Raw genomic sequence first — 80851 nt, forward strand, 5'->3', positions numbered from 1 at the left:
ATAATTGTTTGCACAGGGAATAGGGGCAAATGCATCTGCGCTTCTTTCCCTGATAATGGAATGACGTCTGATTTCTTTGGATATGGTACTTGGATCCTTGCTTAATTCTATTGCAATACTTCTAAATGAATCACCGTTATTTAAATGCTGTTCGATTATAATACGTGCAGATAAGTCAAGATGTTTTTGGTTGCCTTTTGGTCTTCCTGTATTCATTTTATCCTCCTTCTGCACAGGCAGGGGATCATCTGCAGTAGTATTTTATAAAAAGAAGAAGGAAAAATCCATGCAGAAGTAATTTCTACAGGTATAGAATTTACTCTTGCAAGGTAGAATTTAAAAATTCATTTAACTTACATAAATTCTTTCTTCTCTTTACGCAGAAATACCTCTTCCGCATCGACCGAATTCTGTTCTTCCAGAAATGCCGCAACTTCTTCCTGACAGACAAACTCATGCTTGGAGCTTGATTTCTTTATATAATCCAAAGCCTTATTCATAGATGCCCTCTTGATCAGAGAAAACATCATCTTTTCATTATCAATATTCAGGCCATCCTTTATAGTATACATTTTGTAAAGTACATCCTGACTGACATCATCAGCAGCACTCCAGTCATGGAGAACCCCATACGCATACCCTCTGGATATTTTTCGGTATTTAAGATAAAACTCTTCAAATGTCTGATTATTCATTTTTCCTCTTTAGTGGCTATTTGTCATTCTTTAATTTTCTTTAAGATTTCATCTCTCACCTCATCGCTGAGTTCTCCGGGTTTCCAGGTTAAACCAACACCATCTCCCTCATATCTCGGAATCAGATGCATGTGAAAATGAAACACAGTCTGTCCTGCGATCTCTCCATTGTTCTGCACAACATTAAATCCATCACAGTTCAGTGCATCTCTCAGCTTTCCTGCCATTTTTTTAGCCAGGATCATTGCTTTTCCAGCAGTCTCATCCGGAAGTTCATAAATATTCGCTGCATGCTTTTTCGGCAGGATCAATGAGTGTCCTTTGCTTGCCGGTCCCAGATCCAGAATCACGCGAAATTCCTCATCCTCATAAAGTGTTGCTGATGGAATCTCTCCATTTGCGATTTTACAAAATATGCAATCTCCCATTATTTTGTCCTCCTTGTTTGCAAAATTATTTTATCTATATTCTTATTTTGTCGTATTTTCTCGAATTTTTCAATACTGTTCTTGTTGATATTTGAAATTTCTGATGTTAATATTTTTTCGAGGTGATAATATGTGCAACGATACTACAGTCAGTAAATTAAAAAACGATTTTCATTATACACTTTCAAAATTTTCACATGAACTCCGGAATCCTCTGACTCTTATTAACAGCGGACTCCAGATGATCGCATCTGCACATCCTGAGGTCAAAGAATATGAGCACTGGGATGATGTTATGGATAATCTTGATTATGTAAAAGAACTTCTTGATGAACTTTCTGCATTTAATAATGCAGGCCATGTCAAAAGAGAAAACATTGACACCTGCAGCTACCTCCGAACGATCCTTTCCTCCATAAAACCTACCCTGGATTATCTGGAGATCACGCTTGAAGCAGATATTCCGGATTCACTGCCATCGATAGCTCTTGACCGGATCCGTGTCCGGCAGATGCTTCTGAATCTTCTGAAAAACGCATGGGAAGCCGTTCCCGTTCCCGGAGGAAAGATTTCTTTTTCTGCCATTCCGGAAAATTCCGGCATCCGCATTGATATCCGGGATAACGGATGTGGAATCTCAAAGGAACAGCAGGCTACGATATTTCAGCCATTTTTCACAACCAAGGAATCCGGGACCGGACTTGGGCTTGCTGTTTCAAAACAGATTGCTCAGGCTCACAGTGGAGACATTACGCTTGAGAGCGCTCCCGGTCAGGGAACTGTTTTCCATATTTTTCTGGGATGATAAAAAATTACAGCGATCAGGAAACCACTCAACAAACCGCCTATATGCGCTACGTTATCCACGCCTTCACTTGCAAATCCGAAATACAGTGAAAATGCGGCCATGATCAGCATCTGTCTGACAGTCAGATCCGCCACTCTTCCTCTGTGCCTTATGATCACATAGATCATACCGCCCATGACTGCAAAAACAGCTCCGGAAGCTCCTGCAGATAAAGAAGCGTTTCCTGCATACATATCAAAAAACAAAGAGAGCATATTTCCGCCCAGACCACCAAATATATAGATCAGAAAAAATTTTATCTTTCCTGTTACCGGTTCCAGCCTCTGGCCAAGCACAAACAGAACCAACATATTATTGATCAGATGCGGCGCACCAAAATGCAGAAACATACTGCTAAACATCCGATACCACTGTCCCTGTTCCAGGATCAGCGGTGCATAAGCAGCACCGCATTCCAGCATATGCTGCCCGTTCTCCGAGCCGCCGGTAAATTCCACCACAAGAAAGATCAGCGTATTTATGAGGATCAGTAAAACTGTCACAGGTTCTTTTTTTATTTCTTCCAATTCCGGCCTCTTTCCACAGCGGTTCCGGAAATATTTCCCATAACTCGCTGTTATAATCTGAAAATTCGAATTTATTTCATTATTTTAACAGATTTTCATCAGGCGGACAACCTACTGTCCCATGTTAATACGATACAAAACTGGATTTTTCGCTCTGTTATTTCAAAAAAATATAACGGGCCTGTGCAAAATCGACTTCATCCTCATCCTCCAGCAAATAATCTTCTCCTGTTTTCAGAAGCTGTCCATTTACAGAAGTCCCATTTCTGGAGTTCAGATCTGCCAGATAATATGCCCCCTCCCTTTTTCGGATCTTAGCATGGATCCTGCTGACAGTTGGTATATTGATCACTGCATCCGCCGCAGTTTCCAGTTTTCCGATCACTGTGATATCTCTTTCCAGATAAATGGTAGCCAATTCCCCCGGTTCCCGGCTTACTAATGTAGCAGGACCTTTGGATGCACCTGCCGAAAGAACTACTGTTTCACCAAATCCATCTAAAAAATCTTCCGCTTTTGTCGGGATATTTTTTTTGATCTTTTCCAGTTCTTTTCTGCTGTCATCGGCATTGCTCCCTGACAGCGTACCAGATTCTTTCTGATCTTCAGAATATACAGCTGCCTCTTTTTCCGCCGCACCATATTTCTGCTCAGGCACCGGCGTATCCAGTTTTTTCTTTTTTCCACAGACTTTTTTGATCAGAATATAGCTCAGCATCCCCAGTATCATTGCTGCAAGAATTCCCAGAAGAAAAATTTCTTTGCTTATTCTTGGAATATATCCGCCGGCCATTCCTGCCGTAATTCCCAGAAGAAGTACCAATGCTGCACCAAATCCAGCCACTGGCTTCCATATTTTGTTTGTTTTTCGCTTCTGTGAGTCCGCTGAAGATTTTTTCTGTTTTTCATTTCCGGACACACTGGCTCTTTCCCAGCCTTCCACCTGCCACAGATCCTCTGCTTTTTCCTCCTCTGTCATCCTGTTTTCTTCCTGGACCACTGTTTTCTTTTTTTCATATGGAGAAAAATCTTCCTCGTCGCTGTTACATATTTTATATAACTCTTCCTTGATGTATTCCAGATGAAAGCTGTCCTCCAGTGCACGTCTGTATACATTATATCCCAACATGACCGCTTTTCCGTCTTCATGATCCAGCTTTGGAAGGATATACTCCGCAAGACTCTGAAACTGTTTCTGTATTTCCCCATGAAATCCCGGAAGATAACAAAATCGGACACTTTTTCTTTCCGCATCCAGATAGATATATTCCGGTTCCAGGATCAGCTGACAGGGATTCAAAAGATACTCGGACATTTCTTCCATGATCTGTATAAAGCCTCCCAGTATCACCTGAAGCGACTCCAGATCCATCTTTTTTTCCTCAAAAAGCGCAGTCATGGAATGCCTGGAAGTTATATCATAATACACCATGAATTTTCCGTCGATTCCCTGTATCCGACACTGAAGAAGATCAGGCACAGCATTGGCCACGATCATCCTTACCTGGTAAGAATCTGTATCGATTCTCTCATCTCCTGTCAGGATCAGATAATTATGATTCATATCTCTTTTATATTCCGTTCTCATTTTATGGCATCACCTCTCCCAGCATATCCACAGTTCCTTTTACCTTGCGGATCCATCCCACAGGCCGCAGAGGCTTTGCCTTACCACTGACTTCCAGCTTCCATTTCTGCCCCAGGAACCCGGCAGGTACTTCCAGTCTGTAAGTTACTTTCACAGTTTTTCCTGCATTTGTCTGCATGCTCAGATTCTCTCCTCCAGGCAGCCCGATATCTCCCAGCATTCTACCCTGTATATCCGCCTTTTCATATATGTTCCCTTTCTTTTTATATCCTTCCATACTGCCACTGACTGCTGCCTCATAAGCTGCCGCAGTGAGATATGCTCTGTCATGTACAAAAAAATCCAGATACAGCACTCCGATCAGTATCATAAGCACCAGAGGCATGAGCAATGCAGCTTCTATTGTAAAGCTCCCCTTTTTTATTTTTCTCACAAAAATATCCCTCCCAAATATCCGATCAACAGAAACGGTACAAAAGGAATTTCCTCACTTCGACTCTTTTTTAGCATAAGATACTCAATGCCTGAGTAGATTCCGCACAACAATAATGCACCACAGAGGATCCCTGCCAGTTCTCCGACTTCCAGCACAGAGCCCATTGTCAGTATCAGCAATCCGTCTCCAAATCCGACCATTCCTCCACTGATCAAAGCAATCAAAATTATAAATACTCCGATTCCCATGGAAATAATCCCTGCCGGCCAGAGAAGCCCCTGCCTGATCCGCCACAGGATCCCGCCTGCCAGAAATATAAAAAGCACCGGTAAACAGATTTCTTTTTTTCGGATATCTGTCCAGGTATTAATTACAAGAAGTACAGTCATGCAAATTTTTACACTGCTCATGATCTCTCCCTTCAGCCACATCGCCCGCAGGCACTCATTTCACCGGAAACCTCTGTTTCTTTCACCATCCGTACAGATCGTTTCAATGCGCTGCAGCTTTCCCTGTTATGAAAACGGTTACTCTTTTTTGTGATATATACCACTCCGGCCGGTTCCTGCCCACGACTGCACAGCTCACAGGCCTGATACTTTTCTCCATATGCATTTTTTAAAGCTTTAACCGAAGAGCCTGATATCTGCTGAACAGACAGATTCAGATAACTGCACCCCAGTTTTCTGTGATACACAGTTCCTGATTCTGTCACATACACCATAGGCTGGCTCTCCACTGTATCCTTTCCATTTTCGTATACCACACCATTCCACGTATGGACCTTTATCGTATTGTGAAACCATATTTTAGGAAGCGGGATCAGACCGCCTATGGGCTGATAGGAATATACGTCCGGCAATGTGATCGTTTCTGTACCTGAACCGCCGGCACCATACGCATACATACCTGCTTCCTTTGCTTTCTGGCACAAGCCGGTCAGATGCTCCGTCTGTACCTTGTAAATATCCATAAAAGAAAGCAGCGTGAGCACTCCGAAAAAAAACAGCGGCAAAACCATCGCAGTCTCCAGGGTGAGACTTGCTTTTTTCAGAAAGGTGCACAGGGATACTTTTCCAGAAAGCGTTTTCCGGCTTATCGGGGAAAGCAGGAAAAAAGCTCTTCGAGAGCGCCTTTCTCTTTTTTGATCCAGTCTGTTTATCTGATTTTTATCTTCTTTTTCTTTCTGAAAAAGCATCCCTGTACACCTCTCTTTCTATTCATACGCATACTGACGTGTAACTGTAAATATTTTCCGTCTGTTTGCTTTTACATCTGCAGACGCTTCCATGGCAGTGATACAGTGATCCATCTGAAAACCTGGTCTTTTTCCCTTTTCACGTACAGAGCACTCGATCATGTCCATTCCTCTCAGAACTTTATCCTGTTTTCCTTTCGCCATAAGCAGAACCTGAAGATAATCCTCATAAGACATTCCATTCCCTGCATCCTTTCTTGAAGAATCCAGTTTGTCCAGGATATTGGGCAGATTACTCAAAGACAGCTGCCAGTCTGAGGAGTTTTTTATAAGAGGTACATGTCCTCCTGCAAAAAGTTCCCGGACATCTAAAATACTCTCCGCAAATGCCCAGCAAAAGATCAGTGCTGCTTCGATCACTGCTGCCGCCGGTGGGATTAGAAAACCTGATGCAATCGCCAGCGCCAGTGTTTCGACCTGTATCCGTTTTCCACCATCTGAAAGCAGATACGCCATGTTAACCCCCTGACGGATCACCAGAAGTTTTCCTGCCACGGACTTCAGATTTTCCCGATCACTGTTCTTCCCTCCAAGAATATATTCCACCTGATAATTCAACCCCGCCGCTGCCGGTCTTCGATAATTTCCCAGTTTCTTTAGCAGATACTGTCCAAACAATATTCCGGACGTATACGAATTATCGGATCGTATATCCGTATCCAACATTAGTCCTGTCTGGAGCTTTCTTCCGGATGTAAGGCTTTTTCTGTCTGTAAACGCATCCGATATTCCCCGTTCGGATGGTACTACCAGATCAAGAAGTCCCATTTTACGGACTCTTCTGATGATCGGAATAGGATTTTCCACGCTTTCATCAACACCGCCGGTAAAATCATCCCCATTTCCTGCATCCGAAAAATCTCCCTGGTTTTTTTGTTGTTCCTGTTCTTTTTTTGCTTCTTCGCTCTTCTGCGCGGCGTCCGTAATAGCAGAATCATAGGAATCCAACGTTCCTTTATTTTCTGCCTGTTCTCCTTTTTTCTCTGCATCCTCTGTCTTCTTTTCCTGATCCTTCAGTTTTCCGAGAAGAGTCTGTACCCCCTGGCTTCCCAGAGTTTCACGCATATACTGAACAGCCTGCTGGTAAAAAATCTCGCCTTTTCCGTCGCTCAGAAGCTGATAACCATTGAATCCGCCCTGGAGAAGCTCCAGTTTCTGACTGTTCTGTTTCAATACAGGTTTCATATAAGTCTGAAAATCATCATATACAGAAGCCATATCCAGTTCTTCTTTTCCACCTGCATACAGTGCAAACAGCTCATAATCTTCCAAAAGCGTTCGGTCATACTGTCCAAATAAGGAATATAAGCCAATATCCATACTGTTAAGTATCTGTGTCCTGGCAGCTGCCATGCGTACAGACTCAATGCTGGCACACACAAGAGAAAGAACCAGGCTCAAGATCAGAGCCAGAAAGATCGTAATGCTGCCTTTTTTCACATTTCCTGCCAAGGGGTACCTCTCCTTTCCAAAACAAAAATATCAGCAGATATCACCGTTTTTTCTTATTTTCAGATCGTATTGCTTTGTTTTGTGATTTTTGTAAGGATTTTTTTAACAAGTGCTGTAAGCTGTTCCTTAAAGATGATGACCAGACTGATCAGAACCACCAGAATCAGGATGATCTCCACAACACCCACCGCATCCTCTTCCATCGCAAATTCTTTTACATACTTCCACATATTTTCATTTGTCACCTCACATTTCCTTTCTCTGTTCTCCAGTCCTACCCTCCGTAAAAGGAAAGGCATGCCGGCAGCATAATCACCGCCATCACCACCAGGAGCATCAAGACCATCGGAAGAAGCAGTTTTGTTGCTGCTGTATCTCCCAGCACTCTTGCTTTTCTTTTTCGCTCCTCCCAGGCTTCCACGGATTCCTTTTCCAGCAGATCGGCCAGATACCTGCTTCCTTTCTGGAGGTTCTGGATCAGTAGTGTTGACAGAGTTTTATACTTTACCTGTCCGCACCGTTCTCCAAATCTCCGGTAAGCCTCTGCTTCGGAAATCCCACTGTCCATCTCATAACAGGCTACTCGGATTTCTTCGTAAGCCTCACGTTTTTTACCATCTTCTCTCTTTCCGTAATCCAGTGCTATTTTCTGGAACGCTTTTCTGGCAGTTAAGCCTGCCTGCACCAGAAGGGTAAATTTCATGATCAGTCCTGGATAATCCATCAGCATCTGTTCTCTTCTTTTTATCTGAGCATTCTGTTCTTCCCGTTTTTTTGCAATGACAGCTGCTGCCGCTGCTGCCAGACCAAGAGCTGAAAGCAGGTTTCCTGTTTTGTCTTTTGGCTGCTCCCATTCAAGATGTTTTCCATTCCATTCATCTGGAAGATAATAGTACTGCGGATCGTTTTTTTTCTGATTATATTGTACGATCATGTCCTGCAGCTCTTTCTCGCGCTGCTGTTCTTCGCTAAGTTCTGTTTCCGGTTCTTCTTCGGATCCTTCTGTTTCTTTTTCCGGCACCTGCACATACAGGGAACCGGCTTCTTCTCCGTCTACAGATACTTTGAATTTCTCTTCATAAGCACCTGTCTCCTCTTTTTCCATACGGTATCCGGATGAATAAACCTTATCTCCGCCACTTTGAAATGTCAGAAGCATACCGATGATATTTCCGGTAAGCGCTATCCGTATAAACAGTTTCTTTTCTTCCGGATTTCCGGCTTCCGGAGGCAGCCGCCCCATTTTTCCTGCCAGAAACACCCCAAGGATCACCATAAATATCAAAATATGTATCCACATTATCCTCACCTACACTTCTATGTCTACAATCTTCACACCCAGCCAGTAAGACAAGCCATAGATCACCATGCAAACTGTCATGGCACAGATTCCGAAAGGATTCCCATAAAGTACATCCAAAAATCCCGGCGAAGTCAGTTTCAGATAGCAGATGATACCGGCCGGCATGATACTCATAACCATCTGTTCCGATTTCTTTGCGGCCAGCGTTGCCTCGATCTCTTTTTTTACCTCGATCTTATCACTAAGCATTCTGGCTACTTTCTGGATCACCTGCGTCATATCCCCGCCTGTTCTTTTTGCTGTATAAAATACTGCTGCGAAATTTTCAATATCTTCCACTCCGCTGCGTTTTCCCAGATCCAGGAACAGCTCTTCCACCGGAACACTCAGACGCAGCTGGCTTTCGATATACCGAAATTCATCCAGTATATCACATCCCTTTTCATAAAGTCTCCCCAGATCCTTTACACTGGCACGCACCGCATTCTCCGCGGAATAGCCGGCCTGTACCGCCACATTCATGGCCGTCAGAGCATCCCGAAACTGGTAATTCAGCTCCCTCTGCTGCCGTGCAGTGCATTTTTTCCTCTGCATTTTCAGAAAAAGCACTGGTATTGGAAGCATAAACAGCAACACAGGAAGGCTCTGATAAAACAGATAGTCGGCTACAGCGCATACGGCAGCTCCCTCCAGAAGATACTTTGCGGTCTCCTTCCCCGTAAAATGATACATCCTGTAATCTTTCCTCGTAGATCTCCATTTCTGATTCTTTCCTTTCCGCTCTTTCATAGTCTGATTCCTGCCCGTTTCATTTTTTCACAATGCAAAAGTTCTCCGGTTTTTACAAGTCCCTTTCCTTCTTCCCAGCGATACAGCGGCCTGGTCTGGATCTCTCCGTTTTCAAATCCACATACTTCTGTGATTTCCAACAGCTTTCTGCTTTTATCCCGCATACGCCCGAGATGTACCAGAATATCTACCCCGGAAGCGATCTGCCTTCGGATTGCTTCCAGGGGAAGATCGATTCCCATCAATGTCATCGTTTCAATTCTGGAAAGCATATCCTGACTGCTGTTTGCATGAAGTGTTGAAAGGCTTCCATCATGTCCCGTATTCAGGCTCTGCAGCATATCCACTGCCTCTCCTCCACGGACTTCCCCTACAATTATCCTGTCCGGCCTCATTCGAAGGGCTGACCGGATCAGATCTCGGATCGTTACTGACACCGCGCCCGCCATATTGGCCATTTTTGCCTCCAGACATACCAGGTTATCAATTCCCCGGATCTTAAGCTCCGCATTATCTTCAATGGTGATCAGGCGCTCATCTTTTGGAATATATTCTGTAACAGCTCCAAGGAATGTTGTTTTTCCACTGCCTGTACCTCCACCAATCACAATAGAATATCTTGCCTGAACAAGTTTTTTTAAAAACTGTGCACATTCTTCGGTGATGCTTCCAAAAGCGATCAGTTTTTCCATTGTGATAGGATCATCCGGAAAACGACGGATCGTCAGGATCGGACCATTCAGAGCAACCGGATAAACCACTGCATTCACACGTGCTCCGTTTTCCAGCCTTGCATCTACAATGGGCATGGACTCGTTGACAACCCGATTACAGCGCCCTACGATCTGCTGGATCACATCCTCCAGCTTCTCTTCTGACGTGAAGACCTTATTCCATCTGGTCAGTTTTCCTCCACGTTCCACAAAAATATGATCCGGACCATTTACCATGATCTCTGTAACACTTTCATCATCGATCAGTTCCTGCAGAACATCCAGCTTGCGCACAGAACAGAACAGCTCCTGTCTGAGCTCTACTTTCTCCTTCAGTGAAAGAAACAGTTCCCTTGCCTGAGTTAATATCAGTTCATCGATCACCCCCAGGATCTCATCATCGGACAGCTCTCTGGAAACATCCAGCTGTTCCATGAGCAGATCATACATTTCCCGGAATTTTTCTCTGTTCATGACCGCTCCTTTCTCAAAAGTTCACGGATATAATCTCCCAGTTCACTCCAGACCAGCTGTTCTACGTAAGCGTCAGAAGAGATCCTATCCATATGAAAGGGCAGATGCACCTTTTCTGTTTTTTCCAGGATCTTTTCTTTATTCCAGATACGCAGAAGATTTTCGAATTGTGTCACCTTACAGACAGAAAGTGTGTCATTCAAAACCGGCATATAGATTTTTCTGCACATTTCCAGAAGCCGGAAATCCTCATCTCCATTTTCTCCCATATCCAGGATCAGCACTTCATAGGAACTGTGAAGTACGATCTCCTGCAACAGCCGCTCCCAGTCTTCCCAGTCCACGGTCCGGATATCTGAAGGTGTTCTTACAGGCGGTATAAAATCCAGATTGTTTACTGTCTGGATCATTCCGTTCATTCTATGGATCAGGTTTTCATTTCCCTGGCGAACATAATAAAACAGATCACTCAGATTAGCCGGAAATTTTTTCCCAAGAAGTTCCTCAAAACCAGAATAGGATTCCAGATTCAGATAAAGAACGGCACGTTCTTTCGCCAGTATCTGTCCCAGCGCAAGTGCAAAGGATGTCTTCAGACATCTGCCAAGAGGAGAAAAAACACCGATGATCTCCATTGTCTTTTTCAACACAGGAAAAGTTACCGGATCAAGAGACTTCTCTTCTCCATAGCAGGCCATCACCTCCCTTATCACATCTGAGGAAGATTGATATTTATACACACTTGAATACTGATCCAGTTCCGGAGGATGCACACCCTCTGAAAGAATGATGATCTTTCCGATACCAAGGTCACGGACTTCTTTTCTCATTGCTTTATCGGAAATCAGCAGCAACTCAATATGATTTTCTTTTCCGTAGGCAATGAGACTTTCCGCCGTGGTAAATGCCTGGATCTCAAACGGAAGATTCTTTTTCTGGTTCAGATAATCCATAAAATTGAAAGCATAATCCACCTCCAGATCACAGACTGCAAATATGTTTTTCTTCAATACACACCTCCTGCATAAAGCACCGCACTCAAAAATATGGGTACCGTAAAATGAAAGTTCTCCGGAAAGCTCATCCCCTTTCTGTAATAAGGACGTATCTCACCGGTACAGTAAAACTCATTCATATACTGATATAAATAAAGGAATCGTCGGCGGATACCGCCTGTAGAAATAAGAATTGCCAGAGAAATGCCTGCACCTGCAAGCAGAGAATAAACAATACATTCCATAACTGTCCGCGGCCCCATGATCCCGCCAAGTGCGCACAGAAGCTTGATATCTCCGGCGCCGATCATATGGAATATAAAAAGGATTCCCAAAAGAAGCACCGGCACGGCCACTCCTGCCAGAAAGATCACTCCACCTTTCGGCCCGTTTTCTGTGATCTGGATCAGGAAACCGATCATAAAAGAAAAAAGGATCCATCCATTGTCTACAGATGCATCTTTAAGATCCATCCAGACCGCCATCGCAGATATCACCACGGATAATTCTCCATAAAGAAACATACACGCCCCCTTTCCTTCTTAAAATATATGTTTATTCAGTTATGATAAAAATGGGATTTCCCGCCTGACCTGGCGGTGATCGATACCAGAAGATCTCTGGTGAAATTAATTATAGAATTTCAGGAGCATTTTGTCCAGCATTTTCGTTCGACAAATTCTGACACGAATTTTGCTGTCATCTGCTCCTGAAATTCTTTTTATCTTTTTATTTTTTATCGTTTTATCTTCTATGATCCTATCGGATCTTTACTCCGTCCTTGATCACTGCTTTCAGTTCCAGATCCTGATCCAGCAGTACCACATGAGCTTTTTTACCTGCTTCCAGAGATCCGTACTGTTCTTCCACACCAAGGCTTCTGGCCGGATTTATGGTCGCGCAGGCCACGGCTGTTTCCAGCGGAAGCTCCATCTTTTTAACAACTGTACGCATACAATCCATCAGATTTGTGGCAGATCCTGCGATCGCACCGTCAGATACCAGCGTGGCAAGTCTTCCCACAACCTTAACATCCAGTCCGCCCAGTGTATACTGGCCGTCCGGCATACCGGTAGCTCTCATACTGTCGCTGATCAGGATCATCCTGTCAGCTCCCATCATCTGAAAGGTAGCTCGAACAACAGACGGATGGATATGGATCCCGTCACAGATGATCTCTGCCATAACATCCTTATTATCAAAAACAGCACCTACGACACCTGGTGCACGATGCGTAAACGCAGGCATTGCGTTATACAGATGGACTGCATGGTTTGCTCCTGCTCTGCATGCTTCCATTGCTGTATCGTAATCTGCATTAGTATGTGCCAGAGAAACATTGACCCTTTCATGAACTTCCCGGATAAATTCTGCTGCATGCTCACTTTCTTCAGGTGCAATCCCTATAAATTTTACCAGACCTTCCGAGGCCTTTAAAAAACGGTCACAGATTTCCACATTACATGGCAGGATATTCCTCGCATCCTGTGCCCCTTTTTTCGCCGGGCTGATAAAAGGCCCTTCCATATTGATCCCCAGAAAATCCGCCTTACGGCAGTCCTTTGTTTCTTTTTTATATTCTGCTGCTGTATGGAGGATCTGCTCCAGTTCCTCTACCGGTAAAGTCATAGTAGCCGGTGCAATCGCTGTAACTCCTACCGATGCCTCATATTCCGCGATCCTTCCGATCGCAGCCTTGTCTCCGTCGCAGAAATCATCTCCTTTGCATCCATGAAAATGCAGATCGATCAGTCCTGGAATGGCGTAGCAGCCTTTTCCGTCCAGAACATCCCCGTTAAGCTGCGGCGCATCCTTTTCTTCATAAACCTGTCGGATCTTATCCCCATCCAGGATAATCCCGCCTTTTACAAATGCTTTGTCCGGTGTAAAAACATACACATTATCAATGATCATAGTAAAACCTCCCAAAATCCCCATTTGTGATCATAAACAAAAAAGCAACCAGAAACATGTTCTGATTGCTTTCAGTTAATAGCCAGTACGGGAATCGAACCCGTGTTTCCGCCGTGAGAGGGCGGCGTCTTAGCCCCTTGACCAACTGGCCATATTCTTTTGTTTCTGTCGTTTGATTTCGTTTTTTGTTGTTTCCCTCAACCGACTTCGTTAGTATATAACACTTTCTTTCAAAATGCAAGTACTTTTTTTAATTTTTTAAAAAAATTTTCATGTTTTTCACGTTTATTCGTTTTTTACCCATTTTCCGGTATTTCGTACGCTTGACCACTGCTGATGTAAGTGCTACTATCAAAGCACCAATACGAAAATAATCGACTGCGGATAATGATCCGCCCGGTATAACAGAAAGAAGGAATTGGATGACTCGCATTTTGTGTCTCGGAGACAGTATCACAGATTGCGGACGGCTTTTCTCCACAGATCCTCTTGGAAAAGGATATGTGAAGCAGCTCTCCTGTCTGCTTCATAACACAGATCACCGATTTTCCATTGAAAACAGAGGTATTGATGGTTTCACACTGGAACGGCTTCTTCAGAACACAGATTTCTGGCTGGAAAGCTCTGATCCGGATATTGTTACCGTCCTGATCGGGATCAATGATGTGGGGATCATGATGAACACCCGCCGTTCATCTGCACAACAGCAGGATCTGATGAACAAATTTGTCACCCGTTATGAGCTCCTTGCAAAAAAGCTATCCTGCACAAACTCCCGGAAACGAAAGCTCTATTTCCTGGAACCCTTTGTTTTTCCATGGCCACGCTGCTACGCTTCCTGGGCTCCCCTTCTTTCACAGATGTCCGTGCATATTAAAAAGATCAGTCAGGATCATGGCGCCGTTTTTCTCCCGCTGCAGAACGATCTGGATCAGGAAGCTGCACGGTCCGGGCCTGCATCAATAACTTCTGACGGTATCCATCTCACACCACAGGGGCATCAGATCCTGGCAGATAAACTTTATAAATTGATCATATCAGAAAGGTAATACTATGGAAACAACGATCAAAAAAATCGAAGATATGTCACTGAACGCATGGCCTTCCCATAAAATGGAACTTTATGACGGATGGATCTTACGTTTTTCTTATTTCTATACGCACAGGACCAACAGTGTGGAACAGTTCGGAACCTCCACACTTCCATGGCGCGAAAAAATCCCCTACTGCGAACAGGTCTATAAGCGTCTGGGAACTCCTGCGATCTTTAAGATCAGCCCCCTTGTATCCCCGGATTTTGACTATATGCTGGAAAACAGGGGCTATTCCGTTCAGCACATAACAAATGTTATGACTGTAGACCTGGACAATGCCGTTCTGGATGCGCCTGTCACCGATGTGCTTTTTTCCAATGAAATTCCGGATTTCTGGATCCACAGCCTTTTTGACTTGAAAAGAACTACAAATCCGATCCATCGAAGCGTCGTTCCTTCCATGTACCGTGCCATTCTTAAGGAAACTGTCTGCGCTTCCATAACAAAAAACGGCGAGATCATTGCCACAGGTCTTGGAATCCTGGATCGCGACTACATCGGTATCTATGCCATTCATGTGCGTGAAGATTATCGCCGCAGAGGATATGCCCGTCAGATCTGTACCGGTCTTCTCAATGAGGGCAAAAAAAGAGGCGCCAGCCACGCTTATCTTCAGGTGGTAAAAAACAATACTTCCGCAGAAAAGCTTTACAGCTCTCTTGGATTTCAGTATTCCTATACCTACTGGTTCCGTGTTCAGCCTGTAGGAACACGTTTTCAGTAAATGCATGGATTTTCCGTAAATCCCTGTAGAAATCAAAAAATCTTTTTGCTATAATACCCTTAATATGTATAAAATCTTTCCTGCCTTCATATACTGATCCTTATCAATCAATAAGGAGACTGATCCGATGAACGATCCGCAGGAAAAAAACACCCAAAATCCCTATCATATTTATTACGATAATTATCTGGATACCAATGCCTGTACTGAATGCACGGGTCTGATCAACCATGGAATCGACAGCCGTGAGCAATGGGATTCTTTCCGCCAGATATTTGACTTTATACCGGCGTCGGAAACCCATGATCTTACAGATAAACAGGACTGACCGTTATCCCGGGTCGGAGGACACAAATGAAAAAACTGTCTGCTGCATGTATGATTCTCGGCCTTTCCCTTTTTGCGGGAGGCTGCAGCAATGATCAGATCGATGATCATATTATTTCTCTTCAGGATAAAATTTCAGACGTTACTGCTTCAGATTCCACAGAACAGGAAGATCAGGAGCCTTCCACGGAAGAACGTGTTTATATGGATGAGCTTACCGGCACACTGCTGGATTTTGACGGTACACACCTGACGATTTCCAGCAATGGAGAAACCTATGTATTTGATGTTTCCCAGACAAGGCTTGAATGCAAATACGGCGTTGTATCCAGTGATCAGGTCAGTGTGATCTACCAGGGACAGCTTTCCGGAACAGATATCAGCGCCATTTCCCCCATCAAAATAACCGACAAATATCATAATGAAACTCCTCTGGAGGACCGCACTTTAAAGGGCAAAGTGAAATCACTCACCTCCAATGCCCTTGTGATAGTTACAGAAAAGGGAAATACCGTAACCTTCCCTGTCACCGGTGTCAGACAATACTACAAAAAAGGCATCAAGGCCGGCAAGTGGGTCTATGTCCATTTTCGCGGTAAATTCATCAACGAAACACTCGTGGGTGACAAGCAGTATGACGGCAGTTTCACAAAAGTGATCAGTGTCTCCGATACGGATCCACTGAAAGTACCTGCAGCAACTCCTACGCCTTCCCCTGAACCGAAAAAAAAAGAGCAGCATCTCCGTGCAAAGATCGTAAATGTCAGCACCGGCACAATGACTGTCATTCCGCAGACCACAGGATCGGAACTGACTGTTTCACTTTCCTCGGTTCCTGTATATTTCAAAGGAGGAATGGCTCCGGGATCTTATGTAAACATTATCTATACCGGTAAATTTAATGGTGAATCCACCAGCGGCATGAAGATCCGTGGAATCACCGGGGAGGATCCGGACATACTTTCAGTACGCAACATTACTTCTACTGTAACCGGCACGATCCTGGGCACAACCGCCAATACCGTGCTGCTCCAGACATACGACGGCGTAAAGATCCTCTGCAGCCGTGAAAACGTTCCGGACCTTTCCTCAAGCGGAATGGAAGAAGGTGCCGATCTCCGGGTTACTTTCAACCCTGCGAAATCACGCACCTCCAATATTTATACCTGTATTAAATTCGAAGACCCGTGACAGAAGATGGTACGGATCCTTTTTTCTCCATCTTCCATCCAGCTTCGTACTGCCTGCGTATCACCCAGTATATCAAAAAAAGCTCTGCTTTCATCCTGTACACCCTGGCCGTGAAGAACCTGATATGCACCGGCATCGCTTCCTACTGCCACATGAACCTTCTTTTCAAAAGCTTTCTTCAGATTCTGCTCGCCTGTCTTTATAATAGATGCAAGGATCGTATCTTCAAATCTGCCGCATCCTTTAAGATTCCGCACAGTTACAAGTGTCGGAACCCACACGCTTTCGCTGTCTGCCAGCATGGAAATCGTCTCATCATCCATATAGTTCCCATGCTCAATACTGTCAACACCAGCCTCCACTGCTGCCTGTACGCCATAGCATCCATTCGTATGGCTCATCACGGCAAATCCCTCTTCATGAGCAATATGTACCATTTCTTTCACATCCGTTGCTGAAAGCGGCGTTCCCGTAATTTTCCCGTGATCTGCAAAATCCAGAAGCCCTGTAGTCATGATCTTGATAAAATCCGCCCCTTCAGCGGCAGCTTCCAGAACTCTTCTGTGATATTCCTTCATGTCTGAAAAGCTTTTTCCAACGATCTTCCCGTAATGACCCTCTTTATAAATGGCAAAAACCGGTGTGCGATAGTCAATTTCATATTCCGGGGCCAATCTGGCAGCCCGTTTTGACACACCGTAATGATCTCCTCCGTCTCTCACAAAACGGATTCCTCTTTTCCGGTATTCCTCAAAATGAGCACGGATCAGTGTATCCCGGGGCCCGTTTTTCTGTGTCTCAACGGCTTTCCGGTAATCATAGCCATTGAGAAATATATGTGCATGACATTCCCCAAACATTTTCATCACTGTTCAAAAAAGTTTCGGATCTCTTTCTCAGATGCCTGCACCGATCCCTGTACAAAGAACGGCTTTCCGCCTCCGCGTCCGTTTAATTTCGCATTCATCTCTTTTGTAAACTGACGGAGATCGCCATCTTTTTCGCCCATTGCATACTTGTAGCTTCCGTCTGCATTTCCGGAAAATACCGCACAGCAGCCCTGGCAGGTCTGTGTCACGGCGTCTGCAAGCTTCCGCACACTGTCTGCATCCATTCCATCCATAAAGATGAGAACGCTTCCGCTTCCTGCATAACGCTCTGCCTCTTTCCGGCACATGTCGTCTACCAGCTGACCAACCTGTCCTTTCAGTCGGAAATTCTCTTCCTGAAGGCGTTCCACTGCCTGCGCAGTCTTATCCATTTTTGCGGAAAGCTTTACAGAAATCTGGTGGTTCTGGTCATTGACCATGTTCAGATAATCCAGCACACGTTTTCCGCAGATCATCTCAATACGGACACCTTCACGAAATTTTTCCACGGAAAGTAGCTTCACCATTCCGATCTCTCCGGTATGTGTCACATGAGTTCCGCAGCATGCACAGATATCCACCCCTGGAAATTCTACGATCCGCACCTGACCGGTGAGCTCTTTTTTGCTTCGGTAGTCGATCTTTTCCAGTTCCTCCGCTGTAGGATATATGATCTTTATCTGCGTATCTTCCCATATCTTTTGGTTTGTTTTCCGCTCGATCTCAGCAAGCTGCGCCTCATCCAACGGGCCATTCAGATCTATGGTAATGGTATCGCTTCCCATATGAAAGCCTACATTATCGTATCCGTAAGCCTCGTGGATCAGTCCGCTCACCATATGCTCACCGGAATGCTGCTGCATCAGATCAAATCTTCTTGCCCAATCGATGCGTCCCTGTACTTCTGTTCCGGCTTCCATCGGCTGATCTGTATAATGAAGAAGTTCTCCCTCTTTTTCATGCACTTCCTTTACTTTCACATCGTTGAGATATCCGGTATCGCTTGGCTGTCCGCCGCCCTCCGGGTAAAAAGCGCTCTCATCCAGAATGATATGAAAACCTTTTTTTGCTTCTCTGCACTCCAGGACTTTGGCTGTAAATTCTTTTTTATATACATCTTCATAATATAAACGTTTCGTCTCTGTCATTTGTCTCATCCTTTCTGCATCTCTGCTTTGACGACTTATAGTATAGACCAAATTTTCTCTCCCCGCTATATAAAAGCGGCATTTATCCAATGATTTACATATTTTTCTATAAAAGCTGAAGGCTTTCCTTCAGGTTCCGCGTTATAATAAATGAAGCGGGAAGAGAAGGGAGCTGATTGCATTACACGGGAAGAATATCTGGAATATCTGATACATACATACCAAAACTTAATATTTTCCATTTGTCTGAAATCGGTGGGCAATCCCTTTGACGCCGAGGATCTGACACAGGATGTTTTTCTTTCCGCCTACAAAAATCTCTCCCGTTTTGATGGCACCTACGAAAAAGCCTGGCTCAGCAAGATCGCAGTCAGAAAATGTCTGGATCATCTGAAAGCAGCCGGCAGACGTACCATTCCCACAGAGGACATCTATTTTAAACAGCTCCATGATAAAGAGTTTTCCCCGGAGGAGGCATTTCTGGACAAAGATTTCAAGGATCGGATCCGGCATTTATGTTCAGCGCTGAAAAGCCCCTACAGGGAGGTTGCCCTTGAGCATTTCTGCGAAGAAAAAACCGCCGCAGAAATTGCAAAAGCGCAGAATAAAAATATCAAAACAGTCCAGACGCAGATCTACCGGTCCAGATCTATGCTGAAAGCACTGCTGGAAAGGAGTGATTAGATGCACATACCACAGGATGAATTACAGAAATTCCAGGACGGAACCATGAATACGGATGAAATGATCCATTTTCTGGAGCATATGGAGCAATGTGACTTCTGTCTGGATGAACTTCTTCAGAATGAGGATGCCGCTTCTGAGTATGCTCCATCCTATCTGCAGGATGAAATTCTGAAAAAAGCAGCTTCTCCGGAAGTTCAGGTTTCCAGAAAAATACATGAAACTGCTTATTGGATGAAGCTTCTCTGTGCAGGCTTACGGACTGCCGTAGGCATGGGTGTTGCGCTGATCATGCTTTTTTCTGTATCTCAGACAGATTTTACGGCTCTTCATCCTTCACCGGAAACAAAAGTTAAGATTTCTTCATCCCTTGACATTGGTTCCGGCCTAAACCAGCTTTCCATGCAGGTAGGTTCCCAGCTCAGTGAACATTCTCAGAAGATCAGTAATAATCTGAACGATCTTACGAATAAAATTATAAACGGAGGCAAGTAAATTTATGAAAAAACAAAAACATGGTTTCTGGGTATTTATCTTTTCCCTGATCCCCGGTGCCGGGGAAATGTACATGGGATTTAAAAAACAGGGACTTAGCATTATGCTGCTGTTCTGGGGATCGATCGCACTGGCATCCATAACCGGTCTTGGATGGCTGGCCATGTTTCTCCCGGTGATATGGTTCTATAGTTTTTTTAATGTCCATAATCTGAAATCTCTGTCAGAAGAAGAATTCTACTCTGTAGAGGATAATTACATTCTTCACATGGATCAGTTTTCCGGTGATATGGGAAAATTCTTACAAAAACATCAGAGTGCAGCTGCATGGGTTCTGATCCTGTTTGGTATCTGCATCCTGTGGAGTCGTTTCACAAGTCTTCTGTACTTCATTGTACCGAATAATATGGCCGACTATGTATACAATATCTGCAACAGCCTTCCGCAGATCGTCATTGCTGCAGGTATCATTGCTGCAGGTATTTATCTTCTTACTCAGCAGAAAAAGAAGCTGAAACAGGAAAACGAAACAAAAGATGAACATTACTGGGAACCCTATCGTCCATATCAGCAGCTGACAGAAAAGCCTGTTCATACTTCTGATAACTCAGACAAAGATACAGCTTCTGAAGCTTCTTCCATTACTGATCCGGAAAATACCGAATCTGATCCTGCTTCATCCACAAAATAACAGAGAAAAAAAAGATCCACTGCCAGTTTCCTGACAATGGATCTTTTTATATGATTTAAATTTACTGCTTATGTGTTACTTTAAGACGTGTCATCGCTCTCGCAAGTGCCATCTGGTTCATATGATACTCCTGGATGCTCTGTTTCTGACGAAGCTGCTCTTCTGCACGTTCCTTTGCTTCCTGAGCACGGCGGATATCAATCTCGTCCGGACTCTCTACGCTGAGGCAGAACAGCTTGGCACGGTTATTGATCATCTCAACAAATCCGCTGCTCACAGCAAACACATACTCATTACCGTCAGCATCCTCAAAACGCATCTCACCGGGAATGATGGCAGCTACAACATTCGCATGATGGGCAAGAAATCCCTGCTCACCATCCACTGCCGGGATAATAAGCTTCTGAGCACGTCCTGCATAAGCCAGTTTATTGCTGGCATATATTTCCAGGCCAAATGTCTCACTCATAGCTGCTCCTTACTGCCGGTTCTCCTCGGCTTTTGCTTTTGCAATTACATCATCAATGGTTCCAACATTAAAGAATGCGTTCTCCGGATAATCATCCATCTCGCCGTCAATGATCGCCTTAAATCCGCGGATCGTCTCTTTCAGAGGTACATATTTACCTTTGATACCGGTGAAGTTCTCAGCTACATGGAACGGCTGGGAAAGGAACTTCTGGATCTTTCTTGCACGGAATACTGTCTGCTTATCTTCCTCTGAGAGCTCCTCCATACCAAGAATAGCAATGATATCCTGAAGTTCTTTATATTTCTGAAGGATCTCCTGTACTCTACGTGCAACCTCGTAATGTTCCTCACCAACAATATCTGCCTCCAGGATACGGGAAGTAGACTCAAGCGGATCTACGGCCGGATAAATACCCTGCTCAACGATCTTACGGGAAAGAACGGTTGTTGCATCCAGATGGGCAAATGTTGTTGCCGGAGCCGGGTCAGTTAAGTCATCGGCCGGTACATATACTGCCTGTACAGATGTAACAGAACCTTCCTTGGTAGATGCGATCCTCTCCTGAAGCTCACCCATCTCAGTTGCCAGTGTAGGCTGATATCCTACTGCGGACGGCATACGTCCAAGCAGAGCGGAAACCTCAGATCCTGCCTGTACAAAACGGAAGATATTATCAATGAAAAGAAGTACATCTCTGTGCTCCTGATCACGGAAATACTCTGCCATGGTAAGTCCTGTCTCAGCAACACGCATACGTGCTCCAGGCGGCTCGTTCATCTGTCCGAACACTAAGGCTGTCTTTTCAAGAACACCGGATTCCTTCATCTCTGTCCAAAGGTCATTACCCTCACGGGAACGCTCACCGACACCGGTGAAAATAGAATATCCACCATGCTCGGTAGCGATATTCTGGATCAGCTCCTGGATAAGGACTGTCTTACCAACACCGGCACCACCGAACAGACCGATCTTACCACCTTTTGCATATGGAGCAAGAAGATCGATAACCTTGATACCTGTTTCCAGGATCTCAACTGCCGGTTTCTGCTCCTCAAATGAAGGCGGATCACGATGGATGACCCAATGCTCTTCACCGTCCAGAGAATCACCGCCATCTACGGTATCTCCAAGAACGTTGAACAGACGACCAAGTGTTTTATCTCCAACCGGAACCTTGATACCGCTTCCGGTAGCTGTTACTTCTCTGTCTCGCTGCAGGCCCTCGCTGGCTCCCAGCATGATGCAGCGTACGATATTATTTCCAAGGTGCTGGGACACCTCCATAACGCATCTCTTACCGTTGTTCTCGACTTCAAGGGCATCCTTGATATCCGGAAGCTGTCCGTCTTCAAAAACAACGTCTACAACAGGTCCCATAACCTGTACGATCTTACCTTTATTCATAGTCATCACTTCCTTTTTTGTGCTTTAGCACCGCTGATAACCTCAGTGATCTCCTGGGTGATCGCAGCCTGACGTGCACGATTATACTGAATGGAAAGATCCTTCAGCATCGCCTTCGCACTATCTGTAGAGGACTGCATTGCTGTCATTCTCGCACTGTTCTCACTGGCATATGCCTCTACAAGACATCCATAGATCACACCTGTAAGGTAGTTGGGGATCATAGTATCCAGAAGCACATCTGCAGACGGAGATAACACGATCTCCTCCTGATAAATATCTGCCGGGATCTGACCCACCTTAAAATCAGCCTTTTTCAGCGGTAAAAGCTGCATATTCACATTTTCCATTGCCATCGCATTCAGCATCTGTGTATAGACAATGTGAATTTCATCCAGCTCTCTTTCAAGAAATGCCCGTACGATCTCTTCCGTGATAAGGCGTGCTCTGTGCATAGTCGGCTTCTGCACGGTATAATGAAAACCGCCGTCCATATCCACATCTCTCTTGCCGAAATACTGACGCCCTACCATACCAAGGACATACAGCTTGTGATGTCCCGGTACCTCTTCCATGAAATCTTCTGTCATTTTCTGTACATTATGATTGTATGCACCAGCCATACCTTTATCACCTGTAATGACAATGGTACCTACCTTTCTTTCATCCTTCGGAACAAGATGACGCTCACTGAAGAAAGGATGCTGGATGTCCGGCATATGACGGAGGATCCTGGCAATGGCAGCCTGCATATTATAGAAATATGGTTCCGTGTCCTGCAGGATCTTCTTGGCCTTCTGCATCTTGGAAGAAGAAATCATGTACATCGCATTGGTGATCTTCATGGTGTCCTGAATGCTTTTCATACGAGTCTGTATTTCTTTTGCATTTGCCATATCAACACCTACCTGCTCTTATCTCTGAATTCTTCTGCCGCCTTTACGATTTTCTCTACAAGCTCATCAGAGAGCTGCTTTGTAGTCTCGATCTCTTTGCCGATCTCAGGATATACATTATCAAAGTACTCCAGAAGATCCTTCTGATATTTCTTGATCTCTTTCTTTTCTACATCTACCATCAGCTTGTGAGTCGCAACGCAGAGAGTAATTACCTGCTGATGAAGACTTAACGGGCTGCAGAGCGGCTGTTTCAGAAGCTCCATCAGACAGCTTCCGTATTTCAGCTGTGCTGTTGTAGCCTCATCCAGATCTGAACTGAACTGGGTGAACACTTCCATCTCTCTGTACTGTGCCAGGTCGATACGTACACTACCGGAAGCTTTCTTCATAGCCTTGGTCTGTGCAGCACCACCAACACGGGATACGGAAAGACCAACATTGACTGCCGGACGCATACCTGAGAAGAACAGATCACTTTCCAGGAAGATCTGACCATCTGTGATGGAAATTACGTTTGTAGGAATGTATGCAGATACATCACCGGCCTGTGTCTCGATGATCGGAAGTGCCGTAATGGATCCGCCGCCTGCCTCTTCACTCAGACGGCTGGAACGCTCCAGAAGTCTGGAATGAAGATAGAATACGTCACCAGGATATGCCTCACGTCCCGGAGAACGCTCAAGCAGAAGTGACAATGCACGATATGCCACTGCATGCTTGGAAAGATCATCATATACGATCAGTACGTCTTTACCCTGATACATGAAATACTCTGCAAGAGCAGTACCAGCATAAGGAGCAATATACTGAAGCGGTGCACAGTCGCTGGCTGTTGCGGAGAATACGGTTGTATACTCCATTGCACCGTATTTTTCAAGATTGGAAACTACCTTTGCAACGGTAGAAGCTTTCTGTCCGATGGCAACATAGATACAGATCACATCCTTACCTTTCTGGTTGATGATCGTATCGGTTGCGATGGATGTTTTACCTGTCTGTCTGTCGCCGATGATCAGCTCTCGCTGTCCACGGCCGATCGGGAACATGGAATCAATGGAAAGGATTCCTGTTTCCAGAGGTACAGTTACAGACTTACGGTCGATGATTCCAGGAGCCGGGTTCTCGATCGGGCGATATTCCTCTGCCTGGATCTCTCCCTTTCCATCAATAGGCTCACCAAGTGCGTTCACGATTCTTCCGATAAATTTATCCCCTACCGGAATACCTGCCTGCTTGCCAGTTCTGGCAACCTTGGTGCCTTCCTTGATTCCTGTATCCTTTCCGAAAAGAATACATCCCATGCTGTTGGCACGGACATCCTGTACCATACCTTTCAGACCATTCTCGAAGGTCACGACCTCACCGTACATGGCATGATCGATGCCATAAACAGTTGCGATACCATCTCCCACGGAGATGACAGTGCCTACTTCCTGGTCCTTGCTGATTTCGTCATAGTTCTTTATTTCTTCCTTGAGAATCGAAATGATTTCATCTGGATTTATTGCACCCAATTCAATTTCACCTCCGGGTTAATTTCTGTTTCAGTTTCTTATAACGTCCGATGAGGCTCCAGTCGTACTCACGATCTCCTGCCCTGAGAACAAATCCACCTACAAGGCTTTTATCCTCTGTAAGGGTAAGTTCCACTTCTCTGGCAGAAAACTGGCTACGGAGAAACTCCTTCATCTTATTTTCCTGCTCTTCGGCAGGACGTGTTACATAAAGAAGCTCTGCCTTGAGAATTCCTTTCTGTTCCCGGCTGTAAGCATCATAAGCTTCAAGGATCTCTCCGATTCTGTCAATCTTCTGATACTTACACGTTACTTTAAGAAAACTCTTCATTTCCTGCGGAAAAACCCGCTCTATTACCTGTTCTTTTTCTTTGAGGGAAACAAGTGGATTTTCAAGCATCTTACCTATCTCAGGTGTATTCTTAAAAATCCTTCCTGTTTCGCAGATTGCCTCCCCCGGGACAGAAAGACCGTATAATGCTTTTGCATAATTAATGGACGTCTCTGTCATGAGGATCACCTGCTCCTTCTAAAAACTGGTCATATAGGGACATATCCTGTGCTTCGTCGTTCTTTTTTCCCATGATTCTGGATGCTGCATCCATTGCCAGCTCAGCCACTTTGCCTTCCATCGCTTTCATAGCAGCTTCCTGCTCAGTGCTGATATCTCTTCTTGCTTTCTCAAGAATCTGACCAGCCTGATCATTAGCTCTCTTCACGATGCTGTCTGCCTGTACTTTTGCCTCGTCCTTAGCCTGCTCTACAATACTGAAGGATTCCTCCTTCGCAGATTTCAGTGCATCCTCATACTGTCCTTTCAGCTGGTTTGCTTCAGTAGTTGTCTTCTCTGCTGAAGCAAACTGCTCATCGATCATAGCTTTTCTCTTCTCCATAACACCAATGATCGGGCCGAAAAGGAACTTCTTCATTAAAAGATAAAGAACGATCAGGTTTATAATAGTAAAGACAAGGTTGATATCAATTTTAATCACCTGGTCCACCTGCCTCTCTTAATCCTGAATTAGTATCTCGTCTTTACCTATTAGCCAAGCATGATGATGATCAGAAGACCGATTACGAAACCGTAAATAGCTGTTGCCTCTGCAAGAGCACATCCAAGAAGAAGTGCTTTACTGATCTTGCTCTCTGCCTCTGGCTGTCTTGCGATAGCTTCTACTGCTTTAGATGTTGCAAGACCGATACCAATACCTGCTCCAATACCTGTAAGAACTGCGATAGCTGCACCAATTGCGATTAACATAGTTTTTTCCTCCTGTAAAATACAATTTTTTTCATTTTTAGATCAAGCGGATCTTCCGCTTCACTACTCAATTGCTTCCTTAATGAACAAGGATGTTAAGAATACAAATACATACGCCTGTATGAATCCGTCGAAGAAATCAAAATACAGGCTGAATGGTATGGGAAGAATGGCCGGACAAACAAACTCCAGCAGCTTCATAACTACGAAGCTTCCCAGAACATTACCGAACAACCGCATGCAGAGAGATGTAGGTCTGATCGCTATTTCCAGAATGTTGATCGGAAGCATGATCGGAACCGGCTCCGCAAAGCTTTTCAGGAAACCCTTCAGTCCCCTTTTATGAAAGCCTGCATACTCGATCAGAATAATGCTCATCAGCGCCAGCGCAATGGTAACATTCATGTCCTTCGTTGGTGGTGTAAAACCAAATACGCCTGCGATATTGGCTATTCCGATGTAAATTACGGTTGACATCAAATAAGGCACATACTGTTTGCCTTCTTCTCCAAGGATACCCATGAAGAAATCCTGAAGAAAACTTACCCCGGTCTCCAGAAGCAGCTGCTTCTTACCCGGATTTTCCACACTGAGATTCCGAACTAAGATCAGAGACAGAATCACAAGAACCGCCATGATGACCCATGTGACTACCACGCATTCTGCAATTGGTATTCCACCAAACGCCGGAATGGTAAAGGCTGTCTTACTGTTTAGTTCTTCTGCCAGTGTACTTGATAAATCTCCCGTTTTTCTCCCTCCTTTTCTCTTGGCGCTGATCGTATCTTTTTATAATTGGTATGACCACGCCTTGTAGTTGACTTTATTTTACTCCGCATTTCCAGAATGTCAATATTATTTTTGCCTGTTTTGCACAAAAAAAGAATCTGTTTTTTATACAAAATATACAATTCATTTCAATTAACCTTGATCCGACTTCCTGCGTACAGATACTTCTCCATAAGAAAGCAGGGTTTCTGAACCATCCTGTTCTCTCACAAGAAGCCTTCCATCTGGTGCTATGGATTCTGCATAAGCTTCCCTTGTACACTGTCCGTCTGTGATCACGATCATGTTTCCAGGAATGATATTATTTTCTGTATATTCTCTGGAAAGTCCCGGAGTCTCCACTTCCATGAGAAGCTGATTGACGATCTCCGCCACAAGAATACTGCAGTTTATATGCTCTGCGTCATTCCTGTTTTCAAATAATGCTCCAGCCGTTTCCTGTATATCTTCAGGAAACCCATCTTCCGGCATATACAGATTCAAACCAATTCCTACAACTGCAAACTCAATGTTCCCGCTTTCAAAATCTGTAACAGCCTCTGTCAGTATCCCACACACTTTCTTATTATGAAGATACAGATCATTGACCCATTTGATCCCAAGGTCGATCCCGCAGATTTTCTTCACTGCACGGCACACTGCAGTTGCCGCCGCTGTAGTGATCAGGAGTCCTTCCTTCAGAGTTCGGTCAGGTCTTAGAACGATACTCATATAAAGTCCTGCATTTTCAGGAGAATAAAAACTTCGGCCTCTTCGGCCTCTTCCGCTTTTCTGTCTGCGCGCCAGTATCAGTGCACCATGACCTGCTTCTCCTGAAAATGCAGCCTCCTTGGCTGCCCGGTTTGTAGAATCCAGTTCTCTGTATATTTTTACAGGGACATCCGGATGATCGAGGTAAAGCCGTATTCCTTCTTCCGATAAACGGCTGCCTCCTCGAAGCACATAGCCTTTGTTTGGTCCAGCTTCTATGGTATATCCCTCTTCACGAAGGGATTTCACAGCTTTCCAGATGGCTGCCCGTGTGCAGTTTAGTTCTGCTGCTGCCGCCTCTCCGGATATCAGTTCATTCTCGTGCTGCTCCAGAAGCTTCAGCATTCTTGCTTTTACAGTCATATCTTCACCGTCCGTAATCTGCCTGAAATGGCAAAATTTATTCCCTCCTAAGAGTCGAAAGCATTATAGCACTTAAGCATCGCGATGTCTATTATCTTTTTTACATATGCTATCTATATTATTTTTATATTTCAGATGCAGCTATTATATGATTTTTCTCATTTTTGTCTGTTTTCATTTATTTTTTTATATATTATTTCTGTTGAAAACCTGCAGACTCAGGAGTGAATTTTCCTGAATCTTTATTATATACAGATTTTCTTTATCATATATTTATCATTTGTAATTAGAAAGACTTTTCTCAAGAAATTCCCGGTACTTATCGCGAACCTCATCCGGTGATGCGATCACCGCATCCGGGCCAAGACTGGCTATCCAGCCAAAGAACTGGTCACTGATATTTACACGAACCAGTGTTTTGAAATGTTCAGGATCCTTCCTGTGTATCATAATATCTCTGCCAAACCGATCCAGCACCACCCCGACCAAGCGGTTATGTGCTTCCAGACATATGGTTACTTCTCTGCCGCCAAACATCCCGAAGGTCCTGGATGTCAGCTCCCCTATATCATAATTCTCAAAAAATTCTCTGCCGCGTCGCACCTCCTTCTCTATACGGATCTGCTGGAGCTTATCTACCTGATACTGCTTAACCCTTCCACACTTCTCGTCGTAAGTGATCAGATAATACTCCTCATTCTGCCATACAAGTCCCCAGGGACTGACCGAATATCGTTCTCCCTCATTCTCCGGACGCAGCTTCTTCTCCACAGTCCATTCACAATATTGAAAAGAAATCTGCCTGTCCTCAGTTAATGCACGCTGGATCATATCAATACTGTAATACACATTCTCGTTTATAGTCCGGATACGGTTCTCTGCAAATCCCTGTCGCCGCAGCTGTCTGGACTCATAAACACTGGCAAGGCTCTCCAGCTTCCTGATCAGCTGTCGGGATTTCCCATTGGTGATACATCTGGAGGACTGTACTGCATCCACCAGAAGTCTCAGCTCCGGAAGCTCAAATTCCCGACTGGCAAGATAAAAACCGGCCGGGTGCTCCCGCCGGTTCAGGATATCCATTCCAAAATTCCGCAGGGTTTCAATATCATCATAGACAGTCTTACGCTCTGCACTGATCCCCAGACTATTCAGATAGGCGATCAGCTCCTTCACAGACATCGGATGCTCTTCGTCCGTCTGCTCCAGAAAAATGCGCATCAGATATAAAATTTTAATCTTCTGGTTAAAGACCCTTGGCATCCTTTCTCCTCCGTTCTGCTACTTGTCTGTCAGTGATGCTACCACTGCAAAATATAATACCATGAATGACAATACAACAGCAACGATATCTGCTCCGCGGAAATCAAAATTAAACAGCATCGCCCCGCCAAGCATGATCTCCATTGTAAGAAGTGCGCCCAGTACCATTGCCATTCCTGAGGAAAGCTTCTGTCTGCCGCAATGTCCGTTCTCAGCTTCCACATATCTTCCTTCTGCCAATACTGCCTTCCTGCTGCTCTCTGTATTCCACATAAGATCCATCCTCCCTGTCCTATGTTCGTCTCACGATTTATCGAACATATTTTCCAAACATATTTTCTGTATGTTTGCATTATAGCTCATTTTTAGTCCAATAAAACGGTACAAATATGGTTTTTCCGAACATTTGTTTATTTTATACAAAAATATGTTCGTCTTTAAGATCCACAAAAAAAGCCTGCCGTAAACGACAGACTTGTAAAATGTGACACTTTGAAAGGGCATTTGAAATCCTATGATATCTGCTTTTACATCATTCCCGCAAACACAGACGCTCCTACAACCGTAAGCAATCCGGCTACGGCAATGGCAAGGCTGCTCATGGCTCCTTCTACCGGGCCAAGCTCCATGGCTTTGGCTGTTCCGATAGCATGGGCAGATGTTCCAAGTCCAAGACCTCTTGCGATCGGCTCCTCGATCTTTGCGATCTTGTAGACAACCTCTGCGAGCATATTTCCCAGAACTCCTGTGATGATGATCACGGCAACGGTGATGGTCACGATACCGCCAAGCTCCTCGGAAACACCCATTCCGATGGCAGTTGTAATAGACTTCGGAAGCATAGTGACATATTCCTGATGATCAAAGCCAAACAATTTCGCCATAAGCAGAATGCTGCAAAGCCCGGCCAGCGTTCCGGAAAAGATCCCGGCAGCCACTGCCTTGAGATTTTTTTTCAGCAGATGGATCTGCTCATAAAGGGGCACTGCCAGACAGACTGTTGCCGGGGTCAGCAGATAGCTGATATATTTTCCACCTTCATTGTAATCATCATAATCAATATGGAAGATCAAAAGAACACCGATAACACAGATGATCGAGATCAAAAGCGGATTAAAGATCGCCATTTTAAACTTCTTTTTCAGGATCAGACCGATCTCATAGGCGATCAGACTTATCATTGCTCCGAAAAATGCGGAGTTTTTTATGAATTCCATCATTTTTCAGTTCCTCTCTTTCCCATACGGATCACTCCCTGTGTTACTTTTCCTGTTACGACCATTACGATCACCGTGCTGATAAACGTCATGATGAGAACCGGTACACAGATCGGTTTCAGAGTACTCCAGGCTGTGATCAGTCCCGCACCAGCCGGCACAAACATCACCGGCATGATCTCAACCAGAAAATCTGCCGCACCTTTGACCTGATCCAGCTTCAGAATACCTGTGAGCAAAGTCACCAGCATAATGATCAATCCATAGACACTGGCCGGTACCGGAAGTGGAAGAAAGGTTTTCAGTAGTTCTCCAATGACGGAAATCAACAGGATGATGCTAAACTGCTGCACATGCTTCATGTTGCATCCCTCCTGATTCATGTAAAGCACATATTCACATTTTGCTTTACTGTATACTCATGAACGCAGCTGCATTCACAGTCTGCGCTCAAACGAATTTTTCAAAAGTGGTAAGACCACTTTTGTTTTAAACGTTTTTTAATTATACGCTACAAATCCAAAATTACAAGGATTGTATCCAATAAAATACAAAAAATCCTTTTATGCATCAGCGTATTCCAGTAATCTACAGAAACGGATCTGCATAAAAGGATCTATAAACAGGGTTATGATCATTTCCTGGAATTTTCCGCCAAAGTGATTTTTTCTACCTGATATTTGCCATCCTCCACAGTCATCACCGCCATGGTAACCTCTCCGCCAAAACGGCTTCTTCCACAGCTTCCCGGATTCAGCCACAGTCTGCCATCGATCATCTTCTCAAAATATTTGTGAGTATGCCCGAAGATGACCACCTGTGTGTCCCCCAGCTCCCACGCAACGTCTTTTTTGTTATGAACCATAAAAAATTTCACGCCGCCAATGGTAAAGCTTAGACTGGTGCGGAGATTTTCCGCCCAGTCTTTATCATTATTTCCACGGACCACATAGAGATTCCCCATGGAACGCAGTACATCCAGGATCTCATCTTTATTGACATCTCCGGCATGAAGAATGTATTTGCAGTCTTTTAAGATTTCCAGTACCTCCGGCCGCAAAAGACCGTGAGTGTCTGATATAATGCCGATTTTTTCTTTCATGATCTCTATCCTGCTCCAATCCTTTATCATTATCGCCTTTTACCTTTTGCAGCTCACGCTATGACCGGCAATACTCTTCACAATACATAAATATTTAACAGCTGCTTCTTTTCACACCATTTCAGAAATTTTCTTAATTGGATCAAGCCGATATTCGCAATCCCGCAGAGGACTTACCTGATTCGCTTAAAACAATTCTATTTTTCCATATTCTCCGTCAGATCCCGGTTTCCGCACCACTTCTCCTGCACGGAGCCGCCGGATGCCTTCCGCCAGAACTTCTCCGCCGGCTTTTCGGATATCTTCCGGCGGAACCTCTCTCAATATGGTAAATTCCGCACCCAGTTTCTCAAGCAGCGCCTCGTACTGTCCCTGAACTTTTTTGCTTGCCGTGGAAAATCCCACACATGCGGAGATCACCTCCAGCAGCGGCATCAGGCTTTCATATGGGCGGCCGCTTTCCGGCATGGCCGCTGAACTCTCATCACGGTCAGATAACTGCAGGATCCGGTGATCCACACCCATGGTCAGCTTCTTTCCGCAGACCGGGCAGATACCGTTATACATTTCTGCTTCTTTCGGGCTCAAGCACACGCCGCACTTCCGGTGCCCGTCAAAATGATACTTTCCTTCTTCCGGAAAAAATTCAATCGTCCCTTCAAGCCCCTTTCCGTTCTGCACTGCATCCCACAATCCCTGATAGGAAAGCTCTATATCCAGAAGATCCGCTTCCCTTCCCAGCTTCGACGGTGAATGTGCATCCGAATGGGACACCAGCTGATAGCCATCCAGCGCCGAGATCTGCCAGTTCATCGCCGGATCTGAAGAAAGTCCTGTCTCCAGGGCATGGATGTAAGGTGTCAGTTCTTCAAAGCATTCTTCTATGGTGTCAAATCCGGACTTCGCTCCAAACAGGGAAAAATGTGGGGTCCAGATATGAGCCGGGATATAGATACCCTCCTCACTGACCTCCAGCATTATTTCCAGAAGATCATGGCAGGGCAGCCCCAAAATAGGACGTCCGTCTGAATGGATATTTCCGATCTTTTCCAGCCTTGCGGCAAAAGCATCTGCCTCATTGAATCCCGGAAGCAGGATCAGGCTGTGCACCTTCCTGGTTTTTCCGCCTTTTTTATAGATGGAACTGATCTCACCGGACAGTACGAACCTGGGTGCTTTTCCCGGATAATGCGCTGCCTCCGGCAAAACATATTCATCTTTCAGCCGGAACAGTCCCTGTTCTGCAGGGATCAGCTTCGCCTTCAACTCCTGCCGCCAGATGGGATGTGTCATATCTCCGGTTCCAAGGAGTGTAATCCCTTTTTTCCGCGCCCAGAGATCCAGCATCTCCGGCGTGCCATCTTTGCTGGTTGCCATGGAATATCTGGAATGTATGTGCAGGTCTGCGATCTGTTTCAAAACTTTTCCTCCTGTATCATCTTTTCCTCTGTCCACATGTACATCCTGTCTTTTTAACAAAAACGCAGACAAAGAAATTACCGTCTTCTTTGTCTGCCTGAATGACCGGATCGTATATAACTCACCAGAAATCCATCTGTAACATGATCAGATATCTTTATAATACGATGGTGATATCACATCATACTCCCTGCAGGAGCATCCGTTCTCATAGCTGTCACAGCAATCACAGTTGGAACAATACATATGCGTGTCATTAATATAAAATAAACCGCCGTACTGCATGGAAGTGCGCTGATTCTTGGATTTCTTCTTGCTGTTGTCGTAGTAGGCTCCGTTGGGGATCATCATATTCTCCGGGGAGAAGCTGCTGAAATCAAAGAAATGGGATTCCGTACCATGATGTGGTACCTTGATACACCAGTAATGCTCATGAAGCGGAATCCTCCCATCATAGTTTTCTGCGATCATCCTCATGTACTGTGGCTGTACATCTCCGGTAAACAGAAGATTCAGCTCTCCGTCGCCGGTATTCTGAAATGCCAGACTGATCTTGTGGCGGAACTGACGCAGAAAATGCCCCTGTTTTTCCGCACTTTCCAGAAGTGCCTGAAATTCTCCGGTTGCCTGTAATTCACGGAATTTCTTTTCCAGCTTTTCCGGTTTAAGGCGACGTGCTCTCTCTTTTTCAGCTTCTTCCGGAGCCTCTGCTGTATCCTCAGCTGCTGTGCCTGTATCTTCCATTATAAGCTCCAGCTTCTCCTGCGTATATCCTTCGTTTTCCCCACCAGGCTCTGTCTGTCCTGTCAAAGAGCGCTCGGATCCCTCTGTATCCTCTTCCACCAAAGATGCCTCAGACAGTGGAGCAGATTTCTGCTCTGCTTCCGGCATCTCCTCTGTCATGGACAGAAACAGCTGACGTACCTCCTCCGCAATGTTCACAAGCTCGGTCATTGCGTTTTCATGATTCTCGATCAGGGAATTAAATACGTCCTCCGTTTCCCGGCTGACTTCCCTGAGATCCGGCCAGAGCACTGTATATTTTCCCTCAAACTCTGAGCCTCTGGATAAAAGGTCGATCTTTACCCTTCTGGCGCAAAGAGCTTCTGCAAGGGCAAAAAGGCTGACACGTCTTCCGGGAAGGCTGGCCTTTTTTGTCACATCCGCAAGGAGCAGAAGCGCCAGTGTGTATTTCATTTCCGGACCGGAAAATACATCCGGAAGATAGATCTTTTCAAATTCGTAGGCATCTCTTCGGTAACGCATCATATAAAGCAATCCGGAAACATGGTCCGGATGAAAATGTGTCAGAAGCAGATTTTTTTTGCGGATGGTAGTAAGATCTGAGATGATCACATCAAAGACCTCCCTCCGTGGCCGCCCTTCGATCTTGCTGTTGGCTGCCCCGAAATCCACAAGCAGGCTGCTTTTTCTGTCACGGATACAGAAACAGTCCCCGAACCCCACATTGTACATTCGTATTCTCATTTATTTTTCCTCTGGTTTCTTATTCAGCTGACCTTTGTTTCTGCAGCTGACTCTTCTTTTTTCTTCTGTTACTGTCTTCATTTCTCAGAACCAGATCTGCATATCATACCAGGTTGCTCCGCCATGACAAGAATCTGCCACACCCAGTTTCTTCAGTCCGTGGCTCTCATAGAATGGGATCATATGCTCCTTGCAGGTAAGGATCAGAGCTTTTTTTCCGCGCTCTTTCGCAAGCTCCTTAAAATATTCCACAAGCTCTCCTGCGATCCCCTGATGACGGTATTCCGGGATCACATTCAGTCCGAATACCGTCTGGATCTCCCCGTCCTTTCTGTGAAGCGTGATATCATGATAAAATTCATCCGGGAGTACTGGTTTATCTGTGGTTCCTCCGTTGATAAAGCCTACGATCTGCTCATCCTTTACTGCTACAACGAAATTCTCCGGGAATGCTCCCATACGCTTCACAACTTCCTCATGACTTGCTGCCTCCGCAGGTGGAAAACAGATTGCCTCGATCTCTGCCAGACGGTCCGCCTCACCAGGATCTGCCAGTCTGATCTGTAAATTTTCTGCCATTTTTTGTGTTCTCCTCTATATTTATTCCGTTTTCATCCGGTTTCGATTCTTTTTTAATTATATCGGGTGAGGGAAAATGCGTCAACGTGTAACCTGCAAAAAAGCCCTCAGTATTCGCACTACTGAGGGCTTCGTTCTTTTGTTTTTATCTGTCATTATCACAGCACTGACCGGATCAGCTGCTCCGTATACTCTGTCTTCGGATGCTCAATGATCTCTTCCGGTGTCCCTTCCTCTTCCACATGTCCGTCATGCATCACGATCACCCGGTCGCAGAACAGCTGGACAAGGGCCAGGTCATGGCAGATAAAAAGAAAGGACAGCTGGTTTTCTTTTTTTAACTTCTGAAGCAGCTCCATGATCTGTTTCTGCACAGTCACATCCAGGGCGCTGGTTGCTTCATCACAGATCAGCACTCTGGGTTCCACAGCCAGGGCTCTGGCAATAGCCGCTCTCTGGCACTCCCCTCCGCTGACCTGATGGGGATACCGGTCTGCATATTCCGGAGTCAGTCCGCAGGTAAGCAGAAGCTTTTCCACACGGTTCCTGGTTTCCTTCTTACTTATCCCCATATTCCGGAGACTTTCCCCGATTCCGTCCCCAAGAGTGCATCTGGGGTCAAAGGATTCTGCCGGGGTCTGAAAAATCATCTGCATTTCCCGGTAGATTTCCCGGAGATTTTTTCCCCTTGCATGTGTGATATCCCTTTCCATGAGAAAAATTTCTCCGGCGGTGGGTTCTGTCAGATGTGTGATCATCTTCGCCACAGTGCTTTTTCCTGAGCCGGATTCCCCTACGATTCCTAATACTTCCCCCGTTTTCAGAGAAAAGCTTACGTCTTCTACAGCCGTGAAGGATTTTTTACCGGTGGTGAAGCTTTTTTTCAAATGATGCACTTCCAGAATGTTTTTATTTTCTGTCATCATCTGCCTCCATTTCCGGTACCTGTACGTTTCAGACGAGGTACCGAACTCATAAGCTCTTTTGTATAGGGATCCTCCGGATCTGTCAGAACCTGAGCTGTTTTTCCGTATTCCCTCACCTTTCCGTTTTTCAGTACCAGAACCTTATCTGCCATTTTTTCCACCACACCGATGTTGTGTGTGACAACGATCATGGCTGTTCCGTATTCCTTACGCATCAGCAGCATTTCCTCAACTACCTGTTTCTGTATGGTTACATCCAAGGCACTGGTAGGCTCATCTGCCAGAAGAAGCGACGGATTCTGCAGCATGGAAATACAGATTCCCACACGCTGATTCATACCGCCGGACAATTCAAATGGGTAGCTTTGCAAAACACGTTCCCCATCCTTGAGGCCAATCTTAGCCATCATCCGGACGGCGCGCTCCGCACACTCTTTACGACTGATCCTTTCATGCTCCCGCATACTCTCATAGATCTGATCGCCTACGGTGCGGATGGGACAAAGGGCTGCTCCTGAATCCTGAAAGACCATGGCGATCTCAGGACCCAGAAGTCTGCGTAATTCTTTTTCCGGCATATCCACCACATTTTTTCCTTTGTAACAGATATCCCCTTCTGTCACCGTGCCTTCATTTCCCAGAAGTCCCATGATTGCCTTGATGATGGTACTTTTTCCGCTTCCGGATTCGCCTACCACCCCCAGGATCTCCCCTTTATTCAGTTCCAGATCCACATCATGTACAACCGGTTCTCCGTTGTAACAGATCGTCACATGCTCAAGCTTCAACAATGATTCCATCTTATTTCACTTCCAGATCTGCCGTGATCTCGTAATAATCACATGGGTGAGCAGTCAGCCCTGATACATTTGACTTTGACACAAGTCCCATATTCAGATGAGAAACAAAGAAATACGCATCATCATCCAGAATGGTCTGCTGTGCTTCCACAGCAAGCTTGCCTCTCTCATCTGTATCAAAGGTCTCATGCAGCTTCGCTACGATATCATCAAGATCCGAATTGCTGTATTTGCCATAATTTTTGGCAGCATCAGATACAACTGTACTTGTGAAGAAATATTCCGGATCACCGGTAGGTGCAGTTGTAAGCGAGCTTACATATACATCAAATTCTCCATTCTTTGCATACGTCGCATGGTCTGCTGTATTGTTGACATCGACCTCAATTCCAATGTCCTTTAAAGTGGACTGTGCATATTCTGCAAGCTTAGGCTGTTCCAGACGGGTCGGATAGGTCAGCCATGTGATGGACAGCTTCTTTCCGTCCTTATCTGCATAGCCATCTCCATCCGTATCTGTCCATCCGGATTCTTCCAGAAGCTTTTTCGCCTCTTCCGGATCATAGGACGGTGCCTTTACTGCATCGTTTCCATAGGAAAAGCTGCTTGGGAAGGCTCCCACTGCCGGAACACCTCGTCCTTCCATGATCACACTGCAGAAGCCGTCCTTATCGATTCCCATCTCAATGGCTTTTCTCACATTCTGATCCTGCATCAGTTCAGACTTCATATTAAACTGTCCGAAGAAACATCGGCTTGTTGCTACAGAGCTGATCTGATAGTCCGGATTTCCGTCAAAAAGCGCATAGTTATCATACTGAAGTCCATAGGTTCCCTGTATATCGCCTGTCTGTAATGCTGCTGTCAGGGCACTTCCGTCTGAGAAGGATTTTACGATAACGTTGTCTACCTTTACATCTCCGCCCCAGTAATCCTCATTTTTTACCAGCTTAATCTCTGTTGGAGATACCTCTGTTGCAACATAAGGGCCTGTTCCTGCCACATTTGCAGAGCCGCCCTCTCCCTGTACGCCATAATCCATATCAATGATAGCACCATATGGATCACCGAGATAATTGATCAGTGCCGGACATGGTTCGGAAGTATGGATCGTTACTGTCATTCCATCTGCTTCGATCTTATCGATCTTCATATCGTAAGGTGCACGGTCATGGTTTGCGATCAGATCCTCCAGGCATTCCTTTACCGCTTCTCCGTCCATGGTTCTTCCGCTGGAAAATTTCACACCATCACGAAGGGTGATCTTTACTGTATTATCGTCTGTAAATTCATAGTCTGTAGCAAGCCATGGCTCTACCTCCATGTTGTCATTGTACTTAAACAGTGTTTCTCCTACGCCATAACGAAGACAGCTCCATCCGGAATAATTGTCGTGAGGGTTTAATCCTGCATCTCCCATTTCTTCACTATATCCGGTAGTTCCGTAAACAAAGGTAGTTCCTTCACTCTTTTCTTTGCTTTTTGCCGCTGCCGGAACTCCTGTCATGCTCATGACCATTGCCGCTGCAAGCACTGCTGCCAGAATCTTTTTCTTCATAATCTCCGCTCTCACTTTCTCTGTTATGTTTATTTATAAGTGCCTGTTATCCTCTTCTCCTGTTTCGTTCCTTCGGATCCATATAATCCCGGATCGTATCTCCCAGAAGATTAAAGATCATTACTGTAATAAAAATCGCCATTCCCGGCGCAAGTACCATCCATGGTGAAATCTGCAGCATACTTCTTCCATCGTTGATCATACTTCCCCATTCTGCCATTGGAGGCTTTACCCCAAGCCCGAGAAAGGAAAGTCCTGCCAGCTCCATCATCATGGTTCCGATATCAAGAACTGACGTAACAAGGATGGGGCCTGCGATATTGGGAAGGATATGTTTGAGCAGAAGCTTTCCTGTACTGCTTCCGGAAAGCTTCGCCGCCATAAGATATGCAGAGTCCTTCTGAGTCAGAGTAAGCCCTCTGGCAAGTCTCGCAAACTTCGGCCAGCTGATCACTGCCAGGGCAATGATCGCATTCTGGATACCGCCTCCCAGAACACCTGCTACTGCCAGAGCAAATACCAGTCCCGGAAAAGCCAGGAACAGATCGGAGATACGCATCAGAACAGTATCGGCTTTGCCGCCCTTCCAGCCACAGAAAATACCAATAGCCGTTCCCGCCACCGTGATCACCGCAACCAGGAGCAGCGTTGCATAAATACTGGTCGTACTTCCTATAATCACACGGGAAAGCATATCTCTTCCATAACGGTCTGTCCCGAGCAGATGCTCCGGTCCCGGCGGTTTCTGGGCAAGTGCCAGATCCTGGGCATAAGGATCATAAGGGCAGAGATATTTTGCAAATGCCGCTACAAACAGAAGCAATGCTGTAAGCACAAGAAAAAAGACAAGCTTTGCTTTTGTATGATTTTTCCGGATTTTCTGCTTCCGGACTGTGATATTATTTTTTCCACTCATGCTCTGTCACCTCCAAGTCGTACTCTCGGATCCAGATAGTGGTAAATAATATCTGTCACCAGATTTACCAGAACATAAATAACCGCCATCCAGGCCACATAAGCCTGGATGATCGGATAGTCACGCATGGTGATCGCATCTACCGCCAGTTTTCCGACACCATCCCACATAAAGATATTTTCCACAATGGCAGTTCCTCCCAGAAGATTGCCGATGGACAGAGCCAGCAGTGTGATGATCGTCAGCATGGAAGCCTTCATTACACTCTTCCAGATGATCACACGACTGCGGATCCCTCTTGCCCGGGCTCCGGTCACATAATCCTTATTCAGTTCTTCCAGAACCGTGGCACGCACCTGTCTGGTATATTTTGCAGCCATGGAGATCGCCAGTGTCAGTGTCGGCAGAATAATACTCTGTCCGAGATCTGTATTTGTGACTACCGGTAAAACGCCCAGCCTGATGGACAGAAAATACATCAGGACCATGGCAGCAAAAAAATTCGGCATGGAATTGCCGATAAAGCTTAAAAATCTTATCAGATAGTCTACCCATTTGTTGTGCTTTACTGCTGACAGGATTCCCAACGGGATCGCAAGAACAATCGTAAGAAGGATCGATGACAGAGTCAGCATTATCGTTGCCGGAAGCTTTGAAATAAAGGTTTCATAGACATCTCTGTGAGACACATAGCTCTCTCCCATATCTCCGGTTGCCATTCCCGCAAACCAGGCAGCATATTGTACAAGGAATGGTTTATCAAGGCCATATTCTGCCTTTGCCTTATCAATGACCTCCTGGGATACTGCAGAGCCTGCATTTTCATACATATAAGTTACTGCATCTCCGCCGGCAAGCCGCATCATGGCAAAAGAAAGAAATGTGATCCCGATCAGGACCGGGATCAGCTGCAGCAACCGTTTTATTATATATTTTCCCATATTTTCCTCTCCGCACTTTGTTTCTCAGTATTTCGAATAACAAAAGTTTAACAACACGGCTGTTCTGCCACAACCCCGGCGGGGGGATTTTTCATATTCCATTTTGTCATGCATATGTATTCCATTATGCTCTTATATTCTCACACAGTGACATGCGGATAATTCTTTCCAGCCCTCTCCCAGAGACTGTGGCTCTTCATACTCGATCAGCCTTCGTTTTCTCTCTTCCAGCGGATCCGGGATATGGATCGCAGAAAGCAGGGACTGTGTATAAGGATGCTGCGGATTTTCAAAAAGCTCTTTTGTAGGTGCCATTTCTACCAGCTTTCCGTTTTTCATCACACCGGTTGTATCACTTAAAAAACGTACCATGGACAGATCATGGGCAATAAAAAGAAACGAAAATCTTTTTTCCTGCTGAAGCTTTTTAAAAAGCATGACGATCTGTGCCTGGATAGAAATGTCCAACGATGCGATTGGTTCATCTGCAATGATAAGACGTGGTTCCATGAGAAGGCTTCTTCCTATGGCAACTCTCTGTCTCTGTCCGCCGGAAAGCTCTCCCGGCTTTTTCGAAAGAATGCTTTCATCCAGTCCTGTCTCCTTCAGGATTTCCCGAAGCCTGTTCTCCAACATTTCTCTGTCACGGATCCTGCGGCTGATCTTTACAGGCTCCAGCATGATCTGCCGTATGCTCATTCGGGGATTCAGTGCAGCGCCCGAATCCTGAAAAATCATCTGGATCTCAGTCTGCATTTTCTTCCGCATTCCGAAAGGATCCTTTTTATCCGGCACTCTTTCTCCCTGATAAAAGATCTCCCCGCCTGTAGGCCGGTAGATTCCTGCAAGCGTTCTGGCTGTCGTGGATTTTCCGCAGCCGGTCTCTCCCACCAGTGCCATAATCTCACCTTCCCGGATACTGAAGGAAACATCATCCACTGCATGGATCGTATAATCAGAACGGATACGGAAATACTGCTTCAGATTTCTGGCTTCGATCAGTACAGGCGCCTGTTTCTGTTCTGTTTTCTGTAAAAATGGCGCTTCCTTTTTATCCGGTTTCTGTTTATGGCAGCTGTTTTTCTGTAATCTGTCCTTCAAAATGGAGGGTTTTTCTATTTTCGGAGCTCTTTCATCCAGAAGCCATGTGGCTGCATAATGCGTATCACTGACCTCAAACATCGGAGGAGTCTGTTCATAATCGATTGCCAGTGCCTGGGGATTCCGAACGGCAAACGCATCTCCCGGCGGAGGATCCAAAAGAGAGGGCGGCATTCCGGGGATTGGATTCAACTCCCCTTTTTCACCTGCAAATACAGGCAGAGAAGACAGAAGTCCCCAGGTATAAGGATGCCGGGGATCATAATAAACATCTTCCGCTGTCCCGATCTCAATGATCTTTCCTGCATACATAACTGCAACTCTGTCTGCGATCCTTGCAACAGCTCCCAGATCATGAGATATGAACACAATACTGATCCCTGTTTTTTCTCTCAGCTCAAGAAGCAGATCCAGAATCTTTGCTTCCACGGTTGCATCCAATGCTGTAGTCGCCTCATCGGCAAATAATATTTCCGGATCACAGGCCAGTGCAATAGCCAGCACACAACGCTGACGCATTCCTCCGGAAAAAAAATGAGGCTGCAGTCCATAGCGCTGTTCTGCATCCGGAATCCCTACCAGCTTCAGCATTTCCACAGCTCTTTTTTTCGCCTCATCCCCGGATACTTTCTGATTTTTGATAATAGCCTCTGTGATCTGTTTGCCAACAGGGATCGTCGGATTCAGCGTCAGCATAGGATCCTGGAACACCATGCTTACCTTACTTCCGCACAGCTTTTCCATTTTTTTTCTTTTATAGGCTGTGATATTCTCTCCGCAGAGACTGATCTCTCCGCTTTTTACATGTGCATTCGGTGGCAGAAGCTTCATCACGCTACGGCACATAACGGTTTTTCCACATCCGGACTCACCTACGATACAAAGTATCTCTCCTTTTTTTACCGTGAGATCAACATTCCGGACGGCCTGTATCTCGCCGTCCGGTGTGTCAAAGCTTACCGAATAGTTTTTTAATTCCAAAACGGTTTCCTGCATGATCTTTTCCTTATTTTGTAATGGTCCAGTTTTCAATATTCCACATAACACCTACGGAATGATGTCCCAGAACACGTGTGGTATCCAGTCCGTCAAGTCCGGAAACGCCTACATAATCTCCCTGAAGATAAGCAACCAGAAGGATTCCAGGTGCCTTGGCATATGCCTTTTCGAATTCACTATATGCTTCTTTTCTGGCTTCCTCAGTCTCACCGTGACGGCCTTCCTCAAGATATTTATCCACATCTGCATTGGAATAATGCATGTTGTTTCCACTTGCGTCGGTTACAAAGTTTACATATGCCATATCCGGGTCAAACTGTGTTGAATAGCCGGCAAGAAATCCATTGTATCCTGCATCCCAGTCAAATTTGGTAACAAGCTTTACTTCCATTTCCACACCAGCCTGCTTCAGCATATCAGACATGACATTGGCAATATCCACACGCTCTTCTTCGTAATCACGTACCTGGATGGTAAAGTGGAATTTCTGTCCGTTTCTCTCATAGATCCCATCATCACCTTTTTTCCATCCCAGCTCTTCCATCTTCTTTGCAAGGGTATCCAGATCATAGGAGTAGATATTGGCTTCCTTATCTGTTCCGAGAGGGTTTCTCTGGATCGGGCTGTATGCCGGCTCTCCCTGTCCTGCAAGAACACCTGCAATAATGGAATCCTTATCCAGCGCATAATTCAGAACGCCGATAGAATCTCCGTTTTCCTTCCAGAAATCTGTGCTCATATCCATGGCTGCTCCACGGTAATCTGCTGTGGTGAACTCCCAGTAATTATATCCGTCCTTATCCTTGAACTGAGAAGCGTAGTTGGAATTCAGCCATGCAAGATCCGCCTCACCGGACTGGAGCATGGTTGCCTTGGTAGTCTCATCCGATACTGTACGATATACAACGGTTTCAATATTCGGAACCTTTCCGTAATAATCTTCATTTCGTTTCAGTGTGATCATTCCGCCGGTAGCATCCCAGTCTTCAAATTTATAACGGCCTGTTCCCACCGGATTCTGGTTAAAGGATGTGGTATTCACGTCCTCTCCTTCCAGAAGATGCTCAGGAAGGATTCCTATGGTAAAGTAATCCAGCATGGCAGCATCATACTGATCCAGTGTAAAGATCACAGTCTGATCATCCGGTGCCTCAATATTTGTAATGTCCTGATAGTTGCTGGTGATACTGGCTCCCAGGGTTTCATCCTCTGTAAGCTCCTTATAGGTGTATACAACATCCTCTGCATTGAAATCTTCTCCATCATGCCACTTAACACCATCTCGAAGCTTAAAAGTATAGGTATTGGTATCCTTGTCAAAGGTATAGCTCTCTGCAAGATCCTCTACCGGCTTTCCATTGGCATCATATTTCATCAGTCCTGAAAAAATAAGATCCGGAAGTTCATCATGGTTATTCAGAAGGGGATTGATCGTACTTTCTGACTCACCCGCATATACCAGGGTTTTGTTTTCTTCTGCCGCAGCTATGGTTACCACACTGCCTGCAGTTGCTCCTGTACATGCTGCGGTCACTGCTGCCAGTGTTATCGCCGCATATTTTCTTCCATAGTTGATTCCTGTTCTCTTTTTCATTCTGTTTTCCTCATCTTTCCTTATTTTCAAACCGGTTATCTGCATCTCGGAATGTTTTATCACGGTTTGCATCCAAATTTTTTTTCTGACTGCATCAGAGATTGCTGTAATGGTTATTTACCTCACTTCTCACAAAGCTTCCCATACTAGTAATGCACATTAAAGTAATGACCAGAAAAACTCCTGGGATCACGATCACCCACCAGGTATTCATGATCAGTGCTTTATTTGCCAGTGAGAGCATACTTCCCCAGGAGACTACATTTGCCGGAAGTCCAAGACCAAGAAAGCTTAAAGTAGATTCCATGGTAATACAGCTGCTTATCGAAGAGATCACCACAAACATGATCGCCGAAACAAAATTCGGGATCAGATGGTGATACATCACATATCCAAAACTTCCTCCGCAGAGTCTTGCATACATCACATAATCACTGTTCCTTATCTGCCGTACTTCACTTCTTACAATACGTGCCAGTGCAAACCACCCGGTAATACCGATGATCACAGATATGCTGATCACATCATTGGCCTGAATAACCGCAGACAGGATCAGGATCAGCAGAAGGGTCGGAATACTTCCGCACATTTCCGTAAACCGCATCAGAACCGAATCCACCTTTGGACCTGCTGTTCCACTGATGCATCCGTAGGTAACACCGATCACAGTAATGATCGCAGCACCCAGAAGTCCGATCACCAGAGAAACCCTTCCGCCATACCAGATCAGTGAATAAATATCTCTTCCAAGCGAATCCGTTCCAAAGATAAATTCCTTTCCCGGCGGTGTATTCAGATTCTGGAGATAAAAACCTGAGGGATCATGATTTGCAACAACATTTGCAAATACACAGCCAAAAACGATCAGAAAAAGCAGGAACATGGAAAATACCGGTTTCCCCTTCAGCTTTTCCTGAAATGTTTTTTTTCGTTTTTCAGATCCTTGCTGCTTCCACCCGGCACCAACTACCTGAAAAAGCTCAGCTTCTGAAAGCTTCCGGTCAGCTACCATACCCTCACCTCCGAATCCTTCATTCTTGGATCGATCTCTTCATTGACAGTCTGTGCAACAAAGCTGCTTAAAAATACGATGAATCCCGTGATCAGCACATCGATCATCAGCAGGTTATAATCATGATATTTAGCAGATTCCACTGCAAGATTTCCAATTCCCGCATAATTGAAAACAGCTTCCACAGTTACAGTCCCACCCGTTACATGGGGTACCGAAACTGCCATAATACTCACGATCGTCGGCATTACATTTCGAAGACAATGCTTCCACAGGATCTTTCTTTTGGAAAGTCCCTTGGATCTGGCAAGAAGTACATAATCCTTCCGCACCTCATCCAGGAATTTGTTACGTATCATATATGCGTAATACCAGAGATGGCTGAAGATCATTACTACCAGCGGAAGGATCATATGCTTCATACGATTGCCGATACTATCTGCCATTCCCACATCATAGGCACCGCTGCTTGGAAACCATCCAAGATTTACACTGAAGATCAGGATCAGTACCACACCAAGCCAGAAAGCCGGCACATAATAGGCTGCTGTTCCGATCTTGCAGATCAGCCGGTCGATCCACTGATTCTCATGAAGCGTACAGAATATGGCGATCAGAACTGCCAGTATAAAGATCACAATATAAGCAATTCCTCCCAGCACCAGAGTATTTCCGATCAGCGGTCTGATCACATTCATAACCGGCTGCCTGTATTTCAGCGACAATCCGAAATCACCATGGACTACATTGGTAAACCACCTTACATACTGTACCCCGATCCCCTGATCCAGTCCTAGTCTCGTTCTGGCCGCAGCCACCTCATCGCTGGTCATCATTTCCAGGGAATCTCCGTAAAAGGACTGCAGGGGATCTCCCGGTGCCAGTCTCGCCAGCCAGAACACCACCACAGACAGCAGAAACATAACCACAGCAAGCAGAAGGATCCGCTTCAGGATCCGGATGACCAGTTTATTTTCTTTGTTCATAATTTTCCTTTCCCACTGCCCTTTACAGTTCAGACAGACATTCGCATTCCGCTCTGCTGCATGCTCATGAACACAAATCGTGGAGCGATTTGTGTTCATATTTCAAAAGCAGTTATGGCATCCAAAACCATAACTGCTTTTGAAAGGGTCGTGTTATTATTCGACAAAACATTTGTATGCACAAATAGGAGTGCGCGGAGGTTATGTGCATCACAGTGTTTTTATATTCAGCACGCGGAGTGTGCTGCTGATATTATTTTATCATTTAACAGCTTTCGGACAACCCCGGTACGGGGATATTGGACAGTCGGTTTTAGCATGGATGTGTATTCCATATAAAAAACGGGACTTTTCTGTATCAGGAACCTGTGTCCCGTGCAGAAAAATCCCGTCTGGTCTTTTGCTTTATTCTTTTATCACTTCCCGGAAATCTGAAGTCTTTCCTTCACGAATCCCAGAAAATCCTTTCCCTGTTCACTGAGCTCTTCACCTCTCCGGCAAATGCACCCGTAAACAAGTTTCTGGCCTTCTCCCGGAAATGTATATTTCACGGAGGAATATCCCGGATCACGGCCGGAAAGATCCGCACCACTGATATTACACAACTCTCCGGACCCAAGAAGACGTTCCACGATATAATCACTGTTTGTTACGACTACGGTCTCTGCCTCCACTGCGGAATGACCGTTTTCCTCTACAAGGTTCCGGTAATTATCCGGGGAAAATTCATCGGGAAATCTCTGGATCAGCCTGAGCTGGGACATATTAAAATCTCCCTCATCTGCTGTATCTGCTTTCCTTTTCCCGGTATAAATATTTACCTCGGTTTCCGTCAGCAGCTCAAATTCCAGGTAATTCCGGGAAAGAAAATACTGGAACGCTGCCAGCTGATTCTGCATCACATAGGCGAATCCCATATCATCCTGTCTGGCTTTCACACGTTTTATGATCTCATGGGTATCTGCTGCGTAAACCTGATAATGAAGATCATCGCACTTATGTGCTTCATAATACGTTACGAAGGTATCCGCAAACCAGGAGCTGGGATGAAAGCATACACACAGGTTGCTTTTTGCAAGTGGCTGTGCCTGCATTTCCAGTTCATCTATATTTTCCAGGATCCTCTGCACATGGATATATGCACGCTCTCCTTCCGGTGTCAGCTCTATGCCCTTTGCATGACGGACAAACAGCTGGGTACGCATATCATCTTCCATGGAACGGATTACCTTGCTTACATTTGACTGCGTGGTAAAAAGCAGCTCTGCAGCCTGGCTGAAGGAGCCTGTTTTGGCACAGGCCGCAAAATACTGGATCTGTTTTATATTGAGCATGATCCTACCTCGGTTTCTTCGCAAAGATCAAAAACATCGGGGTCGGATTATAAAACTCGTCTTTTTCTGTATAAATACGTTTGCTGATACCAAGATCAAAGGAAAATTCTTCCACACCTATACGGCTCAGCGTTTCCAGATCCCATGCCGGACGCAGAAAAGAACTGATGGGCAGCTGCCGCTTGATATCCTCGCATTCCTGCATCAGCTCATCCTGGATCTGATGATGGGCATGATTCTCCGGAAGATCCGCAGTGTCCGCAAAGTCTGCTGCTCCGTAGTTTGCATCCAGATTGATCATCACTCCGCCTGGTTTCAGCACGCGGAACCATTCCTGATAAGCGTGTTCTGCATCCGGCAGTGTCCAGGTAAGGTTTCGGGATACGATCACGTCAAATTCCTCATCCGGGAAATCCGGGTTTTCCGCATCCATGACTGCAAACTGACAGTCTGCTTTTTCTTCCTCAGCCAGCTCTTTTGCATGGGTGATCATATCCGGTGTCAGGTCGATTCCGGTTACCTGATGGCCTTCTTTTGCAAGAAGAATGGTGAAAAATCCGGTTCCGCATCCCACATCCAGGATCCTGAGATTCTTTTTCTCCGGCAGGTGCTTCTTAAGCTCGGTCATCCATCTGCCTGCAAGGGCGCTGTGAAGTTCCGCTCTTCTCTGTTCCAGAAAGCTGTCGCTGCGCCTGGTCCAGTACTGGGCGATCCTTGTTTTCCGCTCGTCTTTTTCTCTTACGATATTTCCGTAGGTGATCACAGGGCCGCCTTCCACAACCTGAAGGCTTGATACCTGATAAAGGATCACACCATCCATATCTGCACGACAGATTTCCTGAACATTTCCCTCATAATCACGGATCTCTCCAAGATACTCATCCTGATGAACGATATCGCCTGGTTTCTTCACCGGATACCAGAGACCGTTGACACTGGCGCACTGATAACGCACATCATCCATTTTCAGCGGATAGTACGTACTGTGGGAACGGATTCCGTTATAGGCTCCGATGCTGCAGAGGATATTTCTTACATCTCTTCGCATGGAATCCACTTCCTCCCGTTCCCAGGTTCCCATACAGCCGCGTTCCAAAAGGACCGCCGGAATATGGAAGGTACTTGCCGCATAATTGTAGGCGCCGCCTGTACTCACATTTGACTGTACCATATATGGGACATCAACCTGCTCTGCCATTTTTCGGGAAGCTTCCACGATCTCCGGCTTTGCCACGCCTGCAAAATATACATACGGAGTCAGCTCCTCATAATCATCACCGCCGTGAAGATCGATATAATAATCTGCCTTCCGGATCAGGGATTCTGTGATGGCCGCTGCCAGTCGTTCCATTTTTGTGCCATCTTTTCTGCCAGGGAAAACACGGTTCAGATTTTTTCCGTCTTCCCAGCTGATGCTGCCTGCACGCTTCTCAAAATCTTCCCGGTTCAGCACCTTTACCAGAACCAGCTGGCCCTTTACCTTTTCCGGCTTCAGCCGCTTCGACAGCTCGATCAGAGTCTGGATCCCCACATACTCTCCTGCATGAAGACCTGCTGTGACGAGAACGGTTTTTCCAGGATCTTTTCCACGGATGATGGTTGCAGGAAGGACAAATTCTCCATCTCCGAGCTCGAGAAAGCCTTCTGTTTTTTCTCCTGCCGCAACCGGAAGATTCAGGAAATGATCCGGCTTTACACCAGTTACCATAAACATTGGTGTGGACTGATAATTTAATCTCTCCTCCTCACTCCAGACCGTTTTCCATATTTCTGTGTCTGTGCGGATCCCAAGAAGTCCTGCTTCTCTGAGAGTTTTTACATCCCACTGGGGACGACTGATCTTTGACAGCGGTACCTGGAGGGCGATCCGCTCCATGCGCTCAATATCCGTACAGAGATAGTGATCATCCAGGCTGTTGTTTTCCACATTTTTCCGGTCGTTTTCGTATGCCTTACGCTGCTCTTCCTCATAAAGATAACCGTACCAGTTGGCATCAAAATTCAGAAGTCTTCCTCCTACCTTCAGTACACGGACCCACTCTCTGTAAGCAACATCAGGATGCTCCAGATTCCAGGTAAGATTTCGGGAAATGACCACGTCAAAGGTATTATCCTCAAAATCCAGCTTCTGTGCATCCATCCTCAAAAAGCGGATATTCCGGCAAAGGTCTCCTGCATTTTCCTTTGCCTTTTCCAGCATTCCTTCCGTATAATCCACTGCATCTACATGATATCCGGCTTCTGCCAGGATCACAGGAAAAAATCCGGGGCCTGTTCCGATATCCAGGATACGGATCTCTTCCTTGGGTTTGTCCGGAAACTGACTGGTCAGCACCTTAAGCCATGCGTTTTTCTGCGTTCCTGCAAGCTCTTTATGATTCACTTCGGAGTACCCTTCTGTACGGGTGCTCCAGTAAGATTCGATTTCATCGAGAAGTTTTTCCACGTTGATTCCTCCGCACTTTTCTATTTACGTGAGGGAGATCAGGTCCCTCACAGGTCACGTTTAATGTACCAAATTGTCAGGGTATTAACAAGCCCCTGGGGGGGATTCCCAAAATTACTCTGCTGATAAAATTCCCAAATGCCACTCACTGCTTCTGTACTCCTGTCCACCTTGTAATTCTCCGAATGCTGTGGTATCATCCTGGCTGTAGTAATTCAGTAATATAACCGAAATTGAAAGGATGGTTCATATACAAATGACAACACAGGAACTGGCCTATGAAGTTATCAGCCGTTTAAAAAAGGAATATCCGGATGCAGACTGTACACTGGATTATGATGATGCCTGGAAGCTTCTTGTAAGTGTCCGTCTGGCAGCTCAGTGCACCGATGCCCGGGTCAATGTAGTTGTTCAGGATCTCTATGCAAAATACCCGGATGTGGCAGCCCTGGCAGCAGCAGAGCCGGAAGCGATCGAAGCCATTGTACGTCCCTGCGGCCTTGGAAAAAGCAAAGCCCGGGACATCAGCGCCTGTATGCGCATTCTCCACGAACAGTATCACGACAAGGTGCCGGAAGACTTTAACGCACTTCTGAAGCTTCCCGGTGTGGGCCGAAAAAGCGCAAACCTGATCATGGGGGACGTATTCGGCAAGCCCGCCATTGTAACAGATACTCACTGTATCCGCCTTTCCAACCGCATCGGCCTTGTCCATGACATGAAGGATCCGAAAAAGGTGGAAATGGCTCTCTGGAAGATCATCCCTCCGGAAGAAGGCAATGATCTCTGCCACCGTCTTGTCAATCATGGAAGAGAAGTCTGTACAGCGCGGACAAAGCCTTACTGTGACCGCTGCTGTCTCAATGATATCTGCGAAAAAAATGGGATCTGAATGTATGCAGTTCAATAAACCTTCAGACCTCGGAAAGGAAAAACATAATGAATTTCAAAAAACTGGAAAATAATCTCCTGGATATGATCCAGGAACAACAGGTAAAGATCGGATACATGAGCGGAGTTACCCGTTTTTATTATCCGCTGCAGTCTCTGAACCGCCTTCTTGGCACAGAGCTTACGGAAGAAGAAATGCAGCATGCAATGGAAAAATTCTCAGATCATGCCTGTGACCGTCTTGGAAAAGTAACGGCTTCTTCCAAAAACGGGCGTTTCTGCATCACCCTGCCGCCTCAGGCCTCGGACTACGTTCACGAAAACCGGAAGCCGAGTGAATTTCTGGTACACTTTATAGGCACGGTTGCACGTCATGGCTGTACTCTGGATGAAGTGATGGACGTTTTTCATGCTTATTCCGAACATGTACACGTGGAAAAAACAACCGGAACCGGATTTGATTATCTTGTATATTTCGAAGACGGGATCCCGGATGACTACCGGTATTGTCTGTCTCTGGAGGGTGAGCATATGATCTATCATAAGTTCACACCGGAGGACTATGAAGATTTCGGATTCTGATCTCCGAACACCGGGCAAGTTTCCCCCACTGCTTATTGCTTTTCGCAACCCTGCAGAAGACTCCCTTGATTTGATCAAAAAACCGCCGGTCTGCAGACAGATCTTCAAAAAATCCTCTGCAGATCGACGGTTGTTTTTATTTTCTATGCACGGAATTTCTTCTGCATCTCCCGCACCATATCTTTCCTCTTAAACAGGAACAGCCATATCAGCATCAGGAAACTGACGCATATGCAGATCAGCGACGGATACAGCACCGTTACCACACCGGCAGCCAACAGGATCACAGGGATCACTCCTCCGAAAGCTCCTGCTTCCAGAAGATAGATCATATATTCCGCCACCTCCAGCTTCTGTACCGCAGTGATCACCCACATGGAGCAGATCACAGCAAGCGAAGCCAGAGGAAGCAGATAATCCACAGACCAGCCACGCCAGCCGGTAAACACATCCCAAAGCACTCCTGCAACAGCTGCGATCACCAGCTGCCACATCTCATTCTTCAGAAGATTCCGCCGCTTCACATAAGCCACTGAAACCATCAGCCAGGTGCAGAACGCCCCTGCAGTCACAAACCAGGCCCAGCCTATATGACCATCCAGCAGATAATCGATCAGATTACATACCACAGCCAGCACAATACACAGAAATGTAAAGCTCTCAAAAAGCTTCATCTGCTGTTTCTGCTCCTCTTTTTGTCCCGGAAGATCATTCTCCCGAATTGTACAGGATACCTGCTCATTTTTCAGTCTCTCCACAAAATTCCGCTCAATATTTCCATTGGGGATCTTGGACGTAAAGCTTAAAACCATCTCATCTCCAAAAGAACAGGAACACAGCTGCAGACTGTCCGTGCTTGCAAAAAGTCCGAATCTCTGAATATATTTCCGATATTCCTCCGGCATCCGGATAATCCCCACATTGGAATAGATCGCCGTGATAGACCTCCCTCCGAGAGTCGTCCCGGCAAGAAGGAACGGGGTTTTGATCTCCAGTGGTACCAGACGCAGGATCGGATTTTTCTCCAGGCTTACCAGATCATTCAGCTTTGCTTCGATCACGTCCTTACTCAGTTCCTTTGCAAACTGCTCCTTTACGGATCTCAGAATATCCTCAAAGGCTGTATCAGGCTGAAAATAACAGCTGATCTCGATCCATCCGAAAAAATTTGCCATAGACCGGGACGGAAAATAATTTCTCAAATTTACCGGGATCATCAGACCAATGGGCTTTTTTGCCTGATTCTGAGGCACTTCTTCATGGATCGCCCAGATAAGTGCTGCCGTAAGGAAAACCGTGATCGATACACCGGCCGCTTTTGCACGGGCGTGGATCTCTTTTACCGGAACACAGACTTCCGTGATATTCATATCCTCCTGCCTGAGCTTCTCGCCTTTTAACTGGAAAGCAGGCTTCTTGGACTCTCTCTTTCTTGGCGCATCGGAGGAATAATACTGAGAAAAGCTGTCCTCCTCCATATCCCTGCCCGTAATGTTTTCATCCGGAAAAAGCTCCGGAAGCTCTGCGGATGGGTGCGTCTCCTGAAGATAATTTTTCACCAGCTCCATCAGAAAATGCATGGCTCCCGTTCCATCCGTCAGCGCATGAAATACCTCGAAATTGATCCTGTTCTTATAATAGCTCACCCGAAAAAGAAGCGTTTTTTTGTCCGGAATATAAAGTCCGCTGCAGGGTGCACCTGCTTCTTTCTTTACCACTGCCGGAATATCACGTCTCTCCAGATAAAACCAGAACAGTCCCTTTCTTAAAACTGCACGGAAAAGAGGATATTTTTCCAGTGTCCTCTCCAGGGCTTCCTGCAGGTTTTCTTCTTTTATCTCTTCTTTCAGTTCACAGTAAAAACGAAATACCCTGGTGTCATTCTTTCCTGTCACCGCCGGGAACGCCAGCGCCGCATTGTCAAGTTTTCTCCACTGTGCATATTCGTTCTTCATGATGCTTTCCTTCTTCCTGTTCCTCTGTTTCCAGAAAACGATTTACATATGCAAAGCTCTCCTGCACATGCAGAAATTTGATCCCCAGTGCAAAATACCCATGAAACGCACCTGCGATCCTGTGCACTTCCACACGATTTCCCGCTTCCTTCAGTTTTTCGCCAAATGCCTCACCTTCATCCCGAAGAGGATCGAACTCAGCGGTAAGTATCAGTGTATCCGGCATATTTCGAAAATTCTTCTCCAGGATCGGTGCAAAATAGGGGTTCCTCCTGTCTTCCGGACAACTCTCATAGAGTTTCAGATAATCTTCCATCTTCTCCGCTGTGAGAAGATAACCGGTTCCGTTTGTTTTTACGGATTCAAAGGGAGAGTCTTCCGTATAACAGTTGTTCAGTGCCGGATAAATGAGGATCTGTTTTTTTGGAAAAAAATCTCCGCGGTCTCTGGCCATCATACATACAGCCGCTGCCAGATTTCCGCCTGCACTATCTCCCATAATGGTGATACGATCCGGATCCGTATTCAGAAGAAAACGATTGGTGTAAAAAGTCTTCGCAGCTGCATAACAATCCATCAGTCCCACCGGGAAACGGTATTCCGGTGCCAGCCTGTATTCAACAGACGCCACGATCTGACCGGTAGACTGTGCCATTCTGGCACAAACCCGCTGATAATTCTCTACACTTTCCGTAACCCAGCCACCGCCATGGAAAAACAGAATCACCGGTGGTTTTTTTCCGGAGGCGGCACCGTTTTCCATGTCCTCTTCTGTTGGAAAAAACAGACGGATCGGCACTTTATAGTCTCCGTTATAAACTTCCGCATCCAGCGTCCTGTAAAAGATCCTCATAGGATCCATCTTCTTAAGATCTGCCAGCTTTCTGGAAGCCTCCACTTCGATCCCGCCATAGGAAAGAGCATGGAGCACTGTCCGCACGGCACGTGGCATAGCAGTTTCTCTCCCGGTCGGAATGCCCGGAACTATGACTGGGCGGCTTCTTCTGTTTTCTTTTCTTGTATAGATATATTTTGTTTCTGTTTCATATCTTCCAGGAATGCAGACTTGTTTCACGCAGGTACGCCTGTAGGCAATCCTCTTCAGAATCTCATGATCTGTACGGATGATCACTTCCGTTCCCTTATAGCCCCGGATATAATATCTGTTTTCTTTCTTTTTTATACGTGGTTGTCTCAATCGCAGTAAATATTTTCTGATTACTTTTTCCTCCGTGGATTTTTCCTTTATTTTCACCTATGATAGCATCCGCAGTCTATGAGTACAAGTCATAGTAAAAAATATACTGCTGCATGATCCCACGCATTCCTCTGTATCTGCGGTTAGGAAATCCTCTTTTGTAATGCACGTCCATGACCTGACGGATGTGGGTATCTATGGGAAAAGCATCCATATGATGCAGTGCAAACAGGCAGATACATTCAGCTACCTTTTCTCCCACACCACAGAGTTTCATCAGCTCCTTCTTTGCCTGAGGGTAACGCATATCATAGATTTTTTCCAGGGAGATCTGACCGGATGCAATGGTCCTGGCCGTTACTGCGATATATTTTGCCCGGTATCCCAGGCCGCATCCTCTTAACTCCTCTTCCGTTGCCTGACTCAGCGCCTCTACAGTCGGAAAAGCGTAGTATTCCACACCTGCAGATGAATTTTTTCGCTCTCCGTACTTCCGGCAGATGGTTTCGATACATTTGCGGATACGCTTGATATTGTTCTGCTGAGATATCAGAAACGTAACGATCATTTCCCAGAGATCCTGTCTTAATATCCGTATCCCGTCTCCTGCCTTTATTGCGGCACCCAGATATTTATCCCGTGGATTAGCAGCATTCATGTAAGCTTCATAATCCGTATCCAGGTCAAAATACAGCACCCAGTAACAGATAAATTCCTCCTGAGAGCAGCAGAAATCCACCACTCCGTCTTTCTGATACATTTCCAGATACTGGTCTCCCGCCACCATGGAAAAATGTCCGTCTCCAAGCTTTCTCATCCGGAAGCACTGTCCGGAATCGCATATTTTATCAAGGCTGAAATGTTCCAGCTCTACTGTGATCATGTCTGTTCCTCTCGTAAATATTTTTCCTTATATAATGTTCTGTATTCTCTTGGTGTCATCCGGTAACGTTCCCGGAATACCCGGTTAAAAGTCCTCTGACTTTCAAATCCCGAGATCTGCACATACGCCTGTTCCACTGCAAGATTATCATCCTTCTCCTTGCGGTTTGCCCTGAGACACCGTACCGCATTTACAATATCCGGATGCACCTGCTCCTTTTTTATAACCGGGTCTTCCGGACAGCTGTTCTGAATGATATCCGCAAACTGACCAGTCAATACCGGCTTTGCCCAGAGATAGACTGCTTTGTTTTCTCCCGGAGAGAACACCTGATAGTGATGGATCACATCCGGAAAGATCACTGCAAAATCTCCCTTTTCCATATGATAAAGCTCCTGTCCCATACCAAGCTCCAGAGTTCCCTCTGTGATATAGATAAACTCTATGGAATTATGAAGATGAGGTGAAGCATGGGCTGAGGTCCGCAGATGAATATGGAGATTCTTCTTTTTTTCTTCGTATACTGGAAACATGGATTTTTCTCTCCGCAATATTTGACTACTTTTTCTGTGTTTTTGGCACGTAATGTTTCCGAGAGTTTATTATAATGCATTTGTAAGTTAAAGAAAAGAGGAGGAAAATAAAATGAAAAAAATCATAGAATTTATCAAATATGCGATCAAATGCTACATAGAGATCAATGCAAGAAATCCATACTTCCACTAAGAAGATCCACAATAATATCTGAGGTCACGGATATTTTGTGTGGATCATGCGCATGAAAAAACTGAATAAAAGTCAATAAATGACTTGTGCGAAAATAATATCACCTGGCATCATGAAGTATCTCCAAAGCCCGTTTATATCTTCCATGCAGCCGTGATATCTGTTCAGTAGACATATTTTCGCAGTCAGAAAGACGTGTTACATCAGAATTGTGGAGCAGATCAGCCTGCTTCACTTTTTTTGCGATCGGATTCTTCCTAAGCTTCCGGATATAATCGAAATAATTCATATTCTTATCTCTTGTAAGACAACGTAAGGCCTCCACAACCTCTTCCGGAAATTCTCCGGTAAGATCCTCAAATGTGATCTCTGTATCTTCTATCACATCGTGCAGAAGTGCCGTACATACACTGAGTTCATCATCCATCTGCTCCGCTACGTGAAATGGATGAAAGATATAAGGTGTCCCGCTTCGATCTGTCTGTCCATGATGTGCCTCGTACGCCACCTTCATAGCTTTTTTCGTCAAAGCTGTATAAATCATAGCTGTGCCTCCCGTCAGGTCTTTCGACCCCCCGTTCATACTCTGTATTACACAGTATAGCATCTATATTTCCTATATACAAGGACAAAAAGGGTTATATATCTATCATTTTTACTTATATACGACAATTTTCTGATTATAGCATTCCCAAAACTCTGCTGTTCTTATTTAGATCTTTCATTGGATCATGAACTCGCTTGCCCTCATTCTGAAATTGGTATATACTTACCTTGGTCAGGTAAAACTATCCATATTCATGGTATTACACGGATCACTTCATTTTAAAAAAGAAAGGAATCTTACCTATGAAATTTATATATCCCGCAGTTTTCCGTCCCACAGAGGACAAAAAATACAATGCTTTTTTTCCGGATCTTGCCTGCTGTGAAGCCAACGGTGACACGCTAGATGATGCCATCGAAAATGCCAATGCAGCTGCATACGACTGGATCTACACAGAGCTTATGGAATTTGAGGGAAAGCTTCCTCCGGTTTCCGATGAGAGCGATCTGGAGCTTCAGGAGGGAGACGTTGTCCGCAATATCTCTGTAAATATCCGCTTCCAGGATGGCTGGGACGAATAAACTCTCGTATCACAAAAACAAAGGCGACATTTAACATCATTTTCAATAAATGTCCGTGTCGAAAATGCCTGTTATGCAAAAAGCATCCGGATCGGTAATTGTCCTTTATTACCGATCCGGATGCTTTTATTATACATTTCTTCATTGTTCGTGATACTGTCTGAAAAATTTACGCAGTCCGTCCAGTGCTTTTACCAGCACTTCTGTCTCATTCTCATTCAGCTCTGCGATCACCGCTTCTGTCATCTGCCTGTGAAACTCCGCATGATGATGATATGCCATACGTCCCTTATTTGTAAGCTGGATAAATACTACACGCCGGTCCTTCTCACTTCGCTCTCTCTTCACATAGCCTTTTTTTACAAGACTATTCATAGATGTTGTGAGGGAGCCTACGGTGATCTTAAGCTTGGCTGCAATGGAGGACATGTTCCCCCCTCCAAGACCTACAGCCTCGATAATGTGCATATCATTGTTGGAAATATCTTTATATTTATCTGTGATGATGGCTTCCTCCTCCAGTCGGAGGATCTCATTGAACAGATTCACCAGCACGTCATTTATAACTTCCCGATTGTCCACTCTACCCGCTCCTGTTTCTCCGGAGCAAAAAGGCTTCTCCGGTTCTCTGTTTATGAAGCCATCGTAACATAAATATGGCATTTTTTCCACTGGATTTTTACTTTGCGGGCTACAAAATCACTGCACTTATTGCTTCTACATTTTCCGGAAACGTTCATAGCGATGTTCCAGAAGCTTCTCCGGCTCTTCTTCGCCATATTTCTCAAGAAAATCCGCAATTCCGTTTTCCAGATAACCCGCAATATCATTTATGTTCTCACGGCTTACAGGCTCTGCTTCCGGAATCACATGCTCGATCATCCCCATCTGGTAAAGGTCTGCAGCTGTGAGCTTCATCACTGCTGCTGCTTCCTTTGCCTTTTTGCTGTCTTTCCAGAGAATGGAGGCAAAGCCCTCCGGGGACAGGATGGAATAAACGGAATGCTCCAGCATCCATACCTCATCTGCCACCGCCAAGGCAAGGGCACCTCCGCTTCCGCCTTCACCGATCACAACGGAAAGCACCGGCACTGTGAGACCTGCCAGTGTATAGAGATTTTTTGCAATGGCTTCACCCTGTCCACGTTCCTCAGCTTCCAGCCCGCAGAATGCGCCTGGTGTATCTACAAGGCAGATCACCGGACGGTGAAATTTCTCTGCCTGCTGCATCAGGCGCAGGGATTTCCAGTACCCCTCCGGAGATACCATTCCGAAATTCCGGGTAATGTTTTCCTTTGTACCCTCTCCTTTTTCCTGTACAAGGATAGTTACCGGCTGTCCGTGGAAAAATGCCACACCACCGATCACTGCCGGATCATCCCCGCAGTGACGGTCTCCGTGAAATTCCATGAAATCGTCAAAAAGCGCTTCGATGTAATCCTTTCCTGTAGGACGTGTTTTGGCTCTGGCAAGCTGAACATGTTCCCAGGGAGTGAAATCTCCGGATGGAACGAAGTCCGGCCAGATCCTATTATCTTCCTCAACAGTTTTCATCAATTCCTGATTGTCAGACTTGAACCCATTTTTAATGTCCGTATTATCGGACTGTACATTATTCAGGATTTTATCCTGATGTAATCTCAGAATATCCGCCAATACGATCCTCTGCTCCTCACGCTTTACGATCTTGTCCACAAAGCCGTGTTCCAGAAGAAATTCCGCTCTCTGGAAGCCTTTGGGAAGCTTTTGCCCGATGGTCTGTTCGATCACTCTGGGACCTGCAAAACCGATCAGCGCTTTCGGCTCTGCCAGGATAATATCTCCCAGCATAGCAAAGCTTGCCGTCACGCCGCCTGTTGTCGGGTCTGTGAGGACCGGCACATAAAGAAGTCCAGCATCGCTGTGCTTCCGGATGGCCATACTGGTTTTTGCCATCTGCATCAGGGAAACCAGGCCCTCCTGCATTCTGGCACCGCCAGAACAGATATAGAGGATTACCGGCAGCTTCTCCTCTGTGGCACGTTCAAAAGCCCGCGTGATCTTTTCCCCCACGACTTCTCCCATACTGGACATCATGAAACGACAGTCACAGACACCAAGTGCCACAGGTGTCCCTTTTATAGTACACTTTCCGGTAACTACAGCCTCATCAAGCCCTGTCTTTTCACGAAGCCCCTGAAGCTTTTCTTCGTAGCCTCTGTACTGAAGGGGATTCTGTTCTTCCATGTGAGCATCCCACTCCACAAAACTCTTTCTATCTGCGATCAGTTTGATCCGACGGTAAGCGGGTACATGGAAATAATTTCCGCAGTGGGGACAGATGTATTGATTCTGCTTTACCTCGTCTACAAAAACCGCCGCTTTGCAGGCATTGCATTTACGCATCAGGTTATCCGGCACCTCCGGAGTGTTTTCCTGTTCTTCACCCCGGATATCCCTGACTGTTTTTTTGAACATGTGCTTAATTCTCATTGATCTTCACTCCCGCAATGATATGGCTGGCAAGAAAGCCAGTGTCAAAATTTCCGGACTGATAATCCTCATCTTTCAGGATTTCGTACTGATAGTCAATATTTGTATCGATTCCGTCAATGATCACCTCACCAAGAGCACTCTGCATCTTTGCAATGGCTTCTTTCCGGTTACCTGCATGAACGATCAGCTTCGCAAGCATGGAATCATAATATGGCGGGATCTTACAGCCGTTATACACACAGGTATCCACACGGATCCCGTTTCCTCCCGGAAAATGCGCTCCCTGGATAGTTCCCGGCGAAGGACGGAAATTTTTTTGAGGATTTTCAGCATTGATCCTGCACTCAATGGCGTGTCCCTGGATCCGGACATCCTCCTGTGATATCTCAAGAGGCATTCCGGAAGCGATCTTCAGCTGCTCCTTTACAAGATCGATTCCTGTTACCCACTCTGTCACCGGATGCTCCACCTGGATCCTTGTATTCATTTCCATAAACCAGAATTTTCCATCCGGTTCCAGAAGAAATTCAATCGTTCCCGCATTTACGTAACCGGCTGCTTTCGCCGCCGTCACCGCCGCATGACCCATTTTTTCTCTTAATTCCGGAGAAACTGCAGCACTTGGAGATTCCTCGATCATCTTCTGATGATTTCTCTGGATGGAGCAGTCACGCTCTCCCAGATGGATCACATTTCCGAAGCTGTCTGCAAGGATCTGAAACTCAATATGTCTCGGATTTACCACGAAATGTTCAATATACATGGTACCGTCGCCAAAAGCGATCTCAGACTCTTTTCTGGCGGTTGCATAGGCTTCCGGAAATTCCTCCGGTGTGTTTGCCACACGCATGCCTTTTCCGCCGCCGCCAAGAGCTGCCTTGATGATCACCGGATAACCAATCCTCTCAGCTTCCTTAAGACCGGTTTCAATATCCTCCACATCCCCTTCGCTGCCCGGAACTACCGGAACACCAGCTGCGATCATGGTGCTTCTTGCAATTTTTTTGTTGCCCAGCATACGGATGACCTTTGATGGAGGACCCACAAATGTGATCCCGCATTTTTCACAGAGCTCCGCAAATCTGGCATTTTCAGAAAGAAAGCCAAATCCCGGATGAATGGCATCCGCACCGGAAACCATGGTTGCACTGATGATCTGTTCCATATTCAGATAGCTCTGTGCAGATGGTCCCGGTCCGATACAGATTGCTTCGTCCGCCAGCTGTGTGTGAAGGCTTTCCTCATCTGCCTCAGAATAAACCGCCACTGTGGCAATTCCCATTTCTCTGCAGGCACGGATAATACGCACCGCGATCTCGCCTCTGTTGGCGATCAGTAACTTTCGAATCATACAATCACCTTACCCGATCATAAATGTAAGCTCAGCCTCTACGGCAACCTCGCCATCCACAGATGCCACTGCAGAACCAATGCCTACAGGACCCTTTCTGCGGATGATCTTTGTTTCAAGACGGAGCTTGTCTCCCGGAGCTACCTTTCTGCGGAATTTACACTTGTTGATACCTCCGAAATAAGCGGTTTTTCCCTTCATGTCCTCCAGGGAAAGAATGGCTACCGCACCCACCTGTGCCAGCGCTTCTACCATCAGAACACCCGGCATTACCGGCTCCTGGGGAAAATGTCCCCGAAAAAAATCCTCGCGGAAGGTCACACATTTATATCCGACAGCAAATTCACCCGGCTCATAATCTTCAATATAGTCCACAAGCAGAAACGGATGTCTGTGTGGAATGATCTCCTCGATCTGTTTTACATCAAGATGCTTCATTCTCTATCCTCCTGTAAAATCCCGGAGAAAACCACCGATCACATGATCTGCATTCTTTTTCCCCGGAATACTCTCTCTTATTCTCTGATTCTGATCTGAAGGTACTTATCGGATACGGAAAAGCTTCTGACCGTATTCTACCGGCTGTCCGTTCTCCACATAGATCTCTGCGATCTCGCCGTCAAAATCACTTTCGATCTCATTCATCAGCTTCATAGCTTCCACGATTGCAAGAACCTGGCCTTTTTTTACCTTGTCTCCCACCTGAACGTAAGGCGGAAGATCCTGGGACGGTGCAGCATAGAAGGTTCCTACCAGCGGAGATGTTACCAGGCTGCCTGTCTGATCTTCCCCGCTCTGTGGTACGGTTTCCGACTGCTCAGTACCTTTCACTCCCTGTGCTTCTGCCACAGTTTTTCCTGTCATTGTCACTGCCATTTCATCTGTTGAAGCCGGTACCACAGGATCTTTGCCTGCCACCGGTGCTGTATTCACTGCCCTGCGGACTTTTCCACCGGTCATTCCTACTGCCGGAATGTTTTCCACAGTTTCTCCTATAACCCCCTGGATGATCTGTGGCTTTCCATGCTCCATACTTAAGGTCAGATCTGCTGTCTCATATGTAAAGGCAGTAAGCTCTGATGCAGATACGTGATCGATCAGTTCAAGGATCTGTTTAAATTCCATAGCTTCAGTCCTCCTCATACTTCTTTACAAGCAATGTTCCGTTGTGTCCTCCAAATCCAAGGGAATTGCTCATTGCATAACGAACTTCCTGTTTTGCCGGAGCACCGATCATATAGTTCAGATCAAGCTCCTCCTCTGTTTCTGTTGTTCCCACTGTCTGATGGATAAATCCGTCCAGAATGGATTTTACGCATACGATAAACTCAACAGCTCCTGCTGCGCCAAGAAGATGGCCCACCATGGATTTTGTGGAATTGATCTTTACATCCTTGGCAGCGTCCTTAAACGCAAGCTTGATAGCTCTTGTTTCAAACAGGTCATTGTGATGTGTTCCGGTTCCGTGTGCATTGATATAATCTACCTGCGCCGGTGCAACACCTGCTTCCTTCATGGCATTTTCCATAGCACGTGCGGCGCCGCTTCCGTCCTCGGCCGGAGATGTGATATGGAAAGCATCTGCAGTTGCACCGTATCCCACAACCTCTGCCAGGATATTGGCATTTCTCTTTTTGGCATGCTCAAGCTCTTCCAGAACAACCACACCTGCACCCTCGCCCATAACAAAACCCCCTCTGTCTTTATCAAACGGAATGGATGCACGCAGCGGATCCTCACTTGTGCTCAGTGCAGTAAGGCTTGCAAAGCCTGCGATACCGATAGGGCAGACAGCTCCCTCTGTACCACCGGCAAGCATTACATCTGCATCACCATACTGAATGGCACGGAAAGCATCTCCGATACAATGTGTTCCTGTCGCACATGCCGTTACCACGTTGGTGCATTTTCCTTTTGCGCCGGTAGCGATAGAAACATTTCCAGCTGCCATATTTGTGATCATCTTCGGAACAAGAAGCGGATCCACTCTTGAAGGACCTTTTTCCATAAGCTTCTTCTCATTGGTCTCGGTAGCCTGAAGACTTCCCACACCGGAGCCGATGATAACGCCTACCATGTACGGATCTTCCTCTTCCATCTTAAGCCCGGAATTTTCCACTGCTTCCAGTGCAGCTGCTACCGCATACTGGGAAAAAGGCTCCATTCTTCTTGCAGTTCTCGGATCCATGCGATCCTTTGCCACAAAATCTTTAAGCTCTGCTGCCAGTGTTGCCTTGTATCCGGTCGTATCAAAACGGGTGATCGGTCCGATCCCCACCTTTCCTTCTTTTACTCCGTTCCAGAAGCTTTCCACATCATTTCCAATCGGTGTTACTGCTCCAAGTCCTGTTACTACTACTCGTCTTTTCATCAATCTATCCTCCTGACTCCGGGGAGCCTTCTTTACATTGCCATTCCGCCGTCTACGCGAAGTACCTGTCCTGTGATGTAACGTGCACCGTCTGATGCCAGAAATGCAGCTGCCTTTGCCACGTCTTCTGTTGTTCCCATGCTTCCCATGGGGATAGATGCCGCAATATTTTCTTTTACTTTGTCAGAAAGCACGTCCGTCATGTCTGTTTTGATAAATCCCGGTGCAATAGCGTTGACCGTGATCCCTCTGGATGCCAGCTCCTTTGCAGCGGATTTTGTAAGACCGATGATCCCGGCTTTGGATGCCGCATAATTGGCCTGTCCTGCATTTCCACGAAGGCCTACCACCGATGAAAGGCTGATGATCCGGCCGCTTCTCTGCTTCAGCATCATTCGGGACACATGACGGATGCAGTTGAAGGTTCCTTTCAGATTGATGTCAACAACTCTGGAAAAATCTTCCTCACTCATTTTCATGAGAAGTCCGTCCTTCGTAACTCCGGCATTATTTACCAGGATATCAACACGTCCGTATTTTTCTGCAACAGCTTTGAAAAAAGCTTCACATGCATCAAAATCTGCCACATTGCACTGCAGGATATCTGCCTGGCCGCCGGCTGCCTCGATCTCTGCTTTTGTTTCCCGGGCTTTTTCTTCTGAGCCGTTATAATTGATCACTACAAGGTTTCCTGCTTTTGCAAGCTCCAGGGCGATGGCTTTCCCGATCCCACGTGCACCGCCTGTTACAACTGCGATTTTTTTCTCTGACATATGAATTCCTTTCTGATGTTATGCGGTCATCCGTGATCCGCATTTGTTACCTGGCATTTCTGTCTGCTGCACTATGCCTGCTTTATTTTTGATTCTTTATCTTTTTTTCCAATATTTATACCAGTTCCTGGCAGACCTTCTCTGCATCTTCTACGGTCTGGATGTTATATACTTTTACATTTCTGTCGATCTTTCTCATAAATCCGGCAAGGGTTCTTCCCGGTCCGATCTCAATAAATGTATCTACTCCCTGACGGATCATATTTTCCACACTCTGCTGCCAGCGCACGGAAGAAGAAATCTGTTTTTCCAGAAGTGCTTTTGTTTCCGCCGGATCTTCCACATACTCTGCGGTCACGTTTGTCACATACGGGATTTTAAGTTCATGAAGTGTGACACCCTCCAGAACCTTTCCCAGTTCTTTTCCTGCAGTGGCAAGCATTGCGGAGTGGAACGGTCCGCTGACATTTAACGGGATCACTCTTCTTCCTCCGGCTGCCTTCAGCTTTTCAGAGGCTTCCGCAACTGCCTCCGCAAGGCCTGTGATCACGATCTGGCCGGGACAGTTGTAGTTTGCAATGCTTACATCTGCAATGTCTGCAAGCACTTCCTCGATCTTCTCTGTCTCCATTCCCATAACTGCTGCCATGCTTCCCTTACCTGCCGGAACTGCCTGCTCCATAAGGATTCCCCTTTTTCTCACGGTAGTAACAGCATCCTTCAGCTCCATGCCGCCGGCAGCTTCAATAGCGCAGTACTCGCCAAGGCTTAATCCTGCAGTTACATCTGGATGAAGTCCCATCTCCTCTACCACCTTCTCCATGGCAAGACAGGTAGTGACCAGTGCAGCCTGTGTATATTCAGTCAGGTCAAGCCTGTCATTTTCTTCAAAGCAAAGTGCTTTCATATCCAGATCCAGCCACTCACCGGCAGAGTCGAAAACATCCTTTGCTGTATCGTATTTCTCATAAAAATCTTTTCCCATTCCGGCCTTCTGTGCACCCTGGCCCGGAAAGATGAATGCTGTTTTTCCCATTTATTATTCCTCCACAAGAAAACTGTTTTTCTTTACAGTCTCTTTTGTCTCTCTGATCAGTCTTGCCATCAGCTCCTTACAGGTCGGTACATCCTTTACCATACCTGCGATCTGTCCGGACATAACGCTTCCGGTTTTTACATCGCCGTCAACAACAGCCTTCCTGAGGCCACCAAGTGTCAGCATTTCCAGTTCTTCAAAGGATGCACCTGCAGCTTCTTTCTCCAGATATTCCTTTGTCATAGGGTTTCTTAAGGTACGGACCGGATGACCTGTGGTACGGCCGGTTACTCTTGTGTCGATATCCCTGGCTTTCAGAAGGAATTGTTTGTAATTCTCATGTACGTGACATTCCTCTGTTGCCACAAATCGGGTTCCCATCTGTACGGCTTCTGCACCCAGCATAAAGGCTGCCGCGATCCCACGACCGTCTGCAATTCCACCTGCTGCAATTACCGGGATCTTTACTGCATCCACGACCTGCGGTACCAGCGCCATAGTGGTTGTCTCACCGATATGTCCGCCGGACTCGGTTCCCTCTGCTACCACTGCATCTGCGCCACAGCGCTCCATTCTTCTTGCAAGAGCTACAGATGCAACAACCGGGATCACCTTTACTCCGGCAGCTTTCCATGCTTCCATGTATTTTTCCGGGCTTCCGGCACCGGTTGTTACTACCTTGATCCCTTCTTCTACTACGATCTTCGCAACCTCATCGGCACTTGGACTCATCAGCATGATGTTTACACCAAAAGTCTTATCTGTCAGTTTTTTCGCCTCACGGATCTGCTCACGCACCCACTCTGCCGGTGCGTTTGCCGCTGCGATCAGTCCCAAGCCGCCTGCCTCGGATACTGCTGCCGCAATGTGGTGATCTGCCACCCAGGCCATACCGCCCTGGATGATGGGATATTCAATACCAAGTAATTCTGTAACTTTTGTTTTCATCTTTTACCTCCGGAAAATTAAATCAAGCGGATAAAAGCATCCGCGGTTTATTTGGATCAAGCGGATAAAAACATCCGCATTCACTACGTAGCCTTATTTTAACAATTCATTAACAGGGGCTTTAATACTCGATCAGGCTTGCTCCGTACGTCAGTCCGCCGCCGAAGCCTGCAAGGACCATTCTGTCACCCCGCTGCAGTTTTCCACTTTTTTTCATCTCATCCAGGAGGATAAGAAGACTTGCGGAAGAAGTATTGCCGTATCTGTCCATATTCATAGGGAACTTGGAAATGTCTTCGCCCAGCCGCCTTGCTGCAGAACGGATGATGCGCTCATTTGCCTGGTGGAGAAGATAATAACTGATATCTTCACAGGAAACCTGCTCTCGGGAAAGAAGCTCCTTCACAGCCTCCGGTACCTTGCTCACGGCAAAGCTGAACACTTCCTTTCCGTTCATCTGTATGTAGGTTTCCTTTGCCTTCGGATCATTTTCATAACGGATCTGATTTCTGCTCTGTAAGGTAAGTGCACCGCCTTTTTTTCCAATGGAATGGGTTACCTGTGCATAGCTTCCACCCTCTTCTGCTCTCAGCACGACTGCTCCCGCACCATCCCCGAAAAGAATGCAGGTGCCACGATCTGTCCAGTCCGTTAAACCGGACAGTTTTTCCGCTCCGATCACAAGGGCATTCCTATATATTCCCTGGGCCAGGTATGCCTGCGCAGTGTTCAGTGCCAGAAGAGATCCTGTGCAGGCGCCGTTCAGATCAAAGCAGGTAGCCTTTTCCGCTCCGAGCCGCTCCTGCACCCCACATGCCACACAGGGCATGATCTCTGTTGGAGAAATGGTTGCCACAAGGATCAGATCGATTTCTTCTGCCTTCATTTCTGCGTCTTCCAGAGCTTTTAATGCTGCCCCCGCTGCCATCGTCACAGTATCTTCGTCCTCTTTTGCAATATGTCTCTGTACCACACCGGTTCTTTCCCGAATCCACTGATCACTGGTTTCCACCATCTTTGCCAGATCGTTGTTATCCCACACTCTGTCCGGTGCCCACGAACCGGTTCCACATATTTTACCTGTCATATTTTTCTCCATGATATCTGTCTTAAATCAGTCTGTATAAATCTGTACTGCTGTTCTCTGAATTATCTTTTATCTTAAAATATTTTGATTATCAAATTATATCATCATAAAAGTATTTGTCAAGAAGGAATTTTTGAGCATCCTTTTATAAAAAAAATAACAGCTGCCCCAGGCGTGGAGTATTGGTCTCTCCTCTGTCCTGTGACAGCTGTCTTATTTTTTTCAGACAGGTATTGTATTTATGGTTATTGCATTTATAGTTTTACTTCATCGCCCACTGTACCAGGCACACCACACCAATCTGCACCAGCAGTATCACCGGTACACCAATTGCAAATCTGGCTTTTCGGGTTTTGTGGTGAAAAAATCTCATGCCAAGGATCGCCCCGACGCTGCCACCAATGACAGCACTTAAGATCAAGGTCTTCTCCGGGATCCGCCATTTATTACGACGGGCTTTCTGCTTGTCAACTCCGAAAAGCACAAAGGCCAGGATATTGACTGCAAGCAGATAATAATATATGTAATCATTCATGATAGCTCCCTCCGGGCTCTGTGTCCTGTATTTCGGACAGTAACCGATTTATGTATTCATTGCAGTTTGATGATCAGCACCGGTATGGGCGGATCATTAGGCCGGTTTGCATATTCCGACAGGATCACCAGATATTTATGAGGATCCAACTGACGGATAAACGCAAGCATCTCATCCCGTTCCTGATATCCTGTATCCCCGCCACTGTAAATGCAAAGTGTCATAAGTCCGCCTTTTTTCAGAAGCTTAAGTCCGCTTTCCACCGCACTTATGCTGCTGTCTGCTCTGGTCGCCACCGAATGGTCTCCGCCGGGAAGATATCCCAGATTAAAGGTGATGCAGGACACGGTTTCTTCTTCTGCATAAACATCCATATTCTCATGAGACTCCAGAAGAAGCTGATAATTTTCCGGACAGTTATCTCTTTTCAGTCGCTCCTTCGTATGTTCCAGTGCCTGCTTCTGAATGTCAAAAGCCAGAACCCGTCCCCTTTTTCCTGCAAGCTGGCTTAACAGAGCCGTGTCATTGCCATTTCCCATTGTTGCATCGATACAGATGTCTCCCGGCATGACCTGCTGCCGTATAAAATGCTGCATGTATGCAGTGATCTGAAGATTTTTCATTTAAAAATCCTTTCAAAATTCTCTTACAGTTCATGATAATACGGACAGATATCCTCATAATGTCCATCCTTCATACGGAACCCCTTCGGGATCACGCCAAGCTGGGTAAATCCAAGTCTCTCATAAAGATGTCTTGCAGGAACATTGCAGGCCACAACCGCATTAAACTGCAGGACACCAAAACCATGCTCTTTTCCCCGGGTCAGACAGTCGGATACCAGCTTTTCTCCAATGTGAAGTCCTCTGGAATCTCTGCTTACCGCATAGCTGGCGTTACAAATATGACCGCATCTTCCGATATTATTCGGATGAAGAATGTAAAGTCCGTAAACTTTTCCGCTTTCCGCATCTACTGCTGCAGCTGTATAGGTCTGTTCTGAAAAAAAAGCTTTTCCTGTCTCTTCGTTAAGGCATTCTTCCTGTGGAAAAGCCACACCGTCTTCTACAACCTCATTCCATATCCGGATCAGATCCGGAAGATCTTTTTCTTCGTATTTTCTTACGGTAACATTCATGATGATCTTCTCCTCTATTTAAGTAGCTCCACATTCCGTCCGTTTCTTCGGATCACACCCTCATCCGAAAGATTTTTGATCTCCCGCATCATGGCACTACGGTCCACACTTAAGTACTGGGCCAGTGCGGTATAGGACATGGGCAGCTTGAATTTCCCGGCATTTTTTTCCGCAGCCAGAGAATGCAGATAGGCTATCAGCTTCTTCCTGGTGGAGGATCGTGAAAGCATGTATATCCGATCCGTCTGCTGCCTGGAACGGAGGGCTGTCATCTGCAGAAGATTACTGACCATCTGGCTGTGATGATGACAGGCATTTTCACAGCGCTTGATCACATGCTCATAATCAATAAACAGCACCTTCGTCACGGTAGTGGCACATACATAATAATGCTGGGAATCTGACGGAAGCAGAAACGGCTCGCCAAATACACTGTCCTTATTCAGTTCATCGATGACATACTCATTTCCATCCTCGTCACAGCAGTAGAGAACTGCTCTTCCCTCCTGGATCAGACCGATCTTTTTCATGGAGCTGGAATATTCCATGATGGTTTCTCCATTCTGAAAAGCTTTCTCCCGGACTTTAAAGCAGACACGCATTCTTTCCTGTTCTTCGGGCAAAATATCCGTAAATAAAGTGATATGCTCCATAAATTTTCCTCCCACCGGCAAAATACTCTTCCGCATATCTGTACTTTCCTCTTTGCATACAAGACTATGTACGAGGACTCTCAAAGCAAAATATCCGCATTTTATTTTGCTGCATGTTTCTGATTTTATACCAGCACGAAAAAAATGTAAAGTCTGGAAATTTTTCCTGTTTTGTTGTATTTGCAACAGTTTTTGCCATCAATTTCTGTTATATTTTTATCAAAGTTAAGAAACAAACAAATCACGGAAGCATATAAATAAATCCACCATAGAAAGAAAAGAGGAATCGCTCATGAAAATCACAGATACCATCAAATATGTAGGCGTTAATGATCATCAGGTTGACCTTTTTGAGGGCCAGTACAAAGTGCCGAACGGCATGTCCTACAACTCCTATGTGATCCTGGACGAAAAAATTGCGGTTATGGATACGGTAGATGCAAATTTTACTCACGAATGGCTTGATAATATCCAGAAAGTTCTGGGCGACCGGAAACCGGATTATCTGATCGTACAGCATATGGAACCGGATCACGCAGCCAACATCGCAAACTTCCTGAAGGCTTATCCGGACACCATCGTTGTTTCCAACAAAAAAGCCTTCGCCATGATGCAGAACTTCTTTGACCTGGATCTGGAAGGTCATCAGATCATCGTAGATAACGGCGGAACCCTTTCCCTTGGAAAACACGATCTGACTTTTGTATTTGCACCGATGGTTCACTGGCCGGAGGTTATGGTCACTTATGACAGCACAGAAAAGGTTCTTTTTTCTGCAGACGGCTTCGGAAAATTCGGCGCCCTGGATGCAGAGGAACCATGGGACGATGAGGCAAGAAGATACTATATCGGCATCGTTGGAAAATATGGTGTGCAGGTGCAGAACCTTCTGAAAGTAGCCGCAGCTCTGGATATCCAGACCATCTGCCCGCTCCACGGACCGGTTCTTACTGAAGATCTTGGACATTATATTAGCCTCTATGATACCTGGTCTTCCTACACACCGGAGGATGACGGAATCGTGATCGCCTACACTTCTGTATACGGTCATACAAAAATGGCCGTTCAGCAGTTGGCCGATAAATTCCGCAGCAAAGGATGTCCAAACGTTGTTGTCTATGATCTTGCAAGAGACGATATGTCCCAGGCACTGAGCGATGCTTTCCGTTACTCCAAGCTGGTTCTCGCAACCACCACATATAATGCAGGCATCTATCCGTTTATGAACGACTTTATTACCCGTCTGACAGAGCACAACTTCCAGAACCGCACGGTAGGACTGATTGAAAACGGAACCTGGGCACCGCTGGCAGCGAAGGTTATGAAAGAAATGCTTTCCAAATGCAAAAAGATCAGCTGGCTGAATACCACAGTTAAGATCATGTCTGCAGTAAATGAAGAAAACCGCAGGCAGATGGAAGCTATGGCTGATGAGCTCTGCCAGGAATACATTGCAAAAAGCGATGATCTTGCCAACAAGAATGATATGACTGCTCTGTTCCGCATCGGTTACGGCCTCTATGTGGTAACCTCCAACGATGGCAAAAAGGACAACGGTCTGATCGTCAATACCGTTACACAGCTTACCGACAACCCATATCGCGTGGCTGTCAACATCAACAAGGCAAACTACTCTCACCACGTGATCCAGCAGACCGGTATCATGAACGTAAACTGCCTGTCCACAGATGCTCCGTTCTCTGTTTTTGAGCAGTTCGGCTTCCAGTCCGGCAGAAGCACCGATAAATTTGCCGGACAGAAAATAAACCACTCCGACAACGGCCTGGTATTCCTGGACAAATATATCAATGCTTTCATGTCCCTGAAGGTAGAAAACTATGTGGATCTCGGCACTCACGGAATGTTCATCTGCAGCGTCACAGAGGCCCGTGTCATGAGCGATCAGGATACCATGACTTACACCTACTACCAGAAACATGTAAAGCCAAAGCCACAGACCGAGGGCAAAAAAGGCTGGGTATGCAAAGTCTGCGGATACATCTATGAAGGCGATGAACTTCCGGAAGATATCATCTGCCCGCTGTGCAAGCATGGCGCTGTGGATTTTGAGCCGATCGAAGGATAAGACTGAAATCCCCATAACATAAATTGATTTAATCCGGTTACAGCTCCCTTATTTTTACAAATTATAAACCACAAAAAAGACAGGCTTCTGAGGTGGCCTGTCTTTTTTGTATTATCATCCAATGTCTTCTCAGCGTCTTTCACCAAATTTATTCTTACAGCAGATCAGACACTCACGCTCTGTATTTCTGCAGGAATCCTGAAATTTACGGATTATATGCCTTTTATTTATTTCATCAGTCTGATAACCTGCTCTGCAGTATCTGCCAGATTCTGCTTTGCATTCTCATTTTTCATGGCCTCATCCAGAGTTACCACTCCGCGGAGGATCGGGAAAAAGGCATCGATCCCTGCATCGTTGCAGGCTCTTGCGTCACGCTGTACGGCACCTGCAAAGGCGATCACTTTTTTGCCATATTTCTTTGCAAGCTTTGCAACACCTACCGGCGCTTTTCCCATGGCTGTCTGTCCATCCATACGTCCCTCACCTGTGATCACAAGATCCGCGTCTTTGATGTAGTCCTCAAGTTTTGTCTCATCCAGCACGATGTTGATCCCGGATTCCAGGACTGCATCGGTAAAGGTCAGGAATGCAAATCCCATTCCGCCGGCAGCACCTGTTCCCGGATACTTTGGATCTGCTTTCGGAAAACGCTCCTTTGCAAGCTCTGCGTAAGCACCCAGCCACTGATCCATGTCCTGGATCATCTCCGGTGTAGCACCCTTCTGCGGTCCGTAGATGGCACTGCATCCAAGCTCTCCGCAAAGAGGATTTGTGACATCACAGGCAACACGGAATTTACATTCTGCAAGCTCCGGGATCACATAGGCAGCTGTGATCTCTGTGATGTCTTTCAGGCCCCTTGCTCCCGGAAGGACCTGCTTTCCGTCTTTATCCAGAAATGCATAGCCAAGTGCCTGAAGCATTCCCACACCACCGTCATTGGTGGCGCTTCCGCCGATACCCACAATAAATCTGCGGCAGCCTTTTTCGATGGCGTCCTTGATCACCTCACCGACACCGTAGGTTGTGGTATAAAGAGGATTTCTTTTTTCGTCCGGCACCTGCGTGATCCCTGCTGCACCAGCCATTTCGATCACTGCGGTCTTTGTGCTTTCGATGATGCCATACTCACAGATCACCGGCTCGCCAAGAGGCCCCGTAACCTTTACGTGCTCTGTTTTTCCGTTCATTCCTGCGACAAGGGCTTCCACGGTTCCCTCTCCACCGTCTGCCAGTGGTCTTACCTGAACTTCTGCGTCCGCATCCACACGATGGATACCTTCAGCAGCTGCAAAGCCTGCCTCCATGGATGTCATACTGCCCTTAAAAGAATCGATCGCTGTTACTACCTTCATTTTATTTTCCTCCTGTATGATTTTTATGTAAAGCTGATATCCGTACTCTCCGTTCTATCATTCCGTGTACCGGAAACGTGAAATGTTCATTTACGTGTCAGGCGGATATTTTCTGCGCAGCTCTGCAGCCAAATAACTGTTCTGCTGTTTGGTTATCAGCTGTCCCCGGATGAAAAGAACCTTCTGTGAACTTATTTTTCCCTGGAAATGTCTCTGGCTGATGCCGCAGAGAAGCTTTTTCTCCACAAAAATACTCTTCAATATAAATTAAACCACATTTATAAAAAATGTGGTCTCAATCCCCGAAAATTCCGGGACGCTGTTCTGTTGTATCTGGCACTGGAGCTGGAATGAACCGGCTATTTCACTATTCTCTCACATGAAAGCCAAACTCCTCCTCCAGTGGGATTTCCCTTGCTTCAATCCCCTCGATCTCCACAAAGCTCTGCTGAGAAAGGCGTTCTACCATCTCCCGGATTTCTTCTCTGGTTCCCTGTACTTCCATTTCCACACGATCATCCCAGAGATTCCGTACCCAGCCGGTCAGTCCCATGGACTGTGCAATATAATAGGAGCGGTAACGAAAGCCTACTCCCTGTACTCTTCCTGAAAAATAAAAATGTTTCCGAATCTTTTCCATCTGGCACCTCATATTTTCTGTCTTAACTATTCTGTCTCTGTATCTCCACCCGAAATTCTCCCGCATCCGCCGCAGGAATATCATAACCAGATTATATAATATTTCTTTATAAATTGTAAAGTTATATCCTTCTATCTATTGGAAACTATAATCATCTGCGTTATAATGGTTTTTATCAGAATAAAAAGAAATTTACTTTCTTTTGCAGAAAATATTTTCAACAAAATTTAACATCAGGAGGTAATGATCATGAATGAAAGCATCAAAAACCTGTTAGAACGCAGAAGCATCCGCGCCTACAAAAAAGAGCTTGTTCCGAAAGAAATTCTGGATACGATCCTGGAGGCGGGAGAATATTCCCCCAGCGGCATGGGACAGCAGAGCACTCTTATGGTAGTGACACAGGATCCGGAGCTGGTTGCAAGGCTTTCCAAAATGAACGCAGCTGTTATGGGCAGCACCTCAGATCCGTTCTACGGCGCCCCAACTGTGATCATTGTCTTTTCCGACAGCAAAATGGGCACTTGTGTGGAAAACGGAAGTCTTGTGATGGGAAATCTCATGAATGCCGCACATGCTCTCGGCGTGGACTCCTGCTGGATTCACCGTGCAAGAGAAGTTTTTGACTCCGAGGAAGGAAAAGAGCTGAAGAAGCAGTGGGGTGTTCCGGAGGAATATATCGGCGTGGGCCACTGTGTTCTTGGATACCGTGACTGTGAGTATCCAACAGCCAAACCGCGTAAAGATGGTTTTGTGATCCGTGTGTGATCGGCTTGCAGAATAAAATTTCCACTGCCAAAAACTTTTAATGTAAATAAAGATCTGACAGATTCCTGCATGATACGCATCGCTACGTATCTGAGAATACACAGGGAAACAACCCTCCGGTATCATAAATACCAGAAGCTTTTCCCGTCTTCTCCGGCAGTGATCTGTCAGATTTTATTTTCTCTTATTTCAGTGCTTTATCCTTATATCTAGAAATCTCCTCCAGATATTTTTTCCCAAGGGCACTGATGTTAACACCCTTTCTGGCAACATAACCGATCGTCATGATCTCATCGGAATCCAGCTTCACAGCACAGTAATCGGAACCATTAAGATCCTCACAGATAATACCGGAGCATAAGGTATATCCATTCAGTCCTACCATCAGGTTCAGCATAGTAGCCCTGTCATCGGCTTTGATCAGCCGTTTGTATTCATAGGTGCTCAAAACCTCCTCCGCAAAATAAAAAGAGTTATTTCCTCCCTGTTCAAAGGACAGACACGGATATTCCTTCAGTTCTTCCAGCGTGATCTTCTCACGCTTCGCCAGAGGATGCCCCTTCCACATATAAACGTAGATCCGACAGTTGAGAAGTTCGTGAAACTCCAGACCATACTCGTGAAACATTTTTGCAAGTACATTATGGTTAAAATCATTTACGTAGAGGATCCCGATCTCACTCTTGAAATTACGGACATCCTCGATGACCTGATGCGTCTTGGTCTCGTGGACCGCAAATTCGTACTCATCCATGCCGAATTGCTTTACCAGCTCCACAAAGGCATTAACTGCAAAGGTATAATGCTGCATGGAAACACTGAATTTTTTGCGTGACTGTTCCTTGGAAATATATTTGGCTTCCATCAGTTCGTACTGTTCCACCACCTGCCTTGCATACCCCAGAAATTCTTCGCCTGCAGGCGTTACGGCGATTCCTCGGTTCGTTCTTCGGAAGATCTCAACACCGGTTTCTGCTTCCAGCTCCCGGATTGCCGTGGAAAGACTGGGCTGAGAAATATAAAGGCTTTTTGCTGCCTCGTTCATAGATCCGGCTTTTGCAATTGCTATGGTATATCTGAGCTGTGCCAGAGTCATCTTTCTGCCTCCCCGTTTCTTGTTCCGGCTTTCTGTTCCTCTTCAGGCAGATCCGGCAACAAGCATCCTTTATCTTTTTATTTAAGGTAGTTCTTATCTACATATCCTTCTTTTCCAAGCTTCGGAACATATACATACCAGTAAGTACTGTCTTTCTTCTCAATGACTTCTACCGTATCTCCGTTATTCAGCTGGGCGATCTCATTGTCCTTGTCATACGCCTTTGTACTGCGCAGAGCCAGATAGCCGCTTTCCACTTTAACAGTCATGGATGGAGTTGTCGTACCTGAGCCTCCGGTAAGATAGTTCCTGTCAACATAACCGGTCTTATCCAGCTGCGGAACATATACATACCAGTACTGATCGTTGCTGGTGTCCTTCACCTGAACCGTGTCACCGGTATTCAGCTGTCCGATCTCATTGCTTTCATTATAGGCTGCCTTATTGCGAAGGGCAAGATAACCAGTTTCTACTTTAACTGTCCACAGACCACTGTTGTAAATATACCGGTTATCCACATATCCGGATTTATCAAGCCCCGGAGCATATACGTACCAGTAAGTAGAATCACTGCTGTCCTTTACAAGAACGACATCTCCGGTATTCAGACGTCCGATCTCGTTACTGTCATTGTAAGCTGCGGTACTTCGAAGAGCCAGATAGCCTTTTTTTACCTTTACTGTCCAGGAATCGTTGGAAGCTGTGGCGTTCTCTACTATCTGGATATAGTTTTTGTCCAGATATCCGGATTTATCCAGTCTTGGCACGTATGCATACCAGTAGGTAGCGTCCTTCCGATTTGTAACTTCCACAAGATCTCCTGTATTCAGCTGTCCGATCTCATTGCCTTTGTCAAAAGCCTTCTCACTCCGGAGAGCCAGGTATCCATCTGTGACTTTGACTTTAAAAGTGGTTCCTGCTGCTGCCTTTGCCTCCCGGATCGTCGCCGGAAAAGCTGCTGCCAGTATAAGTGTCAGAAGTACCAGCCTTTTTACTGCCTTTATATGGGACAGAAGAGTTCTTTTTCTCATATTATACGCCTCCTTTTCTTTTTTGGATCTTTCTCTGATCTGCGGCTCTCTCTGTTTTTTATTTACTGAGCAGACCGCACCGGAATTTATGGTAGTATTATATCATATTTTTAGCTGATAGCTGTAAGAATCATATCTCTTATTGCAGTCCAAAATGTTCTTTTCCACAATGCAGGTATTGACACTTTTAATTATCAGTGTTATATTACATATAGAACAGGATAAAAGTAATGCCCCCGGGATTTTTCCCGGGGAATTTTATACGCATACGTTCAATATATGACAGTCCGGGAGATCTGTCCTCTGAGAGGACAGATCGATCATCCGGGACGCTGCAGACTATAATATAAGGGAAGGTGAATACCATGGCAGTAAAAAGAGATTATTACGATGTTCTGGGCATTGACCGGAACGCAGATGAAAAAACAATAAAAAAAGCCTATCGTAAACTGGCCAAAAAATATCATCCGGATACAAACGCCGGTAATGCAGATGCCGCAGATAAATTTAAAGAAGTAAACGAAGCCTACGATGTCTTAAGTGATCCAAAGAAGAAAAAAATGTATGATCAGTTTGGTCATGCCGCATTTGAAGCAGGAGCTGATCCTGGAGCCGGCGCAGGTGCCGGTGGATTCGGCGGATTCCAGGGTGGCGGCAATGGCAGCTATCAGGAATTTCATTTTAACGGTGAAAATATGGACGATATTTTTGGTGATATCTTCGGAAATATGTTCCACGGCAGTCACGGCGAAAGCCGCGGTTTCGGCAGCAATGGCACATATGAGCATTTCACCGGTAACGGTGGCGGCTTTCACAGTGGATTTGGCGGAAGTGGCTTTCACAGTGGCAACGGCTTCGGCGGATTCCATCAACAGGATTTTCCGCAAAAAGGCTCTGATGTGAAGGCCAGCATCAACGTTACCTTTGATGAGGCAGCTTTTGGTGCAGATAAAAGGATCTCTCTGTCCGGTCCGGACGGAAGCTCCGGTGCACCGCAGACACTTCAGATTCATATTCCGGCAGGTATTGATACCGGCAAGAGTATCCGTCTGAAAGGAAAAGGCATGCCCGGAACCGGCGGCGGTGAGCCTGGTGACCTTCTTCTGAAGGTTACCGTAGGAACACGTCCTGGCTATGAACGAAAGGGATCGGATGTTTATACCACCATTTCTATTCCTTACACAACCGCTGTTTTCGGCGGTGAAGCCACCGTTCCCACCCTTTACGGAAATGTTATCTGTAAGATCAGGGAAGGTATGCAGTCCGGTTCCAAGATCCGCCTGAGAGGAAAAGGCATTGTTTCCATGAAGAACCCTTCCGTCCGCGGTGATCAGTATGTAACCATTCAGATCCAAGTTCCTCAGAATCTGAATTATTCCGCAAAAGAGAAACTCCATGAATATGCAAAGGCCTGTGGACTGGAACGGAATAATGCCACCGGATCACATGTAGCATAAAAGTTAAAATAAAAGAGTATCACAAAGCTCATCACTATCAATGAGTTCCTGTGATACTCTTTTTTGATTTTAAAGTAAGATCTGATATAGCTTATGACAGCGTCATATCTCCATCTTTCACCCATCCGAGCTTACGTACAAACATATTGATCAACGGGCAGAGAACTGCCGGGAGAATAAAAGAGATCAGAAAAAGTCCTGCCCAGTCCATAGCTGTAACAGCTGTCTTGGTTCCTTCTGCAATATCATTCATCCATCCTGTATACACACCGATCTGACCTACAAAACCGCAGGTACCCATTCCTGAGGATACAGCAGTTCCGTTCATCTGAAGCCTGAACAAGCAGGTTGCAATAGGTCCTGTGATAGCAGATGTTACGATCGGAGCAATCCAGATCCTTGGATTTCTGACAATATTACCCATCTGGAGCATGGAAGTTCCAATTCCCTGAGAGACAAGACCACCCCATTTGTTTTCCCTGAAGGACATGACCGCAAAACCTACCATCTGCGCACAGCAGCCCGCTACTGCAGCGCCGCCTGCCAGTCCGGTAAGTCCCAGAGCCGCGCAGATCGCAGCAGAAGAGATTGGCAGCGTCAGTGCGATTCCAACAAATACAGAAACCAGGATTCCCATAAAGAATGGCTGCAGATCTGTTGCCCACATGATCACGCTTCCTACCTTCATGGCAGCTTTTCCAAGAGCCGGTGCCCACCATGCGGAAAGACCTACGCCCACACCGATGGTTACAAGAGGCGTTACAAGGATATCGATCTTTGTTTCCTTTGAAACTGCCTTACCGATCTCAGCCGCAACAATGGCAACAAACAGTACAGCCAGAGGACCGCCTGCTCCGCCAAGTGCGTTGGAGGCAAATCCAACGGTGATCAGCGAAAACAATACCAGCGGCGGGCAATGCAAGGCGTAACCGATGGCTACTGCCATGGCAGGGCCGCTCATGGCAGATGCCAGAGAACCTACTGTATACTGGGTATCATTGACTGTGGCAACTGCCATAGTCAGAAACGGAATGTGAAACTGTGTGCCAATGGTGTTGATGATCGTACCGATCAGCAGGGAACAGAAAAGTCCCTGTGCCATAGCTCCCAGTGCATCGATACCATATCTCTTCAGAGAGATCTCGATATCCTTCCGTTTTAGAAATGCTTTGAATTTTTCCATTTTTAAACTCTCTCCTTACCCTGATCCGCTTCCTGCCGGATCAGTTCCTTTATTTGCAAAAAGCCTCGCTTACTTTCTCAAGTTCCTCGCGGATGGAAATATGCTGCGGACATACTTCCTCACACTGTCCGCATTTTATACATTTATCTGCACGCTTTCTGCCATGACTGACTACCAGCCAGTCTTCCTGATGCGCTGCGGCGGCTTTATTTCCGTACAATGTCAGATAATTCATTGCTGTAAAAGAACCGGAAATTCCAATTTCCATCGGACAGACCTTTGCACAGTAGTTACAGGTTGTACATGGGATCAGAGGAATTTTGCTCATAGCCTCTCTTGCCTTATCAAGAGTCTCCTTCTCACTGTCAGTAAGACCATTGAAATCCTTCATAAAGGAAAGGTTATCCTCCATCTGTGCAACATTGCTCATTCCGGAAAGTACGGTGATCACGCCTTCCAGATTTGCCGCAAAACGGATCGCCCAGGATGCTGTGGATGCTTCCGGCTCTGCTTCCTTCAGAAGCTTTTCCACTGCTTCCGGCGGAGTTGCAAGCATGCCGCCTTTTACAGGTTCCATGATAATGACCGGTTTTCCATGTTTTCTGGCTACCTCGTAGCAGGCTCTTGACTGGATCACCGGATTTTCCCAGTCTGCGTAATTGATCTGCAGCTGTACAAATTCCATTTCCGGATGTGCAGTGAGAAGTGCATCCAGCTCCTCCGGTGTGGAGTGGAACGAAAATCCTGCATGTCTGATCAGACCGGCTTCCTTCTGTTCATGGATCCAGTCCCATAAACCGTACTTATCAAAATATTTTGTTCTGTGCTCTCCAAGATTGTGGAGAAGATAAAAGTCGAAATATCCTGCCTTTGTTCTCTCCAGAGATGTTTTAAACTGTGCAAGAGCTTCATCTCTTGTCTTGCAGTTGATCCAGGCTGCCATCTTGGTGGCTAACTGATATTTTTCTCTCGGATAACGCTCTACCAGCGCTTCGCGGATAGCATCTTCGCTTCCTGCATAAGCCCATGCTGTATCAAAATATGTAAATCCGGCTTCCATAAATTTGTCCACCATGACTTTGGTCTGCTCCACATCGATCACACCTTCTGATTTCTGCGGAAGTCTCATAAGGCCAAAACCAAGTTTTTTGATTTCTTCACCTAAATATGCCATATCTTTCTCCCTTCTTATTACATACCGGAAAATTCCTCATATCATCTGATATATCACCGGATAAGCAATATTTCTGACACAGATATCTCCCGGACCGTTATATTTTTGCCGCAGAGAAACTGCGTTTCTCCTATTATAACGATATTTTTCCTGGTGGTAAACCTTTTTCTTTTACAAGTGTCAAGACAATGCCAGGAATCGAGTAGGAGGGAGTGATTAGCTCCCGTCCTCTCACACCACCGTGCGTACCGTTCGGTACACGGCGGTTTCAATAGTTGATGTGCACAGACTGATAGGCTGTGGCTAAATCATAAAAGCCACCGTTTATCAGTCTTTCTTTTGTCATGGCTTTCTTAACTGTTGTCAAATTCGCACAATACCAGTGTCCTCTTCGGCAGTTTGCCGCCATGTTCGCATAGTATTCGTGTACTCCCATCTTTATCAGATTTCTTTTCTTTGTTCTTGGAAGTTTCCACTGTTTCCATATACACATGCGTATTCTATGATAGAGCCATCCGTTGATATCTTCAATATTGTTCTTCATGCTTGCTAT

General features: G+C 45.8%; 86 protein-coding genes, 1 tRNA gene and 1 pseudogene. 15 read left to right on the top strand and 73 right to left on the bottom strand.

Going from position 1 to position 80851, the window contains the following annotated elements; all coding sequences use genetic code 11:
• The 3 genes from BLP57_RS10805 to BLP57_RS10815 all read right to left on the bottom strand — a co-directional run.
• Positions 1-216: helix-turn-helix domain-containing protein (locus BLP57_RS10805; RefSeq protein WP_139148842.1), on the bottom strand; the 216-nt coding region annotated here is incomplete at its 3' end.
• A 137-nt stretch (positions 217-353) separates the two neighbouring features.
• Complete coding sequence (locus BLP57_RS10810) at positions 354-695, bottom strand: RNA polymerase sigma factor (protein ID WP_092071662.1); 342 nt, start codon at positions 693-695, stop codon at positions 354-356.
• 23 nt (positions 696-718) lie between these two features.
• A complete protein-coding gene (locus BLP57_RS10815) occupies positions 719-1123 on the bottom strand; it encodes an HIT family protein (RefSeq protein ID WP_015525628.1) in 405 nt (134 codons plus the stop codon).
• Between the two features lie 130 nt (positions 1124-1253).
• Between BLP57_RS10815 and BLP57_RS10820 the strand changes: the two genes are divergently transcribed.
• A complete protein-coding gene (locus BLP57_RS10820; protein ID WP_092071665.1) occupies positions 1254-1928 on the top strand; it encodes a two-component system sensor histidine kinase NtrB in 675 nt (224 codons plus the stop codon).
• Here BLP57_RS10820 and BLP57_RS10825 read toward each other — a convergent pair.
• The 14 genes from BLP57_RS10825 to BLP57_RS10890 form a co-directional block, all read right to left on the bottom strand.
• The gene (locus BLP57_RS10825) at positions 1895-2497 is read right to left on the bottom strand and encodes a rhomboid family intramembrane serine protease (RefSeq protein ID WP_092071668.1); all 603 of its coding nucleotides are present in this window, start codon (positions 2495-2497) and stop codon (positions 1895-1897) included. The two genes, BLP57_RS10820 and BLP57_RS10825, sit on opposite strands and share 34 nt — an antisense overlap.
• Positions 2498-2654: 157 nt before the next feature.
• Positions 2655-4061, bottom strand: coding sequence for a DUF6382 domain-containing protein (locus BLP57_RS10830; RefSeq protein WP_207646708.1), 1407 nt, complete (start codon positions 4059-4061; stop codon positions 2655-2657).
• 25 nt (positions 4062-4086) lie between these two features.
• On the bottom strand, positions 4087-4518 hold the full coding sequence (locus tag BLP57_RS10835; protein ID WP_242872613.1) for a TadE family protein: 432 nt from the start codon (positions 4516-4518) through the stop codon (positions 4087-4089).
• Complete coding sequence (locus BLP57_RS10840) at positions 4515-4931, bottom strand: prepilin peptidase (protein ID WP_139148843.1); 417 nt, start codon at positions 4929-4931, stop codon at positions 4515-4517. The genes BLP57_RS10835 and BLP57_RS10840 overlap by 4 nt, the downstream gene beginning before the upstream one ends.
• 11 nt (positions 4932-4942) lie before the next feature.
• A complete protein-coding gene (locus tag BLP57_RS10845) occupies positions 4943-5542 on the bottom strand; it encodes a hypothetical protein (RefSeq protein WP_242872614.1) in 600 nt (199 codons plus the stop codon).
• Positions 5543-5737: 195 nt separating this feature from the next.
• A complete protein-coding gene (locus BLP57_RS10850) occupies positions 5738-7231 on the bottom strand; it encodes a DUF5702 domain-containing protein (protein ID WP_242872615.1) in 1494 nt (497 codons plus the stop codon).
• Positions 7232-7290: 59 nt separating this feature from the next.
• Positions 7291-7461: a Flp1 family type IVb pilin gene (locus BLP57_RS10855; protein ID WP_044962312.1), complete on the bottom strand. Its 171-nt coding sequence runs from the start codon at positions 7459-7461 to the stop codon at positions 7291-7293.
• A gap of 44 nt (positions 7462-7505) precedes the next feature.
• Complete coding sequence (locus BLP57_RS10860; protein ID WP_021652833.1) at positions 7506-8531, bottom strand: type II secretion system F family protein; 1026 nt, start codon at positions 8529-8531, stop codon at positions 7506-7508.
• A gap of 9 nt (positions 8532-8540) precedes the next feature.
• Entirely contained in the window at positions 8541-9323 is a 783-nt protein-coding gene (locus BLP57_RS10865) for a type II secretion system F family protein (RefSeq protein WP_175442979.1), read from the bottom strand.
• A complete protein-coding gene (locus tag BLP57_RS10870) occupies positions 9320-10510 on the bottom strand; it encodes a CpaF family protein (protein WP_092071684.1) in 1191 nt (396 codons plus the stop codon). Before BLP57_RS10870 ends, BLP57_RS10865 begins: the two co-directional genes overlap by 4 nt.
• Entirely contained in the window at positions 10507-11520 is a 1014-nt protein-coding gene (locus BLP57_RS10875) for a hypothetical protein (RefSeq protein ID WP_021652830.1), read from the bottom strand. Before BLP57_RS10875 ends, BLP57_RS10870 begins: the two co-directional genes overlap by 4 nt.
• The gene (locus BLP57_RS10880; RefSeq protein ID WP_021652829.1) at positions 11517-12029 is read right to left on the bottom strand and encodes a prepilin peptidase; all 513 of its coding nucleotides are present in this window, start codon (positions 12027-12029) and stop codon (positions 11517-11519) included. Before BLP57_RS10880 ends, BLP57_RS10875 begins: the two co-directional genes overlap by 4 nt.
• A 235-nt stretch (positions 12030-12264) precedes the next feature.
• Positions 12265-13419, bottom strand: coding sequence for an N-acetylglucosamine-6-phosphate deacetylase (gene nagA / locus BLP57_RS10885; protein ID WP_044962282.1), 1155 nt, complete (start codon positions 13417-13419; stop codon positions 12265-12267).
• Positions 13420-13498: 79 nt separating this feature from the next.
• Positions 13499-13570, bottom strand: a tRNA-Glu gene (locus tag BLP57_RS10890).
• A gap of 271 nt (positions 13571-13841) precedes the next feature.
• On the opposite strand from BLP57_RS10890, the gene BLP57_RS10895 reads away from it, so the two are divergent.
• The 4 genes from BLP57_RS10895 (at position 13842) to BLP57_RS10910 (ending at position 16755) form a co-directional block, all read left to right on the top strand.
• A complete protein-coding gene (locus BLP57_RS10895; RefSeq protein WP_092071688.1) occupies positions 13842-14468 on the top strand; it encodes an SGNH/GDSL hydrolase family protein in 627 nt (208 codons plus the stop codon).
• A 4-nt stretch (positions 14469-14472) separates the two neighbouring features.
• The gene (locus tag BLP57_RS10900; protein ID WP_022427138.1) at positions 14473-15237 is read left to right on the top strand and encodes a GNAT family N-acetyltransferase; all 765 of its coding nucleotides are present in this window, start codon (positions 14473-14475) and stop codon (positions 15235-15237) included.
• Positions 15238-15364: 127 nt separating this feature from the next.
• Complete coding sequence (locus BLP57_RS10905) at positions 15365-15565, top strand: hypothetical protein (RefSeq protein ID WP_021652824.1); 201 nt, start codon at positions 15365-15367, stop codon at positions 15563-15565.
• A 26-nt stretch (positions 15566-15591) separates the two neighbouring features.
• Positions 15592-16755 carry a hypothetical protein gene (locus BLP57_RS10910; protein ID WP_022427139.1) on the top strand — a complete coding sequence of 388 codons (1164 nt, stop codon included), beginning with the start codon at positions 15592-15594 and terminating at the stop codon, positions 16753-16755.
• Here the strand turns inward: BLP57_RS10910 and BLP57_RS10915 are convergent.
• Positions 16725-17621 (bottom strand): amidohydrolase family protein, encoded by an 897-nt coding sequence (locus tag BLP57_RS10915; RefSeq protein ID WP_022427140.1) that lies wholly within the window; start codon positions 17619-17621, stop codon positions 16725-16727. The genes BLP57_RS10910 and BLP57_RS10915 overlap by 31 nt on opposite strands.
• Positions 17621-18781, bottom strand: a complete 1161-nt coding sequence (locus BLP57_RS10920; protein ID WP_114001503.1) for an alanyl-tRNA editing protein — start codon at positions 18779-18781, stop codon at positions 17621-17623. Before BLP57_RS10920 ends, BLP57_RS10915 begins: the two co-directional genes overlap by 1 nt.
• A 141-nt stretch (positions 18782-18922) precedes the next feature.
• Here BLP57_RS10920 and BLP57_RS10925 point away from each other — a divergent pair, with 141 nt between their 5' ends.
• The 3 genes from BLP57_RS10925 to BLP57_RS10935 are packed head-to-tail and all read left to right on the top strand — an operon-like array spanning position 18923 to position 20642.
• On the top strand, positions 18923-19456 hold the full coding sequence (locus tag BLP57_RS10925; protein ID WP_092071694.1) for an RNA polymerase sigma factor: 534 nt from the start codon (positions 18923-18925) through the stop codon (positions 19454-19456).
• Positions 19457-19951: a hypothetical protein gene (locus BLP57_RS10930; RefSeq protein ID WP_021652819.1), complete on the top strand. Its 495-nt coding sequence runs from the start codon at positions 19457-19459 to the stop codon at positions 19949-19951.
• Between the two features lie 4 nt (positions 19952-19955).
• Positions 19956-20642 carry a hypothetical protein gene (locus BLP57_RS10935; RefSeq protein ID WP_092071697.1) on the top strand — a complete coding sequence of 229 codons (687 nt, stop codon included), beginning with the start codon at positions 19956-19958 and terminating at the stop codon, positions 20640-20642.
• Positions 20643-20703: 61 nt separating this feature from the next.
• On the opposite strand, the gene atpC is transcribed toward BLP57_RS10935, so the two are convergent.
• From atpC to BLP57_RS11075, 28 genes and pseudogenes are all read right to left on the bottom strand, one after another.
• Positions 20704-21111: an ATP synthase F1 subunit epsilon gene (atpC, locus tag BLP57_RS10940; RefSeq protein WP_015525582.1), complete on the bottom strand. Its 408-nt coding sequence runs from the start codon at positions 21109-21111 to the stop codon at positions 20704-20706.
• Between the two features lie 9 nt (positions 21112-21120).
• Positions 21121-22518, bottom strand: coding sequence for a F0F1 ATP synthase subunit beta (gene atpD / locus BLP57_RS10945; protein WP_015525581.1), 1398 nt, complete (start codon positions 22516-22518; stop codon positions 21121-21123).
• Positions 22519-22523: 5 nt separating this feature from the next.
• On the bottom strand, positions 22524-23414 hold the full coding sequence (gene atpG / locus BLP57_RS10950; RefSeq protein WP_022427144.1) for an ATP synthase F1 subunit gamma: 891 nt from the start codon (positions 23412-23414) through the stop codon (positions 22524-22526).
• Between the two features lie 8 nt (positions 23415-23422).
• Positions 23423-24931: a F0F1 ATP synthase subunit alpha gene (gene atpA / locus BLP57_RS10955; RefSeq protein ID WP_021652816.1), complete on the bottom strand. Its 1509-nt coding sequence runs from the start codon at positions 24929-24931 to the stop codon at positions 23423-23425.
• A 7-nt stretch (positions 24932-24938) separates the two neighbouring features.
• A complete protein-coding gene (gene atpH, locus BLP57_RS10960) occupies positions 24939-25442 on the bottom strand; it encodes an ATP synthase F1 subunit delta (protein ID WP_015525579.1) in 504 nt (167 codons plus the stop codon).
• Positions 25423-25923 (bottom strand): F0F1 ATP synthase subunit B, encoded by a 501-nt coding sequence (atpF, locus tag BLP57_RS10965; protein WP_022427145.1) that lies wholly within the window; start codon positions 25921-25923, stop codon positions 25423-25425. The genes atpH and atpF overlap by 20 nt, the downstream gene beginning before the upstream one ends.
• 50 nt (positions 25924-25973) lie before the next feature.
• Positions 25974-26192: an ATP synthase F0 subunit C gene (gene atpE, locus BLP57_RS10970; RefSeq protein ID WP_021652814.1), complete on the bottom strand. Its 219-nt coding sequence runs from the start codon at positions 26190-26192 to the stop codon at positions 25974-25976.
• A 63-nt stretch (positions 26193-26255) separates the two neighbouring features.
• Positions 26256-26921, bottom strand: a complete 666-nt coding sequence (locus tag BLP57_RS10975; RefSeq protein WP_084449196.1) for a F0F1 ATP synthase subunit A — start codon at positions 26919-26921, stop codon at positions 26256-26258.
• Positions 26922-27113: 192 nt separating this feature from the next.
• Positions 27114-28094, bottom strand: a complete 981-nt coding sequence (locus BLP57_RS10980) for a biotin--[acetyl-CoA-carboxylase] ligase (protein WP_022427146.1) — start codon at positions 28092-28094, stop codon at positions 27114-27116.
• Positions 28095-28370: 276 nt separating this feature from the next.
• A complete protein-coding gene (locus tag BLP57_RS10985; RefSeq protein ID WP_015525576.1) occupies positions 28371-29357 on the bottom strand; it encodes a helix-turn-helix transcriptional regulator in 987 nt (328 codons plus the stop codon).
• An 18-nt stretch (positions 29358-29375) separates the two neighbouring features.
• Complete coding sequence (locus BLP57_RS10990; RefSeq protein ID WP_059086214.1) at positions 29376-29630, bottom strand: hypothetical protein; 255 nt, start codon at positions 29628-29630, stop codon at positions 29376-29378.
• A gap of 254 nt (positions 29631-29884) precedes the next feature.
• Positions 29885-30577, bottom strand: coding sequence for an LrgB family protein (locus BLP57_RS10995; protein WP_022427148.1), 693 nt, complete (start codon positions 30575-30577; stop codon positions 29885-29887).
• Positions 30574-30936: a CidA/LrgA family protein gene (locus tag BLP57_RS11000; protein ID WP_092071701.1), complete on the bottom strand. Its 363-nt coding sequence runs from the start codon at positions 30934-30936 to the stop codon at positions 30574-30576. Before BLP57_RS11000 ends, BLP57_RS10995 begins: the two co-directional genes overlap by 4 nt.
• Before the next feature lie 272 nt (positions 30937-31208).
• Positions 31209-31676, bottom strand: a complete 468-nt coding sequence (locus tag BLP57_RS11005) for a metallophosphoesterase family protein (RefSeq protein WP_092071704.1) — start codon at positions 31674-31676, stop codon at positions 31209-31211.
• A 189-nt stretch (positions 31677-31865) separates the two neighbouring features.
• Positions 31866-33053 (bottom strand): annotated as a pseudogene (locus tag BLP57_RS11010) (endonuclease Q family protein); the annotation flags it as partial.
• Positions 33054-33242: 189 nt separating this feature from the next.
• Positions 33243-34583: an MBL fold metallo-hydrolase gene (locus BLP57_RS11015; protein ID WP_242872616.1), complete on the bottom strand. Its 1341-nt coding sequence runs from the start codon at positions 34581-34583 to the stop codon at positions 33243-33245.
• Between the two features lie 84 nt (positions 34584-34667).
• Positions 34668-35162: a GNAT family N-acetyltransferase gene (locus tag BLP57_RS11020; protein ID WP_015525566.1), complete on the bottom strand. Its 495-nt coding sequence runs from the start codon at positions 35160-35162 to the stop codon at positions 34668-34670.
• A gap of 158 nt (positions 35163-35320) precedes the next feature.
• The gene (locus BLP57_RS11025) at positions 35321-36085 is read right to left on the bottom strand and encodes an ABC transporter ATP-binding protein (RefSeq protein ID WP_044962277.1); all 765 of its coding nucleotides are present in this window, start codon (positions 36083-36085) and stop codon (positions 35321-35323) included.
• Positions 36085-36888, bottom strand: a complete 804-nt coding sequence (locus BLP57_RS11030) for an ABC transporter ATP-binding protein (protein ID WP_092071707.1) — start codon at positions 36886-36888, stop codon at positions 36085-36087. The genes BLP57_RS11025 and BLP57_RS11030 overlap by 1 nt, the downstream gene beginning before the upstream one ends.
• A 1-nt stretch (position 36889) precedes the next feature.
• Entirely contained in the window at positions 36890-38446 is a 1557-nt protein-coding gene (locus BLP57_RS11035; RefSeq protein WP_092071710.1) for an ABC transporter substrate-binding protein, read from the bottom strand.
• Between the two features lie 46 nt (positions 38447-38492).
• Positions 38493-39362 (bottom strand): nickel transporter permease, encoded by an 870-nt coding sequence (gene nikC, locus BLP57_RS11040; RefSeq protein ID WP_092071713.1) that lies wholly within the window; start codon positions 39360-39362, stop codon positions 38493-38495.
• Complete coding sequence (nikB, locus tag BLP57_RS11045; protein ID WP_092071716.1) at positions 39359-40303, bottom strand: nickel ABC transporter permease; 945 nt, start codon at positions 40301-40303, stop codon at positions 39359-39361. The genes nikC and nikB overlap by 4 nt, the downstream gene beginning before the upstream one ends.
• A 132-nt stretch (positions 40304-40435) precedes the next feature.
• Positions 40436-42400, bottom strand: a complete 1965-nt coding sequence (locus tag BLP57_RS18500; RefSeq protein WP_092071719.1) for a dipeptide ABC transporter ATP-binding protein — start codon at positions 42398-42400, stop codon at positions 40436-40438.
• A gap of 10 nt (positions 42401-42410) precedes the next feature.
• A complete protein-coding gene (locus tag BLP57_RS11055; RefSeq protein WP_092071772.1) occupies positions 42411-43997 on the bottom strand; it encodes an ABC transporter substrate-binding protein in 1587 nt (528 codons plus the stop codon).
• Positions 43998-44091: 94 nt separating this feature from the next.
• A complete protein-coding gene (locus tag BLP57_RS11060) occupies positions 44092-45009 on the bottom strand; it encodes an ABC transporter permease (RefSeq protein ID WP_092071722.1) in 918 nt (305 codons plus the stop codon).
• Positions 45003-45995, bottom strand: coding sequence for an ABC transporter permease (locus BLP57_RS11065; protein ID WP_092071774.1), 993 nt, complete (start codon positions 45993-45995; stop codon positions 45003-45005). The genes BLP57_RS11060 and BLP57_RS11065 overlap by 7 nt, the downstream gene beginning before the upstream one ends.
• Before the next feature lie 416 nt (positions 45996-46411).
• Positions 46412-47329 (bottom strand): LysR family transcriptional regulator, encoded by a 918-nt coding sequence (locus BLP57_RS11070; RefSeq protein WP_092071725.1) that lies wholly within the window; start codon positions 47327-47329, stop codon positions 46412-46414.
• Positions 47330-47333: 4 nt separating this feature from the next.
• Positions 47334-49775 (bottom strand): methyltransferase domain-containing protein, encoded by a 2442-nt coding sequence (locus BLP57_RS11075; protein WP_092071728.1) that lies wholly within the window; start codon positions 49773-49775, stop codon positions 47334-47336.
• A gap of 256 nt (positions 49776-50031) precedes the next feature.
• Between BLP57_RS11075 and BLP57_RS11080 the strand changes: the two genes are divergently transcribed.
• Positions 50032-50667 carry an endonuclease III domain-containing protein gene (locus BLP57_RS11080; protein WP_022427162.1) on the top strand — a complete coding sequence of 212 codons (636 nt, stop codon included), beginning with the start codon at positions 50032-50034 and terminating at the stop codon, positions 50665-50667.
• A gap of 47 nt (positions 50668-50714) precedes the next feature.
• Positions 50715-51248, top strand: a complete 534-nt coding sequence (locus BLP57_RS11085) for a DUF3877 family protein (RefSeq protein WP_092071731.1) — start codon at positions 50715-50717, stop codon at positions 51246-51248.
• A 143-nt stretch (positions 51249-51391) separates the two neighbouring features.
• Here the strand turns inward: BLP57_RS11085 and BLP57_RS11090 are convergent, their stop codons facing one another.
• From BLP57_RS11090 to BLP57_RS11110, 5 genes are all read right to left on the bottom strand, one after another.
• Positions 51392-53203, bottom strand: a complete 1812-nt coding sequence (locus BLP57_RS11090) for a DUF6320 domain-containing protein (protein ID WP_015525553.1) — start codon at positions 53201-53203, stop codon at positions 51392-51394.
• Entirely contained in the window at positions 53169-54401 is a 1233-nt protein-coding gene (locus BLP57_RS11095; RefSeq protein ID WP_330389437.1) for an alpha/beta hydrolase, read from the bottom strand. Before BLP57_RS11095 ends, BLP57_RS11090 begins: the two co-directional genes overlap by 35 nt.
• 76 nt (positions 54402-54477) lie before the next feature.
• Positions 54478-55284, bottom strand: a complete 807-nt coding sequence (locus BLP57_RS11100) for a DNA-3-methyladenine glycosylase family protein (protein WP_021652785.1) — start codon at positions 55282-55284, stop codon at positions 54478-54480.
• Complete coding sequence (locus BLP57_RS11105; RefSeq protein WP_092071734.1) at positions 55281-55817, bottom strand: cupin domain-containing protein; 537 nt, start codon at positions 55815-55817, stop codon at positions 55281-55283. The genes BLP57_RS11100 and BLP57_RS11105 overlap by 4 nt, the downstream gene beginning before the upstream one ends.
• A gap of 293 nt (positions 55818-56110) precedes the next feature.
• Positions 56111-56554 carry an HD domain-containing protein gene (locus tag BLP57_RS11110; RefSeq protein ID WP_022427167.1) on the bottom strand — a complete coding sequence of 148 codons (444 nt, stop codon included), beginning with the start codon at positions 56552-56554 and terminating at the stop codon, positions 56111-56113.
• 305 nt (positions 56555-56859) lie between these two features.
• On the opposite strand from BLP57_RS11110, the gene BLP57_RS11115 reads away from it, so the two are divergent.
• Complete coding sequence (locus tag BLP57_RS11115) at positions 56860-57138, top strand: type II toxin-antitoxin system HicB family antitoxin (RefSeq protein ID WP_015525547.1); 279 nt, start codon at positions 56860-56862, stop codon at positions 57136-57138.
• Between the two features lie 141 nt (positions 57139-57279).
• Here the strand turns inward: BLP57_RS11115 and BLP57_RS11120 are convergent, their stop codons facing one another.
• From BLP57_RS11120 to BLP57_RS11185, 14 genes are all read right to left on the bottom strand, one after another.
• Positions 57280-57720, bottom strand: a complete 441-nt coding sequence (locus BLP57_RS11120; RefSeq protein ID WP_022427168.1) for a MarR family winged helix-turn-helix transcriptional regulator — start codon at positions 57718-57720, stop codon at positions 57280-57282.
• Positions 57721-57855: 135 nt separating this feature from the next.
• Positions 57856-59610, bottom strand: a complete 1755-nt coding sequence (locus tag BLP57_RS11125) for an acetyl-CoA carboxylase carboxyltransferase subunit alpha (protein ID WP_092071740.1) — start codon at positions 59608-59610, stop codon at positions 57856-57858.
• Complete coding sequence (locus BLP57_RS11130) at positions 59600-60964, bottom strand: acetyl-CoA carboxylase biotin carboxylase subunit (protein WP_092071743.1); 1365 nt, start codon at positions 60962-60964, stop codon at positions 59600-59602. The genes BLP57_RS11125 and BLP57_RS11130 overlap by 11 nt, the downstream gene beginning before the upstream one ends.
• 9 nt (positions 60965-60973) lie before the next feature.
• Positions 60974-61402, bottom strand: a complete 429-nt coding sequence (gene fabZ / locus BLP57_RS11135) for a 3-hydroxyacyl-ACP dehydratase FabZ (protein WP_015525544.1) — start codon at positions 61400-61402, stop codon at positions 60974-60976.
• A 105-nt stretch (positions 61403-61507) separates the two neighbouring features.
• Positions 61508-62089 carry an acetyl-CoA carboxylase biotin carboxyl carrier protein gene (gene accB / locus BLP57_RS11140; protein ID WP_092071746.1) on the bottom strand — a complete coding sequence of 194 codons (582 nt, stop codon included), beginning with the start codon at positions 62087-62089 and terminating at the stop codon, positions 61508-61510.
• A gap of 4 nt (positions 62090-62093) precedes the next feature.
• Positions 62094-63335: a beta-ketoacyl-ACP synthase II gene (gene fabF, locus BLP57_RS11145; RefSeq protein ID WP_015525541.1), complete on the bottom strand. Its 1242-nt coding sequence runs from the start codon at positions 63333-63335 to the stop codon at positions 62094-62096.
• Positions 63336-63367: 32 nt separating this feature from the next.
• The gene (fabG, locus tag BLP57_RS11150; protein ID WP_015525540.1) at positions 63368-64108 is read right to left on the bottom strand and encodes a 3-oxoacyl-[acyl-carrier-protein] reductase; all 741 of its coding nucleotides are present in this window, start codon (positions 64106-64108) and stop codon (positions 63368-63370) included.
• A gap of 115 nt (positions 64109-64223) precedes the next feature.
• Positions 64224-65144, bottom strand: coding sequence for an ACP S-malonyltransferase (gene fabD / locus BLP57_RS11155; protein ID WP_092071748.1), 921 nt, complete (start codon positions 65142-65144; stop codon positions 64224-64226).
• Between the two features lie 3 nt (positions 65145-65147).
• The gene (gene fabK, locus BLP57_RS11160; RefSeq protein ID WP_022427173.1) at positions 65148-66092 is read right to left on the bottom strand and encodes an enoyl-[acyl-carrier-protein] reductase FabK; all 945 of its coding nucleotides are present in this window, start codon (positions 66090-66092) and stop codon (positions 65148-65150) included.
• Between the two features lie 121 nt (positions 66093-66213).
• Positions 66214-67179 (bottom strand): beta-ketoacyl-ACP synthase III, encoded by a 966-nt coding sequence (locus BLP57_RS11165; RefSeq protein WP_015525537.1) that lies wholly within the window; start codon positions 67177-67179, stop codon positions 66214-66216.
• Between the two features lie 262 nt (positions 67180-67441).
• Entirely contained in the window at positions 67442-67714 is a 273-nt protein-coding gene (locus BLP57_RS11170; RefSeq protein ID WP_022427174.1) for a DUF1294 domain-containing protein, read from the bottom strand.
• 56 nt (positions 67715-67770) lie between these two features.
• The gene (locus BLP57_RS11175) at positions 67771-68337 is read right to left on the bottom strand and encodes a class I SAM-dependent methyltransferase (RefSeq protein WP_022427175.1); all 567 of its coding nucleotides are present in this window, start codon (positions 68335-68337) and stop codon (positions 67771-67773) included.
• Positions 68338-68360: 23 nt separating this feature from the next.
• Positions 68361-68852: a GNAT family N-acetyltransferase gene (locus tag BLP57_RS11180; protein ID WP_021652772.1), complete on the bottom strand. Its 492-nt coding sequence runs from the start codon at positions 68850-68852 to the stop codon at positions 68361-68363.
• Between the two features lie 14 nt (positions 68853-68866).
• Complete coding sequence (locus tag BLP57_RS11185; RefSeq protein WP_092071778.1) at positions 68867-69505, bottom strand: Crp/Fnr family transcriptional regulator; 639 nt, start codon at positions 69503-69505, stop codon at positions 68867-68869.
• Positions 69506-69797: 292 nt separating this feature from the next.
• Between BLP57_RS11185 and BLP57_RS11190 the strand changes: the two genes are divergently transcribed.
• On the top strand, positions 69798-71591 hold the full coding sequence (locus BLP57_RS11190) for a flavin reductase (protein ID WP_092071749.1): 1794 nt from the start codon (positions 69798-69800) through the stop codon (positions 71589-71591).
• Positions 71592-71818: 227 nt separating this feature from the next.
• Here the strand turns inward: BLP57_RS11190 and BLP57_RS11195 are convergent, their stop codons facing one another.
• Positions 71819-72949, bottom strand: a complete 1131-nt coding sequence (locus BLP57_RS11195; RefSeq protein ID WP_092071750.1) for a glycerate kinase family protein — start codon at positions 72947-72949, stop codon at positions 71819-71821.
• Between the two features lie 201 nt (positions 72950-73150).
• Here BLP57_RS11195 and BLP57_RS18740 point away from each other — a divergent pair, with 201 nt between their 5' ends.
• A complete protein-coding gene (locus tag BLP57_RS18740; RefSeq protein ID WP_255363779.1) occupies positions 73151-73303 on the top strand; it encodes a helix-turn-helix domain-containing protein in 153 nt (50 codons plus the stop codon).
• Between the two features lie 13 nt (positions 73304-73316).
• On the opposite strand, the gene BLP57_RS11205 is transcribed toward BLP57_RS18740, so the two are convergent.
• Positions 73317-73601, bottom strand: coding sequence for an acylphosphatase (locus tag BLP57_RS11205; RefSeq protein WP_110102716.1), 285 nt, complete (start codon positions 73599-73601; stop codon positions 73317-73319).
• Between the two features lie 237 nt (positions 73602-73838).
• On the opposite strand from BLP57_RS11205, the gene BLP57_RS11210 reads away from it, so the two are divergent.
• A complete protein-coding gene (locus BLP57_RS11210; protein WP_092071752.1) occupies positions 73839-74357 on the top strand; it encodes a nitroreductase family protein in 519 nt (172 codons plus the stop codon).
• Between the two features lie 184 nt (positions 74358-74541).
• Here BLP57_RS11210 and BLP57_RS11215 read toward each other — a convergent pair whose 3' ends face one another.
• Positions 74542-75453 carry a LysR family transcriptional regulator gene (locus tag BLP57_RS11215; protein ID WP_092071754.1) on the bottom strand — a complete coding sequence of 304 codons (912 nt, stop codon included), beginning with the start codon at positions 75451-75453 and terminating at the stop codon, positions 74542-74544.
• A gap of 77 nt (positions 75454-75530) precedes the next feature.
• On the bottom strand, positions 75531-76484 hold the full coding sequence (locus BLP57_RS11220; protein WP_059086225.1) for an SH3 domain-containing protein: 954 nt from the start codon (positions 76482-76484) through the stop codon (positions 75531-75533).
• A 365-nt stretch (positions 76485-76849) separates the two neighbouring features.
• Between BLP57_RS11220 and BLP57_RS11225 the strand changes: the two genes are divergently transcribed.
• Entirely contained in the window at positions 76850-77941 is a 1092-nt protein-coding gene (locus BLP57_RS11225; protein WP_092071756.1) for a DnaJ C-terminal domain-containing protein, read from the top strand.
• A 91-nt stretch (positions 77942-78032) separates the two neighbouring features.
• Here BLP57_RS11225 and BLP57_RS11230 read toward each other — a convergent pair whose 3' ends face one another.
• From BLP57_RS11230 to BLP57_RS11240, 3 genes are all read right to left on the bottom strand, one after another.
• The gene (locus BLP57_RS11230) at positions 78033-79124 is read right to left on the bottom strand and encodes a PTS transporter subunit IIC (RefSeq protein WP_015525523.1); all 1092 of its coding nucleotides are present in this window, start codon (positions 79122-79124) and stop codon (positions 78033-78035) included.
• A gap of 49 nt (positions 79125-79173) precedes the next feature.
• Positions 79174-80298, bottom strand: a complete 1125-nt coding sequence (locus tag BLP57_RS11235; protein WP_092071758.1) for an aldo/keto reductase — start codon at positions 80296-80298, stop codon at positions 79174-79176.
• Positions 80299-80566: 268 nt separating this feature from the next.
• Positions 80567-80851: group II intron maturase-specific domain-containing protein (locus tag BLP57_RS11240; protein WP_330389440.1), on the bottom strand; the 285-nt coding region annotated here is incomplete at its 5' end.

It is taken from the genome of Blautia sp. SF-50, assembly GCF_900101315.1.
Taxonomy (GTDB): domain Bacteria; phylum Bacillota; class Clostridia; order Lachnospirales; family Lachnospiraceae; genus Blautia_A; species Blautia_A fusiformis.

What these genes read in the sequence shown, in the direction of transcription:
- BLP57_RS10810 (WP_092071662.1), bottom strand. Translation starts at nt 695, where the DNA reads ATGAATAATCAGACATTTGAAGAGTTTTATCTTAAATACCGAAAAATA.
- BLP57_RS10815 (WP_015525628.1), bottom strand. Translation starts at nt 1,123, where the DNA reads ATGGGAGATTGCATATTTTGTAAAATCGCAAATGGAGAGATTCCATCA.
- BLP57_RS10820 (WP_092071665.1), top strand. Translation starts at nt 1,254, where the DNA reads ATGTGCAACGATACTACAGTCAGTAAATTAAAAAACGATTTTCATTAT.
- BLP57_RS10830 (WP_207646708.1), bottom strand. Translation starts at nt 4,061, where the DNA reads ATGAATCATAATTATCTGATCCTGACAGGAGATGAGAGAATCGATACA.
- BLP57_RS10840 (WP_139148843.1), bottom strand. Translation starts at nt 4,931, where the DNA reads ATGAGCAGTGTAAAAATTTGCATGACTGTACTTCTTGTAATTAATACC.
- BLP57_RS10845 (WP_242872614.1), bottom strand. Translation starts at nt 5,542, where the DNA reads ATGGTTTTGCCGCTGTTTTTTTTCGGAGTGCTCACGCTGCTTTCTTTT.
- BLP57_RS10855 (WP_044962312.1), bottom strand. Translation starts at nt 7,461, where the DNA reads ATGTGGAAGTATGTAAAAGAATTTGCGATGGAAGAGGATGCGGTGGGT.
- BLP57_RS10860 (WP_021652833.1), bottom strand. Translation starts at nt 8,531, where the DNA reads ATGTGGATACATATTTTGATATTTATGGTGATCCTTGGGGTGTTTCTG.
- BLP57_RS10865 (WP_175442979.1), bottom strand. Translation starts at nt 9,323, where the DNA reads ATGAAAGAGCGGAAAGGAAAGAATCAGAAATGGAGATCTACGAGGAAA.
- BLP57_RS10870 (WP_092071684.1), bottom strand. Translation starts at nt 10,510, where the DNA reads ATGAACAGAGAAAAATTCCGGGAAATGTATGATCTGCTCATGGAACAG.
- BLP57_RS10880 (WP_021652829.1), bottom strand. Translation starts at nt 12,029, where the DNA reads ATGTTTCTTTATGGAGAATTATCCGTGGTGATATCTGCGATGGCGGTC.
- nagA (WP_044962282.1), bottom strand. Translation starts at nt 13,419, where the DNA reads ATGATCATTGATAATGTGTATGTTTTTACACCGGACAAAGCATTTGTA.
- BLP57_RS10895 (WP_092071688.1), top strand. Translation starts at nt 13,842, where the DNA reads ATGACTCGCATTTTGTGTCTCGGAGACAGTATCACAGATTGCGGACGG.
- BLP57_RS10900 (WP_022427138.1), top strand. Translation starts at nt 14,473, where the DNA reads ATGGAAACAACGATCAAAAAAATCGAAGATATGTCACTGAACGCATGG.
- BLP57_RS10905 (WP_021652824.1), top strand. Translation starts at nt 15,365, where the DNA reads ATGAACGATCCGCAGGAAAAAAACACCCAAAATCCCTATCATATTTAT.
- BLP57_RS10910 (WP_022427139.1), top strand. Translation starts at nt 15,592, where the DNA reads ATGAAAAAACTGTCTGCTGCATGTATGATTCTCGGCCTTTCCCTTTTT.
- BLP57_RS10915 (WP_022427140.1), bottom strand. Translation starts at nt 17,621, where the DNA reads ATGAAAATGTTTGGGGAATGTCATGCACATATATTTCTCAATGGCTAT.
- BLP57_RS10920 (WP_114001503.1), bottom strand. Translation starts at nt 18,781, where the DNA reads ATGAGACAAATGACAGAGACGAAACGTTTATATTATGAAGATGTATAT.
- BLP57_RS10925 (WP_092071694.1), top strand. Translation starts at nt 18,923, where the DNA reads ATGAAGCGGGAAGAGAAGGGAGCTGATTGCATTACACGGGAAGAATAT.
- BLP57_RS10930 (WP_021652819.1), top strand. Translation starts at nt 19,457, where the DNA reads ATGCACATACCACAGGATGAATTACAGAAATTCCAGGACGGAACCATG.
- BLP57_RS10935 (WP_092071697.1), top strand. Translation starts at nt 19,956, where the DNA reads ATGAAAAAACAAAAACATGGTTTCTGGGTATTTATCTTTTCCCTGATC.
- atpC (WP_015525582.1), bottom strand. Translation starts at nt 21,111, where the DNA reads ATGAGTGAGACATTTGGCCTGGAAATATATGCCAGCAATAAACTGGCT.
- atpD (WP_015525581.1), bottom strand. Translation starts at nt 22,518, where the DNA reads ATGAATAAAGGTAAGATCGTACAGGTTATGGGACCTGTTGTAGACGTT.
- atpG (WP_022427144.1), bottom strand. Translation starts at nt 23,414, where the DNA reads ATGGCAAATGCAAAAGAAATACAGACTCGTATGAAAAGCATTCAGGAC.
- atpH (WP_015525579.1), bottom strand. Translation starts at nt 25,442, where the DNA reads ATGACAGAGACGTCCATTAATTATGCAAAAGCATTATACGGTCTTTCT.
- atpE (WP_021652814.1), bottom strand. Translation starts at nt 26,192, where the DNA reads ATGTTAATCGCAATTGGTGCAGCTATCGCAGTTCTTACAGGTATTGGA.
- BLP57_RS10980 (WP_022427146.1), bottom strand. Translation starts at nt 28,094, where the DNA reads ATGACTGTAAAAGCAAGAATGCTGAAGCTTCTGGAGCAGCACGAGAAT.
- BLP57_RS10985 (WP_015525576.1), bottom strand. Translation starts at nt 29,357, where the DNA reads ATGCCAAGGGTCTTTAACCAGAAGATTAAAATTTTATATCTGATGCGC.
- BLP57_RS10990 (WP_059086214.1), bottom strand. Translation starts at nt 29,630, where the DNA reads ATGTGGAATACAGAGAGCAGCAGGAAGGCAGTATTGGCAGAAGGAAGA.
- BLP57_RS10995 (WP_022427148.1), bottom strand. Translation starts at nt 30,577, where the DNA reads ATGATGGAATTCATAAAAAACTCCGCATTTTTCGGAGCAATGATAAGT.
- BLP57_RS11000 (WP_092071701.1), bottom strand. Translation starts at nt 30,936, where the DNA reads ATGAAGCATGTGCAGCAGTTTAGCATCATCCTGTTGATTTCCGTCATT.
- BLP57_RS11005 (WP_092071704.1), bottom strand. Translation starts at nt 31,676, where the DNA reads ATGAAAGAAAAAATCGGCATTATATCAGACACTCACGGTCTTTTGCGG.
- BLP57_RS11015 (WP_242872616.1), bottom strand. Translation starts at nt 34,583, where the DNA reads ATGAGAATACGAATGTACAATGTGGGGTTCGGGGACTGTTTCTGTATC.
- BLP57_RS11020 (WP_015525566.1), bottom strand. Translation starts at nt 35,162, where the DNA reads ATGGCAGAAAATTTACAGATCAGACTGGCAGATCCTGGTGAGGCGGAC.
- BLP57_RS11025 (WP_044962277.1), bottom strand. Translation starts at nt 36,085, where the DNA reads ATGACAGAAAATAAAAACATTCTGGAAGTGCATCATTTGAAAAAAAGC.
- BLP57_RS11030 (WP_092071707.1), bottom strand. Translation starts at nt 36,888, where the DNA reads ATGGAATCATTGTTGAAGCTTGAGCATGTGACGATCTGTTACAACGGA.
- BLP57_RS11035 (WP_092071710.1), bottom strand. Translation starts at nt 38,446, where the DNA reads ATGAAGAAAAAGATTCTGGCAGCAGTGCTTGCAGCGGCAATGGTCATG.
- nikC (WP_092071713.1), bottom strand. Translation starts at nt 39,362, where the DNA reads ATGAGTGGAAAAAATAATATCACAGTCCGGAAGCAGAAAATCCGGAAA.
- nikB (WP_092071716.1), bottom strand. Translation starts at nt 40,303, where the DNA reads ATGGGAAAATATATAATAAAACGGTTGCTGCAGCTGATCCCGGTCCTG.
- BLP57_RS18500 (WP_092071719.1), bottom strand. Translation starts at nt 42,400, where the DNA reads ATGCAGGAAACCGTTTTGGAATTAAAAAACTATTCGGTAAGCTTTGAC.
- BLP57_RS11055 (WP_092071772.1), bottom strand. Translation starts at nt 43,997, where the DNA reads ATGAAAAAGAGAACAGGAATCAACTATGGAAGAAAATATGCGGCGATA.
- BLP57_RS11060 (WP_092071722.1), bottom strand. Translation starts at nt 45,009, where the DNA reads ATGGTAGCTGACCGGAAGCTTTCAGAAGCTGAGCTTTTTCAGGTAGTT.
- BLP57_RS11065 (WP_092071774.1), bottom strand. Translation starts at nt 45,995, where the DNA reads ATGAACAAAGAAAATAAACTGGTCATCCGGATCCTGAAGCGGATCCTT.
- BLP57_RS11070 (WP_092071725.1), bottom strand. Translation starts at nt 47,329, where the DNA reads ATGCTCAATATAAAACAGATCCAGTATTTTGCGGCCTGTGCCAAAACA.
- BLP57_RS11080 (WP_022427162.1), top strand. Translation starts at nt 50,032, where the DNA reads ATGACAACACAGGAACTGGCCTATGAAGTTATCAGCCGTTTAAAAAAG.
- BLP57_RS11085 (WP_092071731.1), top strand. Translation starts at nt 50,715, where the DNA reads ATGAATTTCAAAAAACTGGAAAATAATCTCCTGGATATGATCCAGGAA.
- BLP57_RS11090 (WP_015525553.1), bottom strand. Translation starts at nt 53,203, where the DNA reads ATGAAGAACGAATATGCACAGTGGAGAAAACTTGACAATGCGGCGCTG.
- BLP57_RS11100 (WP_021652785.1), bottom strand. Translation starts at nt 55,284, where the DNA reads ATGATCACAGTAGAGCTGGAACATTTCAGCCTTGATAAAATATGCGAT.
- BLP57_RS11105 (WP_092071734.1), bottom strand. Translation starts at nt 55,817, where the DNA reads ATGTTTCCAGTATACGAAGAAAAAAAGAAGAATCTCCATATTCATCTG.
- BLP57_RS11110 (WP_022427167.1), bottom strand. Translation starts at nt 56,554, where the DNA reads ATGATTTATACAGCTTTGACGAAAAAAGCTATGAAGGTGGCGTACGAG.
- BLP57_RS11115 (WP_015525547.1), top strand. Translation starts at nt 56,860, where the DNA reads ATGAAATTTATATATCCCGCAGTTTTCCGTCCCACAGAGGACAAAAAA.
- BLP57_RS11125 (WP_092071740.1), bottom strand. Translation starts at nt 59,610, where the DNA reads ATGAGAATTAAGCACATGTTCAAAAAAACAGTCAGGGATATCCGGGGT.
- BLP57_RS11130 (WP_092071743.1), bottom strand. Translation starts at nt 60,964, where the DNA reads ATGATTCGAAAGTTACTGATCGCCAACAGAGGCGAGATCGCGGTGCGT.
- fabZ (WP_015525544.1), bottom strand. Translation starts at nt 61,402, where the DNA reads ATGAAGCATCTTGATGTAAAACAGATCGAGGAGATCATTCCACACAGA.
- accB (WP_092071746.1), bottom strand. Translation starts at nt 62,089, where the DNA reads ATGGAATTTAAACAGATCCTTGAACTGATCGATCACGTATCTGCATCA.
- fabF (WP_015525541.1), bottom strand. Translation starts at nt 63,335, where the DNA reads ATGAAAAGACGAGTAGTAGTAACAGGACTTGGAGCAGTAACACCGATT.
- fabG (WP_015525540.1), bottom strand. Translation starts at nt 64,108, where the DNA reads ATGTCAGAGAAAAAAATCGCAGTTGTAACAGGCGGTGCACGTGGGATC.
- fabD (WP_092071748.1), bottom strand. Translation starts at nt 65,144, where the DNA reads ATGGGAAAAACAGCATTCATCTTTCCGGGCCAGGGTGCACAGAAGGCC.
- fabK (WP_022427173.1), bottom strand. Translation starts at nt 66,092, where the DNA reads ATGAAAACAAAAGTTACAGAATTACTTGGTATTGAATATCCCATCATC.
- BLP57_RS11165 (WP_015525537.1), bottom strand. Translation starts at nt 67,179, where the DNA reads ATGACAGGTAAAATATGTGGAACCGGTTCGTGGGCACCGGACAGAGTG.
- BLP57_RS11170 (WP_022427174.1), bottom strand. Translation starts at nt 67,714, where the DNA reads ATGAATGATTACATATATTATTATCTGCTTGCAGTCAATATCCTGGCC.
- BLP57_RS11175 (WP_022427175.1), bottom strand. Translation starts at nt 68,337, where the DNA reads ATGAAAAATCTTCAGATCACTGCATACATGCAGCATTTTATACGGCAG.
- BLP57_RS11180 (WP_021652772.1), bottom strand. Translation starts at nt 68,852, where the DNA reads ATGAATGTTACCGTAAGAAAATACGAAGAAAAAGATCTTCCGGATCTG.
- BLP57_RS11185 (WP_092071778.1), bottom strand. Translation starts at nt 69,505, where the DNA reads ATGGAGCATATCACTTTATTTACGGATATTTTGCCCGAAGAACAGGAA.
- BLP57_RS11190 (WP_092071749.1), top strand. Translation starts at nt 69,798, where the DNA reads ATGAAAATCACAGATACCATCAAATATGTAGGCGTTAATGATCATCAG.
- BLP57_RS11195 (WP_092071750.1), bottom strand. Translation starts at nt 72,949, where the DNA reads ATGAAGGTAGTAACAGCGATCGATTCTTTTAAGGGCAGTATGACATCC.
- BLP57_RS11205 (WP_110102716.1), bottom strand. Translation starts at nt 73,601, where the DNA reads ATGAGGTGCCAGATGGAAAAGATTCGGAAACATTTTTATTTTTCAGGA.
- BLP57_RS11210 (WP_092071752.1), top strand. Translation starts at nt 73,839, where the DNA reads ATGAATGAAAGCATCAAAAACCTGTTAGAACGCAGAAGCATCCGCGCC.
- BLP57_RS11215 (WP_092071754.1), bottom strand. Translation starts at nt 75,453, where the DNA reads ATGACTCTGGCACAGCTCAGATATACCATAGCAATTGCAAAAGCCGGA.
- BLP57_RS11220 (WP_059086225.1), bottom strand. Translation starts at nt 76,484, where the DNA reads ATGAGAAAAAGAACTCTTCTGTCCCATATAAAGGCAGTAAAAAGGCTG.
- BLP57_RS11225 (WP_092071756.1), top strand. Translation starts at nt 76,850, where the DNA reads ATGGCAGTAAAAAGAGATTATTACGATGTTCTGGGCATTGACCGGAAC.
- BLP57_RS11230 (WP_015525523.1), bottom strand. Translation starts at nt 79,124, where the DNA reads ATGGAAAAATTCAAAGCATTTCTAAAACGGAAGGATATCGAGATCTCT.
- BLP57_RS11235 (WP_092071758.1), bottom strand. Translation starts at nt 80,298, where the DNA reads ATGGCATATTTAGGTGAAGAAATCAAAAAACTTGGTTTTGGCCTTATG.